This window comes from Collinsella aerofaciens (assembly GCF_901212495.1).
Taxonomy (GTDB): Bacteria; Actinomycetota; Coriobacteriia; order Coriobacteriales; family Coriobacteriaceae; genus Collinsella; species Collinsella aerofaciens_H.
In genome coordinates this window covers 1-115,343 of record NZ_CAAKNY010000084.1, presented here as the reverse complement: position 1 = coordinate 115,343, position 115,343 = coordinate 1, and the positions used below count along the sequence as shown (strand labels likewise).

Here is a 115,343-nt window from a genome sequence, read left to right as displayed (position 1 = left end):
GCGGCACAACGCGGCGGCGCGAGACCGGCACGCGTTCGTCGACACCCGTAATGCCCAGTTGGATAGCGCCCGAGGGCACCGTCTCGACATCCGTGACGCACGCCAAGTTGACGATATAGCGGCGATGAACGCGAAAGAAGCCAAAGTCGCAAAGCTTGGCCTCGAACTGCGCCAGCGAAGTCGTCGATAGAAAACGATCATCGATGGTATAGATACAGGAGTAATCGTCCTTGGCCATGATGAAGCGAATGTCATCCACGGGAATGAGGACCTTACGGCCGCCCTTCTCCACCGGAATGCGCTCGATGGTGGCTTTGCTGTCCGTGACGGGCTTGGCGTGCTGCATGACCTTCTCGATCGCGCGATCCAGGCGCGCCTCCTCAACCGGCTTCATGAGGTAATCGACGGCATCTACGTCGAACGCCTCGACGGCATGATCGCTATACGCGGTCACAAACACAATCGCCGGCGGATTCTTAAGCTTATGCAGTGCCTCGGCAAGCTGCAGACCAGAAGCGCCGGGCATCGAGATATCGAGAAATACGACATCGACGCGGCTTTCCATCAACATCTCAATGGCGGAGCGGACGCTCGACGCCTCAGTGATCGTGCCGATCTTGCCCGTCTGCTCGAGCAAGAAGCGAAGTTCCGAACGGGCCGGGGCCTCATCATCCACAATCATCGCACGCAGCATAGGGATTAAACCTTTCGTCAACAAACTACGCTGGGCATCTGCCGCTTGGCGTTGAGCCCATAGCCTTTTATTTTACTCTTGAATGTCAAAGATGCTCTCTGACAAATCAAGATGCAGGAGCACTTTGGTGCCCTTGCCCGGCGCCGATTCGACGCGCGTATAAGAGTGCGGTCCATAAAAGCGATGGATGCGCTCAGAAATATTGTGCATGGCCACGCCGGCGCCGCCGCCTTGCGGGGAACTGGCATCGGGACGGGCGGAGCGATCATCAAACAGCCTGGCGGCGGTGCCCTCGTCCATGCCCACACCGTTGTCGGCCACGGCAATCAGGATTGCGTCGTCGCCGTCTTGATGGACGGTCACGTCGATCCGCAGGGCACCGTCATCGCCCATGCCATGCCGCACGGCGTTCTCGACGATGGGCTGGATTACAAAGGCCGGGACCAACGTGTCCTCGACATCCTCGGAGACATCGAAGGTCGCCAGCACGCGGTCCTCGCCAAAGCGCGCCTTCTCAAACGTCAGGTAGCGCTTGGTCTGGGCAACCTCACGCGAGACCTGGATAAGCGACCCCGAGTTGTCGAGCGTGGCGCGGTAGAACGAGGAGAACTCACGCAGCAGCTCGCGGGCGCGTAGCGGGTCAGTACGCGTAAACGACGCGATGGTGTTGAGTGTGTTGAACAGGAAGTGCGGGTTGATCTGCGCCTGCAGGGCGCGCACCTCGGCACGGGCCGTGAGCTCCTTTTGCACCTCGAGCTCGTGGATGGCGAGCTGCGTGGACAGGATCTCGGCAAAGCCCGAGGCGAGCGCATACTGGGTGCGGTCGACGGCACGCGGGGTCTTGTAGTAGAACTTGAGCGTGCCGACGGTGCGGTCGCCCACCTTGATGGGCGCGATGATACCGGCGGGAACATGGTTGTGTGATCCATCCGAACCCACCACGTCCACCACGCGGTTGAATGACTGAACGATGCCGTGCTCGATAACGTAGCGCGTGGCAAGTGTGTGGATGGGTGAATCGGGCAGCAGCTTTTCCTCGAACTCGCCCGCGCAGGCCAGTACGTTGCTCTCATCGGTGATGACAACGGTCATGGCACGTGTCTCGGGCAAAATGCGCTGGCACACCAGACGCGCCGACTCCTGCGTCAGGCCGCCTTTGATGTCCTCGAGCATGGCAGAGGCCACCGAAAGCGTCTCTTCGGTGTACTGCGAACGCACCGAATCGGGATTGAGCGTCAAAAAGATAAAAATGCACAGTAAGATGCACAGCGGTGCGCAGGCGACCACGGTCGCGATTGGCTCGATTCCAGTCGCCAGGGCAAAAACAAAGTACATCAGCACGAAAATGGCGCAGACAACAGCGATCACGCGAAAGATTGAAATTGAATTATCGCGCTGGGCGCGGCGGTCAATCATTCAGCCCCCTCCAGGATGCTAATCAGTTGTGCGTCGCGCCAAAGTTCGTCCATGATCTTGGGCCAAAAGCTCTGGAAACGCAGATAGCTTGCGGCGTTTTGGCGCGCGTAGGTCTTGGCCTCGTCAATACCGTGGCGCCAAATGCGTAGATACCCCTCGTGCTCGCGGGTAAACAGGCTGCGGACCATGGCGGTCTTGCGCACGCGGTCGTCGAGCTCGCGCGAGATCCACGGACCCGGATAGGGCATGAGTGATGCGGCCGTAACCGGAATGAGCTCCTTTTGGTGCGCAGCGAACGTCAGCTTGGCCCGCTCGTAGTACCAACGGTACACGTCCTGCATAAAGCGCGGCGAGCGCTTCTCGGACTCGGGCGGCAGGTGACGAACGGTCCACTCGTTGTCAAACCATACGTCGTAGCCAAACATGCGCATGTTAAACAGGTAGTCCAGGTCCTCGCCGCGGGTGATAAACGGGTCAAACGCCACACGGGTAAAGGCGCGGGCGTGCAGGGCCATCAGGCCGCCGCACACGTAATTGGAGCGCGAGATGCGGGTGCCCGAGAGTGCCTTTTTCATCCAACGATTAAACTCGATGCGCTTGGTCCACCAACGATGGCAAATGCCTGCTTTGTCCGTGGGAGCCAGCGGCGACCCGTCGCGATCGTAAAAGTATCCGCTCTTGACTAAAATCGGCAGGCCCTGACGCGTCTGCTGGCCCAGCGCATAGGTCGCACGCTTCATGAAGTCGGCATCGATGACGGTCTCGTCGTCATCCAAAAACACAACCGCGTCGTGCCCCAGCACCGCCGCGCAGGCAAGACCCATGTTGCGGATGGCGCCGTAGCCGCGCAGGCTCACGCACTCGCCCGAGCCTTTGGGCGCAATCTGTGCCACGCGGTCGGCAACACGCGAAGCCTGAGTATTGGTAACGATGGTGACCTTGAGTGTGGGATGCGCATGAACGATTTCGTGCACGCGATAGGATACGTCGGCCGTGGCGGAAACCGGACAGACCACCAAGAGAATGATGCGCGGAATGTCGCGCACCTGCTCGAGCGAAGTCAGGCAGCGATCGAGTTCCGGGTTGGCGGCATTGAGCGACGTCGAGTGATCGTAGGTGCCGAGAGCGTTTGCTTGGATATCATCGCCCGCCCAATATGTTGGGATCACAACCGTGGCGTTCAAACCTTTACCCTCCTTGCAACACAAAAACGGGGCGCCGCCAAACACAGGCGACGCCCCGCGACCTAGCTGGTTCCATCATACCCACTTGGGCTAAACATTGTTCGGGAGTCAGAATGATTTATGCGGCTACTTCCAAAAGAGTACTGCAGATAGGCACAATTGCTGCACTGAGCCCGGTTGCCTTACGCCGCCGTCTGAGCCATGCGGGACAGACGGACCAGCAGCACAAAGCCAAGCACCAGCAGCACGCCGATGGAAAGGACACCCAGCGACGGGTTGCCGGTCAGCGAGGTGACGACCGACACCAGGAAGGTGCCCATCACGCTTGCGTAGCGGCCAAAGATATCAAAGAAGCCGTAGTACTCGTTGGACTTTTCCTTGGGGATGATGCGGCCAAAATAACTGCGGCTGAGCGCCTGCACGCCACCCTGGAACAAGCCAACCAAAATGGCGAGCACCCAGAACTCAAAGGCAGTCTTGAGGAAAAACGCGGCAAAGAGCACGATGCCCATGTAGGCGGCGACGGCCACCATGATCATGTTGAGCGTGCCCACGCGACCGGCGAGCTTGCCGTAGATGATGGCGGACGGGAAAGCAACGAACTGCGTGACGAGCAGTGCCAGCACCAGCTGGGTCGAATCGATGCCCAAAGCCGAGCCGTAGCTGGTTGCCATGGAGATGACCGTATGGACACCATCGATGTAGAAGAAGAACGCGATCATATACAGAAGGATGGTCTTGTTGCTGGCGATCTCGCGCATGGTATGCCTGACCTCGGAGAACACACCACCCACAATGTGACCGAGACTGTCCTGGGGACCACGCTCGCGACCGTACTTTTGCTTATAGGTACGGATGAGTGGCAAGGTAAAGATGAGCCACCAGGCACCGGTGATGATAAACGACAGGCGCGTCGCCAGCATGGTGGGGATGCCGAGGGTGGGACCGCCCATAATGAGCGCCAGGCAGACGATGAACGGAACGGTGGAGCCGATATAGCCCCAGGCGAAGCCCGAGCTCGACACAGCATCCATACGCTCGTCGGTAGTGATGTCGGGCAGCATGGCGTCGTAGAACGTCATGGACGAGTTGAGGCCGATGGTGCACAGCACGTAGACGGTCAAAAACGCCATCGCGGACATGGGGATGGCCTGCGCAAAGCAAAGCACGAGGCCCGTAAGGAAAAAGCCCATGAAGAACTTGATCTTATTGCCGGCGTAGTCGGCAAGTGCACCCAGAACGGGCATGAGCATGGCGATGACCAGCGAGGCCATCGTCTGCGCGTTGCCCCAGGCAACCACCAGGTCGGCCGAAGAAGCACCGGTGTTGATGGCGTTGAAGTAGATGGGCACCACCGAGGTATTGAGCAGTACGAGGGCCGAGTTGCCCACATCGTACATAACCCAGTTACGCTCGAGCTTGGTGTATTTCATGGACAGGGCCCCTTCGTATTCGCCCGATATGCAGTTAGTTCATCGTACCCCAATTGTCCAGAGGCGCCGGTAAGGATTCGGCAAAGGAGCACGCACGATCCCTACTCCTCGCGGTCGAACTCTTCGTCGGCGTCGAGCACGCGACCACTGTAATTGACGTGGTTGGTCACGGCTTCCATATCGCCGGTCTCGATAAAGCGGGCAACCGTGCACTCGTAATCGAGCAGCGCGCGGTCAAAGACCTCGGGGAAGCTCTCGGTCGAGACTTCATCGGTAAAGGGGTTCTTCCATGCCAAGTGGCCCAGGTTGCCGGTACGCTCGGGCAGCTCGGTCGTCACGCGGTGCGCAAGGCCGTCGAGCAGCGAATAATCGTGCACCAAGCCCTCGAGCAGGGCAATCGCGCGCGCCTTGGCCGAACCGGCCGGCTCGATAGTGCGGTAGAGCATCTGCATGTCCGAGACGGCGCCGGCGTACTCCCCCGCCGGGATGTCGATACCGTACACGCGCCCGGCGACGTAGCTCATCAGCACGCCGGCAACGCGATTGATGCGGTCGGTGGTAACGATCTCGCCCGCCGGCGGATAATCCTCGACCGTTGCCCCATCGCGCTTGAGCTGCAGCATCAGCACATCCAGGTCGCTTTCGAGCACGGCGTGGATTTGGCTGCCCGAAGCCTCGAGCTCAGGGTCGGAATCAACAATGCCAAACTGCTGCTCGTAGACAAAGGGGTGGGCATTGCGGTCGAGCACATAGTGCGACAGCAGGCCCAGCGCAAAGGCGCGACCCAGATTGGCATCGCGCGGTTGCAGGTGCGACACGCCGTCGCGCAGGCACGAGAACTGGCGCGACATGCGCGAGCGGTGCATGACCTGAGCAAGCGACGTACAGTCGGAAATGCGCGGCGTGAGTATGTGGAAGAAAAACGGGTCGGGACCTTGGTTTCCCAGGATAAAGGCGATGCGCTCCTCGTCGGACGTGATAACGCCCTGCGGAAGACGGTCGATGCTTTCCTCGCCAAACAGATGATGCGTAATGAGCGCGGGCATATTGTTCCTTTCGATTTCATTCGATGCCACCCATTATGCCCACCGCGCGGTCATACCAAACCCGCAACGGCAAACGATGGCGCACCGACCCTTACGCTAGCCCCAAGTGCGATTTGACCTCGGCAGCGCGACGGCGTGAAACGGGCACCGTCGAGCTCACACGGTCGAGCCTGAGCTCCATCAGGCCCGTGGAGCCGATCTCGACATTATGCACGTCTTCCAAATTAACCAGATAGCTGCGATGGACGCGGATAAAGCCCTCGGAGGCCAAGCGCCGCTCGAGCGAGGAAATCGACTCATTGATTAGGTATGTTCCCTCGGCGCAGACGGCGTTGCAAAAATCGGCGCGCGCCTCAAAGTAACAGACATCCGCCACGGGAATGAACACCCTTTTGCCCCCGCGATCCACCGTCAGGCGCAAAGGCTGGCGCGGAGCATGGACGACACGGCGAGCACCCAGGGCAGCCTCGATCTTGTCGAGTGCCTTTGACAGGCGGGCATCCTCCACCGGTTTGACGACGTAATCGACCGCATCGAGGTTATAGGCATCGGCCGCATACTCGGCAAATGCCGTCACAAACACCACGACCGGCGGCGTCTTTAGGTTCTGCAGCGTCTCGGCAAGCTCAATTCCCGAGCGACCGGGCATGGTAATGTCTAAAAACAGCACGTCGGGCTTGTTCGACAGAATCAACTCCACAGCTTCGGTGACATTGCCCGCCTCGGCAATCTGACCCACACGCGTGTCCTGTTCCAACAGATAGCGTAGCTCAGCCCTAATGGGAGGCTCGTCATCAACCACCAAGATGTTCCAGCCCTCGGACATATGCGCTTCCCCTCTTTTTCTCTCAATCCAACCGCATGCTACACCGTTAGCGGCGCCGGCTCATGCGGCTCGCCGTTCAACTCAACGATGACCTGCGTTCCCACGCCCTCCTGGGACTTCACGCGCATGCCAGAATCTTCTCCGTAAAAGAAATGGATGCGCTGAAGCACGTTGAAGAGCGCCAGGCCGCAACCTCGCTTGACGGAGCCGTCGGCGGTAATGCTCTCGGGTTCCTCTCGGCGATGCTGCTCAAACAGATGCGCGCAGACTTCTTCGCTCATCCCGATACCGTCATCTTCGACGATGATCTCCAAGCCGTCATCGGTCTCAAAAGCCCTAACACGAATAGAAAGCGGCTCGATCTCGCGCTGCGCATGCTTGATGCAGTTTTCGAGCAACGGCTGCAAGATAAACGGCGGTACCAGGCTGTCGCGCACCTCAAAGTCGATATCGACCGAAACGCGCAGACGGCCGTCGCCATACCGGGCCTGCATAAGATTGATATAACGAGTGCCCTGTTCCACCTCGTGTTTGAGCGTGGTGAGCGTATCGGAGTCAGAAAGCGTCTGACGATAGTAGTTGGAAAAGTCGATCAGCAACGATCGCGCCTTGTCGGGCTCGGTTCGAACGAGCGACACGATCGTGCTAATGGTATTGAATAGAAAATGCGGGTCGACCTGCGACTGCAGGGCGCGAAGCTCAACGCGGGCCGTGAGCTCATCCTGGCGCTCGAGCTCAAAGCTGGCGAGCTGCGTGGAGATGAGATCGGCAAAGCCCGAGGCCAACGCCGTCTGGCGCATATCGATGCTGCTCAGGCGGGGATAGTACAGCTCGAGCGTACCCACGCAATGCCCGCGCACGGCAAGCGGCGCGACAATGCCGGCTCGCAGGCGGGGAAAATAGCCGCCCGTCTCATAGGAGGCGTCACGCGAAAATACACTCTGTTCTCCGGACTCGATCACGTTGAGCGTGGTCTTGAGCACGACCGGGGTGCCGGCAGGACATTTTGCCGAGTCCTCGCCCCAGCTTGCCAGCACCTGTTTGCCGTCGGTAAAGCAGATGGCAGAGGCGATAGTCTCGGACAGGATGATTTTAGAGGCGCCCAGGGCCGCTTCGGGCGTAAGGCCGCGCGACGTATAGGCGAATATTTTTGATGCGATGGCGAGCGTACGGTCGGTTGCGCTCGATGTGAGGTCATCGGGGACCACAAAGACATACGAGAAGAAGAAGCACAGCATGACCAGGCCGGCAATAACGACAACGCCCGGAACGGGATTGGGATTATCGGTTAAATCCCAGATAAGCAGCAGGATAAGCGCCGGAACGACAATACCGAGCAGGATGGCCTGGACCACATGCTGGGCCGTACGAAAGACCTTGGTAGAATTGTAGCTCTTGCCCAGAATCAGCCTGTTTAAATCCACCGTCATCCCCTCTTGTCCGTGGCACCGATAGCAATAAAGAGGGCCGCAAGCGACCCTCTCCATTGCATTATGCAATCAAAAACTGTGTTTTACATCCAGCCATCGACAAACGGTATCTTAGGCGCTGTATTTGTTGGCCTCGCCAAAGGTGCCAGCCTCGACGATCCAGCCGTCCTTCATGATGACGTCCATGTTGTCGGTGTTGAGCACGTGGATGTCGGCGGCGACGTCACCGTTGACGACCAGCAGGTCGGCGCACTTGCCGGCCTCGATGGAACCGGTCTCGTCCTCGATGTGGCACATCTTGGCACCGTTGAGGGTGGCGCAGGTGATAGTCTCGACCGGGGTGAAGCCGATCTTGTCGACGAACTCGTACATCTCCTCGATGGAGCAGGTGCCGTACGGGGTGACGAAGGAGAAGGAGTCGGAGCCGATCGTCATGACGACGCCGCGCTTCTTGGCCTCGCGCAGGCAGTCGTAATTGCGCTGCAGCTCCTTCTCGACCAGGGTGCCCTCGTACTTGTCGTGCAGCTCGGGAACGTAGACGGGCGGATAGGTGGCGTACCAGGTGGGCAGGAAGGCGATTGTCGGGGTGAAGAAGGTGCCCTGCTCGGCCATGAGGTCCATGGTGCGCTCATCGATATCGAAGCCGTGGATCAGCTGCTCGCAGCCAAAGCGGACGGAATCGTAGGCAGCGGCGTGGTTGTTGTAGCAGTGGCTCCACACGGGGATACCGACCATCTTTGCCTCTTCGACCACGGCCTGGATCTCCTCGGAGCAGTAGTGCTGGTCGCGACCGGAGTCCCAGCGCCAGATGCCGCCACCGGTGGCCCAGATCTTGATGGCATCGGGGTTCTCGCGCAGGCGGCGACGGACGGCCTTGCGAAGATCCCAAGGACCGTCGACCTGGTCGCCCCAGGGATGGGATTCCTTATTGAGCTCCTGGGTGCAGTGGTGGGAGTCACCGTGACCGGCAACGCGGCAGAAGCCCAGGCCGGTGGCCAGAACGCGCGGGCCCTTAAAGACGCCCTTGTCGATGCAGTCGCGAACCTGGATACCAAAGCGGCCGATCTCGCAGACAGTGGTGAGGCCGTGGGTGAGGCAGTCGTAGGCCTGCTTGACGGCGACGGCCTGCTTCTCGAGGAGCGGCTGCATAACCCAGTCGGTGTCATCGTCGGTCAAGTTGCCCGAGAAGTGCAGATGGGTGTCGATCAGGCCGGGAAGGACGGTCTTGCCGGCGGCGTCGATAACCTCAACGCCCTCGGGAAGGTCCTGCATAGTGCCGGCGTACTCGATCTTGCCGTTGTCGTCGACGAGAACGAGGGAGTTCTCGACCGGCTCGGCACCGGTACCGTCGATGAGCTTGCCGCCAACGATTGCATACTGAGTGGACATGGTTCCTCCTTATGGATCCATACAGTGGGCGAGGCCGTGTTGGGCCAAGGCCTCACAAAACTACCCAAGTGATGCCGGGTTCGGTGCGCGGAAGGGAGGGTCCCGCGCACCCCCGATCCGCCCCGGCTAGGCGTTACTGTTTGCGGGAATTGGTGAAGGCCATGAGGGCCAGGCCAATAGCTAACCAGCCGATCACGATGCTCCACTCCACCATGTTGAGGGAGGCGGGAGAGAACGGAATCACGAGCAGGCCGATGATGATGGCGCAGGCAGCGATAGCGAGGCCGATGCCAAACTTGCCGCCGGGCACCTCGTAGGGACGAGGCAGGTCAGGCTCGGTAAAGCGCATACGCAGGCAGGCGAGGGCGACCATGCCGCAGGAGAAAATGAAGGCGAGAGCCGACACGTTGGTCAGGGGGATGAGCATGTTCTTGCCCAGGAACGGACCGATGACGGTGATGACGCCCAGAACGACGCAGGCGAGCTTGGGAGCGCCGGACTTGGGGTCGACCTCGGCGAACTTCTCGGGCAGCTGGCCCTTGCGGCCCATGGCGAGCATGATGCGGCTCGTGGCGCCGTAGAAGGAGTTCATCGGGCCCATCGGTCCAAGCGTGGCGATGACGAGCATGGCCAGGTACAGGAGCATGTTGATGCCCTTGAGGCAGGCAAGCGCGGGAACCGGGCTCTTAACAAACTCATGCCAGTCAAGGATGGTGCCGAACGAATAGATACAGACCATGTAGAAGCCGCCGGCGGCCAGCAGGGCCAGGGAGATGATCTTGCCGAACTTGTTCCAGTTGAGGCCCTCGGCTGCTTCCTCAGCCTGCTGAGGAATGGTGTCGAAACCGGCGTAGAAGAACGGAGTCAGAACCAGGACCGACACGATGCCGGCGAACAGGCTGGTACTCTCGGTAGCGGCCTTGCCGCCACCAGCACCGGCGACCTGGGAGAACACAGGCATGGCATTGTCCGGCGAGCCGGTGAACAGCGAGACGCCCATGGCGAGCAGCATGCCGCAGAGCAGAGCCTTGGTCAAGAAGGCCTGGAGCTTGGCGGCCGAGCTGGCACCGCGGAAGTTGAGGAAGATGACGTAGACTGCAAAGCCGAGCGCGATCAGCGTCGGGAACAGGTAAACGTCGGCCCCCAGGATGGTGTAGAGCTTGACGGCGCGCAGCCACTCAAGGCCGGGCAGGCTGCCGAACATCTCGGACACAAGGGTCGAGATGGCGATAGCCTCCCACGGGCACAGGATGCCGTTGCCCAGGGCCAAAAGCCATCCGGTGATGTAGCTCAGCGTACGGCCAAAGCTACGGTCGACATACTCGACGATGCCGCCCGAGATGGGGATAGCAGCCGTGAGCTCACCGAAAACAGCTCCGACGGGCACGAGGAAGATCGCACCCAAGAGGAATGCGATCATAGCGGGAACGGGACCGCCGCCCACGACCATCCAGTCGCCGACCTGCAGAACCCAACCGGTGCCGATGATGGCGCCAAAACCGATGGTGAAGAAGTTCCAAAGCGAAAGCGTTTTCTTCATGCCGCCGTTATCCTCAATTGCAACTTCTGTGTTCTTGTCCGCCATTGTTCCCCTCCTTTCCTTTTTGACGCCCCTTGGCGTCGCCCCTTGTACAGTCCGTCTGACCGCACACTTATAATTCGTGACTTTACAATACGGCCTTGGCGCAGCATGGCCGCCCATGGCTCGACCGAAGGCAGAACTGCAAAACGAGCGGCGCCGTTTTTGGGACGAACGGCACGGTTTGCCGCTCATTGTTGCCGCCCGCCCGACGGGCGCACGCTCATCGGACGCATATAGAGATGTTTTTGAGGCCGTGTGTTTTGCGCCTTTCGTACCGTTTACCGAGCTTTTGACGCGCAGACCCATTTGTTACACATCTTTTTTGTAGGATAGACAGGCTATACATGAGACAAGGCGGTACGAATGGCATACGGATACAACGACGGCGATCAACGGCGACAAAGCGTTCGCCTTGCTGGCCGTACCACGCCGACGCCCAGAAGTGCCACGAGCGGCAATCCGCAACGCCCTCAAGAGCAACCCAGGACTTCGTCTCGGCAGCAGACAAGCAGAACACGGCAGAGTGGCCATCCGAGCACGGGCACAAGCGCACAGCAAGATAGCCGCTTGGGCGCGCGCACTCGACAACGTCAGGCCGAGGTTCCGCAGCTGAGCCACAACGGCGCACGTCAGCCCGGCATCCATATCAGCCGCTTCTTTTCGTATCCCCAAGGCGGACGCGACGGCAAGCCTTACCGCTCGACATCGTACGTGAATGCCCCCGCCCTGCCGGCTCGTCGACTTTGCCTCGCACTGCGCTCTATCCTCACCTGTCTGGTCTTTGTGCTTATGAGCTCCTGTATGTCCCATGGCTCTGCCGGCCTAGAGCCCACCGCCGAGGAAAAGCTGCTCAAGGCCCCCGTCGCGCCCGGTTATTCTTTCGCCTTTTCGACCCCGCGCTCGCAATGGCAAGCCGGAACGATGCCCCATATCTATCAGATCGACCCTGCGTGGTCGGAGCTGCCTTACGCCGGCGGTACCATCCGCCAAAATGCCTGCGGGCCCACGTGCCTCACCATGGTCTATATCTTTAAGACGGGACGCACCGATATGACCCCCGTCGATATGTGCGCGCTTTCCGAGGCGGGCAATTACGCCCCCACCGGTGCAACCGAATGGTCGTTTATGACGAGCGGCGCGTGGCAGTTGGGACTTAACGGAACGGAGCTCCATGACGATCGCGACTCGATGGCTCAGGCGCTGCGTTCGGGAGCGCCCGTCATCGCCGCCGTTCGACCGGGCACCTTTACCAACGTGGGCCACTACATTGTGCTTTACGGTATTGACGACGCCGACCAGATTGAAGTCTTCGATCCCAACTCGGCCAGCCGCAGCGCCCGCCGCTGGGGCGTCGTAGAGGTCCTTAACGAAGTCGAAGCCATGTGGGCCTACTACTAGTCATTGGGCACTCATTGGGGACAGACTTAAATGAGTACCTGGGAAACTGTGCCCCGCTTTGGACACTCATTGTGGGATGCGCTTTCCGCAGTTGATCGGTGCCACTCATTTAAGTCTGTCCCCAATGACCAGCCCGGCTGCCGGCAGGAAAGGAACGTCCCCAAGTGCCGGGTTCCCAAGTGCCGGGTTGAAACAAAAGCCCCGCAGTCGGAGCGGACCGCGGGGCTCATGAAGAGAGGCTAGTTTGTGGGCGCTTTGCTTGGCGCCCACGAGAGAGGCAACAGAGTAGGGACTACTCGTGGATGCGGGTACCGGAGAGGCCAGCCATGGTCTCGGCAGCCTTGTCCAGGGCGCCGATGATGCAGGTGCGGCCCTTGCGCGAACGGGCGAACTTGATGGCAGCGCGGACCTTGGGCTCCATGGAACCCTTGCCGAACTGGCCCTCGTCGGCCAGGCGCTCGGCCTCGTCGGCGGTGAGGTCCTCGAGCTCCTCCTGGTCGGGCTTGCCGAAGTTGATGGCGACATGCTCGACGGCGGTCAGCAGGAACAGAACGTCGGCGTCGCAGTCCTCGGCCAGCAGCTCGCCGCCCAGGTCCTTGTCGATGACGGCGGGAACACCCTTGTAGCAGCCCTTGTTCTCGTAGTCGCGGACGACGGGGATGCCGCCGCCACCGCAGGCGATGACGATGAACTCGTTATCGAGCAGGTTGAGGATGGAGTCGGCCTCGACGATCTTCTTGGGGTCGGGGGAAGCGACGACGCGACGCCAGCCGCGACCGGAATCCTCCACGAAGACCTTGGAAGGATCCTCGGCCATGAACTCGCGGGCCTGCTCCTCGGTGTAGAAGGGGCCGATCGGCTTGGTCGGGGTCTTGAACGCGGGATCATCCGGGTCGCACTCGATCTGGGTGACGACGGTTGCGGCGTGCCAACGCTTATAGCGCTTGTGCATCTCGCGCCCAATGCCCTGCTGCAGGTGATAGCCGATGTAGCCTTGGGACATGGCGCCGCACTCGGGCAGCGGCATCTCGGGGGTGCCGATGGCGTCATGGGCAGCGGCGAAGGCGTTCTGGATCATGCCGACCTGCGGGCCGTTACCGTGGGTGATGATGATCTCGTTGCCCTGCTCGATCAGGCCGAGGAGGGCGTGGGCGGTGTTGCTCACGGCCTCGATCTGCTCGACGGGGTTGTTGCCGAGGGCGTTGCCGCCAAGGGCGACGACAATACGATCGGGCTTGCCAAGAGGCTTAGACATTGCTGGAATCCTTTCTGTAAAAGGCCTACAACCCATTAATAACCCGCGTCCGTGCGATACGCGAGTTTATTAAGGTTTATATTCTCTTTATCGCTCATTTTATTCATTTTGAAAATAGTTGAACGGTGAACGGTCGTTTTTATCCGCTCAGCGTACAGAACCCCAGCTCAGATATGTTTACGCCATTTACGTGCGACTTTATTTAAATGGAGCGAGGATTAGGCTGGATTATGCAAACTATATCTTTGCTAAACACAAAACAGATAGCGCAAAATCTTACTCGCACTATACGAGATTCTATGCACTAATAAGACGAGTATGCACCTCTGCAAAAACATGGCGTTTTTCATCCAACTTAGGGAATAATCAATCGCGTCTCACCCTTCGGCAAACGACTGTGAGTTCGCAGTATGGAATTTTACCGTCGGGTACTGCCTGAACGCTGCTGACGCCCTTTCGCTCCTGCGCGCCTAGGCAACCGAGAACGTCAACGGCGACACTGTCGACTTGGCCACCCTCAGCAACAGCGCCGCACGCCTTTTCGTAAAGTTCCGTGCCGGTTCGGCGGCTTTGAGACCGAAGCAGGCTTTGCTATCTGCCATTTTTTGTATAATTTTGGGCAAATCTATTTGCCAATTTTTGTATGATTAGGGGCAAATCTATTTGCCAATTTTTGTCATTTAGGGGTTTTAATGCTACGCCGTAAGATCACTGACAGGCTTTTGAGCTGGAAGAATAACTCTAATAAGGCCTTGCTTGTTACCGGTGCGCGTCAGATTGGCAAGAGCTATGCGATTCGCGCGTTTGGAAAAGACAACTACGCATCGTATTATGAGGTCAATTTGCTGCTCGATACCGAGGCAAAGGATGTACTTGCTGGCGCCAAGAACGCCATTGACTTTATCAACCGTGTGGCCCTTCTTGCAGACGCACCGCTTGTTGAGGGAGATACCCTTATCTTTGTCGACGAGATTCAGGAGTATCCGCAGATTGTCACGCTTATGAAGGCATTGGTCGAGGACGGGCGCTTTAGCAATGTCTTCTCGGGGTCTATGCTTGGGACCGAGTTTAAGGGAATCCCTTCTTTTCCGGTAGGGTATGTCGAGCACATTGTTATGCGGCCGATGGATTTTGAAGAGTTTTGTTGGGCAAACAGCGTCAGCGAGAATGTGCTTGCAGGAATTCGCAGCTGCCTTGTCGAAAGGCGACCCGTCGAAAACTATATTCATGAGGCGATGCTCAAGAACTTTAGAGCCTATATCGTTTGCGGCGGCATGCCGGAGGTCGTTCAGAACTATATCGATTCGGGTTATTCGCTCGTGAGAACGCGTGAGCTTCAAATTCAGCTAGTCGATCAGTACAAAAGTGATATCTCTAAATATGCATCGACTCGAGCGTTTAACGTTCGCTCGATTTTCGAGCAAATTCCGGTTCAACTTGAGGCGGAGTCTCATCGCTTTGTTGTTTCGTCTCTGGGAGAGGGGGCTCGTCTTCAAAAATACGAGCGGGATTTCCTATGGCTGGTGAACGCGGGCGTTGGATTGATGGTTCCCCAGGTGACGGAGGCACGGAGTCCTCTCAAGAGGACGGAGAAAGCGACAGCTTTTAAACTATACGAGTCTGATACAGGAATGCTCGCATCGCGATATCCCGGCAGCACGGCACGCGCCATCTATCTTGATATGAAAACCCCCAACCTCGGCGGCCTCTACGAGAACGTGGTCGCGCAGGAGCTTGTTGCCCTTGGGGCGGATGCGTGGTACTACCAGACACGCGAAGTCGGCGAAGTTGACTTTGTGGTCGAGGGCACCAGCGGGCATGTTGTCCCGATCGAGGTCAAATCGGGCAAGAAGGTTCGAGCGCATGCGGCCCTCGACCGTCTGATGAGTGTGAGCGAGTACAAAATTCCCGAGGCCGTTGTGTTAAGCCGCGAGAACCTTAGCAACGAGGGCAAGGTCCTGTACGTCCCAATTTATATGACATTCTGTCTCGATGAGTTTATGGAAAAGGACGACCCCAACAACGATTTCTCGTTTGCGCCCATATCTCTCTAGATCATCCAAATCCACAATCCAGTCCCTTCCACGCCCAAAGTAACGCGCCTTTCGCGGCAAAGTCGCGAAACAGCGACCGGGACGAAAGAACCCCCGCCGCACGTAGTGCACAGCGGGGGTTCGTTCATGTCCGAGGACGTCCGCGAAGGTTAGCCCTCAGATCCTGCGGTGGGAGACTAGGCCTCGTTGTACACCGTCTTGAGCTTCAGCAGGTGAGCGTAGCGGTCCATAGCGGCCTGCTCGTTCTCCTTGAAGAGCTCCTCGGCGCGCTCGGGGAAGGAACGCGTCAGCGAAGCGTAACGGGCCTCGTTCATCAGGAACTCCTGATAACCGCCCGCGGGCTCCTTGGAATCGAGCGAGAACTTCTTGCCGGCAGCAGCCTCGGGGTTGAAGCGGAAGAGGTTCCAGTAACCGCACTCGACAGCCTTCTTCATCTCGGCCTGGCAGTTCTGCATGCCGCCCTTCTTGATGGAGTGCATCTCGCAGGGGCTGTAGCCGATGATGAGGGACGGGCCGTCGTAGGCCTCGGCCTCGTGAATGGCCTTGAGGGTCTGAGCCGGGTTGGCGCCCATGGCGACCTGCGCCACGTAGACGTAGCCGTAGCTCATGGCGATCTCGGCCAGGGACTTCTTCTTGGTCACCTTACCGGCAGCGGCGAACTGAGCGACCTGGCCCAGGTTCGAGGCCTTGGAGGCCTGACCACCGGTGTTGGAGTAGACCTCGGTGTCGAAGACGAAGACGTTGACGTTGTGGCCGGAAGCCAGGACGTGGTCCAGGCCACCGAAGCCGATGTCGTAGGCCCAGCCGTCGCCGCCGAAGATCCAGAAGGACTTCTTGGTGAGGTAAGCCTTGTCGGCGAGGATTGCCTTGGAAGCCTCGCAGCCGCACTTCTCGAGCTCGGCAACGTAGGCGGCGGCAGCGGCCTTGGAGGCCTCGACATCGTTGATGGAGTCGAGCCAAGCCTGGCCGGCAGCCTTGATCTCATCAGACGGACCATCGGCAGCGATGATGTCCTGGGTAGCGGCAATCAGCTTGTGCTGAACGGCCTCATAGCCGACGGCCATGCCCAGACCGTGCTCGGCATTGTCCTCGAACAGGGAGTTGTTCCACGCCGGGCCGTGACCGTCCTTGTCCTTGCAGTAAGGAGCGGTGGCAGCGGGGTTGCCCCAAATGGAGGAACAGCCGGTGGCGTTGGAAATGAACATGCGGTCGCCGGCGACCTGGGTCACCAGACGTGCATAGGCGGTCTCGGCACAGCCGGCGCAGGAGCCCGAGAACTCCAGGTAGGGCTGCTTAAACTGGCTGCCCTTGACGTTGGCCGCGATGAGCTCCTTCTTCTCGGAGACGTTCTCGACCATGTAGTCCCAAATGGGCTGCTGGTCTATCTCCTGCTCGGCGGGAACCATCTCGAGGGCACCCTTGGGGCAGACCTTGGCGCAGTTGGTGCAGCCCATGCAGTCGAGCGGGGACACGACGATAGCGAACTTCATGCCCTTGGCCTTGGGGCCCATAGCGTCGAGCATGCGGGTAGCCTCGGGCGCGGCGGCAGCCTCGTCCTCGGTCATCGCGAACGGACGGATGGTGGCATGCGGGCAAACATAGGCGCACTGGTTGCACTGGATGCACTTGGTCTCGTCCCAGTGGGGAACGACGACGGCGACGCCGCGCTTCTCGTATGCGGAGGCGCCCAGCTCAAACTGGCCGTCGGCGCAACCGACGAAGGCGGAAACAGGCAGGCTGTCGCCATCCATGCGATCGATGGGCTCAAGCAGGTTCTTGACCTGCTGGGCGATGGCGGACTTGGTCTCGTCGGAGAGCTCGACGGGGGCGGCATCCTCGGCGGTTGCCCAGTCGGCCGGAACCTCGAACTTACGGAAGGCGGTAGCGCCGGCATCGATGGCCTTGTGGTTGGCGTCGACGATGGCCTGGCCCTTCTTCATGTAGGACTTGGTGGCCGCGTCCTTCATGTACTGCAGGGCGTCCTCGGCGGGCAGGACCTTGGCCAGTGCGAAGAAGGCGGACTGGAGCACCGTGTTGGTGCGCTTGCCCATGCCGACCTTGGCAGCCAGGTCGATAGCATCGATCAGGTAGACGTTGACGTTGTTGTTCGCGATGTAGCGCTTGGCCACGGCGGGCATGTGCTCGGCGAACTCCTCGTCGCTCCACTGGCAGTTGACCAGGAAGGTGCCGCCCGGCTTGACGTCGCGGACCATCTTGAAGCCCTTGACGATGTAGCTGGGATTGTGGCAGGCGACAAAGTCGGCCTTGGTCACGTAGTACGGCGAACGGATCGGGGAATCACCAAAGCGCAGGTGCGAAACGGTGACGCCGCCGGTCTTCTTGGAGTCGTACTGGAAGTAGGCCTGGACGTACTTGTCGGTGTGATCGCCGATGATCTTGATCGAGTTCTTGTTGGCGCCGACGGTACCATCGCCACCCAGACCCCAGAACTTGCACTCGATGGTGCCGGGGGCGGCGGTGTTGGGCGCATCCTCGGCCTCGGGCAGGCTCAGGTTGGTCACGTCATCGACAATGCCGATGGTGAACTCGCGCTTGGGCTCGTCCTTCTTAAGCTCCTCGAAGACAGCGAACGCGGACGCGGGAGGCGTGTCCTTGCTGCCCAGGCCGTAACGGCCGCCGACGACCTTGATGCCCGTCTTGCCGGCCTCGTAGAGAGCGGAGACGACGTCCTGGTAGAGCGGCTCGCCGATGGAACCCGGCTCCTTGGTGCGGTCCATGACGGCGATCTTCTGGACGGTCTCGGGGAGAACGTCGACAAAGTGCTTGATGGAGAACGGACGGAACAGGCGAACCTTGACCAGGCCGACCTTCTCGCCGTGAGCGTTGAGGTAGTCGATAACTTCCTCGAGCACGTCGCAGAAGGAGCCCATGCACACGACGACGCGATCAGCATCGGGAGCGCCGTAGTAGTTGAACAGGCCGTAATCGGTACCGAGTTTCTCGTTGATCTTCTTCATGTAGCCCTCGACGACGGCAGGGAGCTCGTCGTAGACCTTGTTGCAGGCCTCGCGGTTCTGGAAGAAGATGTCGCCGTTCTCGTGGCTGCCGCGGGTATGCGGGTGCTCAGGGTTGAGCGCGTGATCGCGGAAAGCCTGGACGGCGTCCATGTCGCACATCTCGGCCAGATCCTTATAGTCCCACATGGCGACCTTCTGGATCTCGTGGCTGGTGCGGAAGCCATCGAAGAAGTTAAGGAACGGGGTCTTGCCCTCGATGGCGGCAAGGTGAGCCACCGGCGAGAGGTCCATGACCTCCTGGACGTTGCCCTCGGCGAGCATGGCGAAGCCGGTCTGACGACAGGCCATGACGTCGGAGTGGTCGCCAAAAATGTTCAGGGCGTGGGAAGCGACGCAACGCGCGGAGACGTGGAAGACGCCCGGGAGCTGCTCGCCCGCGATCTTGTACATGTTCGGAATCATCAGGAGCAGACCCTGAGAAGCCGTGTAGGTGGTGGTCAGGGCACCGGCGCCCAGCGAACCGTGAACGGTACCGGCTGCACCTGCCTCGGACTCCATCTCGACGACCTTGACCGGGGTGCCGAAGATGTTCTTGCGACCCTGGGCCGCCCACTGGTCGACATGGTCGGCCATCGGGCTGGACGGCGTAATGGGATAGATTCCCGCTACCTCGGTGTACGCATACGAAACATATGCGGCCGCCTCGTTGCCGTCCATAGACTTAAACTTACGCGCCATATACCCCTCTCCTCTCATATAGGTATACAGGCCCCGGCGATCGCCGGGATGTTGGCGAGATGGGATTTTCGTTGTTACTTCCAATCATCTGGCAGGCGGACTCAGCAGCAGGTACATGGCGTGGAGAGAAGGCATGCCGAGGCGAGGAGGGCTGCATGCGCTCCACAGGCCCAGCTACCCGTCTTGCACATGACCGAGCGCCGCAAAGGCCGCATGCCGGATGCTCCCGGGCACGCCCCGGCGATGGGAAGCGCCCGCAACGGAAATCCGCATGCGGGTTCATTGTACCCCGCCGTCAAGTGTAATTTCGGCAAATATAGGTGGGCGGTAAAGGTTTACCCCGGGTGACCGCCAAAGGCCAAAATGGTCCCTCCATCCCCGGGCGACTGGCTCTGACGCGCCAAGGAGTGTCCCCAAGTGCCGGCAGAAAGGGAACGTCCCTAACTGCCGGCTAGAGGGCGCCGAGGAGGATGGCGTAGGTGGTGGATTCGCCGAGTTTGAGCTCGTCGCTGGGGTTGAGCTGGGCGGAGCGGCCGGGCTCTACTTGAATACACACACTCGTGGCCCCGTTTACCACCACGGTGCCGTTAGTGGACGACAGGTCCTCGACAAACCATGCGCCAGACTCGTCGCACCAGATATGAGCATGGCGGGCCGAGACGTCGTCGCCGACGTCGGTGATGTCGCCCTCCCCCGTTGCCAGCGCGCCGATCTCGACGCCTTCCTCACTCGGCTGAATCCAGCGTGGGGCGCTCACCACGTAGCCGTTTTGCACACGCAGCAGTCCCAGCGGATGCGCCGGCGCGACCTCGCGCTCGCCCGCGACCGAAGATGTGCTCAGCGAGCGCGGCGTCGACGTGGCGCCGCCACAGGTCGCATGAGCGTAGTCGATGGCATAGGTCACCGACGAGCGGACATCTGCCGAGCAACCCACGGCGACAAACAGCACCAGGATGGTCTCGGCGCGCTCGGCGGGCATGAGCTCAGCCGCCTGCGACAGGCGCTCGAGCGCATTGCGATAGAGATTCGTGTCCTGATGGCATTCCCCGAGTGCCCGCACCATGGGCTCGCCAGCGGGGCCGCAGACCATATTGGTCACGGCCGCGGCGTCCATAGGATTGCGACGGCGCAGGGCCAGCTGCGACATAATGCGCGCGGCCGAGGTGCCGTAATCGGCAAAATAACGTTCCTGCAGCGTGCCGACAGGCGCGCGCACGATAAAGCGCGAAACCCAGGAGCGATCGGCGGCACGGCTCTGCGGACTACGGCCGTCGGCGAGCGGACGGCTCGAGAGCACCAGGCCGCACAGTTCGATATGGCTCAGGTGCGCTGCGCGCTTAAAGATGTCAAACATTGCCCCGCACGGGGTGAGCTCGGCCTGAGAAGCCATGGCTTAGCCCTCCTTGGTCGCAGAGATAGTGTCGAGTACTTCGGCCGGCCCGCCAAAGGCGCGGGCAGCCGCGGCTCCGCCGGCAAGCGGCGTTGCCATGGGAATTTTCGCACGTCGTGCTGACGCGACGGGAAGCTCAAAGGCAAACCCCATCGCCAGCAAAAACCACGTGAGCGCATAGGTTGCAATTATGGCGGCCACCAGGCCACCCGCCACGGCATGCTGGGAAAACACGGCACATGCGAGTGCGGCCAGAGCCGGAACCTCGCAGGCGGAAAGGGCCAAGACGCCCTGCAGGAATCCCGCACGGCGGTCGCGCGCCAAGGCCCCGGCAGCGATGCCCACCATGCCCGGCGGTGCCAACGCCAGCGCGGCGATCAGGGCCGGCAGCTTCCCGGACCACATAAGCGGTCCCACGACGAGCGTCACATGGGCGCCCGACGCCAACAGCGCCGCTGATACCACGACCGCAGCCCAAAGCACGCCGCATACCGCCGTCGCACCAACCATCACCGCATGCCGGGCTGTGTGCCCCGATACCTCCATCGGGCACGGCATGAGCGGCTCGGCACGAAGCGAGCGGGCGACATTTTGCGCATAGTGGTCGCAAAATGCCGAGAGCGCCGCCTCCACCGCAGCCGGCTCGGGACGATCTCCCTGATGGCAGGACAGGCAGGCCATCACCACATCGAACAGCTGAGCGTCGACAAACGCCAGCGCATCGCGCAGATCCTCGGAATTTGGATCGAGCCCCAGCTGCTGAGCCTGCTCGGCCGCGGCAAGTGCCACATCGGGCTCGCGCCGCAGCAGTTGCGTCAAGTTGCAGCCGGGCGCGTGGGCGCCGACGGGATAATCGGGCAGCGTATCCATCTTGAGGCGATAAGGGCTGGCGATATCGCGCGTCTTTTTGCGCGAGCCCGAAGTACCCGACGCACCCGGCGCCACTTCGTACGGCGCGACACCGGCGATGAGCTCGTAGACCGTACTCGCCGCTGCATAGACATCGATCGCCGGCGACATGCGAAGCATGCGCAGGTCGGGGATATCGTCGGTGAGCATCTCGGGCGGGGCATAGGCCACCGTCGCGCGGCGCAACGTGGCATAGCGCTCGGTAAACGATGCCTTGCCGCCGGTGCCGGCCACCGCAGAGGCGGGCTCGAGCGCCAGCGACGACCCAAAGTCGATCAAGCACAGGTCAAAGGTGCCTTCGGCAAGTTGTCGGTCGAGCGGCAGGCGCGCCGTGCGCACCATAATATTAGCGGGCGAGATATCGCGATGGACGAACCCCTCGCCTACCAAGCCCATGCGGCAGAGCAGATCGAACAGGTCGCGACCCAGGCGCGCCGCCACAAGCGGCGATAGACGCCCGGCATCGTCCACGGCAAGACGCGAGCGCAGGCGAGCGAGCGTCTCGCCCTCGACCCACTCCATGACAATCGCGGGCACGCCGTCGACCTCGCCCCACCCGTATAAGCGGGGAAAGCCCTTAAGGCCCGAAAGGGCACGATGACATTCATATTCTTCGCGAAACGCTGCCTTGAACTTGGCGACCAGCGCCTCGTGGGCGACATCGTCATCAAATTCGTCGCGCGTTGGCAAAATGAGCTGCTTGAGCGCCACGACCTCGCCCTGCACGTTAACGGCACGCGTCACGCGGCCGATGCCGCCGCGGCGCATGGTGGCGTCGTCGGCAAACAGCATCGTAAAACGGCGTAGGTAGGCGGGAAGCTCGTCCGTGCCCAGGGCGACGGCCGGCTCGAACCCGTCGACGCGTGCCAGGCGCAGGCCCACCATGGGATCACGGTTGAGCGACTGGGCTGCCGTAGAAGCGAGGTCGTTCGTCATAGGGCGATCGCCGCCACATTGGTGTTGAAGTTGTTGAGCGCGACGTTATCGTCGCCGTAATGTCCGACCCATTGACACAGGGTTGTGTAGCAACCCCAAAGGTTGGCGAATTGTCGATACCACGTTGACTGGGGAGGAAACGTCTGCCGGCCAAACTCAGCACGGATGACAAACATGTCATTGACCAGGCTGTCGCACGGTCCGGTGTCGCCCGTGGCGTTATAGGTCGACACCACGCTATTGGCGCGGGCGACATAGCCATCGAGTAGGTTATATTTGGTCACGAGCCAACTGTGGATACTCTCCTCCTCGGCAGCCGAGAGGCCACCCGAGCCCGTGTCGCCGCCGTTACCGCCGTCCGTCGAGCCACCACTCGAAGATCCACCGCCAGAGGCGGAGCCCGAACCGGAACCGCCGTCCGAGCCCGCCGAACCGGTGCCAGAACCGGACCCATCCGAGCTGCCGGGCTTACCAGCCTGCTGCGTATCCTGCCCCTTCTGCTGCTCTGCCTTGTTAACGACAGAAGCCACGCTGTTGTTGGAAAGCTTCGCGATGACCTTGGTGTCGGTGAGCATGATGGTTTTGCCGTTTGCCAGCGTAACCTCGTTGGACGCCTGCTCGCCCTCGTCCGCGGGATCGACGCCAAACACGGTGCGCCCGACCATGCTCGCCCACGCATATCCAGTTGTCGTTCCCAAGTCGCTTTTGGCCTTGCGCCCAATATGCAGCTCACGCGCAGCATGCGCCTGTACCATGGACGGCACCGTCATACCATAAGCCGAAACACCGGCTATGACCAGCACGAGCGAGCAAGACAGCAGCACATACGCCCGGGGCGCCAGGCTCAGCCGGCGTCGCATGCGCACCGCGGCGCCATGCTTTGTCTGAGTGCCCCCGGGCCGCATGCGTTCTCCTCCAACAAAAACACGCCGCTTAAAGGCGGCGCATTCTTTCATATCCACATTTGAGTGTATCAGCGAACCCAAGAGGTTGCGCAACGAATGGGCAAATACGAGGTACGAGCGGACCCATCCACGCGATAAGCGGATGAAAAGCAGGTTTGTTGCACAACAAATGCATGAACGCGCGCCCAATTATGAGCGCCCCGTGCGGCAGGCCGACGGGACATGCCGCGGAGCTGACGCCGGCTAGATCGCGCGGCGGGCCTCGATAGCGCGGCCAAGCGTAAGCTCGTCGGCATACTCCAAGTCGCCGCCCACGGGAAGGCCGCTCGCAAGACGCGATACCTCAACGCCCAATGGCTTGATAGTGCGAGCAAGGTAGCTCGCCGTGGTCTCGCCCTCAATGTTGGGGTTGGTGGCGATAATGACCTCGTGGATGTCCTCGTGGCCCAGGCGCGCCAGCAGCTCGCGGATATGCAGCTGCTCGGGACCGATCTTGTCCATGGGGCTGATCACGCCGCCCAGCACATGGTACAGGCCATGGTAGCTGCCCGTGCGCTCGATTGCCTGGACGTCGCGCGGCTCGCCCACCACGCAAATGCGAGTGGTATCGCGCATCGGGTCTTGGCAGATGGAGCACTCGTCGGCCGTGGCGTAGTTAAAGCAACGGCTGCAAAAGTGGACCTCCTGCTTGACCTCCAAAATGGCCTCGGCCAGGCGGCGGGCCTCCTCGGCATCGGCCTCGAGCAGGTAATAGGCGATGCGCTGGGCCGACTTGGGACCAATGCCCGGCAGACGACCCAGCTCATCGAGCAGTTTTTGCAGACTGTGATTCGCACTCATATATATGCGTGTCTTAGAACGGCATGCCCGGGATGTTGAGGCCGCCGGTGATGGCGCCCATCTGCTTGTTGGCGAGCTCGTTGACGCCGCGGACGGCCTCGTTGACGGCAGCCATGATCATGTCCTGCAGCATATCGACATCCTCGGGATCGAGGGCATCGGGATCGATGGTGAGGTTGACGAGCTCCATCTCGCCGTTAACGGTCACCTTGACCATGCCGCCGCCGGCGGAGGCGTCGACGGTCTGGGACTTGAGATTCTCCTGCGCGGCGGCAAGCTGCTCCTGCATCTTGCGAGCCTGCTTCATCATCTGCTGCATGTTCATACCGGCCATAATGGCTCCTTTACGTGCGGCCGCGCGACGAGCTGCAAGGGCAGCCGGAGCGCGGCGGGGCTTTCAAACTCAAAAATCGTACCACGGCGCGAGGCCAGCAAGCGGGGCAGACGTGTTACCTCAGTCGATATACATGTCCTCCAACGTGACGATTCGCCAATCTTCGCGCGCGGCGAGCTTCTTTTTTGTAGCGGCACTCACATCGTGTTTGCAGAACAGCATGAAATGAAAAGCGGCATACCCCTTTACTAGGCCTCGTTTGCTTTCGAGGTCGTCAATCTCTGCCGACTCGTCAAACGACTCCCTATATTTGCACTCTCCAACAACTAGGCGCTTTGAAACCCGATCTGCAGCCAGAACATCAATATCGTCCTGAGCCCGCTTGGCGGGATTTGTTCCCCACCACGACGACACCGTCGTTGCCGGAATTGGCAACTCGCCCCGTTTCGCTCGCTCGACCATCCACTCGGCACACAACGCTTCGAACCGATGGCCCAGGTATTCGTTCAGTTGCTCTTCTGGAAGCGCGTTGACGACCGCCTGCCCTAAGCCCGCCTCGATATCGGACGAATACGGCATGACGAACCGGAACCAAAACGCATAGCACGGCTCGGACAGTCGATATATTCCGCGCTTGCTTGTTTCGGGGTTCTCGCCAAACGGAACGGCCTTTTCTATGATTCCTACCGATTCCAACGCCTTGAGATAGCGAGGCAGCGTTGTCTGGGCGATTCCCACGCGGTCGGCAATCTGCTTCGCACGGTTTGCACCGGCAGCTACAGCCCGCAAGATCGAGTTGTATATTGCCGGCTCCTGGAACTCCTGACGAATCAGGCCCTCCGGCTCACCATAGAGAAACCCCATGGGATCAAAGTAGAGCCGTGCCAGGTTCTCTTTGAGCCCCACGCTCGAATCCAGCTGCTGCAGATAGTATGGAACGCCGCCAAAGCAGCCATAGAATTTAAAGGCATCTTGAGCGCTCAAGCCCGGAAGCATCTTGGCGGCGTCCTTAAATCCAAGATCGTGCACTTTGATTTGGGCCGTGCGCCGACCAAACAGGGGACTTTTGCGTCCCAGCACACTGCTTTCCATAAAACCCTGGTTGCTGCCGCAAAGAATAAGAAAGGCGCTCGTTTCCTTGAAGGCCCTATCGATGGCAACCTGGAAAATCGAGGGCAGCGCCTCGTTGCGCATCGCCGCATAGGGAAACTCGTCGAACACAAAGACAAATCGCTCGGCGCGTGCTCGATCGGCGATAAAGGACAGCGCGTCAGTCCAAGATGAGAATCCGCCAAGCGATGCGGGAAGATTGAAAAAGCTAGCGATAGCGCGATTGAAATCTGCGAGGTTGTCGGCATCGCTTTGCTCGAGAGCGGTAAACGAGAGCGTCCGTTTACCGCGGCAGAACTCGTTGATCAGCGTCGTCTTTCCCACGCGTCGACGACCGTACACAACGGCCATCTGAAATGAACGCTGCTCATAAAGGGATTCGAGTTTTGCAAGCTCCGCTTCGCGCCCGACAAACATTATGCACTCCCGAATTATGCAAGGTCGAATAATTCACACTTGCATAATATCTTATAATCTACTTAGCAGGGCCGGCCCCCGACATTTTCTGCATCCAGCTAGATAACAAAATGCCGAATCGCCGCTCGAGGTGGCGCTCATGACGACGGGGTATAATTTAATTGTCATAGATAGCAATTTGGAGGTGCCCCATGAATGCCCCCGACGCGCTCCAAAACATCCGCTCAAAACACCCCGTTGCATATGTGGTTCTCTATCTCTTTGTCGGCTGGGCATTACTGGTCATCATCACCCATGCCATAGCCTTTGGAGCAGAACTGCTGGTAGCCAGCTCGGACCAGCCCGTCGTCAAATGGGAAGCGACCGATGAGTACGCCGACGGAACCCGAACCGTTTACTACAACAGCCCGTCCCTCTACCAAGAGTTCAAGGTCAAGATAAAGGGCTCCAAGATTGTCAATGCCGAGCCAGGCATCTATTCGGCAATCGGAGCAACCGTCAACGCCGAGCAAGTCGAGTACACAGACAGCCATGCGACGTATCGTATCGACCTCAACATCCTAGGCCGGCCATCGCGTACCTGCCTGCTCGAATGCAACATACGCGGCACCACACTACACATGTCCGAAATACAGATGCGCCCGGACGAGGCGCCCCTAAAGAGCTAGAGGCCTAAGCCCAGCGGGCAAACCTCAGCAATAAAACGATAGCCCACCGGTTGTTTCTTTCCAACGTTTGCAAATCAATGCATGGTTAGATGAAACAAACTGCATGATATCGCGTAAATCCCGAGCAGGAATGTCACCCTTGTTATGGGCCAGCTTGCACCCGCCGGAGCGAGTAAGCCATATCTTGGTTGCCTCGGCAGTGGGGCGCTTGACCGCAACGTGAACATGGACAGGTTCGCCGTTCTCCCCCGTCCAGAAGAAGATGATGTACGGCCCGAGTCGAAACAGACTAGGCATAGACTCGTCCGCCTTCGTAGGCAAAACGCAGGATGAGCGGGGCATTGTTACGCACGAAATCATCGAGTTCTTTGAGGTCCGCTTCGCTAAAGCCCTCGTGTGACACCCAATTGAATGCCGGCAAGATACACTCCGCCGTGTCAAAACCCCAATCGCGCGGGCGCTCCACAACAACCTTCACCGTGTTGTCCTCCCGGACTTCGGAATACGAAACCTGCGTATCGTCCTCAAGGCGGACATATTCCCACATCATAAGCTCGCTCCGTTCAAAGGGTTCTCTTCTTGAGCAGTATACCCGCCTGCGCAGCTACTCCACAGGCTTGAAGATGGTGGCCTGGCCAAAGACGTTGCGGATGAGGGCTTTGGCCTCGTCCTCGGTCTGCGGGATGCTCGGGGCTGCGCCCTGATGGCCGAAGGGGCTGCCCGCGCCGGGGTTGGACTCCCAAAGGGCTGCGGGTGCGTCGTCGCCGGCAGGAGCAGGCGTCGCGGGCGCGGGAGTCGCAGCCGCAGCGGCGGGTTTGGTCGCGGGCGCCGCGGCCGACGCGTCGAACGGGGGCAGATCGTCCCCGCCCGCATCGGCGGCAAAGCCAGCAACCATAGCGTCGTCGTAGGGCACCTGCTCGGATTCCCACGGTGCAGACGGCGCAGCGGGCTGAGCCTTGGGAGCGGACGCGCGCTCGGGTGCACGGGGCGCGGGCTCGGTCGGGAGCTTGCCCGTAGCAGGAGCGCCGGCAGGGTTGTCGGAGCGCAGCCATGGAGCCTTGCCCAGGTCGGATGACTTGGACGCAGGCGCGACAGGCTTGGGCGCAGGCGCCGGGGCAGCCGGTTTGGGCGCAGCGGGTTTAGGCGCCGACGGGGTCGATGTCGCTACCGGCGCCGTTTGTTGCTGCGGAGCGCCGGCACTCGAGGATACAGGGGCCGCCGAGGACACGGGTTGCGGGTCCGCAGATACCGCAGCCCGTGCAGATGGAGAATGCTCCTCATGTTGAGGAGCCGGCGTGCCACCCCCATCCAGGACATAGTCGACGGTGCGACGACCGAAGACCGCGCAGACCGTCGGCAGGACCACCGACTGCGTGTCGGCGCGTCCGAGCATCTTGATGGCAAAGGTCGAGCCCGCAGGGAACGAGACCGTGAGCTTGGAGCCGTCGTCGGCCGTGGCGCGGGTGTTGAGCAAAAGCCCTGCGTAGGAGGCCTGACGAGCCTTGACGCGCTCGACGACCTCGGCCCATTTGCGCTGGAGCTCGCCGGCGTCCTCGACCGCGGGGGTCTCGGCGGCGCCGGCGGCGGCAACCTGAGCGGCAGTATTGGACTTGGATACCGGCACGGTCGATGCAGCAGGCGCGGGAGCCGGAGCCGCAACGGGTTGAGGTGCAGGCGTTACCGGTTTGGACGCGGGAGCCGGAGCCGTAGACTTGGGCGCAGGCTGGGCTGCCGGAACAGCAGTGCCGCGGTCCCAAGGCATGCCGCCCTGATGCGCGGACGTAGCAGCGGGGGCAGTGGATGCCGCCGGAGTGGCAGCACGGGCACCCGAGATCAGCGTCGGCTGCTGGGCAGCAACGGGTACGGATGCTGCAGGCGCGGCAGCCTGAGCAGCAGCCACGCTCGCCGGCACGGCGCCGTTGGCAACCATGGCCTCCAGGCGTGCCACACGCTCGGCCAAAGCTTCAATCGTTAAATCGGCCTCGGGACGCGTCAGGCGGGTGCAGGCGATCTCGAGCACCAGGCGCACGTCGCTCGCACCCCTCATCTCCAAGGCGGCATCGTCGAGCACCGTCAGAACGCGAGCCAAACGATCGGCAGGATGCTCGCCAAAGGCAGCGGCCTCGGCAGCAAGCGTCTCGGCCTGCTCGGAGCCGCCCTCAAACAGCTCGGCACGGGCACCGGCAACGCAGGCAACGTACACGTCACGCACATGCGCCACCAGGTCGCGCGTCAGCTCCAGCAGGTCATTGCCTCCCTCGACCTGCGCGCGAATCAGCCCATAGAGCTCGGCAACATCGCAATCGGCAATGGCGCGGGAAAACTCGCCCAGGATCTGGTCCGAAACCTCACCCAAAAGCGAGCGGGCATCGTCCGCATGCACAGAACCGTTGCCAAAGACGCTCAGCTGCTCCAGCGTGGACAACGCGTCGCGCATGCCGCCCTTGGCATGGCGTGCCACGATGGCAAGCGCCTCGTCATCGTAATCGAAGCCCTCCTGCTCGCACACGTATGCCAGGCGATGCTCGATATCCTCGTTACCGATGCGGTGGAAATCGAAGCGCTGGCAGCGCGAGAGGATGGTCTCCAGAATCTTTTGCGGGTCGGTGGTGCACAGCACAAAGATCACGTGCGCCGGCGGCTCCTCGAGCGTCTTGAGTAGCGCGTTGAACGCCGCCGTCGTGAGCATGTGGACCTCGTCGATGATATAGATCTTGTACTTGCCACGCACCGGGGCAAAGTTAACGGAGTTGATGATCTCCTCACGCACGTTGTCTACGCCGGTACGGCTTGCGGCATCGAGCTCGTAGACATCCGGGTGGTTGCCCTCGGCGATGAGCTCGCACTCCTCGCAAGTACCGTCGGGCATGCAGCCGCTTGCACCCTCGGCGCGCGCCGCCTCGGCATTGCGGCACAGCAGCGCCTTGGCGAGGATACGCGCCATGGTGGTCTTGCCCGTGCCGCGCGGTCCGCAGAACAGGTAGGCGTGGGACAGGCGTCCCTCGGTGATGGCGTGCTCGAGCGTCGAGACGATATGCTGCTGGCCCACCACGGAGTCGAAGGTGAGCGGGCGATACTTTCGGTACAACGATTCCATGGGTGCTCCCCCGGGTATACTGAGTCTTGTTGCCGCGGCGGCCATGCGGTCGCACGGCATACTGCATTTATAATAACCCGTACGGCGAGCCCGCCGCGATAGGAGTCCAAAGAGCATGGCACACGCAGAGCCCAGCCTCGTCCCCTCCGAAGCAGCCGACCAGGTCGAGGTCGCGCTCGAGACGCAGGCCGCGGCCGATGACGGCATTCTGTACCTCAACGAGTATCAGTACGAAAACGACCTCGTCACCGACTTTGCGCGCCTGGTCGCCTCGCCCAGGCGCCGTGGCTCGCTGTATGTCGCCGCGGCAATTGCCGCGCTGCTGGGGGTTGGCATGCTGGCGGCCGGCGGCAACTGGATCAAGTTCGGCGTCGTCCTGATCGTGTTCGGCGCCTTTTTGGCCTGGTGGAGCAAAAACCTGCACCATACGCTCGCGCGCGACTTTATCGATGCCGTCGAGGCCGACGAGTCCATGGGCGGCCGCTACCGCCGCGTCGCCGCCAACGAGGACGGTCTGATGGTATGGGGCAAGAGCGGCAAGTCGCAGTTCTTCCCGTTTGAGAAGCTCGACCACGTGCTCGACGGCGAGCGCATCTTTGTGGCCATGTTCGCCGACCAGGGCGTGACGATCCCCAAGGACACCTTCGTCCGTGGCGATGCCGAGCAGTTTGGCTCCTTCCTCAAGGCGCGCATCAACAAAAAACTCCGCATCGAGACCAAACGCAAGAAGATGAAGGCCGAAAAGGCCGCTGCCGAAGCCAAACAGGGCGACCAGCCCAAAAAGCACGCTCCCAAGCAGCGTAAGCAGAAGAAGAGCAAGAAGAAGCGCTAGGGCCGAGCGCCACTGCGAAGGGAATCTCGTCCCACTTTAGTGCAGGATAAGATTCCCTTCGCAGGACCTTCGAGCTATTTCACTTCAAACCTTAAGAGCCTCCGCTCCGGCAGATCGGTCATCTTCATCGTATAGGTTCCGGGAAACGCCTTCTCAAAACGGACGGTCTCGTAACCTTCGAAATAGTCGTTGGTGTTTTGCATCATAAATGGGACAAGCAACTCGTTTTCCGCTCCAACCTGCACGGCAAATGCTGCAAATCCGTCTAAAGCCGGCATTGCCTGCGCTATCAGATCGGTATTGACCATAAAGTCATAGTTTGGCGCGTGCTCCGGTACCAAATGCCAAACATACGTTTTGATTCCGCCTTCGACATTGTCCTTATTCCTGACACGCATCTTTACGGCGATAACACATGTGGTGTCGGCGTCCTTCAATTTTGTTTTCGTATCCACGATGCCATATTTTGAATAATCATCATGCGCACGCTTGAGATACTCGCGCGGCGTGAGCAGCTCCGCCCCGTCTATACAAAACGAATACCCATCAGTCGCCACATCCTTCGACCCCAGAAACGCCCCATCCATCGAGAGCCATTCGCCCTCTGCATAGTATTTCTCAGGAATGACTGCCCGATTTCCGTTAACGACGCTCATCCTCATGCCCGCAAGGCCAGTAACAGCACAGCCGAAAAGCGCGAGCATCGACCTTCTCGTCCACAGGGTCTTCTTCATCGCGCTCACGACCTTTCCCGAACGTTCACAACGGCACCGTCGCGCATGCAGTAAACCCGATCGGCCAGCTCCTCGAGCACCTCTCCGTCATGGCTGGACAGAAGAACCTCGCGACCCGTTGATGCCGCCATCGCCACAACGCGCTTGAGCATTTTTACGCCCGCTTCGTCGAGGGCATTCGTTGGCTCATCGAGAACAAGCAGCTTCGGCTTTTCCATAATCGCCGCAGCTATCCCCAGACGCTGCTTCATCCCAAGCGAGTATGCTCGGAACTTCTTTTTTTCGTCTGCATCGAGTCCCGCGAGCCGCAGGGCAGAGCGAATGTCCTCGGGGGTGGCAACGCCCTTGATCTGAGCGATGAGCTCCAGATTGTCGTAGCCAGACAGATATCCCAAAAAGGAGGGTGCCTCGATCAGCATTCCCAGACTCGGCGGGAACGAGATATCAACTCCGAGCCTTTGACCATCGATTGAGATCTCGCCTTCGGTGGGTTTAATCAATCCGCAGACCGCTCGCATAAGCATGGTCTTACCCGAACCGTTTATCCCCTGAAGCCCAACCACAGTCCCAGGGTCAACCTCGATGGACACGTTACGCAGAACATCGTTTTTGCCCATGCGCTTCGATACGTCCCTAACGATCACGCTCATATCTTGTCCCCCTTTTCTATAAGGTCGGCCCTTCGAAACCACAGTCCACCCAACGATAGGCATAACGACATAATCACAATTGAAAACAAGCCACTCGAGCCCGTCGCGATTCCTTCTTTGACAATTCCACCCCAGCGCAACAGCATTAAGGCGTTGCCCAACAGTGCCCAATGCCGCGCATATGCCGAGCAGATCAGATAGCTCATTAAAACCACAAACGAGACTGACGACCCAAGCACAAACCCAACCGTTGCCTGTGCAAACGCAAGCGCCTCAAAAGCAAAAAAGAGACCTATAAAAAACGGCAGCGCCTCTGCCTCGCCAGCTTTGAGAAGCCACGGCGCTAAATTAGCCAGTTGAAGCGACTCGCCATGAATGGCCGCGCTGAACGAGGCACCCACCATCAAGCTCCAAATCACAACAGAGCAAACCACCACGAGCAGCGAAAATGCCGTTACCGCCGCCACCAAGATAAAACGCGAGACCCACCAAAGGGTTCTTGCCCGGCATCGAACAAGCGCTTGTAAACCAAACCCGTGCAACGATTCGGTCGGATAATCGAGTGTTGTATAGAGAATAAGCAGAATGAGAAAAAGCCATCCTAGCGGAGGCACAAACATGACCCCGGGCCTCGGCTCAAACGGAGCAGATCCGGCAAACACGAGCGCAAGATTATCCGCAAACCCCAAGGTATCCGTTCTAACCCCATACACAGAAGACAATCCATAGGCGTATACCAAGTTCGCAACGGTCACTGCCGCAATTGCAATAAAAGTGATGATGTTCTTCTTCAAAACGGTCCTCAGGTCCGCGGCGACCAGCCTAAACAGCATCAGACCACCTCGCTCCTTTTTAAGAATCTAGCGGAAATCAAAGAAAAGACGAACAGCAAAATGATTTCCGCAAACCCTGCTCGAATGTCGGGCCAGTTATTTAGTGATTCCGACCTGATGCTGTTAAGAATGTTGCAGTTAAAGCCAACGCACGAAAGGACGCTAAAAATCCAGTCGTTAACAAAATGCCATGCAACCATAATCAGATATGGAACGACCATCGCCTTGATTCTGCTGCGAAACACAACCGACAGACCGACCACGGCCATGGATAGAACCCCTAGCGTCACCGCATCGAACAGCGTATAAACCAGCACGTATAACAGAGGCCGGGAATAAAACAGACCAGAAAAATAGCTATGCAGATAGAGCCCGACGTAAGTCGATTCGTCGACTCGGGGGAGATACGCGGGAAACAGCATGGAGACAATCAGAAAGTTCACGAGCAGCGGAATAGCCGTGACCGCAAACGCAGAGAGGAAAGCAGACAGCATCTTCACGTTCACGTACGCATTTCTAGAAACACGCGTGCAGATCTGTGCCTCGTAACCGCTCAAACGCTCGGACAGGCATGACCACGACCCGGCCAACATGGCAAGCAACGGCAGCGCGTAGAAAAACACCGACGCTAACAACGGCGCGTTCGCGCCCACAACAATCCAGTTACCAAAGCTACTTTCACGCGTTTGGCCGAGGTATGTCTGAGACTGCAGACCAATGCCGTAGCCAAAAGATAGCAGCTGTTTGCGTTCAGTCTCGAGCGTCCACCACGCCTCGACGGCAGTTGCCATCGCAATTGCAGTTGCAACCATAAGGGTCAACGCAAATATAGGATTGCCAAATATCTTGGACAGCTCGTGCCGTATTAGATTTCTATTCAAATGTCATCATCCTCCCATCGATGGGATGGAGCCGAGCGACAGTGCCCGGCCCCATCCCGATCACGCCAAGAATGTAGACTGAAGATGGATCGTCTTTCTGGCGATAGCCGGTTGCGCTCGTGCCAGAACATTGAAAAGCGAAATCTCTATCTTCGTTGTTCTTGCATGTGGCAATTCCGGCATCCGCGCTCTGCGAAATGCTAGAAACCTGGGAAGTGTCAAACTCATCTTGAGCAAATGATGCGGCAGGTGCGCCCATCGACAAACCCGCAACAATCGCCAACCCGACTCCGATTCGGGCAATAATGCTCCTTGGCTTAATCATGGCCTTCTCCAATCAAAAGCGGTTAACAATGCGTCGACGCACGGCAACTTTTGCATGAATAGAGAAAGATGTCTGTAAACACTCGCTATTGAGTTGATTGCTCAGGCGTTTACACGTTATCTACCTGCGATAACAATGAAATAAGCTCCGCTTTATTCTTGATCCTCAACTGGCGATAAGATGCGGATCGCAACGCTTGCACCGTAGATGCAGCGTAACCGACATCCTCCGCAATAGCCTTTGTCGTTGCGCCCTCTGCCGTCATCAGCAAGATTTGCGACTGAACATCAGAAAGGGAGCGAGACATAAGCAGGGCCAGCTGGCGCACGCGAGCTGTTTCGGTGGACCCGTTCGCGCGGTACTCCAAGACGGCTTTCTCGTCCTCAACCGAGCGGGCGAGCGCGATGTGCGTGACGAATATGGGCACAGACCAGCAGATGATCACCGTTGCCACGACGACATTGACAGCCGAACTATGCCCCAACAACGACGCGAGGAACAACGGCTCGAAAACCGTCAGATCCTGCACCATGTTGAGCAAGACAACCCAAACAGGAGCCATCGCCCCAAAGCAGAGCATCCATACCCCAAGCATTTTGCGCTGCGGACAGCTTCGCAGCACTATATACGTGAGCAGCATCCCCGTCAGCACCGCAAACCCGTGGATTCGCCCCCTAGCGACCGCATAGATTAAGGCAACCATGCCCATTGAGACCAACGGCACGATAGCCCGAGTATGGGCATGAACCTTAAACGGGCGCAGCTTAACAGCGAGCGAAGCCATAGACGCTATGCCGCAAACCAGGACCGGTGCAGCCATCAACGGATCGCGTATGCACCTCCATGCCGCGATATAAACAAAAGCCCATTCCACGGCAGACAGTATCGCCCACACGCACGGGCTTCCAAGCCCAATCGCCCCATCCGCTCCATCCGCTCCATCCAGATCGTCCCCGAGATTCGTTTTTCCACCCGCGCTACACAACGACAGAAGCAGCCCGAGACCCAAGGTATAGCTTGCAAGAGAAAAGGCGACAGCCCACGAAACACCGGACCCCCAATCGCTATCCGCCATTACCAAGGGGCCTGCCGCCAGGAGGATGAAAAATAATGTGAGCAGGTATCGAAACAGCCGGCGCGTTCGAGCTGATGCCAACATATCGTCAGCATGTCGCTGCAGCAGACCAGGCCCTGCAGCATCGCCCTCACCCGCAAACAACGCCACGAGCTCGCGTGAGCCCGCAACCGACGCCTTCCCGTATGCTCGGTGAAGCGTTGTTCGCACCGTCGATGGCTTCGTATCCGTCTCCTTGGCAATTTCCGCCGGCGTTTTCCCTTTGAGCAGCAGTCGAACAAACTGCTCCTCTCGAGGCGACAGGGCAGGGGAAAACACCCCCGCATCGAATGGGTCGGACGTGCAGGCAATATCCGGATTGTTGTCCCGTTTCCCCCTTAGCAACGTGCACACGAAGGCAACAGCAATAGCGGACCCCATCGCAAGCAATGCAATGATCGCGGCATCGCTTGCGAAGTATGCCGCCTCAACAGCCGGAACAAGACCAATAGGGACTGCCACGAGCGCAGAACGGGCAAACACGTCGCTCTGACCCCGACCAAAGGCGCGGAGACAGCAAAGCGGCGGGGCCACAGCCAACACGAGATAGACAAGAGGAATTAAAAGCACAAGACCAATTGTCGCGGCCGAAACAGAGGGTGCCCCCCATGGCTCCGGAACAATTCTCCATGAAACTCGACAGCAAAACAGCAGGCAAGACAGGGCGGCTATTGTTTCTGTAAAAATCGCGTTCTGCGGGCGGCGGGCCTCTCTTTCGTCAGTCTGCGTCGCCCTCTGCGTCAAAGGAAAACCCGCCGTGTCCCAAATAACATATGAGAGGAGCAGCGACCCAACAAAGCACGAGGCGCACGAAACGCCATGCAGCAGCCAGATCGGTGCAAACATGAATGGAATAGAATCTCCGCGAGCATAGAAAACTAGGTCGGACCATTCGGGAACCGTTGCAATAACACCGAGGAAAACACCGATGACGCCAAGGCACCCCGGCCGCCTTATTTCTCTCCTCTTGCGGAGCGCAGCACCATGAACAAACGCCGCAAGGCATGCACCAAGGATAACGAGCCAGGTCATCGCACCTGATGTCAGACCGATTGAAGATGAAAACCGGTGATAAGGAGTAACCGCCATTACGATAAGCGCAATGGCACAGGCAGATGTAGCAGAACGGCGGGAAAAGAGCATATGGCCTCCATAGTGTGTCATTATATCACTCGGGCTGCTCGTTTATCTCCGCGCCCACACCGGCCAGCATCAACGATTCAGGCGAACTCCAATCCGAGCCAGATCACGGTCCGGCGTTTGTTCGCAGTCCCCGCATCAAAGCGGGACGCGCTTTCCTTTTGAGTATCGATTCGGAAACTGCATCCCATTCTGGGCCAATATTCTGGGATGCAGTTTCCGCAGCCTGCCCCGTTGGGAAAGCGCATCCCGCAATTTGGACGAAAACTGGGACGCGCTTTCCGGATGGGTCGAGACGAGGGCCGAGCCAGATAGGCCACCTCGCCCCGCTACCTTCACCATGCAACCGAGCGTGCTACACTAGCAGCATCTATGCCGCCGCGAATGGCTCGGCCCCGCGCCCGCCGCTCGCAAACGAACTTTAAACGCACGAGGGTTGGCCATGCCGCTTTTCTCGCAACATACCGCCCGGTTCTCGCCGGACGTTCCCTTGGAGGGCACCAGCTCTCGCGAGCTGCTCAAGCGGTACCAGCCGCTCGAGACGCTTGCGACCGGCGGTTTTGGCTCCATCGAGATCTGCCGCGACACGCACCTGCGCCGTCGCGTGGCCATTAAGCGCATCCCCCTTATCAACGGCGCTGGCATGCCCGCCAGCGACATCATGGATGTCCTGCGCGAGGCACACACCGCCGCCATGCTTCAACATCCCAATATCGTGCAGGTTATCGACTTTACGCACGATACCGCCTATGCCTACCTAGTCATGGAATATGTCGACGGCATGTCCCTAGCCGAGTTTTTGCATCGCGTGGACGGCCATTCGCTCACCTTTGACGAGGCCGCGGCCATTGCCGACGCGCTGGGCCAGGCGCTCACCTTCGCCCATAGCAATGGCGTGCTCCACCTGGACATCAAGCCTGCCAACGTGCTCATCGACCACTCGGGCAACGTTAAGCTCACCGACTTTGGCATGGCACGTCTGTCGTCTGCCGGCGGCTTTGGCGGCTCGCGCGGCGGCACCATCGGCTACATGCCACCCGAGCAGCTCGATATCGAGACTGGCACGGTTGACGAGCGCGCCGATGTCTTTGCCCTTGCCTGCGTTATCTATGAGGGCCTGTGCGGCAGCGCTCCCTTTATGGCCGCCACGCCCGCCGACTCGCTCGGCCGCATCATCGGTGGTGCCACCTACCCCAGCGAGCTCATCCCGCACTTTCCCCCGGGAGCCGAGAGCGCGCTCATGAGCGCGCTCTCCCCCATGCCGCAGGACCGCCCCAATAGCATCGAGGCGTTTTGCGACCAGCTCCTTGCCGGTCTGGGCAGCGTGCGCGAGGGCCGTCGCAGCCTGGAGCAAATGGTGGGCGAGCTTTCGGATGACGAGCGCGCGGCAGACGATATCGAATCGTTGCCCTTTGAGGACGACACCATCGAGGTCGACCCCGCACTCGGCTGGGCCGGCACGCGCTGGAGCCGCGCGCGCAACTACACCATGCGCGCCATCTCGGCGCTAACGTGTGGTGCCTTTAGCTTTTTGATCATGCAGACGGCTGGCGTCGCGGCGCTTCCCGGACTCATTGCCGCGGCCATCGCGATTGGGGCGGCCGCCGGCCTGGCCCCGCAGATTGGCTCGGCTATCTCGGCCGTGGGCTTTTTGGTACTTATGGCCAACGCCACCATGCAGGCGCAGGGCATCCTGTCGATGCTGCCCGTCGCGGTGCTCTTTGCCGCCACCATGTCCGGTTGGTGGATCGCCTGGGGCCGCACCGAGGCCGCCGCGAGTGCCGTGCTCACCTGTGCGGTGGCACTCGGCTGTCTAACGGGCGACGCCCTCCTTGCCGCCGGGGTCGCCGCCGGCATCGCGGCCTTTTGGCTCGGCCCGGCAAGCGCCGCGGCCGCCACGGGGATGGGCGCGCTTTTTGGCCGCCTGGCTACGGTCGCGCTTTCTGCCGGAGGCGTGCTGGGGCTCGGCAATGTTGCCGCGGCGCTGGGAGACATGCTCTCCTGGGCTGCCATCGTGCTCGTCGCGGCAACAGCTGCACTGACGTCTCTGCTGCTCAATGCCCATGCCAAGCGTGCCGAGCAGGGCTCGAATCTGACCGCAATCGCCGCCATCGCCGGCTGCGGAATAGGCTCCGCGGCGTCGCTCTGTCTTGCACACCATATGGAAATTGCCAGCCTTGCGGCCGCGGTCGTCGTCAAGGCGGCGGTTGCGGGAACCCTATCCTCTATAATCGTTGGGATATGCCTATATTTGCTCGGATACCAAAGAACCTATACGGAGAGTGATCTTTCGTGAACTTCCTGAACATCTTCGAGGACCACGTGGCCGGCATCTTCGGTGCCACCCGTGCCCCGTTCTCCTTTAAGAAGCTTGCCAAGCAGGCCGCTCGCGACATGGAGGATCAGACTCTGGTGATCAACGGCGTCAACACCGCGCCGGCACTCTATACCATCCTGATCGCCGTCGATGACGATCCCATGCTCGCCCCGTTCTACCCCGAGCTTTCGCGCGAAGTCCGCGAGTTTGTGAAGGCACAGGCCGAAAAGCGCCGCTATGTGTTTGTCGGCGAGCCCCTCGTTCGCTTTATGATCGACCCGCAGCTGCGTGCCGGTAAGTTCTCGGTCTTTGCCGAGAACGTCGACGCCCCCACGCTCGGTCGTCTGTACGAGGAAGAGCGCGCCTACCAGAATGGCCTGGGCCAGAACAACTCGGCCGCAAGCCGTGCCGTCAGCGCTCCCCGCGCCGGCAAGCAGCAATTCGCCGCTCCGCAGCAACAGCACCCCGCCGCCATGCCCCAGCAGCCGGCGCCCCGTGTCGCCGCTCCCGACCCGCTCGCCGCGGCCGATCCCTTTGCGCCCAACGTCCCCGACCCCGCCGCCGCACCCATTCCCGTGCCACAAACCGTCTCGCGCGACGCGCTTGCCGGCATGGGCGGAGCCGCCGCGACCGGCGCCGCCGTGGGCCTGGGCGCCGCAGCCAGCATCGCCTCCAACATGGCAAGCTCTCGCGCCCCGCAGCGCCCGCTTGCCCAGCTCGTCGACGTCGTGAGCGGCGAGAGCCACAGCATCACTTCCGCGCAGGTGACCATCGGTCGCGAGCGTTCGGTTTCGGACATCGCCCTGCGCGACCCCAACGTGTCGCGCCGTCACGCCCAGCTCACCTTTACCGGCTCGGACTGGTCGATCGAGGACCTCAACTCCACCAACGGCACGCTCGTCAACAACCGCCGCATCACGCGCTGCCCGCTGCGCAACGGCGACCTGCTGACGTTTGGCCTAAGCACCTTTGAATTTAGGGGATAGTCGCTTATGAACATCGATATCGTCCTTTTTGCAGGCCGCATCGTCCTGGTCGCCCTGCTCTACATCTTCCTGTTCGCCGTCATGAAAACCGGCGTGGGACTCGTACGCGGCCAGCGCCGCGACTCCGCTATCTGGACGATCGATGTGGACAAGGGTCCGCGCGGCATCCGTGGCATCCATGTAGACATGCTCGGCCCCGTCATCGTGGGCCGCTCGCCGTCCTCGGACATCTGTATCAACGAACCGTTTGTCTCGGCCTCGCACGCACGCTTTTCGCTGCAGGGCCCGGCACTCATCATCGAGGACCTCAACTCGCTGAACGGCACGCTCGTTAACGGCCGTCAGCTGGTGGAGCCCGCAACGCTGCGCGAGGGTGACGAGGTCCAGATTGGCGACGTGGTCATGAAGGTGAACCGTCGATGATCGACGAGGAGAACAAGTCCGCAACCATGCCCGAGACGCCGACTGTCCCCGCAGCTGCACCGGCTCATGCCGCTCCGGCGCGCCCTGCGACCGTAGAGCCCGAGGACACCGTGTTCTCCCTGCCTCTTTCGCATGTAACTCAAGAATATCCGGCACTCGTCGATGACGATGACGAGGACGCCGACACCGGGCTGCTCGACGCCCCCATCGGCGCGCACACCGCCGAGCAGCCCGCGGAACCGAAGGCAACGCCCGCACCGGCTCACTTTGCCGAGCCCGTCGCCGAGGCGATTAACGAGAGCGTTGCCGTGTTTGCAGCCCCCGAGCCTGCCGCGCCGGTATTCCCCGTCGCCCCGGCAAGCGAGGCGGCACCCGCACCCGCAACGCCTGCCGAAGTCGAGCAGCCCGTTGCCGCGCCCGCCACAGCTCCCGAGCCCTCCGCTCAACCCCAGAGCACGCCCGCGCCGTCGCACTTTGCGACGCCCGAGCCGACGGCTGCCGAGCCGCAGCAGGACGGCGATCCCGCCGACCGCGTAACCGAAGATCTCGGCCTTCCGGACGTCTCCGACGCCGAGTCGGGCAACGATGCCGACACCGTCTCCCCCGGCGACACCGCCGAGATCGATGTCGCCGCCGTGGAGGCAAAGCTCAAAGATCCCGGCTCGACCATGAGCTTTGAGCCACTGGCCGACGAGCGCATCGAGACCGACTCGACCTACGACGCCGGCACCACCACGCAGCTTATGTGGGGCGCCCGCTCCGACGTCGGATGTGTACGCCCGCACAATGAGGACTCCTATCTGGTGCAGTCGCCGCTCTTTTGCGTGTGCGACGGCATGGGAGGACACGCCGCCGGCGAGGTGGCGTCCTCCATCGCCGTCGAGACCATCGCCAAGACGGCGCCGCAGTCCGCCGACGCCGCGCGCCTGGCCGCAGCCGTCGAGGCCGCCAACGCCGCCGTGATCGAGGCCGCCCTCAACGGCCTGGGCAAACCCGGCATGGGATGCACGGCCACCTGCGCCTACATCGAAAACGACACGCTCGCCATCGCCCACGTGGGCGACTCGCGCGCCTACCTACTCCACGAGGGCACGCTCATCCGCGTGACCCGCGACCACTCCTACGTGGAGGAGCTCGTGGATGCCGGCGAGATTACGGCCGACGAGGCCCGTGTCCACCCCAACCGCTCGGTCATCACCCGCGCGCTGGGCTCGGATCCCGCCATGTATGCCGACCACTTTACCCTGCACATCGAGGAAGGCGACCGCTTGATTCTGTGCTCCGACGGTCTTTCGAGCATGATTCCCGATAGCGATATCGAGAACATCGCTACGCAGTCCTCGACCGCACAGATCTGTGTCGACAACTTGGTGGACGCGGCGCTCGCCGCCGGCGGCCACGACAATGTGACCGTGGTGGTCGTCGACCTGGTCGACGACGGCGTCATGCGCGAGGCAAAACGCCTCCGACGCCGCAATGTCACCATCGCCGCCGTCCTGGCCCTTGTCTTTGTGCTGGTAGCAGGCATCTGGGCATACACGGGCGTCACCGGCTCCTATTACTTGGGAACCTACCACGGCAATGTCGCCGTCTGGCGCGGCCTGCCCGGCAAGACGCTCGGGGTCGAGCTCCACTGGCTCGAGAGCGAAACCAGCATCAAGCTGTCCGACCTGCCCGAAGACACGCAAAACCGCCTGAAGGCAGGCATTCCGCAAACGAGTGTCGACGATGCGCAGGACACCATTTCCAAGTACCGCCATCAGATTGACGAGGAGCAGACCCGTCAGGTGATTGACGCGCAAACGATTCGCGACAACACCGATCAGAAATCCACCTCCGAGTCAGATTCCGAGAAAACCGCCGAACAGTCAGCCGAGGCCGAAGCCTCCGATAAGAATTAGAAAGGGAGTGCCGCTTATGAGTCGCCGCAACACCGAACTGCTCTTGCTCATCGCCTCGGCGTTCCCCGTCATCCTGCTCTATGCGATGTACGTGCTCACCGCGGGTGCCACGATTTCCTTTGAGACGCTCGCCGTGCCGATCGGTCTGTTCGCCGCCTTCGCCGCGGCGCATATCGCCGTGCGCATCCTGGCGCCCGGCGCCGACCCCGCCATCCTGCCCATCGTCTTTGTGCTCTCGGGCATCGGCATCACATTCGTGACGCGCCTGGCCCCCGACCTCGCCATCTCGCAGCTCATCATCCTGTTTGTCTCGGTGGCGCTCATGGTGGGAACGCTCGCACTGGTCAAGAATCTCGACGTGGTCATGCGCTACAAGTACACCTTTGGCATTATCGGCATCATTCTGCTGATGCTGCCGATCTTTATCGGCACCACGATCTCGGGCTCCAAGTTGTGGATTCGCATCGCGGGCTTCACCATCCAGCCCGGCGAGTTCGCCAAGGTCTTCATCGTCCTGTTCTTGGCAGGCTATCTGGCCGAGAACCGCGAGCTGCTCTCCATCTCCAACCGCAAGATCCTGGGCCTCAAGATTCCGCGCTTCCGCCTGCTGTTGCCGCTGTTTGCCGTGTGGGGCGTGTGCCTGCTCATCGTCGTCTTCGAACGCGACCTGGGCTCGGCCGTCCTGTTCTACACCATCTTTTTGCTGATGCTCTATGTTGCCACGGGACGCCTTTCGTACGTCATCATCGGCCTTGCGCTGCTAGCCGTTGGGGCCGTGGGCGCCTACAAGTTCCTGTCGCACGTGCAGGTGCGTTTCCAGGTCTGGGCCGATCCGTTTAAGGACGCCCAGGGCCAGGGCTACCAGATCGTACAGTCACTTTACTCGCTGGCCGACGGCGGTCTGGCCGGCGTCGGCATTGGCAACGGCATGGCAAACAACATCCCCGTCGTCGAGTCCGACTTTATCTTCTCGGCCATCGGCGAGGAAATGGGCCTTTTGGGCGGCGGCGCCGTGCTCATCCTGTTTATGCTTTTTGCCGTGCGTGGCCTCACCACGGCCGCCCGCGCCAAGTCCGACCTTGCCGCCTTTAGCGCGACCGGCCTTACGGCGGCCATCAGCTTCCAGGCATTCTTAATCGTTGGCGGCGTAACCCGCCTGATCCCGCTGACCGGCGTCACCCTGCCCTTTATGAGCCAGGGCGGCTCCTCGCTGCTGGCGAGCTTTATTATCGTCGCGCTGCTGCTGCGCGCCGGCGACGAGGCGACCGGACGCGAAGCCGAGCTCACCGGCACCGGCACCATGGCCGCCATCACCGATGACCAGGTCGCATCCGCCGCTGCCCCGACCGGTACGCGTTTTGCCAACGCACCTTCCTACAGCCACGGCAACCGCTCCACGGGTTCTCGCATGCGTCGTCGCCTGCTCGACACGCCCGAGTCCGGCGTGCTCGGCCGCGTGGCACTTGCCAACCGTCTGACTCGTGCCGTGCTTGCCTTCACGGCGCTGTTCGCCATCCTTATCGGCAACCTCACCTATGTCCAGGTCATCAAGGCGAAGGACTACCAGGATATGCCGACCAACAACCACACCATCGCCCGCTCCAAGTACATCCAGCGTGGCTCCATCATCACGTCCGACGGCGTGACGCTAGCCGAGTCGCTGCAGCAGGAGGACGGCACCTACGCCCGTTCCTACCCCAACGGCAACATGGCCGCGCACGTGGTGGGCTACGTGAGTCAGCAATACGGCACCGCCGGCATCGAGAGCGTCATGAACGATACGCTCACCGGCTCCAAGGATTACTCCAGCTGGAACAACGCCATCGCGTCGCTCGCGGGGCAGACCCAGCCGGGCAATACCGCCAAGCTCACCATCGACTCGCGCATCCAGACGGCTGCCGAGCAGGCGCTCAAGGGCTTTAAGGGCGCTGTGGTGGTCATGGATCCGCGCACCGGTGCGGTCCTTGCGTGCGCGAGCTCGCCCACCTACGACAACACCAACATCGACGCCCTCCTGCAGGCAGGCGGCGGCGAGGACGGCTCCATGTACGACCGCGCCATGGACGCGCTGTACACCCCGGGCTCGACCTTTAAGGTCGTCACACTCTCCGCGGCGCTCGAAACCGGCACCGCCAGCCTTACCAGCACCTACCAGGCGCCCGGCTCCATGGATATTGGCAACGCGCCGGTCACCAACTCCGCCAACGAGAGCTACGGCACCATCAGCCTGCAACAGGCCTTTGCCGTGTCGTCCAACGTCGTCTTTGGCCAGGTGGCCAACGAGATTGGCGCCAGCTCGCTCGTCCAGTTTGCCAACGCCTTTGGCTACGGCCAAAAGCTCGGCCAGGACCTGACCTCCACGGCCTCCATCATGGCCGACCCGTCGCTTATGACCGAGTGGGAGACCGCTTGGGCGGGCGCCGGCCAGCCCGTCGGCATGGACCACACGCCCGGCCCGCAGACCACCGTTATGCAGAATTGCGTGATCGCTGCGGCCATCGCCAACAGCGGCGTGATCATGGACCCGTTCTTTGTATCCCAGATACTCGCCCCGGACGGAACCGTGGTTAAGACCACGCAGTCCCGCTCGCTTGGTCAGGCCGTCAGTGCCACCACGGCCGACCAGGTCAAGCAGGCCATGCTCGCCGTCGTCCAGTCCGGTACCGGCACCGATGCCCAGATTCCGGGCGTCAAGGTTGCCGGCAAGACCGGTTCGGCCGAGACCGGCGGCACCAACGTCAACTCTATGTTTGTTGGCTTTGCACCTTATGATTCACCCACGGTTGCCATCTCGGTGGCCTTGGAGGATTACGACAAACACGACGTCGAGGCGGCCAAGATCGCCGGCATCGTCCTGACCGCGGCACTTGCCGCACAGGGAGCGTGATGCCCGTGATCAAAGCGGATACTTGGGGCGCGCCGCGGCCGATGAGCTAGCGGCAACGCGCCACACGGCCCCGGCGGCCACACATTTGGTACTACACACATCGTTGAGCGAATAGTTATGTTAGGAGCAGGAATGGAACAGAGGGTCCTCGGGGGAAGATACCTCCTCAAGGATAAGGTGGGAACGGGCGGCATGGCGACCGTCTTCCGTGCGCAGGATCAGGTCCTCGACCGCACGGTTGCCGTCAAGATCATGCTGCCGCAGTATGCCGGCGACGCCACCTTCGCCGCCCGCTTTAAGCAGGAGGCCCAGGCAGCAGCCGGCCTGTCCTCCCCCTATATCGTGGGCGTCTACGATTGGGGCAAGGATGGCGACACCTATTACATCGTCATGGAGTACCTGCGCGGCACTGACCTTAAGAGCGGCATCAAGAGCCACGGCGCCCTCGATCCCAAGAAGGTCGCGCAGATCGGTTCGCAGATCAGCTCCGCGCTTTCAGTCGCACACAAGCACGAGATCATCCACCGCGACATTAAGCCGCAGAACATCATGGTGCTGCCCGACGGCAACATCAAGGTAATGGACTTTGGCATTGCGCGCGCCAAGAACAGCCACCTCACGCAGGACAACAACGTGTTGGGCACCGCCCACTATGTTAGCCCCGAGCAGACCCGCGGCCAGGACCTCGGCCCCACCTCGGATATCTACTCACTGGGTGTCGTCATGTACGAGTGCGCCACCGGTCGCGTGCCCTTCGACGGCGACGACGCCATCTCGGTCGCGCTCAAGCAGGTCAACGAGCTTCCCATTCCGCCGAGCCAGATCAACTCGGGCGTCGATGCCGACCTGGAGCGCATCATCCTCAAGTGCATGGAGAAGGACCCGGCCAACCGCTTCCAGACGGCCGACGAGCTGCGCCAGGTGCTCAACAGCTACCTGTCCGGCCGCGCCGTCAACGTCTCGGAGCCCACGCGCATCATCGGTGCCGCCGGCGACCTGGGCGCCACCAAGACGCGCGAGCTTTCCGACTCCACGCGCGCCATGGTTCGTCCCGTCTCGGGCGTGAGCGGCCAGAACACCGCCCGTAGCGCCGTCTCGGGCTCCACGGGTTCCTACGAGGTCGAGAAGCCCAAGTCCAACAAGAACAAGATCATCGCCGCCGTGGTTGCCGCCATCGCCGTGATTGGCATCGTAGTGGCCTTTGCCACGGGCATGTTCAGTGGCGAACAGGTCACGGTGCCCGACGTGCTGGGCAAGGACCAGGAAACCGCTATTGAGCTGATCAAGAAAGCCGGCCTTGAGGTTGGCTCCGTCGACCAGAGCTACAACGACGATGTCGACGAGGGAAAGGTCGCCGAGCAGACCCCCAACGGCAACACCAAGAAGGCCAAGGGCACGAGGGTGAACCTGGTAATCTCCAAGGGCCCTAAGCCCTCCGAGAAGGTTGAGGTTCCGCAGCTCATCGGCCTGACCAAGGACCAGGCCGAGGCCGCACTGGCAAGCGTGGGCCTGAAGGGCAGCGCTTCGGAAGAAGCCAACGAGGCCGAAGAGGGCCAGGTCTTTGAACAGAGCACTGCTGCCGGCAAGGAGGTCGAGAAGGGCACGACCATCTCGTACAAGGTCTCCAGCGGCCCGGACACCACCTCGGTGCCCGATCTGACCGACATGACCGAGGCCCAGGCGCGCAACGCTCTCGACATGGCTGGCTTTGGCGTCGACGTGAGCTACCAGGAAAACGACTCGGTTACCGAGGGTACCGTAATTAGCTGGAACCCCAGCGGCAAGCAGAAGCCCGGTGCCACGATCACCGTCGTCATCGCCAAGAAGTCCGGCAAGGCCAGCGTCCCGGGCAACCTGTACGGCAAGAGCATCTCCGCCGCCGTCACCGCGCTCAACAACGCCGGTTTCTACAACATCAGCTTCTGTGACCAGAATGGCAACCCTGTGAGCGGCAACGAGAATGCCACCGTTACGGGCGTCTCCCCCACCGGTAAGCAATCCACCGACAGCACGATTACGCTGACGGTCGCACTTTCTAGCTCGGGTTCGGGCTCAGGTTCAGGTTCGGGCTCGGGTTCGGGCTCGGGTTCGGGCACGGGTAACGATTCCGGTACGACCAACTAGTCGCCACCCCACCGCTCATTCCAGCTCTCACCGCAAACATATTCGCTCACAGGCGCCCGCTTGCTCCCCCAGCAAGCGGGCGTTTTGCATATAGGTAGACGTCGGAGGCCTGCCTTAGCGCCAGCGCATTGCCGGCGCTTATTCGTCAGCTATCGCCGCCGGATCGAGGGGGGGGGGGAGCGACAAGCTTCTCCATCGTCTTCTCGAGTAGGCTGATGTCGATGGGCTTGGAGGTGTGCGCGGTCATGCCCGCCTCCAGGCTGCCGCGCACATCCTCGGAAAACGCGTTCGCCGTCATGGCGATGATGGGAATGACGGCACCGAACGGGTTAGCACCCATGCGAATGGCACGCGTCGCCTCCAAGCCATTCATCCTCGGCATCTGGATGTCCATGAGGATGGCGTCGAACTCGCCGGGCTTGACGCTGGCAAAGCGCTCGACAATCGCTGCACCATCGGGGCAGACCTCACAGCTCGCACCGCTCATCTCGAGCAACGCGCTGAGAATCTCTGCGTTGAGCTGGTTGTCCTCCGCGCACAAGAAGCGCATGCCGTTAAGCACAGAGGTATCGGATGTCGGCGTCGCCGTGCTGCCATAGACGCGGCGCACGACGCCCTCGAGCTCCGCCAAGAAGAACGGACGCGAGACGAAGCCATCGGCTCCGGCAGCCACGACGCGCTGGGTGACCTGCCCACGCAGAGCATAGTCGATGCAGAAGACGAGCGGCCCGTCCTCCCCTGCCGCCTCTCGCAGCGCCGCGATGCTCGCCCCGAGCGCAGGGTCGTCAACACAACCTGCGAGCAGGATGACGTCTGCAATGTGCGCAGCTGCGCCCGCACATGCGTCCTCAACGCTCTTTGCAACATCGAGGACGATGCCGGCCTCCTCGCAGCGCATGCTGACATTGCGCTTGAGGCGCTGCTCGCCGCACACAAGCAGCATCCGCTCCACGCCGATGTCGTAGCTCGCGTCCTTGTCGATGGCCAAGTCGAGGACGACCGTAAACTTCGAACCCTTACCCGGCGTGCTCTCAACCTCGATGCTGCCGCCCATGAGCTCGACAATGTTCTTGGCGATGGCCATGCCCAGACCCGTACCCTGGACTTTGTTCGTACCCGAGGACTCCGCGCGGGAGAACGGATCAAAGATGTACTTGAGGAACTCCTCATCCATGCCGATGCCCGTGTCGGTCACCTCGAAAAGCAAGCGCGCATAGTCGGCATCGCCGCTGTTAAGCTCCGTGATGCTGAGCTCGACCTGACCGCCGTCCGGCGTGTACTTGACCGCGTTGGAAAGTAGGTTAAGGATGGTCTGCCGCAGCCTGACACCATCGGCAACAAGATACTCGTGGCGCAGGTCGTTGACGAAGATATGGAACTCGTGATGGCGTCCCAAGGCCTGGGCACGGATAATGTTGTCAACTTGGTTGATCTGCTCCGCCAAGCTCACCGGCACGAGTTGCAATTCGACCTTGTCGGACTCGATCTTGCTCATGTCGAGGATGTCGTTGATAAGGCTGAGCATGTGATTGCTCGAGAGCTTGATTTTCTGAATGTAGTCCGCAAGCTGCTCCGGGCTGGTCGTCCCGTGCTCTATGAGATTTGTAATGCCGACGATGGCATTCATAGGCGTGCGGATATCGTGAGACATGTTGGCGAGAAAATCGCTCTTGGCGTGGTTGGAGGCCTCTGCCTGGGAACGCGCCACCTGGGCATCGCGCACCGCAAACTCAAGCTCCTCGTTCTTGGTGTCGAGCTCGGCGTTGACGCGCTTGAGACCCTCCGCGTTCTTATGCTCGATCTCGAGCACCTGGCGCTGCTTGGCGCGCAAGACAATGTAAATCGCCACAGCGCATGCTGTCACGAGCGCAAACGCAAAGCCCATGACGAGCTTAACCGTCGTGTTGACGAGCTCAACGGTATTTGTCGCGACATAGCGAGCCGGCACCAGGAAGACGAGCGTCCAATCGGCGCTGTCCATGCGACTCAAGGCGTAGTAGTACTCCTCGTCGTCAAGTACGGCGTTCGAATAAGCGACGCCATTTGCCTCAAGCTCTGCGGCGGCCTTGTCAAAGGAGCTGCCGTGCAGGTACCGCATCTGCTTCAAGACGCTGAAGGCGTTGTGCCCCCTGATCGGGCTGTTGTTGCTGCTGAAGAGTTTGGAGCCGTCGTTGTCGACAACGATAACGTTGTTCGCCCCGTCATATGCCTCGCATGAGAAATAGGGCTCGAGCTCCTCCATATTGCATAGAAGGCCGGCGTAAACGATCTTGGTATCTTGGCCGTCGCCGAGCGACAGACGAACAGGCTGCTCAAGGCGCTCGAGAAACACCATCAAGGTCTTGTTGGTCGTCATCGTAGTGGTCACGTAGTTGATGCGCTCGGGATTGCCAAGCAGATGATCCATCTCCTGCATGGACCCCTTGGGGCCCGTCTGGGTGTAGTAGCGCCCCTTGTCGTCAACCATGATGATATCGGTGCCCTCGTCCCCAAGATTAGCCAAACGGTGCTGCCTCTCCATGAGGGACACGAGCGCTTCCACATCCTGCGGGCTCTCATCGCACAGATAGTTGACCTGCGTGTCAACGGCGTGCCATTTGCTGTCGATGATATCGTCGAGGCCGTCAAAGAGCTCCGTGGTCACCTCGCCCATCTGGCTGAGACGCTCCTCGTAGAGCACGCGATCGTTGTAGCGACCGTACATATTCAAGAACAGCAAGGCGCCCGCGATGACGATGGCGAGAAACACCATGAACACCGTTTTGGCTTGCTTTGAGGAGAAGTCCGCATCCGCGCGCTTGAGCACGAGCGAACGCAGACCTCTTTGTTTATCGTTATGATTCGGCACTAATCGTTCCAAGCTACATCCGCGGGAGATAGGGTCTCAAACTTGCTCAGGTACTCTTTCATGGCATCCAGACCGAGCACGCCGCTGTCCTCAAGATTGCCCTCCTTGGCCACCTCATCGGTCACACCCGCAACGGCGACCTTGTAGGTAGCGTTGTCGTCGATCTTAAAGCCTTCCGGAGCGGCGAGCACGTAAGGGTAGACATTGCCATCGCCCGCACGGTCGTAACCGGAGCCCATCAGGTCCTTGACGCGCTTGCCCGCAAGCGTGACAGTCTTGATGTTATCAGTCCAACCCGTGGGAACGATGGAGGAGATCTCCATGTCCGTAACGTCGCCGGCAAAGAGCGCACCACTCACGCCGTCGACGTTGAGCTCGTCGCGGGTGCCGGAGTAGGGATAGTACTTGTTGGTTGAGATGAGTGCCAGGTCGCTGTCCGTCGCCTTGGCAAAGCAGATTCCGACGAGCTTGGCGCAGGCGTCCGTATCGAGCTTCTTCGTAACCGTGGTGAACACCTGAGACTTGTTGTCCACCATGAGGGACTGGCTATCGTCGATTGCCGTCTCGAAGTCGGCCAAGCTGGCCTTACCCTTGATATAGTCTAGACCTGCGTTTCCGATGGGAACGATGAGATCTTCCCAGCCAGAGTATATAAACGGAGCGGTGAGGCCCTCGTTGAGCTGGTCCAAGATCTCCGCATAATACCCGTCGGCCTTGGGCGTATAATCCTTAAGCGGCAGCAGCGTGGAGTCGCTGTACGAGGAGTTGAAGGCTTGCATGCCCTCGACCGTGGAGAAAACCTCCATCACATGCAGGGCATCCTCGAGCTTTTGCTCGTTACCGGAATCCTGCAGATGCTTGTTCAGGCCCACATAACTCGTGGTTTGCAAAATAAAGGCATTGTCTCTGCCATCCTTTGACAGATAGGGCATCAAGCCGAACTCGTCCGTGGTGTCACCGTCGGAGAAGTCGTTGTTGTTGCCGAGCATGAAGAGGGTGTTGCCCTTGGCAAACTCCTCCCTCGTAACATCGTCACTAACGGGGTCGCCCCCATCGTTGAGCATGCCCAAGTCACGCCACTTGTCGAGGTCCTCCATGGCCGCCTTTAACTCCTCAGACCCTGCGACCGTGGCCTTGCCGTCAAGGAAGTCGGCACGCCACTGGACGCCATCAGGGGTGTTGAAGAAGCTGGTGTCGAGGATGTTGCACCAATACTGGAAGCCAAAGCCCGGGTACTGAATCTGGGTGAGACAGAGGTTCACGCCTGCCTCCTTGGCCTTGGATGCAAGCTCCTCGAGCTCTTTTAAGTTAGTGGGAAGCTCCCAGCCATGCTCTTTAAGCAGCGTCTTGTTGTAGGTAATGCCCAGACAGCTGTAGCAGGTGGGCAGCATGTAGATGGCACCGTTGTCTGTCACGTCTTGGAGGCGGGCCTCGGTGTATTTGTCAGTAAAATCATAGCCTGACAAGTCGATGAGTTTGTCGCCCATGTGCTCGTAGCTCGGCTCATACACGGTCGAAAAATAGATGTCCGACATATCGTCCGCTTTAAGGGATGCCTGGGTGTACGCAGTGTAGTTCTTACCGCTGTAAGGGATAATCTCGAGGTTGATCTCCGGGTACTTCTCGGCAACCATGTCCTTGAACGCGCTGACGTTGCGGAAAGGTGCCATGATGGTTATTGCCTCGTGTTCGCCATCGGATCCCGCCGCACCCGAACCCCCGCAGCCCACCAGCGTGCCGGCAAGCAGTACCACGGAACACGCAAACGCTAGGAGTGCACGGCCGATCATCTTTCTCTTCATTCGATGATCCTTTCCCCTTTTGGCGAGGTGTGAGGGGTAAAGACCGCCCTTGCTCCTCTATTCTCTTTCATATGTAGTTCCCCATTATCCCATTAATTAACTGGGGCTATTGTCTGATGCGATATAAAAGTAAAGTTTATCCGAAGAGTTCCATCTCTTGGGGTCATCATTATCTGCACGAAATAAAGGACGGTAAGGTCGTTCGCATTCAAGACCAGAAGAGCCCGGCACCGTTGCGGTACCGGGCTCGGCATATCTCTGGTGCCCCCGGGCGGATTCGAGAACTCCCCCCGCGGGGAAGTTAGCCAAGCTGGCTGAAATCAACTCCTCTGGCACGATCTCTAAAACCAAAAAGCCCAATTTGCTTGCATCCTACTGCTGGGCCTTTTATGAAAATAGGGACCCCGAGCGCAACGCGTTGCGCTGAGTCCTGAGGCTGTTGCACTGAAAATGAGAATCAAGGGTTCGATAGCAGGCAGGATTTGTTTTTTGAAATATGGACGAATTCCTCGTCAGGAGGGTAAAATGGTGCCGACGGCAGCCCAAGTTGTGGTGAGCTGGGCAGAGCCGTTGCTTAGTAGAGTTAGGTCATCGTCTTAGCGACGGTGGCCTTTCTTTTTGGGCTTCGAGCCCTGCTTGAGTGCCTTGGAAAGGCCGACAAGGGCCGTGAGGAGCGAGACCATAGCGGTCAGGAGCTTCACGAGCGCGGTAAAATCGGTCATGGGCATCACCTCCCATCGGATGGAGGGCTCTGCCCGGCACGAGGACTGCCGCCAGCGAAAACGATTTTATCAGAGTGGTTGGCCCTCTCCGATCAATTCACGCTCCTCACCCTCGCGAAGAGTGTGGGCATGGCAGAATCGGCATGAAACGGCAGTGCGCTAGGGCAGCGACGACGAGCTTTCCAAAACTATCAAGACGTGTCGCCGTTACGGTACCGGGCTCGGCATATCTCTGGTGCCCCGGGCGGATTCGAGAACTCCCCCCCCCGCAGGGAAATTGGTGACGCGGGTGTCGACGGCCCGAATCCGCCGGCGGCCCCCCACAGACCAGAAACGGCGCCGCTCTCGCGACGCCGGCATATTCCCTGGTGCCCCCGGGCGGATTCGAACCGTCGACACCCGCTTTAGGAGAGCGGTGCTCTATCCCCTGAGCTACGGAGGCATGTTGTATTAGTGTAGCAGATTTATGTCGCAGCCATACAGTGCATAGCAGCTCTTCGAAGTTGTGGCGGAATAGCCTTCCGGAAAGCACGTCCCACTATCCAGGTGAATTCTGGTCCAGACTTTCCTCATGGGACCTCGCTGGGAAACTGTGTCCCAGAATTTCCGCTCGAAACGGGATATGGTTTCCCAGACGACCCCGTTCCGGAAACTACATCCCGGAATCGGTGCTTAGACTGGGATGGATTTTCCCAATCGAGTCCAACGGGAAGCTTCATCCCAGTCTGAGGAAAAGGCCAAAACGCAGCTTCTAAGCGACGGATCAAAACGAAGTTGCGGTGGAATAGTCCCTGCCAGAAGCATCTAAAGTCGAATTTAGGAACTATTTCACCGCAACTTATGAGGAGCTAGTCGCCTTTGTGGAAGAGGGCTTTGATGAGGGAGGGGATGCTCTTGGCACCCTTGGTGGTCACGTCGATAAAGTCGGGCGAGCGCACGAGCTTGTCCTCGTCAACGTACTTGCGGACCGCGCGAAGCGTCTCTTTGTCATCACGCGTCGAAAACGTAAAGTGGCCGTTATCCTTGGTAAAGATGGCAAAACGCGTAATCTTCTTGGTGCCGCGCAAAACCTCGGCGGCGATATAGTCGACCTCATTCCACGGGATCTGAATAAAGTCCTCGGGATTGCGCTCGTTATAGTACTCAAACGCCTTATTGCCCACCATCACGTTACCGTGACTGGTAAGCCCCATCAGACAGGTTGCCGGCGTTGCCAGATCGACCTTGCTGTTCTGAGATTGCGCCATGCGCGCCTCGCCCTCCAGATAAAACAATCGGACCGCATCCAGTGTACCCACCGGGTGCGGTCCGTTTCAATGGCTCAAAAGCCCTTGCCTAGCAACTCTCGGTCTTAAGCCGAAGTGCGCTTACATGAAGCCGCAGACGCGACCGATGATACCCACGGCGAAGAGAGCCAGGATGATGACGATCGGGCTGACCTTCTTCTTGAGGAGCTTGCAGACAAAAAGGGTCAGGCATACGGCGGCAAGGCCGGGGATGAGCTGATCGAGGTTAGCCTGAAGCGTGGTGACCTTCACCTGGTCAAGGGCGGTGGCACCGATGGAGTTGTACATCGTCAGTGCTTCCTTGATGCCCTTGGAACCGGAGGGCAGGCTAGCCCAGTCGATAAAGGCGCCAGCAGACTGCGTGACCTTGGAGACGACCGGGGTGAAGGAGATGGACACCCAACGCTCGACCAGGGCGCCGATGATGAACATACCCAGGATGGAAGCACCCTCGGTGACCTTGCCCATCAGACCGCCGGAGAGGTCCTTGGCGATGGAGGAGCCGACCTTGTAGCCAAACTCCTGCGTGTACCACAGGAAAGCGTAACGGATGATGTTCCACGCGAAGAAGAACAGCAGCGGACCGGCGATGCTGCCGGACAGGGCCAGGGAAGCACCCAGAGCGCCCAGGATCGGGCGAAGGGTGAACCAGAATGCGGGGTCGCCGACGCCGGCGAGCGGGCCCATCATACCGACCTTGACGCCCTGGATGGCGACGTCGTCGATCGGAGCACCGTTGGCGCGCTCCTCCTCGAGGGCGAGGGTAACGCCAATGACGGGGGCGGAAACATAAGGATGGGTGTTATAGAACTCCAGGTGGCGCTTAAGAGCGGCAATCTGGTCATCCTTGCTGGTGTAGAGCTTCTTGATCGCAGGGATCATTGCGAAGCACCAGCCGCCATTCTGCATGCGCTCGTAGTTCCACGAGCCCTGAAGGAACTGATGACGGAAGCAAACCTTCTTGCGGTCAGCCTTGGTGAGCTGAATCTTGTTCTCTGCCATATGTATCACTCCCCTCCTACTCGTAATCGTTCAGAATGTCGCCGAGCGGGTCACCGGAGCCACCGCCCATGCCGCCACCCTGCTTGGCCAGATCCTTAAGGCCAAGGTAGATGAGGGCAAGGGAGATGCCGATGAGGCCAAGGGCGATCAGCGTGAGCTGAGGGATGGCAGCAAGGACAAAGCCGAGGATGAAGAACGGCCAGGTCTCCTTGGTGGCCATCATGTTGATGACCATGGCGTAACCGACGGAAGCGACCATGCCGCCGCCGACAGCCATGCCGCCGGACAGCCAGTCGGGCATAGCGTTAAGCGCGTTGGTAACCGCCTCGGCCGGGATGACACACAGAAGTACTGCCGGAATGGCGATACGAAGGCCCTGCATGAGGATGGCGGCATACTGCCAGCGCTCGATGCCGGAGAAGTCGCCCTTCTCGGCGCAACCGTCCATGGCGTGAGCGATAGCGGTAGCCAGGGTACGGCAGATCATGGTCAGGAACAGGCCGGCGACCGACAGCGGGACGGCGACGGCGATGGCGGCGGTAACGGCCTTGGCCGAATCGGTGGCGCCGCCGTTGAGGGCGAGCACCATGATGATCGAAGAAGCGACCGAGGCCAGAGCGGCATCAGGAGCGACGGCGGCGCCGACATTAGCCCAGCCAAGGGCCATCATCTGGAGCGAACCGCCCAGGAGGATGCCCTCCTGAAGGTGACCGGTTACGAGACCGATAAGCGTGCACGCCACGAGCGGCTGATGGAACTGGAACTGATCCAGAATGCCTTCCATACCGGCAAACAACGCGACAATCGCAACAAGCAGAATAGTGATTGCAGACATGTATCGGACCCTCCTTTACTATGCTTGAGCGGCCAGTTCGGCCTTAGCTTTCTTCAACATGGCGTCGAGATCCCCGGAGGAATCCGAAGGAACCTTGCGGACCTCGAACTTGACGCCCTTGGCCTTGAGGGCCTCGAGAGTCTTAACGTCGTCATCGCCCATGGCGACGGCGTTGGTGACGACAACCTTGCCCTTGGAGTGAGCCATGGAACCGATGTTGACTTCCTTGATGTCGACGCCGGCCTCGATGGCCTTGAGCAGATCCTGCGGATTCTCAAAGAGTAGCAGCGCCTTGGTGTCACCAAAGCGCGTATCCTTGACGACCTCGGCCATCTTCTTGATGGGCACGACGTTGGCATGGACTCCCGGAGGGGCAGCCTGCTCGATCATGGTCTTGCGGAGCTCGTCGTGAGCAACGCCGTCGGAGACCACGATGATGCGGTTGGGGTTGATCTGCTTGGTCCACGTGGTGGCCACCTGGCCATGCAGCAGACGGGTGTCGATACGGACGTGGGCAATCTTGATGTGCCCGTCGCCGATGACCGTTCCCGGAGGGATGGCGCCTGCAGGAGCAGCGGCGGCCGCAGCCGGCTTCTTCTCCTCGGGCTCCAGAGACACGGGCTTGACGCGCACGCCAGCCTTAGCCTCAGTCACAAGATGTTTTGCGATCGCATGTGCAGTGTTCTTTGCATCAAAGCGCTGCGAATATGCCTCGATGAGCATAGGCAGGTTGACACCGGTGACGATAGCCCAGGAATCGTGGCCCTCGATGAGCCCGCTGATCTGGTTGAACGGCGTGCCGCCCCACAGATCAACGAGGAAGAGCACCTGCTCCTGGTCCTCGAAGGAAGCGATTGCTTCCTCGACCTTGGCACGGAAGTCGTCGGGGCCCATGCTCGGCTCGAGCGAGACCACGGCTACAGACGGCTGATCGCCAAAGACCATCGAGCCCGTCTGCTTGATTCCAGCAGCCAAGTCCCCGTGGCTAGCAAGAACAATACTTACCATCACATAACCTCCTTTTTGTCTACGTAATTCCTACACGACATGAAAGGAGTATACCTGCAAGCACCGTGAAATTATAGAAGAAAATGTAAATGGCTGAATATTTTGTTTAAACATCTATCTTTGTTACAAGTTGATTACGTTGCTGCTTTTTGACTCATTACCAACCAAGGCATCGTTCATCAAGCCACGTATTTTGCAGATACAAGCAGGCTGTTCATTAATTACCATTTTAAGCAAGTGCCATGCGCTTATGCTGCCACCATTTTGTTTAAACAGACATGACTTGACATTTTCGTGGCTTATGTTCTAGCGCAAGTAGTCGTTGGGGACGTTCTTGATTGACTAGTCATGTAAGAGCGTCCCCAACGACTAGGGGCTAGACGATGTGGAGGGGGTTGGCGGCGTCGATGGCGTCGGGGGCGTCAGAAGGGCCGTCGGGGACAGCGTCTGCCGGGTCCTCGTCGGGGGTCTCGATCTGCTTGATCATGACCTCCTGGCCCTGCAGCAGGTATGTCTCGCCGCTGCCGCAATGGGGACAGATCTTGCCGTGCTCGACCGTCGCGTAGTCACGGCCGCATGCCTCGCAATGCGTCACGGCCTCGACGGGCTCCACAATAAGCTCCGCACCCAGCGTGATGGACTTTTTATCTGCCGCCCAGCGCCAAGCGTCGAGCAGCAAGTCGGGAACGACGCCCGAGACCTCGCCCAGCAGCAACGTCACGCTCGAAACGCGACGCACGCCATTGGCGCGCGCCACGTTCTCAACATCGCGAATGATGTGATACACGATTCCCAATTCATGCAAGATAAAAACCTTTCGACAGAGGTCGATGCGATGTCAATTCAACGTCAGCGAGCGGCGCCCAGGTACCCCAGCTTTCCTTCCGCCGTTCTAACGAACGGCGGTCGGCTTGACGCTGCGCGAGCCCCAGACGGGCGATCTGCCTTTCAATCGTCGGGCATGGGCAAAAGCCCTATGCCCTCCTCTTTCAAGGCACCTCGCCACGCCTGAGACCCGCTCGCTGTCCAACCGCCCTCTGCGCCGTTCACTTACTTGTTAGGTTCTTTTACTTCTTCCCGAATTTAATCTTGATCGCGCGCTTCAAGGCGTACTTACCCAGGCTGGGGAGCTTTTGCTCGTATTTGACCATCGTGGAGCACTCGGGGCGGTCGCGATCCAGATGGATGGCGTCGAACGCGCACTTGGTGGTGCACAGACCGCAGCCGATGCACTTGTTGGGGTCGACGATCGAGGCGCCGCAACCCAGGCAGCGGGCAGTCTCGGCGCGCACCTGTTCTTCGGTAAAGGTCTCGACGTACTCGCTAAACGGCGCGGCCTTCTCGCGCCCGCGGTCCACGTGGGCGACCTCGCGGCTCGCGTTGTCGTAGCTCTCGATCACGACATCGTCGCGGTCGAGCGCGCTGTAGCGGCGCTGGTTGCGGCCGATGGTGAGCGTGGATCCCGGCTGCACAAAGCGATGGATGGAGACGGCGGCCTCGTGACCGGCGGCGATGGCATCGATGGCAAAGCTCGGGCCGGTGTAGACGTCGCCGCCCACAAAGATGTCTGGCTCGGCGGTCTGGTAGGTCTGGGGATCGGCAAGGGCACCCTGGCCGCGGCCAAGCTCCACCTTGGAGCCAGCCAGCAGGTCGCCCCACACAATGGACTGGCCAATCGACATGACGACACGGTCGGCATCGACACGGCGCAGATCGTTCTCGTCGTATTCGGGCGCAAACCGGCCCTCGTCGTCAAAGACACGCGTGCAGCGCTTGAAGGTGATGCCGCACAAACGACCGGCCTTGTCCAGGTGAATCTCCTTGGGGCCCCAGCCGCAGCTGATGTGCGCGCCGTCCTCAACGGCCTCGCGACGCTCCTCCTCGCTGGCGGGCATCTGGGCCTCGCTCTCCAGGCAGAACATCTCAACGTGCTCGGAACCCAGGCGGCAGGCGTTGCGCGCGACATCGATAGCCACGTTGCCGCCGCCAACCACGATGGTGCGGCCGGGCAGCGCGTCGATCTTGCCGCTGTTGACCTCGCGCAAAAAGTCGACGGCCGCGGTCACGTCCTCGGCATCCTCGCCCGGAATACCGGCAAGGCGGCCGCCCTGGCAGCCGATAGCCACGTAGAAGGCCTTAAAGCCCTGCTCGCGCAGCTCGTCGAGCGTCACATCGCGACCGACCTCCACGCCATAGCGGAACTCGGCACCCATCAGGCGAATGATCTCGACCTCGGCCTCGACAACGTCCTTCTCCAGCTTAAAGCTGGGAATACCGTAGGTGAGCATACCGCCCGGGCGCTCGTTCTTCTCGAACACGACGGGCCTGTAGCCCTTCTCGGCCAGATAGAAGGCACAGGACAGGCCGGCCGGGCCGGCACCGATAATGGCGATCTTCTGGTCGAAGCCACCGGCACGCGTCGGGGTCACAACAGGTGGGACATAGCGGGTCGCGGCATCCAGATCGCGCTGGGCGATGAACTTCTTGACCTCATCGATAGCCACGGCGGCGTCCACACGGCCGCGGGTGCAGGCATCCTCACAGCGGCGGTTGCACACACGGCCGCAGATAGCGGGCAGCGGGTTCTCGCGCTTAATGAGTGCCAGGGCCTCGTCATAGCGGCCCTGCGCCGCGAGCTTCAAATAGCCCTGAACGGCGACATGCGCGGGGCAGGCCGTCTTGCAGGGAGCGGTGCCGGACTCATGCGTCTCGATGCGGTTGTCGTTGCGGTAGTTGGGCGACCACTTGGTGTGGTCCCACTTGGTGGCATCGGGCAGCTCCTGGCGCGGATACTCGGGCACCTGTCCGCCGGCCTTTTTGCTGCAGAGCTTCTGGCCCAGCTTGGCGGCGCCGGCCGGACACACCTCAACGCAGCGACCGCAGGCCACGCACTTGTCCTTCTCGACCTTGGCGACATAGGCCGAGCGCGACAGGTTGGGCGTGTTGAACAGCTGCGAGGTGCGCAGGGCATAGCACACGTTGACGTTGCAGTTGCAGATGGCGAAGATCTTGTTCTCGCCGTCAATGTTGGTGATCTGGTGCACAAAGCCGTTGTCCTCGGCCTGGCGCAAGATGTCGTAGACCTCGTCGCGGGTCACGTAATGACCGCGGTCGGTCTCGACAACGTAGTCGGCCATATCGCCCACGGCGATGCACCAATCGGCCGGGTCGTCGGCGCAGCCCTCTCCCATCACGCGACGGCTCGCGCGGCAGCTGCAGGTGCTGGCGGCATACTTGCCCTCGTACTTGTCGAGCCAGTGCTCGATATGCTCAATCGGCACCGACGTGCTCGCGGCATCGATGGCCTTCTCGACCGGAATGACATGCATGCCGATGCCGGCGCCTCCGGGCGGCACCATCGGCGTGGCGCGGGACAGCGGCCCCTTGGACGCCTGCTCAAAGAACTTGGCATAGACCGGATGCTCCTCGAGCTGGCCAACGCGCATGTTGAGGAACTCGGCGGAACCCGGCACCAGCATGGGCAGGACCCACTGCTTGGCGCGCTCGGGGTTTTCCCAGTTGTACTCGAGCAGACCCGTGTAGCTCATGTCGTCGAGCATCTTCTCGATATCGGCCTCGGGCATGCCGGCGAGCTTGACCATCTCGGGCAGCGTGTAGGGACGGCGCATCTTCATCTTGCAGAGCACTTCGGCCTGCTCGTCGGTCGCGGCCTCGGCAAACGACCAGTACTCGTAGCCCAGCAGCTCGTCGCGATGCAGCAGGCGGTTGGTACAGTGCTCGCACAGTTTGACGATGGCCTCGCGCGGATGCTCCGGCAGCGGCGGTACAAACTCCGCGCCGATATCGGGCTCGGTGTAGCTAATCCCCGGTCCGTTGAGAATCATGGTTGTCCCTTCTCTTGCCGCAGCCCGGCGAGGCCGCGGCACCCCTCTTTTTTGCAGGCCGTGCATGCTCCCATGCCGTTCACCTGCCATTGTTGACATTGTGTCAAAAATAGTATTGACGAACCGTCAACAATATTCAAGACTGTTAGGCGAATGGTCGGGCTCAAACGGATGAAAGGCGGCAAACTCATGGGCAACAACACAGCAGATACCTCTGTGGTCGATGCCGTCCCCGCATCCGATAGCGCGGCAAAGCGCCTGACGGGCGACGAACGCCGTCGCGAGATCCTCGCCGCCGTGCGCACCGTAAGCTCCGAGCTGGGCGTGTCGCATCTATCTGTCTCGGCCGTGACCAAGCGAGCCGGCTGCACGCGCTCGCTGTTCTACCACTACTTCGCCGATATGGACGCCGCCGTCACCGCCGTGATGGACGATGCGATCGACGGTTTTATCGCCGAGCTCGAGCAGTGGAATGCCAGCCGCGTCGTCGGTGATATCGAGGGCGCACTCGACACTGTCGCTCCGCTCTTTAAGCGCCTGGTCGCCAGCGGCCACGAGCTGCCGAGCACACTCACCTCGAGCAGCGGCGCACTCTACGGCGGCTTTTTGCACAACGTGGTCCAGCGCGTGGCGCAGTATATCTGCGACACCACCGTGGTGGATTTTGTCGCCCATCACGAGCTACGCATCGACCATGTCTACGAGACGTTCTACACCCTCATCATGGGGTTGTTGATGTATATCCGCACGCACCCCGATGTGCCCGACGAGACGGTCAAGGAAATCATCGCCTCGACGCTCCACATCGAGGGCTACACCGCCAAGTATCCGGAGCGCAAGCCCCGGAACTGACGACATTTGGCCAAACTGTCCGCGATCGGAAGAGGGGCCGCGGGCGTGTGAAAGGAGAGCAGCATGCTGTTCGATGTTTGGGGTAGCAATACCCTTATCCACTGGGTCGGCTGGGCCATGGTCTTTATCGGCCTGATCGTGCTCAACGAGGTCGGCCGCCGCACCAAGCTCGGCGCGGCTATCATCTTTGGCGTGGCTCCGCTGGCCATGACCATCTACTGCGTCGCCATCGCCATCGGCGTTTCGCAGGGTGCCGAGTGGGCGCTCACCAACCCCACCCATGTGTATCAGAACAGCTGGTTCCACTACGCCAAGGTATACGCGGCGCTTGCCGGTTGCTGGGGCTTCATTGCCATTAAGTACCAGTGGGGCAAGATCGGCAAGGCGCATTGGTTCCGCGCGTGGCCGTTTGTGATCGTGGCCATCAACATCATGATCGCCGTCGTGTCCGACTTTGAGAGCGCCTATCACTTCTTTGTCCTGGGTCAGTCCACCTGGGTCACCTCCGAAGGTGCTACGCAGCTGGCCGGTTGGAACAACGTGTTCAACGGCATCGCCGGTATCATCAACATCTTCTGCATGACCGGTTGGTGGAGCGTCTACGCCTCCGAGGACAAGACCGACATGCTGTGGCCCGACATGACCTGGGTCTACATCATCGCCTACGATATCTGGAACTTCTGCTACACCTACAACTGCCTGCCCACCCACTCCTGGTTCTGCGGCTTTGCGCTGCTGCTGGCGCCCACCGTCGCCGCCTTTATCTGGAACAAGGGCGGCTGGATCCAGAACCGTGCCTTTACGCTGGCCATTTGGTGCATGTTTGCCCAGGTGTTCCCCTACTTCCAGGAGGAGTCCATCTTTGTGACCCACTCCACGCTCGACCCCGGCGCCGCCACCGCGGTCTCGATCGCCGCACTGGTCGTCAACATCGCAGCGATCATCTACATCATCTACCGCGCCAAGAAGCTCGGCCGCAACCCCTACAAGCAAGATGTCTTTGAGGGCACCAGCGATTGGGAGAAGGCCACCGCCCGCCGCGCCAAGGTTGATTACGCACACGCCGAGTAACGTGTTTATTCCGTCCGCATTTGGATGTAGGCAAACTTAGCCGATGCCGCAATCGCGCGTCATGCGCAGCCCCGGAAAGCGATTCGCCTGCTTTCCGGGGCGTTTTGTTGTTGCGCGCATTCACGCACATATTCAAAACCTCTCGCACAGATAAAATCAGATTTCCAACCGCCTGACGGCCCTATATGACGCCAATTTTGGGTACATTGTTGTCCCGATATCGAGCTTGGGGGATATATGAAAGATGAGACGATAGGCCAAGAGGATGCGGCCCAAGATGCAGAAGCGTGTGCCGAGGCCCTGGAGAGCCTAGACCAGATCGCGCTGGCCGAGATTGCGTTTGACGATTCGAGCGTTGATGCGCAGGATGAGCCGGAAATCGAGGCACAGCCCGATGATCAGGATGCAAAAGACGATGGCGCCGCGCCCACCGAAGACGAAGCGGGGCACGAGGAATCCGAATGCGAGGCCGACGACCAGCCCGAATCCGACACGAGCGAGGAAACCATCTTGCTCGACAGCTTGCCGGCCGAAGATTCGCTGACCCGCGAGCTCCCCGGCTTAGGCTCTGCGCCTGTCGTAGACGAGACCATCGCCATGGGTGATATTCCCCTTCCGTCCGTTCCTTCGGCACGCGAAGCCGAGGTTCGTCATCGTAAGATACCGCCCAGGCGCCGCAACCTGATGGTTGCCGGCGTTGTGGCCGTCGCGCTCGTCGCCGGCGGCGCAGGCTATGCTGCCTGGAACGGATATCAGCGAGAGCAGGCTGCCGCTGCCGCCGCCAGTGCGCACACGATGATGTCGGTGCAGATTGGCGTGCATGCTGCGGGCCTCGACTGCTCAACCGGCTCCAAGATTCCCGTACAGGTGAGCGGGCAGGATTCCGACGGTTCTTCCGTGAGCGAAACGCTCTACGTTGACGAGCATGGTCGCGGCATTAAGCTGCTTCCCGGCGATTACACGCTCTCCATTGCTGGATCCCCCATCGCGGAAGACGGCACCATCTACACTGTCCCGACCACCAAGGCGCAGGTCACCATTAAGAGCGATGGACAGGATTTGAGTGCCCAGGCCACCTTTAAGCTCAAGGTGCCTTCGGCCGACACGGTGACTGACGACCAGATCGATGCCGCCGCCAAGTATGCCGAGGAAGGCGGCGCGAGCTCTGCCGCCGCGGCAAAGATACTCCAGCAGGCGGCAATTACGCGCCGCGCTGCCGCCGCCAACGCCGTAAGCGCAAGCAAGGCACAGGCATCCCGTGATGCTGACGCTCGCCACAAGGCAACCGACCTCTACCAGCTCGATATTCCCGTCGAGTGGTACGGCAAGGTTGCGACCTGGCAAAACGGCAGCACGCTGTGCGTTTATCTGGACGGCGACGCCAACACACCGCTCGTGACGCTCGTCGCGGTGCGCGACGGCGAGACCTTTACCCCCGACGGCGGCGATACAGTTTTGGGCACAGTCAGCCTGGGCAACGGCTACACCGTCTATGCGAGCGGTCCTGTCTATCCGTATGTGGTCCCTCAAACCATCAACGGGCGCACGCAGAACCCTGTGTCGACCTACCCCATGGATACGGCGATTGAGCTTGTCGAGCTCACGACCGGCAACCGCTACACATACAACCAGATCAAAAACGACCTGGTCGGTAAAGACGGCAAGGCAGACGCCGCGACCAAACTCGAGACCGACTACCTCGCCCAGATTCTCCTGCCGAGCATCAAGGCCCAGAACTAGCTGTCCACGACCCAGGGCAGTCTTTTTTGGGGCTTTTTAGCTACTTTAAGGATTAGGCAAGAAGCCACTTCCATGCGGGCACAACGTGTACCACACCGTGCTCGCATGGAATATCGGCCTGCTCATCCATGGTAACGATTGCCGACTCGCCAAGATCGAACTGGGCCATCGAGGCATCAAGCGCGGCAATTTCGCGCTCGCGCGTTTTCTCGTTTGCCATATCCACACTCACCTGAATCAGGCTATAAGCCCGCATGAGAAGTGCGTCCCCAGCCACAAAGTCCACCTCATGGCTTTTGCTCTTCTCTTTGATCAGCAGGCGGTAGACCGATCCGATCCCCACCGCGGAAGTCCTTCTTCTTAGCGCGTTGAACACTGCGGTCTCGAGCCTCTGGCCCTGGTCCAATGCCGATGCAGGAGAGAATGCTCCAAACATCGCAGGATCGACAGCGTAGACCTTAGACGCAGACCGCGTATTATTTGCAAGTGAACGTGTGAACTCCGGCACCGAAAACAACAGGTAGGCATCCTCGTAATACTCGAGTAAATCGCTGAGCGAATTACGGCTGACGGGTATCTGTCTGCTCTTGAACTCGTTGTACACCTTGTTCACTGACAGCTCTCGTCCAGAAGATGCCATAGACCGCGTCAGGAACAGTGAGGCCAGGCGAGGGTTCTTGACGTCGTAGCGCTCAACGACATCCATGGCGACCGTTCGCGAAGCATATTCCTGTAGCAGCTGAATCGCGTCCGCGGGCGTCTGCTCAAGTGTCGCGATGAACCCTCCTCGCTCAAGATATCCGATCAGATGATGTCGAAGCAACGCTGCATCGCTCGGGGAAGAGGGCGCATCCGGCTCAGGAACGCTCCCCGTCTTATATCGGACGTATTCCGAAAAACTCAACGGAAAAAGCTCTCTTACAAGAGAACGGCCCCTGAACTCACTCTTAAGTTCTGAGGACAGCATCTTAGAAGAAGATCCCGTCACGTAAACGGTCGCTTTTTCCGTATCAACCACACGACGCAGAAACGCACCCCATTCGGGAACTTCCTGGATCTCGTCAAAGAAAAGGTAGGCGCCCTCGCCTCGAGCAGCAGGATATAGCGCATGGAATGTATCGAGCACATCCGCGAGCAGCGATGGCTCATACGGACGCAAGCGCTCATCTTCAAAATTAAAGTAAAGCATCCGGTCAAGCTCGATACCTTGATCCTGAAGCCGCCGCATCTCCTGGTACAGGCGATACGTCTTTCCACAACGACGGGTTCCCACAATCACATGTACGATGTTGTCGTGCTTTGGCTCCTGTGGGTTTCCCAGATCAAGGTCTCGCTCAAAGACCTGCGGAACTCCCTGTTGCTCAAAGTCCTTTATTTTCTGGGCCACCAGGTCGTTGAATGCCATGGTTCTCCAATCTTGCTCTTTTACTAATCAAGATTATATTGATTCTTGATTAACGAGAGAGCAAGATTGCGCGCAACTTGATTAATAGAACCACAAAGCATCAAGAGAGAATACACTGAAAATAAGCAGAGCCACTGGTTGACAAAACCACAGCCCCCGTCCGACGCACCCACCAAGGTCGACTGGAATGACCCCGAGCACGTGCATGCCGTCGACTCGCCGCCAGACTCACGACATCGGCTCATTGTTGGACGGAGACCGGTCCGACCGCGATGGATGGCCTCAAGCGGATCCATACGATCATCGAGAGCGTCACGGTGCATTGAACAGGGGAGGGAATAGACGATGATTGCAATGATTGGCCGGCGGAGACGGTGAAGCGCATAGCGGCGGTGATCCGCGAAGGACTCGCCGCCCAGATCACATCAGGTAATCTCACGTCGCAGGACATGAACGGCCATCGCGTGATCGCCGTGGACGGACCCGACAGCGGCGACGTCAAGACCATATACGAGATCGTTGGCCGAACGCTCGGATGGAATTCGGATGCCAGTGACGGGAACCGCCGCAGCGATTCCCGCGTGGACGCTGGGCGTTGGCGTGACTTCGTTCCCATCGGAGTGATTCATTACGGAGGAACCTCATCGCCCGCCCTGTACTTCGACGTGAAGAACGCGTTGTTCTACTCATGCAGGAGACGACGGAACGCCATGGTCACGATGATGGTGGGACGACCCGTTGCCCATCGCGTCCACCAGTATCAGCCGTTTCGGATCCAAATCGGTGCGGGCGTTGCTGACCGAACGCGCCCATTCTGATCCCGTGGTCCTGTCGGTATCGGAGTCGTCGCCTTTGCGTTTGAGACTCGAATCGTATCCGATGAGGATCTTCGACAACGGTTTGGCGATGTCGTTGTCGATGTTCTTCGACGACTATGGTGATTCGGAACCGAGGTCCTTGTCGTTGATGAACGAGTTGCCGGGATCGAGATAGGTCAGATGCGTCAGTACGGCGAGGTCACGCGCGTCCACGGCCATGATTATTCACCATCCTTGATGATCTCGGGGGCTGAGGCGTCCGCGCTGGCGGTGAATCCTCCCGTATACCAGGAGTCCCACGCGGGCGTCTCCGTCGAATGGCGCATAGCGTCCCGTGCGGCCCCGATGGTAAATTCGGCGCCGTCGATGCGTGTGATCTGCACGATCTCGTAGTGAACGTCCAGCCCATCTTTCCGCATGGCGGTGATGAACGCCGATGCGAATGCGGCAAATCGCTCACGGTCCGTCACGGTTTCCGGGGAGATGTAGATCTCCATGCTGCCAACGAAATACGAGGCGAGATCGTCGACGGCGGCGGACGGCGACAACCGCCATTGGGTCTCATTCTTCGGACCGGTGGGGCTGCTAATCCGGTAAACGCAGTCGAGATCGGGATGCGCCGCAAGGAACCGGTCGATCCGTTCCGTGAGATGACCGTTGTATTCGTCCCGGCGCAGCGCCGTGAAATACGTGTCCGCGACATACGGACCGAGATCGTTCCCGTCGGCACCATCGCCTTCCATATAATCCACTTCGAACACGTCGCCTTGCAACGGCCCCGATGCGGGCGTCACGTTGATCCACCATGTCGGGTCAAGTAGTTCCGGACGGTGGAATCCTTCTGATGCACGGAATTCCACACCATACCGCTCCGACATCCGGTCAAGCAGCGTCTCCGCCAGCGTGACCAGACGGAACAGTTGCGAGTCGGGCCAACCATCCTTCATACCGGCGACGTTCGCGTCCCGCTCCTGTCGATCGTTCAGCAGCGCCTTCGCTATCGAGATCTGCCTCGCTGTGGGTGTGACATCCATGTCGTATCTTTTCTTCGCGTATGGCGGCCAGTCCGAAAACGTCCCATTTCCGGTACCGCCGGCGCTCGCCCCGTTCGTATCCGCATCGGCGTGATGCGTGAACCATACGGGTTGAGTGCATCCGGTGAGTCCCGCGGCGATGGCGACGAGCGTCGCCATCGCCGCGGCGCATGCCGCCAGCCGTCGTCTACCCGCCCAACTCATTGGTCTTTCCATACGAGCCAGAGGATGAGACCGACCGGGCCGATGAGGAACGAGGCGACGAAGCCGATGATCGCCATCATGTTCCATTTCGGTTGTGGCCCGTATGTTTTGCTCGGATACTGCCCATACAGACCGGGAATTCATCATCGGATTGGTCATCATATTTTTCTCAGCAAGTTCTCGCCATGGATATTGCTTATATGCGCTCCCGCTACGTATATGCACCATAGCGCGGATCGGACGGCAAAGGGAACCGCGGATCGCACTGATCCGGCCACGAGACGGGTCCCGCATACGGATACGGCAGCTCACACCGCAACTGCTCGTAATACACGCGATATGCCTTGAACAGTTCAAGCTCCAACGTCGCAGGCACGCCGCCTATGGCGTAACGGAAATCATCGTTCGCATCCGGCAGTTGTTTCCAGCACAGGGAGTTCACCCACACATGCAGACACCCGTTCCATACGATCCAACCCGGCTTCATGCGGAAAGAGTTCATCAACCGCACCATCGCCTGCGACGGATTGCCGTTGTAGGGCGGCATGAACGATGGGTCGTCGATATGACCAAGCGAGCATGTGGAGAACGATGTGAGGCCGGTGTCTTCGGTGATGGGGAACGGGGCGCGCAAAACGCTGACGTCCATACGCCTGCTGCTGTCCCCCTTGTCGCCGATCTGTCTGGGGAATGGCCGCACCGGAGCGCAATACCGGCAAGACACAGTACTTGCCGAATGATTATTGAACGCATAACTGGACGCGCATGTGTGCAGCAATGGAATCGGCAGGTCGAATGCCTCGTGTTTGGCGCCGAAATGATCGATGCTCGCATCCCGGCTGCGGCTCCTCCAATGCATCCTACTCCAGCCCGGACGGTTCGCCCGCATATATGCCAGATAGCCCATCGCACGACCTCCGGTTCCATAGACAATGGTAAGAACCCAATTGTATCCAAATCACCATTCTCATCGGATCAGGCCTCGGCCATTGTTTATTCCCTTTCCGTGTTCTTCCTACCGTGAATGACGACCATGCGAGGGGTGCGGGAACCGGCGGATACCTCTGCGCGGGCTGCTGCGGCATAGGTGGCCTCGTATACGAGACTGGTGCCGGTGGATACTGCCAACTATCCTCGCCTCTCCGGAGAGTAGCAATCATCGGCTTCCCGTTGATGATGCACCGGGTCTTCGCCCTCTACTCGGAATCCCATTCCCGGAAGCTGCCCACCTGATGCGTGATATCGGCATCCACTAGCCCCGGATAGTCTCCGATCGGTTAATCGTCGAGCACGGCAATCTTGATGCCGGAACCATCGACGCCCTGCTTCCACGCGTTCCGCGCCACGTCGTTCTCCACCGGCCGACGCCAATCGGATGCATATGATTATCAGTGTTGGTGTAAAACTCGGTTCTCGAGGGTAGCCGCAGGCTGCCCGAGGAGCCGAGAATCGCCTAGAATGCCGCCATTCTAGCTCATGTCAGGCCGCCTTCCCGCCGGGAACGGGGCTGTCGGCCGCGACGAGCGCGATGATCCCGGCAGCGTGCTCCGCGCCCTCCACGGCCCTGCCGATGGAGTCGTCGTCGAGCCGGCGGCGGCCGGCCCAGTCCTCGTCCATCTCGGCGAACACCGCCCCCATCATCCTGATGGGCGACTTCCTGCTGGGGAACACCTGCACCACGCGGCCGCGGCGCCTGAGCTCGCGGTCGGTGCGCCCCTGCATGTTGTCGGCGCGAAGCCTCACGCGGTGCCCGTAGGGGAAGTCGAGGTAGGCCGGCGCGCCGGCCTCCGCCTCCTCGAGCACCTCGGCCGCCTTGGGGCAGAAGCCCTCTATCCGCCCGGTGGCCAGCTGGTACGGCTCGCGCACGAGTTCGGGGTCGCGCTCGGCGAAGACGGCCTTCAGGATGCCGGGCACGGCGGCGATCGCCGCGCGCAGCTTCGGGATCCTGAGGTTGATGGCGCCGACGCTAGCGGCGAGCGACGCTCGCGGTAGCTGTTCCTCTGGTTGCCGGCCTCGCATGCCTCGTCGGCCCGGGCGCCCATGATCTCGTTGACGAGCGACTCGGCCATCGCCCTTATGAGCTCGGCCATGTTCACCATGCCGTCGTCGAATCTGGGTATCTCGCCCGTGATGCCCGCCTGCTACTCTAAACTTTCCATGGTGGCCATCGTCCTTTCTTCGAATCCTTTACTTCGCAATAAAAGATTCTAGGAGATGGCCGCTTTTTCCAGCGGTCAGACGAAGTGACGCTTACACCAACTTTGGGGACACGATCCTCGTCTATGGCTTTGTTGACCATAAGTTTCTCTGGCTTTTAGTCTGATCCCTCGGGATCACGGGCGCTCTCCCGACGGTTGGGTCGTACATGCAAAGGCAGAGACCACATCCCGTTACCGTACAGACGATTCAGCTTCTTTGCATGACGCGCCCTTCAACGTCTTGTTGCACTCCATTCCTTTGCCCCACACCGCCCTGCCCACCACATGCCGTACAGACCCAACTCCGGACCCAGCTCCGTTCCAGATCTTGACAGTCCGCCTCTGCGGCCGCAACCACCTCTCACGGGACGGGGAGTCCGCCTAGAATATGCCGTCTGAATTAATGCCTAAAGTCTAACGCCAGGGGTCGGCCTCGAACATCGGCTCGCGCTCGGGACGGCGATCACTGTAGGGATCGTAGCCGTCATCGTCCTCGTTCTCGGCGCGAATGTAAGGGTCGCGCGGCTTGGACGCGGGCTTAGGCGCAGGCTTGGGTGCGGCAGGCGCGGCGTCGGCTACCGGTGCATTCGTCTCGTTCTCGTCTTTCATCTGAATAGCTCCTTGCCATGTGGTCACGTTCAACTTCATCGATTGTCGCACGAAAAAGGGCGGCGGACCCAATTTGGATCCGCCGCCCTTGGCGTTCGGCTCAAAGTGAGCCTTCTCCATCTCGTCGAGCGTGGTCGCGCCGCCTTTTCGTTCCCCGTCGGCCGTCCTACGCAGCCAATACCACCACGAGCAGCATTTTGAACGGGGTGATGCCACGCACCGCGTGCGGCGCGCCGGCGGGCATGACGATGCTCTCGCCCGCCCCCAGCTGATGCGGGACGCTGTTGACCGTAATTTCGCCAGTACCCTCGAGTACCGTGATGAGCGCGTCGCCGGGCGCCGCATGGCTGGACATGCCCTCGTCGGCGTCGATGGCGAAAACGGTGATTTTGGTGGCCGGCGCCTGCGCGAGGGTGAGGCTGTTGACCTTGCCGCCTTCGAGCTTCACCTGCTCGGCCAGCTTGAAGACAGTCTCCTTCTCGATGTTCTTGATGAGCTCTGCCATGGTTGTTCCTTTCTGCGATGGCTTTCTTTTGATAGACGTCCCCTTATAAGGATAGCTGCAGCAGCTTGATGGCACCCGCAGGCTCCACGGCATGCCGCACACCTGCGGGCACGAGGAGCACCTCGCCGGCGGCAAGTGGCACGGGCGCGCGCCCCTCCTGCGCGAAAGTGATGCCCGCGCAGCCTTCAAGCAGGTAGTACATGGTGTCCGCCGGGTACTCCTCGTCCGAGACGCTCTCCCCCGCCGCAAAGGACAGCAGCATGATCTGGCATACGTCTGAGAGCCGCGTGAGCGAGCGGCTCGAGACGCGACCGGGCTCGGCGTCGTCGATGAGTGACGTCAGCGGGCGCGCGACGTCGGTCGGCAGGTTTCGTAGCCCCATGGGGCCTCCTTTCTAAGATGGCACCTATATATAGTAAAGGTACGAACGAAGTTTCTCGATGTTCGAAGTGTCGAGCGTGCCGTCGAACGCGAGGCGCAGCACCGGCGCGCTGGCGGCCCCACCGCGCTCGATGTCCTCCCGCGCCTCGTCGTTATCGGCCTTGAGCCGCAGGATGGTGTCGACGTTCTCGTACATCGACGCCACCGTCACCACGCCCGCCGAACGCAGACGTTCAAGCGCGACCTTAGCGAAGCGATACCGCGCACCGGCTCCGCGGAAGCGCGGGATGCCTGCATCCGCCGCGGCAATGAGCTCGCCCGGATTCACGGCGAACGAGCTCGAACCCGCGCCGAGCACATTCTCAAGGGCGGCCGAGAGCGCAGCCATCTGGCAGCGAAAGGCATCGAGCAAAGACGCGCGGTCCGCCAACTCGTCCGCCGGGACAGCAAAGGGATCGGCCGGCACTTCGACGGCGGACACGGCATCGGAAGGTGTAGAGGCAGGGGCCGCGGCGACACCCGCCCGCGTCCCCGGCTCCCAGGGCATGCCCTTCACCCCGCTGCGAGACCCCTGCGAAGAGTCCTGCTCCCACTCGTCTTGCCACATCATCCAGAAGAACTCCGAGAGCGGCATGCGCGCGAGCCGATAGCCGCGCTGCGCGACCTCGTCCCACAGCTCACCCGTAAGCTCGTCGACATAGACCCAGGGCCACTCCCCCACCAAGGCGAGCCGCCTGACAGCATCGGGGGCATCGCCCCCTGCGAACTCCGCGACGAGCCGCGCGATCTGCGGCACGTCCAGCGAGGAAGCGCCCCCGGCGACAAGCTGCTCCACGCAGGCGCGCACGAAACCAGCCCGCCTCGACACCGGCAGCGCATTGGCGGCATCGCCCGCAAGGAGCACGCCGAAGAGCTCGGAAGCCGCCCCCGCGCCCAGCCGGCGGTTAAGCTCCCAGGGAAGGACCTCGAAACGCGGTGCGGCGATTGCCACGTCACCGTGGCCGCGCTGGCGCAGCACCGCGCGGACCACGCGGTCATATTGGTTATCGGCCTCGGCACCGCAGGTGGCAGGCAATGCCAGCGAGAGCGGCCCCGGGCCGGCGACCTGCTCCGCCACGAGCGCCGCGCCCAGGAACGCCGTGAACGAGCCATACTCCTTGGTGGACGTCGCCGTACGCCCGGCCTCGAGTGCCACGGCGTCGAGCGGGATCGCACGGGCGTCGAAGCCCCGCGCGCGCAGCCATGCGGCCGCGAGGTCGCCGTACGCGCCCACCCTGGGCACCGCCACGGGTACCGCGGGATCGAGCGCCTCGCCACCCTCGGGTATGACGGAGAGCGCCATCGAGGGGGCGGCGCAGTCGGCACCGGCGGCGCCCGCCGCGCACGCGACCCCGCCAGCCGCATCCCGGTGCACGCACGACGGCATAGACACAGCATCGGCCACGGCCGCGGCCGCGCCAACACCCGCAGGCGAGCTCACCCGCACCGCGTCCTCCTCAGAGAGATGCGCCAGCGCGTTCAGGAACGCCTCCACGCGCGTGATCACGCCCACGCGGCTGAAGTGCTCATCGCACTCGATCGTGAGGTAGGGCTTCTCACCCATCTCCTCGGCGAAGAGCTTGTCGAGCATGGTGTCGGGACCGCAGCCGTGGTTGGTGAGGTACACCGCGAAGAGCCGCGAATCGCGCCGCACCATCTTGGCGCCCGAGAGGATGTGCTGCCCAAACGGCCAGCAGATGCCGGGGTGGTCAGCCGAGACATCGATATCATGCGCGTGCAGGTGCCCGAGCGTGATGACCTTCTGTCCACGGTCCAGCAGAATCTCGGGGATTCCCATGTTGAGGGCACCATCGGAGATACCGTAGTTGCGCGTGATGAGCACGAGCACGCGCTCCCCCGGCGCGAGCGAACCCAAGATCTCGTCGCCCAGCGCCTCGGTCTTCTCACCAAAGGACGTGACGGCAAAGCCGCCCGCCATCATGGCCACGGCCGCCTCCTGGCGCGCATGGCCCAGCCGCTCGCCCAACCCCAGCAGCGCCTGCGCCATGGCCTCCTGGCCAAAATCCATGTCGAGCAGGGGGTTCAGTAGCTCGATGCCGCGCCGCTCCAGGCAGAGGGCGTCCGCCACCAAGCGCGGCGCCGTCTGCATATAAGGGCATGCGTAGTTGTGCGCCACACGCGAGCTCGCGTGCCGGATAGTGTGCAGGCTCGGCATGAAGATGTAGTCGGGTTCGCGCCCCGCGAGCCACGCCATGTGCCCGTAGATGAGCTTCACGGGATAGCAGGTCTCACCGCGCGCGTTCTCCTGTGCCAGGCGGACCTGCTCCTCGGTGGTATCGGGCGAGAGCAGCACGTTGTAGCCCAAGCGGGAGAAGTAGGCGTTGGCGAGCGGGAACAGGCGGTGCAACATGAGGCAGCGCGGGATGCCCACGGTCTTCTTGGCCGGGTCGATCTTGCCCGTGTAGCCCTCGAGAAAGAGCTCCTCGGTCTTTTTGTAGAACGCACGGTTGAGTGCGACTGCGTGCTCGTCCACGCCGCGCCCCGCGGCTGTCGTGCCGGAAAGATCGAACCCCTTGAACGCCGTGAGCTCGAAACCCGGCTTCGCGGCGGCATCGGCGGCCATGAGGGCCGCCCCCACCGCACCCGAGATGGCGAAGTTGGGCGACACCGTGAGCGCGTCAGGGTAGAACGACCGGAACGCCTCCACGATCGCGGGGTTGTAGGCGACGCCGCCCTGCAGCACGATATGCGACCCCACGCGCTTGCCGCCCACCACGCGGTGCAGGTAGTTGCGCACGATGGAGAGGGCAAGGCCGGCGGCTACGTCGCGCTTGGCGGCACCGGCGGAGAGGGCCGCACTAATGGCGCTCTCCACGAAGACCGTGCAACGCTCGCCCAGATCGACCGGTGCTTCGCTCGAAAGCGCGAGCGGTCCGTACTCGGCGAGCGGTATGGCGAGACGAGCGGCCTGCTCCTCGATAAAGCTGCCCGTTCCGGCAGCGCAAACCTTGTTCATCTGAAAGTCGGAGACCTGCCCGCCGGTGAGCGCGATGAACTTGGAATCCTGTCCGCCGATCTCGAAGACGGTGTCGACCTGCGGGTCGGCATGTGCCGCGCCGGCAGCCTGGCAGGTGATCTCGTCCACCACGGCGTCGGCGCCCACGAGCTTGCCGATGAGGCTGCGGCCGGAGCCCGTCGTGGCCACGGCGCGGACCTGCACCTCGGAACCCAGGCGGGCGGCCAGCGTTGCCAACCCCTCGCGCACGGCACGGCGCGCGTCGCCGCCAGTGCGCAGGTACTGGGCATTGAGCACGCGGCCACGGGGGTCGAGGAGGACCAGGTCCGTCGAGGTCGACCCTACGTCGATTCCCAAAAACACCGGGATGCGGCCGGTCAGGGGGTCGCGCTCCCAATCCTCGCGCGACAGCACGGCGAAGCCCTCGCCGGGACGGCACCCGCCGTCCGGCAACGGTGCCAAACGGGGCAGCTCGCTCGCCTGGAAGCGCGGGTGGTCGAGCACACCGCGCAGGGCATCGAGGGTCGCCGCCCCGCCGCCCGCCGCCGCGAGCTTCGAGGCATGGAGCGCCGCGCCCGCTGCCTGGAAGAAGAGGTTCCCCTCGCGTGCAATGAGCCCATCTTCGCCCAGCTTGAAGACCTCGCGCACGGCTCGCACCACGCCGGCGTTCAGCAGCACCCCGCCCGAGAGCGCCACGGGCGCCTCCACGGGCAGGCCGCGCACGATGAGCGCCTTGTAGCTCTTCACCATGGCGTAGCAGAGGCCGAGCAGAATGTCCTCCACGGGGACGCCCTCCTGCTGGCGGTGGATGATGTCCGTCTTGGCAAAGACGGCGCAGCGTCCCGAGATGCGTGGAACCTCATGTCCCTCGGCGCGCCCCACAAGTGCAGAGAAGTCCTCGATCCTGAGCCCCAGGCGGGTCATCTGGTCCTCGAAGAACGAGCCGGTACCCGAGGCGCAGCTCTCGTTCATGGCGAACTCGGGCACCGCCGCCGCGAGCCGGCAGACGAAGTAGGCGTTCTGACCGCCGATCTCGATGACCGAGCGGGCCTCCGGCGCCAGGATCTGTGCGCCGGAGGCAATGGCCGGCACGTCCTCGAGCACGGGCAGCGCGGCACCCGCCTCGGCGAGCGCACCTGCCCCCGAGCCCGTCGCCGCGATGCCTCCGCAGCCCTCGGGCGCCAGCGCCGCGGGCATGCCCGCGAGCAGGTCGCGCAGGCAGGCGACGGGATCACCGTAGTGCGGCCGCCGCGTGCTCCAAAGCACGGCCGGCGCGCCCCCCGCACCCGCGCCCTCCACCGCGGCTGCGCCCGTCCCGAGCGCGACCACCTTGACCGAGCTCGCGCCCATATCGATTCCCAGCGTGTAGTGCTGCGTCATAGCCATACGAAGACCCCTCCGCCCCCTCTCGGCGCCTCTCCCGTGCACAAAGCCCTACGCGCGCGCCGCGCGATACTCCTCGTATTCGGCCAGAAAGGCGTCACGGTCGAGCTGCCGCACGTTCACCACGTCGTCAAAGGTGACGAGCTCGGTGATGGGGTTGTCCACGGTGAAGGGGAAGCCCTTGCTCACCAGGAATTCGGCGAACAGGGGGTCCTCGGTCGTGATTTCACGCATGGTCTTGGTGCTATCAAACATAGTTGTCTCCTCATCTCGGTATCGGTTCGGCGCAAGCGGGAGTGGTCCCGCAGCGGCGCCGTGGTCAATCCTCTAGTCCTGCACGCGGTCGAGCTCGATCTTCTCCCCGCCCAGCAGCGCCACATCGCCCTCGGCATGGGTCGAGACGAGCATCGTGCGCCCGCGCCGCCCCGACAGCAAAAACTCGATGACGCGCCCCTTGGTCACGGCGTCGAGGCCGGTGAAGGGCTCGTCGAGCAGCAGCATCCGCGAGGGATACGCCACCGCGCGGGCGAGCGACACGCGTCGCCGCATGCCACCCGAGAGCTGCGAGACGGGCCGGTCGAGCGAGTCCTTGGGCAGGATCCGCGAGAGCAGCGAACGCACCCGCGCCCGACGCGTCCCGCGCGGGCACACGAGCAGCACGTTCTCCACGGGCGTCAACGCCTCGCAGAGGCGCTCCTCCTGAAACATCGCCGCGATCTGCCCGGGCGCGATACCCGTCACGACGCCGGCATCCGCCGCGTCGAGCCCCAGCAGCACCTTAAAGAGCGTTGTCTTACCGCTGCCCGAGGGCGCCATGAGGCAGTAGACGCCACCCGCGCTTAGGGTGAAGGTCACGCCGTGCAGTACGTCCAGGTCGTCGAAGCTCTTACGGAGCCCCTCGATGCGAACGTCTTCCACCGACTCCACGTCACTCACCGCCCTTCGCGGTGCCGACGCGTCCCAACGGTCCGCCCCACGGCCGCGCCGCAAGCTTCACCAGCTGCATGAACAGCTTCTCGAACGCGAGCGAGAGGATCATCACCACCACGGTCCAGGCAAAGAGGTCCGGCGTGTTCAAGAAGGTGCGCGCCGTGTTCATCTGCTTGCCGATCGACGGATCGGGCATGGCGAGTACCTCGGCCATGATGCCGCTCTTCCAGCTCATGCCCAGGCTGATCTTGCAGCTCGAAGCCAGAAACGGCATCACCGCGGGCCGGTACACGTACATGAACGTGCGCCACGGCGAGAGGCGGAACACCCGCGCCATCTCGAGCATCTGGGGATCCACGCTCTCAAAGCCCGAGAGCACGTTGGTGTAGATGAGCGGCAGCACGATGAAGAACGCCAGGAACATGGTGAGGTTCTGCGGCCCCACCCAGATGAGCAGCATGATGATAAAGCTCACGATGGGCAGCGTCCGCAGCAGCGAGATAATGGGGTCCACGAAGTCGCGCACGATGCGCATGCGGTACGCCACGAGCGCCAGCAGCACGCCCGCCGTGAAGCTCATGAGGAAGCCGACGGCGATGCGCGCCGTGGACGCTAGGCTGATCACCCAGAAGTTGGGCTTCGCCACTTGGGCGGCCAGCGCCTCGAGCGTGCGGATGGGCCCGGCGAGCACCAGGCGGTTGCCAATGAGGCGGTCGGCGACCTCCCACACCGCGAACCAGAACAGGATGATGCCCGCCCGCTTGAGGAGGCCGAGGCACTTCTCGCGCCGCGCGACGGCAGCGGCGCCCTCGTCATCCGCGGCGCCCGTGGCCGCCACGGCGAGCGCACGCACACCCGTGAGGAAGGCGTTGGCCTCCTCGTCACCCAGCACGCCGGAGGTGCGCATCACGCCGATAGCCCGTTCGTCCGCGGCCCCGAAGGTCCGCATCACCGCGAGGATTCTGTCCGGCGTGGCGCCCTTGCCCGCGGCGGTGCGCACCATGAACGCCATCTGGTCGTCGGGCAAGCCGTTCTGACGCATCATCTGGATCATCTGCGCGGCGCGCGCCTCGTCCACGCCCATCATGTCGTGGATCTGCGCCGGGGTGAGAACGCGCCCGGGAGCGCCCGCCGCCTCGGCCCAAGCCTCGCCGCGCGCGGCATCGTCCGCCGCAGACGCCGGTATGCCCGCGTCCACGGCACCTGCCTTGCCGGCACCCCTCTCCTGGGCACTCACTGCAGGTCCCCGCTCGCGCTGCCGTCGGTGGGCACGTCCTCGCCCGAGACGCTCGTGTTCGAATCGTCCAGATACCCCTGGGGCGGCAGGTAGTAGAAGCCGTCACCGGGAATCTTGCCGCCCACGCTATCGGGGTTGGCGTCGTAGAGGCACTTCACGAACCCGGAGAGCGCCGTGCGCATACGCTCGCCCGTGAGGCTCACCATCTCGATGTGCGGCATAGCCGCAAGCGAAACCTGGTTGTTGAGGAAGGTCCCCAACTCCTCCTGCAGCTGCGAGGCGGCCTTCATGTTCTTGAGCGACCACTCCACGCTCTTGCCCGCCATCTGCAGGTACTCCACCACGGCCTGCTCGTGCTCCTCGGCGAACTTCTTGTTCACGATAGTCGTGGTGGTAACAGCCATCGATCCCTCCTTCTTGAACGCCTTGTTCCACTCGTCCGTGATGGAGATGGGCACGTAGAGCTTGTCCACCATGGTCTCGGCGAGCGCCACGAAGGGCTGCGGCAGAATGGCGATGGCGTTCGGCTGATCTTGAATGAGGTTCAGGATCTCGAATGGCGTGCTCTTGAACACGATGTTGAAGTCGCCAGCATGCCCTGTCTTCTTGAGCAGCGCCTCGATGGTGTACTCCGGCGTGCCGCCCTGGCCGTAGGCGAGCACCTGCTTGCCCTTGAGGTCGTCGAGCGTCTTGATGGAGGAATCGGTGGTCATCACGTAGAGCACGCCCAGGTTGTCAATGGAAATGACTTGGTAGTCGTTCTTGAGCTCGTCGTTGTTGAAGAGGATGGGGCCGATGTTGCTGGGCAGGGTGCAGATGTTGTAGTCCCCTTGGTTGAACTTGGCCGAGAGGCCCACGTAGTCCACGCCGTTCAGCTCGAAGGAGAAGTCGTTGAAGGTCTTGTTGTTCTTAGCCGCCAGCAGGAACTGCGAGAGTCCCATGGAGGGCGGGCCCATGATGAGGCCCACGCGCACCTTGGTGGCGTCGGCCGAGCCCTTGAGCTCGCGATCCTCGGTCTTAGACTTGAAGGTCACGCCTGCGGGCGACGAGCCGGCAGCAGCGGAACCGGAGCCGGTAGACGAGCCGCCCGAGCAGCCGGCGAGGCCCAGGCCAGCCAGAACCGTGAGGGCAGAACCGCCAAGCGCCAGAAAGCTACGGCGCGAAAGATCGGTAGTGATGTTCATGGATGCGTCTCCCCAATACGTTTGAAAGGGGCGAACGGGACCAGCATCCCGTCCGCCCCGCCTGCATGCCGTGCGGTGACTAAGCCTCGGTCTTCTCGGCCGTGCGACTGCTCTGCTCTGCCTCGTGCTTGCGGCGGCGATAGGCGTTCACGCCGCACACGCAGCCGCCGCCAACCAGCGCACCGGCAAACACCACGCCGGCCGCAAAGGCAACCGGGTTGGTCTCGAGCGCCTTCTCGCCACTGCTCTTGCCCGCAAGTTTCTGCACGGGACTGTTCTTGCCGTCCTCGCCGGCAGCCGCCGCCTCGGCTTCGAGCGCCTCGAGGGCGGCCTGCTCGGCCTCCTTGGTCGTGACGCCCGTCACGTTGGAATCGGCGTTCTGCAGCTTGGAGAGCAGGCCGGCCGGGACCGAGCCACCACCGGAGCTCGGCAGCCCCGAGAGGTTCAGCTCGAAGGTGGCGTCCCAGGTGTGCTGGCCGGTGATGCCCGAGATGGTCGAGGCGAGTGAGCCCATGGCGATGGTCACCGAGCAGCCCTTCTTGATGGTGGAGCCGGGGTTCTCAAGCACGCCGAGGTCGATGGTCACGCTGGTGAGCGCGTTGCCACCTGTGCTCGAGATGACGTTCAGCCCGTTCACGCTCTGCACCGTCATGATGCGCGACTGGATCTTGATGGGCAGGTAGAGCACAGCGCGGCCGTTGGCATCCACCTTGAGCGTGGCGTTGTTGGTGACCGGGTCCTTGGGCGGGAACACGCCGCTCGTGATGTGCGGCGAGAGCGGCAGACCCGAGCTCGCACGGCTCACGTAGATGTTCGCCGTCACGGTGTAGGTGCCCTCCTTAAGGTGCCCGGTCGCCGTGCCGCCACCGCCCGTGGAGCCCCCGTTGTTCGAGTTGCCCTGGTTGCCTTGATTGTTGTTCTGGTTACCACCGGCGTTGCCGGAGTTGTTATGATCCGACCCTCCCCCGTTGCCTCCGGGGTTCGTGGAACCGCCGTTACCGCCGGGAACCGTCGTGCTGTCAGAAACCTTCTTGGCGGAGCTATAGGCAACATCAAGCTGCAGGGCGACATCACCCGCCGGCTGAATATCCTGGTCTAGGGGCACTGCGTACATCTTTGAGCCCTTGAAGAAGTATGCCTTCGTCCCACTTGTCAAGTCGTCAGTCAGCTTAATCGTCAGCTGACTGATCCGTGTTTCGTACTTCCCGTATTTCCAGTTTGCTGGATCCTTGGGCGGCACGCGCGTGACCGAAATATCCTTGAGCTCGCTTGACGTACCAAGTTCCTGCAGCGTGAACACGGGATTCTTAACAGGTAGGACAAGCGTGCGCGTCCCATCTTTCGCCACCACGAGCGTCGCATTCATGGAAACAGGGGTCATTGGAATATCGTTCGACACCTCGGCTTGATCGTTGTAATCGATCACGGGTCCAAATGGGTTATTCGGATTCGTCGGATACACCGTGGTGCCTGGCAACAACGGGTTGTACTTGCCCGGCATGGAGAGGTTGGCGGTAATCCGGTAAGTACCGGGGGCGAGTTCCTTGGAAGCTGCGGGCTTCTTGACCGTCAACACTCCCGGTACGCCCACAAACTCATAGTTCTTAGCAGTACCGCCCGTCGGGGTCACGGTATACGTACCCACCTGCGACGTATCGCCACCCGACATCGTTGGCAAGGTGAACGTTGTATCTGCCAGTTTCACCGAGATAATTGATTCGCCGTTCACAAACCCCGTAATATCCATAAGGCCGGTACTGAGCTCATCACCCACATTGAGCGTCGTGTTCTTGAAGGCTGCCGTAAGCGGGGCTTTAGCAATGGACCAGTCGATAATCACGGGGTTGTTCGTGCCATCCTTCCAGACGTAGCCGTCCTTGAGGGTAACGATAGCTTTGTAGCTTCCCGCGTTGGTTGACGAAGCCACGCCACCAACGGTATAGCCCTCGCCCGCGGTCACGCCGATCTGGGCCTTTCCGGTGTAGACGAGATCCTTCACCGCCGTCGGCTGGACAACCTGTTTGGGAGCGTCGTTGACCACGGCAATGTAGCCCCAGGGGGTATCGTCACTGGCAGGCTGCATCGTCCCTCCGTCAAGATCCAACGCGGAGTTGAACAGGTAGTTCGTTACGTTGCCAGTGCCGGTATTCTCCTTTGTCAGGCGAACGTACGCCTTGCCGTCCGCCACCGATGCCTTGAGCTTGATTGCTTTGGTGGCACCCGAGCCTTTGGTGCCCGTTATCAGGTAGAACTCGCTTCCCTGGGAGGCGGGCACCGTCATGGCAAACACAATGTGCTCATCAGAGAAAGTGAATTTGCCCGCGGGATCGAAGAGATTAGCATTGGGAACAAAGTCGGGTATCGTTAGCCCTGCACTATACAGACCCTTCACCTGTGGCGAGGAAAACGAAGACTCACTCGACACCAGAGATTGCACCTGATCGGTATATCCCCTGTCGTTCAATATCTTTGTGTTCAACTTGAAATATCCTGAGTACCACTTCATAATCTCAACGCTCTCTTCGGGCGTACCCAGATCCGTAAAAGGACCATCAAGCGTTCCATCGGTCTCGTACGAGATGCCGATACCCGAGGCCGCGTCCAGGCTATCCCAAGTCCAGGCCCACTCACCCGTATTTGCCTCGTCCTTGGGAGTCGCAATCACAAAGGAACCCAGACCGGAAACCGGGGCGCTCAGGGTGCCGTCAGCGGCAACGGAGCCAACTTCCTCCAATTTGTTTCCGGCGAAACGGAACACCTTGGATCCGGCAGGCTGCTTGGACAGCTTCAACGTCAAGGCCATAGCGTCATCTGGTACGATGGCGGCCCCCTGTGCCATCAAATCGATGGTATAGAGCGCATAATCGGGAACCGTCTTATACTTCTGACCGAGAGAGACCTTCAGTGCTTCATATGCGTGACCGCTGGTAACCGACGCGACGGAAAGGGTCGCCTCGGACAGCTCATTTATCGCCGACGAGCTCGCACCGGCCTTTACATCGAGCTTCACGCCAGTCGCTTGATCGCTGAACGTTTTCGCAAAATCACCCGAAACTTCCTTCTTGGCGTTCGCGAGGTCAAGGTCCAAATCGAGATCCTTGTTGAGGAATGTATTGAGCGTAGTTGCGTACTCGGTATTTCCGGTCAAATGATAGGTGCCGCTCAGATTGTCCAATTGGAAGGTGATGTGTTCGATGCGCGTTGTAATGCCTGCATCGGCAACCTTCTTGTTGTAGTCGTCGTCGTTGTCCTTCTTCTCGATTGGCTTCGTGGTTACATTCGTAATCTTCGCCCCATCGCTCGTACCAAGCTTCTGAAAGGTGAAAACCGGGTTGGGCAGGGTGACGACAACGGTTACCGTGCCGTCCGCAGCAACGACAAGTGTGGCATTACGGGTCTTTACGGGAACATTGGGGATACCGCTGGCACCGTTAATGCTTTCCGGATTAAGAGGATTTGTGGCATAGGCCCGTAGATTCATGCCGGGAATGGGGTCACGCATGGAGATGTTCGCCAGAACGCTATACGTTCCCGGCACGAGCTTGTCCACGGACGAGTAGATGCGCGAGGACTCGGGGTCAATTTCATCAGACGCGGCAAGGAGGGAGGCGGCTGCAGACTCCTCCTCAGCAGACTGGGAATCCTGCATTTTCTCCGCATCGCTCGAAGCACCCTGCTTCTCCTGCTCCCCCTTCGCCGCCGAGGGAACGTCTTCTGCCGCAGCAGCTTTCTCATCGGCCTCTTGCTTGTCCGTCTGAACTTGCTGCGTCGCATCGGCATCCGGATGATTCTCCGACAAATCAGTATCGGTATTATCGGTGGTAGCCGCAGCCTCAGAATCCGTGACCGTGACGCCTTGGTCGGAATTTGCCCGCTCAGAGGCAACCTGGGCCTCCTGGGCCACCTCGGCAAACGCCGTCATCGGCAGCTGGGAGCCCACCATCGAGAGGGCGGCAACGAGTATCACCGCCTGCCTCAAACCATAGCGGAGCAATCGCGTAGCCCTGTTTTCCATTTCTTCTCCCTTACTCCAAAAGACCCCGGCTCTAACGAAGCTGAGCCGAGGCCTTTAGCTTTGCGCCCCAAGATTCGTGCAAAAGCTCTTACTGTGCCGCACTCAAATCTGCGACAAGATGCAGGTTCCAAGCTTTATCGCCCCTGTACAGCGGGAACGTCGCGAACTCCTTCGACGGGGAAAACGTTGCGACCGAGGTACCCGCTGCAAAGTTCGTCACATCAAAGGTGATGGTTGCGATCCGGTTCGCATAAGGTGTGGTCCATGGGAACGGGGCCTTCCATGCCGTTTCAGTTGTACCGACCACCGAGACAACACCATCCGTCGAGGTATCAGCGATAGATAAAATGCCAAACGTATCGTTAACGATGGGGACCGTCAGCAGTTTTTTCCCGTCTTTTATTACAAGTGTCGCGTTGTTATACACGGGACTCGTAGGCTTATTGCGCGGAGGGTTGCCGCTGTTAGTGACATAGGCGTTCCTTCCGATAGGCGTGTCTGCCTTATCAACGTACACGTTCGCAGTGACCGTGTACGTGTCATCTGTGCTCGCATCGGCAAACGCGCTCGTGGGCTCCGTCGCCAGGCCACAACCTGCCGTCGCCACGACCAGCGCAGCAGCACCCGTCACTTTCAGAAAATCTCGACGCGAATAATCCTTCTTCATAGTGCTCCCCCTTCATCGGGAACTGCAGTAAAGCTTGGAGTTGAACGCTGCATGCTTTTGTTCATCTCTTGGCGTGCATTGTTTCATAAGAGAAACTTAAAAAAGGTTGCCAAGGTTACCTTTGGCTAACTTTTTTGAGATTATTCGGGCTGCTTTCTAGAGGTCTCCGCGGCTCGTCAGCTTGAGGCGCCGGCCCTCGCCCTCGAGCACGCCCTCCTCGATCATGCGACGGAGCTCGCGCAGCAGCGCCTTATCGTTCACCGCCAGGTACTCCGCCAAGGCCTTGCGGCTATAGGGAATAATCACGTAACCGTCCTTGTCCTCCGGCAGGCGCCGCAGGTACAGCGCGATGCGCTTGCGAAGGCGCGGCTCGGAGAGCAGCGCGAGCTTGGCCGTGAGCGTCTTGACCTTCTTGGACATCTCGCCCATCACGTTGGCGTACAGCCGCAGCTGTGCACCGTCACCGTTGCCCTTGAGCCCTTCAGCGGGAAGGAAGAGGATGACGGAGTCCTGCAGGGCGATCGCCTCAACGGGTGCCGTCCCCACCGCCAAGGGAACCGCCTCGGCAAAGGAATCTCCCACCTCGAAGCGCGAGATGATCTGACGCGAGCCGTCCTTGCCCAGCATACGCGCCTCGGTGCGACCCTTGAGCACCACAGGCACGGCCTTGAGCTTATCGCCGCTGCGGAAGACTGCCTCACCCTTAGAGAAGGAGCGCGTGTACGCGCCGAGGGCGCGCAGCAGGCCGGGCAGCTCGGCGGGATCTATGCCCGCAAAGACCGGGGACTTCTTGAGAACGGCCAGCATTGCCTCATCGACATCCATGATACTCGATGGCTCCTTTTCAGCCGCTCTCCCTGCACGCGGAAAGGCAGCTGGATGGAACGGCGGCATAGCATCCAGCTGTAATGGCTAATTGTTACACAAGGTTAACTTCATGCGGGTTGCCATGGCTACTTTTTGGAATTATTCCAGTGAGTGAGGGGCGGTGAGGCTTTTAGCGCAGCGGTCAATCCGTCGAAGATCGGGGCGCACGCGGCGTCGTCGAACAGCACAACTTTTCTCCATTTCAGGGGTCTTCGCGCGCCCAAACGTCGAAAAGCACTCGGGGCATGCAGCGACAATGCATCCGACGTCGAAAACGGCGCGCAAAACAAAGGCGGCGGGCCGCTTGGCGCGACTCGCCGCCTCTCGCTGCGTAGCGATTATTCTCGCCCGCGCCGATTACTTGTCCTCAGGCACCTCGTAGGTGGCAGACGGCGTGTTGTCGCACACGACGGTAAAGCCGCCGTCCTTGTCGACATCGACCGTCACCTGATCGCCTTCGTGCACCGTGCCGTCAATGATGGCCGCCGCGATGGCATCGACAACCTCGCGCTGCACCAAACGCTTGAGCGGGCGGGCACCAAAGACCGGGTCCAAGCCGCCCACGGCGAGCAGCTGCTTGGCCGCCGGGGTGATGGCAAGCGTCATGCGCTCCTTGGCCAGACGTGCGCGGACGTCGGCGAGCTGGATATCGACGATCTTCTCGATCTGCGCCATACCGAGCGGATGGAACACCACGATGTCATCGATACGGTTGAGGAACTCGGGGCGGAAGGTCTGAGCCATGGCCGCGTCGACCTGATGGCGCATCTCCTCCTCGTCCTTACCGGACAGATCGGCGATGGCCTTGGAGCCCACGTTGCTCGTCATGATGATAATCGTGTTCTTGAAGGACACCTGACGACCCTGGCCATCGGTCAGACGGCCGTCGTCGAGCACCTGCAGCAGCACGTTGAAGACATCCGGATGGGCCTTCTCCATCTCGTCGAGCAAGATCACGGAGTACGGACGACGGCGCACGGCCTCGGTGAGCTGGCCGCCCTCGTCGTAGCCCACGTATCCCGGGGGCGCACCGATCAGACGCTGGACGCTGAACTTCTCCATGTACTCGGACATATCGATACGCACGAGCGCGCGCTCGTCATCGAACAGGCACTCGGCCAGCGCCTTGGCGAGCTCGGTCTTGCCCACGCCGGTGGGGCCCAGGAAGAAGAAACTGCCGATGGGCTTGTCCGGATCGGAGAGACCCGCACGGCTGCGGCGCACGGCTGCGGCCACAGCGGAGACGGCCTCATCCTGGCCGATGACGCGCTTATGCAGCTCGCCCTCCAGACCCTTCAGCTTGTCGAGCTCGCCCTGCATCATCTTGGACACGGGCACGCCGGTCCAGGCGCTCACGACCTCGGCGATCTCATCGGAGGTCACCTGTTCGTTGAGGCCCTCGCCGTCCTGCTGCTTTTGCGCCTCGAGCGCGGCCTCGGAATCCTGAATCTGCTGCTGCAGACCCGGAATCACGGAGTAGCGCAGCTCGGACGCACGGCCCAGGTCGCCGCTGCGCGTCGCGCGCTCCTCTTCGCTCTTGGCCTCGTCGAGCTGACCCTTGAGCTCCTGCACGTGGTCGATGGCGTTCTTCTGGTTGAGCCAGCCTGCCTTTTGCACGTTGAGCTTTTCTTGGACCTCGGCGATCTCTTGGCGCAGGGCCTCCAGACGCTCCTTGGAGGCGTCGTCGGTCTCCTTCATGAGCGCCTGCTCCTCGATCTGCAGCTGAGTGAGCTGACGCGTGGTGGCGTCAATCTCGACCGGCATGCTGTCGAGCTCCATCCGCAGGCGGCTTGCCGCCTCATCGACCAGGTCGATGGCCTTGTCGGGCAGGAAGCGGTCGGCGATGTAGCGATCGGAGAGGTCGGCGGCGGCCACGAGCGCGCTATCGGTGATATGCACGCCGTGGAAGATCTCGTACTTCTCCTTGAGGCCACGCAGGATAGAAATGGTGTCCTCGACGGTGGGCTCGGAGACCATCACGGTCTGGAAACGACGGGCGAGCGCCGCGTCCTTCTCGATGTACTTGCGGTACTCGTCGAGCGTAGTCGCGCCGATCGCGTGCAAGTCGCCACGGGCGAGCGCCGGCTTGAGGATGTTGCCGGCGTCCATGGAGCCCTCGGTGGCACCCGCGCCCACGATGGTGTGGAGCTCATCGATGAACAGGATGACCTTGCCTTCGGACTTCTGCACCTCCTTGAGCACGGCCTTTAAGCGGTCCTCGAACTCACCACGGTACTTGGCGCCGGCGACCAGCGCGCTCATGTCGAGCTCGATGAGGTCGCGGTCGCGCAGCGTGCTCGGCACGTCGCCGGCCACGATACGCTGGGCGATGCCCTCGACGATGGCCGTCTTGCCGACGCCCGGCTCGCCAATGAGCACGGGGTTGTTCTTGGTGCGGCGGGACAGAACCTGGATGGTACGGCGAATCTCGTCGGTACGGCCGATGACCGGGTCGAGCTTGCCGGCGCGGGCGAGGTCGCAGATGTTGCGACCGTACTGCTCCAACGCCTCAAACTGAGTCTTGTCCTCGGCAGACGTCACGCGGTCATCGCCGCGCAGCTCCTCGTAGACTTGCTCGATGCGCTCCTTGGTCACGCCGGCGTCGCGCAGCACGCGGCCCGCCTCGCCCTTGTCCTCGGCAAGTGCCATCAGCAGATGCTCGGTCACCACAAAGCTGTCGCCCATCTTGGTGGCCTTTTTCTCGGCCTTCTCGATCACGCGGGCGAGCTCGTTTGACAGGCCCATCTGCTGACCCTCGCCCGAAACCTTGGGCGCGTGGTCGATGGCATCCTGCGTGGAGCGTGCGAGCTGAGCCGGGTCGGCACCGATGCGCTCGATGATCACGGAGATATTGCGCTCGCCGGCACCGAGCAGGGCGGACAGCAGGTGAATCGGCTCCACCGCGCCGGCCTGCGCATCGGCAGCCGTGCTCATGGCGGTCTGCAGCGCCTCGCGCGATGTCATTGCTAGCTTATCGATTCTCATGGAATCACCTCTCTTGGGGCGGCCGCCCTACGGGGCGGCTTCACGTTGTTCGAGAAGTATTGTTGCCAGCTTTGAACGATCTTATACACAAATCTAAGTCTCTATATATAAGATTTTCTGAGTGATTGAGAGATAGGGGCAGGCACGCTCACCCGCTGCGGCCTCGTCCCCTTACTATCTCGATCTGTAACATCTAGCGACTGTTTATGGCTCCAGATGTTACAGATCGAGATGAAATGACCAGCGGCGCCCGTTTGTCTCAATCTGTAACATCTACTCGGCAAATAGAGCCCTATCTGTTACAAATCGAGACGAACAGAAGACACCCGAATCTAAAATCTAAATCTGTAACACCAAGCCCATTTTTAGCGGCCAAGATGTTACAGATCGAGACAAACCAAACCACCGCAAAGGTGTCTGCCCCCTGCGGTGGTCGCGGCCTCTACTCTTTTGCCGAGCCCGTGCATCCCAAATCGGCGTTCCAGGGCATCTCATCCTCGAACAGCCATGTACGGGCAGACCCACTATCGCGCGCAGTCTGCGGGTCGGGCAAACAGGTCTGTTCATAGGCGTCTTGGATGCACTGATCCATAAAATTGTTGAGGTCGACCTGTTCACCCTCCATGACATAGGCAGCATCACCGTCCAGGATGTAGATGCCCGGACCCTCGTTGCCCTCGTAACCCGGATCGTACGAGACATCGCACAGCTTATCGCCGCTCGCGGTGTCTAACTCGATGGACGAGCGACACCCGCCGACCATGTCGTTCGCCTTTACTCGATAGGACGCATACCCGTACCAGCGCTTAAAGGCTTTGCCCTTGAGCAGCTCGGACGCCTTGTCGATCAGGCTCGCATCCATGGTGTAGCGCGTGGCCCCAAGCTGAATGAGCGGATAGTTGCTAATGCCCAGCGCAGTCGGCTGGCCATCAAAATCAACAGTAATAGTCTCGGGCTTATCGTCTCCTGTCAGGAGTTCGACAGATTGAGTTACGGGCTTAACCACCGGTTCCGTCACCGCAGCAGGCAGAAATATCATGCCAAGAACGCCCACGCCAATCACGGCGATCACGAGCGCCAAAACAATCAATCCGATACGGGCAGAACGTCTCACGGCAAAACACCTCGCAATGCAAATCTGCGCCACATGCGCCATTGACATCGCCAGCCACCAGTTTTTTTGAGATAGACCACGCCACATAAGGGACACAGGCATCGACCGGTGTCGAGCGCGCTCTCAATATCCGCTGTTCCTGCTCGTATTGAGAGCAAAATGTAATCTAAGTATATTCGTTTCTCTCGTTCTCGACAGTTCTTCGTCTCAAGGATCACACATGAAGTCGTCTTATTCCACCGGTCGCAACGTCATTGTCATGCTCGCCATACCCATCGTGATGATCTTCTTTATCGTCGTCACGCCCTTTTCCCTTGGTATCGCCTCGCCCTTCGATTTATGCGGGATGGTCGGCGCCGGCTCACGTGCCACCTCGCTCTCCTTTATTTGCCGCGGTGTGTTCTACGAAGATAGAATTCCCACCGGATTATGGCAGTCAAAGTTACCGCTGCTCGGTCAGGTCGACGGACGCTCTCCCCATTTCGTCCTTGAACCTCAAACGATGAACTATCTGATCGATGACCAGCCCCTTGCCTCCATCACCCTCGCTTACGACTATGCTCCAAACACCGATGAGCGCCACATGAACCAAGTCCTCGACAAGCTGCTTGGGCAGTGCGGGCTCACCGATGAGGCCGGTCGAACCATGGAAAACAACCAGGAATTAAAGCGAACAGAACTTCGCCGCATCGGAAAGATCAGAGGACGAGGCAAAGCTGCCTATTGGCAGGCCTGGGCGATACGCGATAAGAGCAAATTTGGGCACAGCACCTATACGGTCACCGTCTACACCAAAGATGGAATCAAAGACAATGTCGACGATTGCGCGTCATCCAAACTCGGCATTCCCAAAACGATTAAACCCGCTGGCCTGGACGGAGTCCTGTAGGGGCATTCATTGAGATGTCGCTCAACACGCGCGCCGACATCGAGCTCACTCCCCACCACCGCAAAGGTGCCTGTCCCCTTTGTGGTGGCTCTACGGGATTCAATGCCTTGGCTACCGCGCCTACAACCCGCTCGAGGAGACCGCGCGCAAGCACTGCGACAACGTGCAGGTCGTGGGCTGCGCCATCAAGGCCGGCAACGCGCTCGTCGCCTCGCGCGAGGGCTACGAGGCAGGACTTGCGATTTAATCGCAATCGGACATATCCGCTTTACGATGCAAGAAGCCGCCGCAGGAACCATTCCTGCGGCGGCTTCTTTGGGTTGGCAGGGACCAATCGCCGGCGTTGAAGGCCGTTTTTAGTCTCTGACGTTGGCTTTTGGCCCCTTCAAGCTATCCAACAAATATCAATATCTTGATAGGATTTCGCTCGAGCTCTTAAGCAGATATTCGCGCAACAGCGGAATCGAAAATCTCACCACGCCGCGCGAGGGCGCATCGATAACCTGCGCCTTGATAAGTTGCCTTCGTGTCGCTGTCAGGCTCGCAGGAGGCAAGGACAGCTCCGCCGCGATCTCTTTAGTCGGCACATTCCCCTCGTGTTTGGCCATGACAATGAGGTACTCGATCGCACGAAGCGGCAAATCGGCAAGGGCAACGTCGAGCACGGAACCCTCAAACTCACCATACGCTTCTTCAATGCCCTTCCGGGCATCCTCGAGCGATATCGACACATCGCGGTCGGCATGCTTGCGCGCATTCGCGAATACGCGATAGCCCACGAGCTGCACAAGATACGCATATCCCCTCGTAGCGCAAGCCGTCATCTCAAGCACTTTTCCATTCAAGTGCAATCCGGCACCTTCCACGGTTGAAGCCATCGAATCCGAGACATCCGATAGCGGAATTGAGGCGAGCTCTTCAGCCTTAGCCCGTTGTAGAAATGTAAGGGCACGGCCATTGATGAGGTCCATTACGCCCATGGTCAAGCCAGCAAATACAAACGCGATATTCTTGCGTTCGCGGATAAGGTGCTGCACGGCCGCCGCAATGAGCCGCACATCATCAGCATCTGCATCCTGTATTTCATCGACTGTCACCAGCAGACCGGCACCATGTTGCGTTTCCTGTGACGCCACGCTCGTCAAGACGCCCCGTAGCGTCTCAGGCCCGGTAGAGGACTTTGATACGCCCGCTTTAACCACACCAAGACTTGCTTCCAAATGAACCTCGGTATTGCCTGAGGTACGCGCGAGCTCATGCTGGACGGCGTCAACGATGCTGCCCGCCGCGGTCACGTCGACCACATGCCAACCATACGACTTCGCGATATCGCCGAGCTCTGTCAGCAGGGCCGTCTTGCCCGACCCGCGCGGACCGGTAATGCGCATGAGCCTTCCGGGGGCACCCACGCCTTCTTCGATGCCGTCCCTAAAATCATCAATAACCCGCTCGCGTCCGATAAGGACCGGAGGTTCAGCGCCAGCGGTCGGCTTAAACGGGTTGATTATCGTGCGCTTCAATGTCCCCACCTTCCTACTGTCGTCGCTATCGTGATTATAGTATCAATAGTGCAAATAGTGAAAGTAGTGAATCTAGTGAGAATAGTTCAACTATTTAATCATGCAGCCGTATCCCGCCGCTAACAACTAAAGGTGCCAACAGCCCGCGTTGGGCTCTAACGGGAACATTTGGCCCCTCAAAAACCACCGCAAGGGGCTTTCGTGGTGGTTTTCGGCTCCGACGCTCCACTGTCTCGATCTGTCACATCCAGCGGCCCTTTTCGGTCCCAGGTGTTACAGATCGAGATGAAATGATCGACGGCGGACGTTTATCTCGATCTGTAACAACTACTCGGCAAATTGGGGCCTAGACGTTATAAATCGAGATTGACCGCGGAGCCTTATCCGAAAATCTCAATCTGTAACAGCAGGCCCGCTTCTAACAGCCAAGGTGTTACAGATCGAGACAAACAGAACCACCACAAAGGTGCCTGTCCCCATTGTGGTGGTTTTCGACAAAGATGCCGCCCCAATAAAAGAGGCGGCATCAAGCAAGTCTATTTATTAGCGTCCCTCAAGACCCAACGAGAACGCAGAAATGTAGTCCGGGGCTTACCCTTTCCCGAACGCGACCCTCGCGAAGCGCGTGAGCGGGCGGGAAAGGGTAAGCCCCGGGCGGACCATTAAGTGCGTTACTCGGCAGCGGCCTTGAACTTGTTGTAGTTGATCAGGCAGCCGGCCTTGACGATGGCACGCTCTTCGGCCGTCATATCGGCAATATAGAGCTCAATCTGCTCGACCGCACCATCGGCACGCACTACGTAGGCGGCAATGTTCTGCAGATCGCCGTCGAGCGCGGCGCGGATACCCGGCACAAAGACGTAGTCGCCCACCTCAAAGTTGGGCTCGGCCTCCATCTGGAAGGGCACCATGCCCCAGTTCATCACGTTAGAGCGATAACGCTTGGTGGCGTACTCGTGGACGATGTTGGCCAGGCCGCCGATCACGCGCTGGCAGCTCGCAGCCTGCTCGCGGGCAGAGCCGTCGCCGGGCTTCTTAGCGTAGATCATGGAGCCGTACTCGGTCGCCTTGGCATCGGCCGCGACACCCACGCCATCCAGCGCCTCAAACACACTGGCAAGCTCGGCATCGAGCGCCGCCAGGTCGCCCGCGGCCTCACCGGCAACGCGACGCTTCTCCACGGCGTCGACCTCCTTGGAGCGGCCCACGTAAGCCGGGTCGCGGCGGCTGAGCGTAAACTCGGCCAGGCCCAGCGGGTTGGAGCGGAAGGAGCTCGTCTCGCCCGAGGGAATGAGCTCGTCGGTCGTGGTGACCGGGTCCATGATCTTGGAGCACACCTTGAGCAGGATATCGTCGCCGAGGGGCTCCATCGCGGGCCACGGCTTGATGTTGGGACCCTCGACCAGCTCGTCGGCAGGCTCCGCCTTGCCAAAGCCCCAGTACACACGCTTTTTGTACGGCGCGTCGTCAAAGGTGTACTCGCAGGCCTCGTCCCAGGTCTCCTCGGGCAGGTCGGTCGCCGGCGTCAGGACGCCGCCGTTGGCAGCCGTCGCCGCAATGGAGCGAGCGTCCATCAGGGCCACGGCGCTCAGCTGGCCATTGCCCGGCTTGGAACCCTCGCGGTTGGGGAAGTTGCGCGTAGTGTGTCGGATCGACAGGCCGTTGTTGGCAGGCGTGTCGCCGGCACCGAAGCACGGGCCGCAGAATGCCGTGCGCACAATCGCGCCGGCCTCCATAAGGTCGTAGATGTAGCCGCGGCGTGTAAGCTCGAGCGCCACGGGCTGGCTCGTGGGATAGACCGACAGCGAGAACTCGCCGCAGCCGATGTTGGCGCCCTTGAGCACGCGGGCAGCCTGGACCACGGAGTCGTAGTTGCCGCCCGAGCAGCCGGCGATAACGCCCTGCTGCACGTGCAGCTTGCCGTCGACGATCTTGTCGAGCAGGCTAAAGTGCGTCTTGCCCTCACCGATCTTGGCGGCCTCGAGCTCCACCTCGTGCAGGATGTCCTCGAGGTTTTCGTTGAGCTCGTCGATCTCAAAGCCGTTGGAAGGATGGAACGGCAGCGCGATCATGGGCTTGATGCTCGACAGGTCGACCTCGACGCAGCCGTCGTAGTAGGCGACATCGGCGGGCTTGAGCTTGCGGTAGTCGTCACCGCGGCCGTGCATGGTCAAAAACGCGTGCGTGTCCTCGTCGGTGGCCCAGATGCTCGACAGGCAGGTGGTCTCGGTGGTCATGACATCGACGCCGTTGCGGTAGTCGGTCGTCATGCTCGCGATGCCGGGGCCCACGAACTCCATGACCTTGTTCTTAACGTAGCCCTTGGCAAAGACGGCGCGGATGATGGCAAGCGCCACATCGTGCGGGCCGACGCCGGGACGCGGGGCGCCCGTGAGGTAGATGGCGACAACGCCGGGATAGGCAACATCGTAGGTGTCACGCAGCAGCTGCTTTGCCAACTCGCCGCCGCCCTCGCCCACGGCCATGGTACCCAGGGCGCCGTAGCGGGTGTGCGAGTCGGAGCCCAGGATCATCTTGCCGCAACCGGCGAAGTTCTCGCGCATAAAGGAGTGGATGACGGCGATGTGCGGCGGGACGAAGATGCCGCCGTACTTCTTGGCTGCGGAAAGGCCAAAGACGTGGTCGTCCTCGTTGATGGTGCCGCCCACGGCGCACAGCGAGTTATGGCAGTTGGTGAGCACGTAAGGCAGCGGGAACTGCTCCATGCCCGAGGCGCGCGCCGTCTGGATGATGCCGACGAAGGTGATGTCGTGGCTCGCCATGGCATCGAAACGAATCTTGAGTGCCACGGGGTCGCCGGAAGTATTGTGTGCCTGAAGGATCGAATACGCGATGGTGCCGCGCTTGGCATCCTCAGGTGTCTGCGTAATGCCGCGCTCGGCAGCCTCGGCCGCAGGCACAACCTCGCTGCCACCACGCAGGTAGACGCCATCCTCGTACAGCTTGACCATACTGTCTCCCACTCTGCCCGAAAGGCTCGGGCGCATAGCATACATTCGTTCAATATCGTGCCATAGAACGGTTGCCAGCGGGTTACGAATCTGCACGTTCACTTTATCTCGGTAAAGCAGAGGGTGGTATTGGCGCAAGGAGTGTCCCCAAGTGCCGGCACAAAAGGAACGTCCCCAAGTGCCAAGTGCCAAGTGCCAAGTGCCGCAAGAGTGTCCCTTTCGACTAGTCATTTAAGAACGTCCCCAATGACTACCGATGTTTTGGCAACGACAGCGAAAGCCCGCCAGAGCGAGCAAGGCGCCTTGAAACAAGGCGGCATTGACCTTCTGGTCATGCCGCCAAAGTTGAAAGGCAGATTGCCGCTCTGGCGGGCTTGCAGCGTCGGCCGGTTACGCGGTTTGGTAAAACCGCGTAACTATAAGTCTCCGCCGGCGCCCAAAAGCTTGCGCATGACTTGCTCGGGGTTGACCGAGCCGTCGCGCGGGGCCAGGGCGGTGATCTTCTTTTGCATCTTGTACTCGTGCAGCTCGTCCTCGAGCTGGCGTACGCGGGCGCGGAGCTTCTCGTTCTCGCGCTCGCGCTCCTCGGCGCGCTCCTTCATATCGAGGATGCGCACCACGCCGGCGAGGTTGATGCCCTCGTCGGTCAGTTGGTTGATGAGCTCCAGGCGCTCGATATCGGCACGCGAATACAGACGCGTGTTACCGCCCGAGCGCTGGGGGTTCACCAGGCCCTTGGACTCGTAGACGCGCAGAGTCTGCGGGTGCATGCCGGTCAGCTCGGCCGCCACGCTGATCATATACAGCGGTTTGTTCCTATTGTCCTCGGCCATGCTACCTGACCCCTTTCCGTCTCGCACATCTCCACCATAAGCCTGCGGCCAGCCCGTGGGCCACGCAACCAAACTAGAATGTCGCCTTGTAACGGTTGACCTTCTCGCGATAATCGCGCGTGTCGGCCTCGCGCAGCTTGGTCATAGCATCGCGCTCATCGTCGGACAGGTTCGAGGGAACCTGCACCTTGATCTCGACGAGCAGTGCACCCGTGCGGCCGCGATGCTTAACGTCGGGCGCACCCATCTCCTTAAAGCGAAACTTCTTGCCCGTCTGGGTGCCAGCGGGCACCTTCAGACGAACCGTCGCGCCGCCGGGCGTGGGCACATCCACCGTGCAGCCGAGCGCCGCCTCGTAGACCGAGATCGGCACCTCCATAGTCACATCGGCGCCCTTGCGCTTAAACAGCGGATGCTCCTCCACGTGCGTGGTCACGACCAGGTCGCCGCGCTCGCCTCCGGCAACGCCGTACTCGCCACGGCGCTTGTAACGCAATTTGCCGCCGTCGACCGCACCCGCAGGCACCGAGACCGTGATGGTCTGCTGTTCGCCCGTCGAGGGAATGCGGTAGGTGACCTTGTGTGTCACGCCGCGAAACGCGTCCTCGGCCGAAACATCGACGGTCAGCGACAGGTCGCCGCCTTTGCGCGCGCGGTTGCGGCCCGCGCCCGCGCCGGCATTACCCGCGGCCCCGGCAAAGCCCGAGCCCCAATCGCTGCCCCAGGCGCCGTTGCCGCTAAAGATGCTGTCGAAGATATCGCCCCAGCCGCTCGCGCCGGCACCGGCACCGTAGCCACCGCTATATGCGCCGCCCGCGCCCGGCATGCCGCCGAACATGAGCATCTGGTCGTACTCTTTGCGTTTCTTCTCGTCCGAAAGCGTCTCGTAGGCTTCGCTAATCTCCTTAAACTTGGCCTCGTCGCCGCCGGCATCGGGGTGATATTTTTGCGCGAGCTTGCGAAACGCGCTCTTGATCTCTTTGTCGGAGGCGCTCTTGGATACGCCCAGGATGTCATAGAAGGTTTTGCCTGCAGCCATCGTAGCTCCTCTCCTGTTACATCCGCCGTCCCTGCGGACGGCGGTTCATACTGTCACATGGCACTTGGCCAGAAAGGGCCCCGGGTGTTGCCCCGGGGCCCTTCTCAATTACTCCTCGGTGCCCTCGGCCGTATCGGCCGCGGCATCCTCGGGCGCCGCTTCGGGCTCCGGTGCGGGGCGCTTCTCGCCACCGTAGGTCACCGTCACCATCGCGGAGCGCAGGATGCGGTCCGCCATGCGGTAGCCCTTCTGGTACACGTCGTTGACGGTCTCGTCGTACTGCGATGCGTCCTCGACACGCCCCACGGCCTGGTGCTCGAGCGGATCGAACGCCTCGCCCTTGGGGTCGATGGGCTCAACGCCCTCGTGCGCAAACACATCGAGCAGCTTGGCATGTACCGCGTCAACGCCATCGACGAACTGCTTAAAGTCGTCGGAAAGCTCCTGGCTGCGGGCATGGTCGATCGCGCGCTCGATATCGTCGATCACCGGCAATAGCGCGGTGACAAGCTTCTCGGTCGCGCGCTCGCGCTCGGCGATGCGCTCGTTGGCGGTGCGGCGACGGAAGTTCTCCCAGTCGGCCTGTAGACGGGCGGTGCGCTCGGTGGCGTCCTTTGCCTTGTCCTCGGCGGCCTTCTGAGCCTCTGCCGCGGCATCGAGCTCATTGCGCACGTCGGCAAGCTCCTTTTGGGCCTGCTCGAACTTGAGCTTAAAGTCGTTGTCGGCGGCTTCCTCACCGGCGCGGATAGCGGCTTCCACCATCTCGTCCTCGGTCATCGTCGCCTCCTTGTTGGAATCCTCTACCTGGTTCTCGGCAGCCTCGGCGGCCGGGGCCTCGTTGACCTCGGTATCGTCGACAGCCTCTACGGGAATCTTCACGTCCTTCTCCTCAGAGTCAACGGGGGCGGCACCAACGGCGTCCGCCTCCGTGCGAGCTTTACGGGCGGACATGATTACTTGTCCTCGTCGTCCACAACCTCGTAGTCGGCGTCGACGACGTCATCGTCGGCAGCCTGGGCACCGGCGGCACCGTCGGTCTGCTGCTGAGCGTCGGCGTAGACAACCTGAGCCAGCTCGTAGGCCACGGACTGCAGGGACTCGCCGGCGGCCTTGATGGCCTCGACGTCAGAGCCCTCGAGCGCCTTCTTGGCGTCGGCGATAGCGGCCTCGGCCTTGGACTTCACGTCGGCGGAAACCTTGTCGCCCAGCTCGTTGAGGGTCTGCTCGGTGGAGTAGCACAGGCTATCGGTCTGGTTGCGGACCTCGACCTCTTCCTTCTGCTTCTTGTCCTCCTCGGCATGAGCCTCGGCGTCCTTGACCATACGATCGACCTCGTCGTCGGACAGAGCGGTGGAGCCGGAAATGGTGATCTGCTGCTCCTTGCCGGTGCCCTTGTCCTTAGCGGAGACCTTGACGATACCGTTGGCGTCGATGTCGAAGGTGACCTCGATCTGCGGCACGCCGCGGCGGGCAGCCGGGATGCCGGTCAGCTGGAACTTACCGAGCGACTTGTTGTCGCGGGCAAGCTCGCGCTCGCCCTGGAGCACGTTGATCTCAACGCTGGTCTGGTTGTCGGCAGCGGTGGAGTAGACCTCGGTCTTGGAGGTCGGGATCGTGGTGTTGCGGTCGATCATCTTGGTCATGATGCCGCCCATGGTCTCGACGCCCAGCGACAGCGGGGTAACGTCGAGCAGCAGGATGCCCTCGACGTCACCGGTGAGCACGCCGCCCTGGACGGCAGCGCCGTCGGCAACGACCTCGTCGGGGTTCACGGACATGTTGGGCTGCTTGCCGGTCATGGTCTTGACCAGATCCTGGACAGCGGGCATACGGGTGGAACCGCCGACGAGGATGACCTCGGTCAGATCGGAGAGCTTAAGCTTGGCGTCGCGCAGGGCGTTGGTGACAGGCTGCTTGCAGCGCTCGAGCAGGTCGCGGGTGATCTTCTCGAACTCGGCGCGGGTCAGCGTGTAGTTGAGGTGCAGCGGGCCGGACTGGTTCATGGTGATGAACGGCAGGTTGACGGTGGTCTGCTGGGCGGCGGAGAGCTCCTTCTTGGCGTTCTCGGCGGCCTCCTTCAGACGCTGCAGGGCCATGGGATCCTGACGCAGGTCGACACCGTTCTCCTGCTGGAACTTATCGGCCATCCAGTCGATGACGCGCTGATCCCAGTCGTCGCCGCCCAGGTGGTTGTCGCCCGAGGTGGACAGAACCTCAAACACGCCGTCGGCGAGGTCGAGGATGGAGACATCGAAGGTGCCGCCGCCCAGGTCGAAGACCAGGATGCGCTGGTCGGAGCCCTGCTTGTCCAGGCCATAGGCCAGGGCAGCAGCGGTCGGCTCGTTGACGATACGCTTGACGTTGAGGCCGGCGATCTTGCCGGCGTCCTTGGTGGCCTGACGCTGGGCGTCGTTGAAGTAGGCCGGGACGGTGATGACGGCGTCGGTGACGGTCTCGCCCAGATACTTCTCGGCGTCGGCCTTCATCTTGGCGAGCACCATGGCGCTCACCTGCTCGGCGGTGTAGTCCTTGCCCTCGATGTCGACGACGGCACGGCCACCCTGGCCCTCCTTGACCTCATACGGCACGGTCTTGATCTCGGAGGTGCACTCGGAGTACTTGCGGCCCATGAAGCGCTTGATGGAGAACACGGTGTTCTTGGGGTTGGTGACCGCCTGGTTCTTTGCGGCCTTACCCACGACGCGGTCGCCGTCGGCACGGAAGCCCACGACGGACGGGGTGGTGCGGTCGCCTTCGGCGTTCACGATAATGGTCGGGGAACCGCCCTCGAGGACGGCCATAGCGGAGTTAGTAGTACCAAGGTCGATACCAAGAATCTTACTCATTAGAAATTCCCTCTCTCTTGTGCGTTCGCGCCGCCTCGACGGTCTGTCACGCGGCGCTTCGGCTTGTCTTTCAGGATGTAGTGTATCCCCTTATGGGCCGGAATATACAAAATCTAAGTCAATTCATATAAGATTTCTTATCTCTGAGAGTTTAGGTTCTCAAATGCGCAGGTAGATGCACTGTTTGAGTCCTCGGCATATCTATTGAGATCTATGTAGAGTTGACTAAGGTACGAGCCTGGGGCGTGTGGAGCAGTCTGGGGCGGCCTTGGGGAAAGCGCGTCCCGTTTTGAGCGTAAATTCCGGGACGCAGTTTCCGCCGGGCAGTCCAACCGGAAACTGTGTCCCGTTTTGAGCGTCGATTACGGGACACAGTTTCCGCAAGCACGCTCAATCGTCCTATATTTCAAGTCACCTTTAGCTAACATTTGCGCAGCTCAACGGCCTCACCTGCATGTTTTTTAGTAAGCCGCGGCATACTCGGCGAACGGTATGAAGATGCCGGCCAGAGGGTATTGCAAACGGTCGCTCCCGTGGTATGTTTTTGCCCGAATCAAACCGACGCGCATCGCCTGTAGCGTCGGTCAACAGAGAGGAAACTACCATGGCTCATCCCGTAATTGATGCCGACGAGTGCATCGCTTGTGGCGTTTGCGTCGACTCCTGCCCCGCTGGCGTTCTGGAGCTCCAGGACGTCGCTACCGTCGCTGATGAGGATTCCTGCGTCGCCTGTGGCGCTTGCCAGGACGCTTGCCCCGCCGGCGCGATCACCGAGATCGTCGAGGAGTAACAACTCCCCCGCTTGCACACTCACAAGTACACCGTGCACAAAAAGGAGGCCTCCGCATCGCCGCGGAGGCCTCCTTTTGTTTGTATAGGCAGCTAATTGGGGACGGGGGTACCTTGGCAGTTACGGTGGAATAGTTCCCGATTCATTGCTTAGGTGCCGATTTTAGGAACTATTTCACCGCAACTTATAAAGACAGTATCGGGCTAAGAGAGATCGTCCTCGTAGGGCATGAGGTCCGCCAAGTAGCCTTTCTCCTTGAGCATGGCCTCGATCTCGTCGAGGGTTTGCTCGTCTTCCGCCGCAATGCGGTGGAAGTGATAGCCGCTGGTTACCGTCAGCAGCGGAAAGCTCTTGCCGCTGGCGATGTCGTGCAGGTAGCGCTCGATATCGCGGCGGTTACGGATATCCAGATCGGCCGTGATCTTGCCGTACACGCGGTGGTTGACGATCACGTTGAGCACGGCGCCGCCCGCGTCGACGATGCTCGTGAGCTCATCGCCCGCCTGCTCCACGCTGTGGCGCACCTTGACCAGACGCGTGGGCACAGCCGGGCTGCTCGCCGCCTCCTGTAGTACATAGCCGCGATTGGTGGCGACGATATCGTGCCCGTCGGCGCGCAGCAGGGCGATGTCCTGCACCACGACCTGACGGCTCACGCCCACCTCGTGGGCAAGCGCACTGCCCGAGACAGGATCTTTGGCTCCCTCGAGCACGGCCATGATGGCACGGCGACGCTCGCGGGCGTCCATTATTTACCGTCCAGCAGACGCAGGTGCTTGAGCGAGAGGTCGAGAATCGGCGCAGAGTGCGTCAACGCCCCCGAGCTGATAAAGTCAACACCCAGGTCGGCAAGCGCGCGGATATTGTTGACGTCCACGTTGCCCGAGCACTCGGTCTTGGCGCGACCGTCGATAAGCTCGATGGCGACGGCCATATCGTCGTGGGTCATGTTGTCGAACATGATGATGTCGGCGCCGGCCTCCACGGCCTCGCGCACCATATCCAGGTTCTCGCACTCAATCTCGACCGTCGTGGTAAACGACGCATGGGCGCGCGCCATCTCGATCGCGCGTGCCACGCCACCGGCGGCGTCGATGTGGTTGTCCTTGAGCATGACAGCCGTCGACAGGTTGTAGCGGTGGTTGCTGCCGCCGCCGATCTCGACTGCCGCCTTCTCGAAGACGCGCATGCCCGGCGTGGTCTTGCGCGTGTCGACGAGCACGGTCTTGGTGCCCTCGAGCGCCGCGGCCATCTGGTGCGTATAGGTGGCGATGCCGCTCATGCGCTGCAGGTAGTTGAGCGCCACGCGCTCGCCCGAAAGCAGTACGCGCGCGTCGCCGCGCACCTGGCCCACATGGTCGCCAGCGTGTACCTCGTCGCCGTCCGCGACGTCGAACAGCACCGAGCTCTGCGAATCCAGTAGCTCGAAGGTGCGGGCGAACACATCCAGGCCGGCGATGACGCCGTCGGCCTTGGCGATGAGCTCAACGGTGGCGGGACGCGCCGTGGGACACACGCTCGCCGTGCTCACGTCCTCAAACGTGATGTCCTCGCGCAGCGCCTGCAAAATCAGATCATCGACGACGAGCTTCATGGTAATGGGATTCATGGTCTACTCCTCCACGGCCTGCGTGCCGGCGGCACGGGCCAAATCATCGATTGCAAGGGTATCGGCGCTCAGGGCGCGGTGACGTCCGTCGAGCGCGGGCTCGCCGGCCTGCTCCACGGCCAGCGACTCGCCGGTACGCATGTACCACGCGGCACGGCGGCCCCAGACGAGGGACTCGAGCAGGCTGTTGGAAGCCAGGCGGTTCTTACCGTGTACGCCGTTGCAAGCCGTCTCGCCCGCGGCGTAGAGCTCGGGCATCGAGGTGCGGCCGTCCTTGTCGACCCACACGCCGCCCATAAAGTAGTGCTGCGTGGGCGTGACGGGAATGGGCTCCTCCAGGATGTCGCGACCGTCCTCGAGACAGCGCGCGCGGATGTTAGCGAAGTGCCCGGTCACCACGTCGCGCTCGACGGGGGCAAAGCTCAGCCACTCGTGCTCGGTGCCGTCCCGCTTCATCTGCTCGCGGATGGCGGCGGCGACCACGTCGCGCGGCTGCAGCTCGTCGGTAAAACGCTCGCCGGCGGCATTGAGCAGAATCGCTCCCTCGCCGCGGCAGCTCTCGCTGATCAGGAACGTGCGACCCGGCTGCGGCGAGAACAGGCCCGTGGGGTGGATCTGCACGTAGTCCAGGTGCTCCATCGTAATGCCGTGCTCCTGCGCGATGTAGCAGGCATCACCGGTGAGCTGCGGGTAGTTGGTCGAGTGGTCGTACACACCACCGATGCCGCCCGTCGCCCACAACGTATGGCGCGCGTGAATCTCAAACGGCTCGCCGGCATGCACGCCCTCGGCGGCGTTTGTCAGTTCATCGGCGGGACGGACCGAGTCGTCCTCGTCCACGGCGACGGCAACGACGCCGGTGCACACCGTGGCCCCATCGCGCTCGGCCGTCAGGATGTCGGTCATGGCCACGTGCTCAAGAATATGCACGTTGTCCAGTTTGCGGACAGCCTGGAGCAGCTTGGTCGTAATCTCCTTGCCCGTAATGTCGGCATGGAAGGCGATGCGCGGGCGGCTGTGCGCGCCCTCACGGGTAAAGTCGAGGCCGCCGTCGGCCTTGCGCTCAAAATCCACGCCCATCGCTAGCAGGTCGTTGATGACCGAACGGCTCGAGCGAATCATGATGTCAACACTCTCGCGGCGGTTCTCGTAATGGCCGGCGTGCATGGTGTCCTCAAAGAAGGCATCGTAGTCAGAACCCTCGGGCAGCACGCAGATGCCGCCCTGCGCGAGCATCGAATCGCACTCATCGACGGCGCCCTTGGAGAGCATGATTACGCGCGTGCTCGTCGGCAGATTGAGAGCCGCATACAGGCCCGCCACGCCGCAACCGGCAATGACGACGTCACACTCCATATCGGGGTATTGTTTGGTTTCCACAGGAATCCTCTCCCTTGTAATGTGGCATAGGGGATGGTCCCTCATGTCACATTGGCTTAGCGCGCCGCGTACTCGAGCATGCGGTCGAGCGTGAGCTTGGCCTGATCGGCGGCCGCATCCGACACGCCAATCTGCACCTCGCCCTCGCCCGTCTCCAGGCAGTGCACGAGCTTTTCAAGCGTGATGAGATCCATGTTGACGCAGGTGGGCTGCACCGCAGGGAAGTAGAACTTCTTGCCGGTGCCCTGGCAGCGGCGCTCGAGTTCGTAGAGCACGCCGCGGACCGTCACGATGATGAACTCGCTCGCGTCCGACTCCTCGGCATACTTGATGATGCCGGCAGTGGAGCCGATGTAGTCGGCCTCGGCCAGGACGTCGGCCTTGCACTCGGGGTGCGCCAGCACGAGCGCGTCGGGGTGCGCCTCCTGCGCGTCGACGATCTGCTCGACGGTGATGATGTGATGACGCGGGCAGTAGCCGTTGTTGAGGATGACGTGCTTTTGGGGCACCTGCTCGGCCACAAAGCGGCCCAGGTTCTGGTCGGGAATGAACAAGATGTGCTGCTGCGGCAGCTCGGAGACGATCTTGACGGCGTTAGAGCTGGTAACGCACACATCACTCCAGCTCTTGATTTCGACCGTCGAGTTGACGTAGCACACCACGGCAAGGTCGTCGCCATACTCGGCGCGCGCCGCGTCGACCGTCTCACGCTTGACCATGTGCGCCATGGGGCAGTCCGCGCCCGGCTCGGGCAGCAGCACGGTCTTGGTGGGGTTGAGCAGCTTGGCGCTCTCGCCCATAAACTCCACGCCGCACAGCACGATTGTCTGCTGCGGCAGGCTCTTGGCGAGCTTTGCCAGGTAGAAGCTGTCGCCGACGAAATCGGCAACGGCTTGGACCTCGGGCGCCACATAGTAGTGCGCCAAGATCACCGCGTCACGTTGGGTTTTTAGTTGCTGAATGGCCTCGACGAGCTCTGCGGGCACCAGTGCCGCGCGCTCCGTTGCCGTCGTTGCCGATGCCAGGCCGGCCGCGATATCGCGTGCAAGCTCCGATGCATCCATGTTCGCGCTCTGTGCCATCAAGGCCCCTCTCTTTTGGCGAATCTTGGGGCTTTAGTATGACACCTGGCTTTACAGCTGACAAGACAGCTGTAAAGCCAGGTGTAAAGTTGGAATAAAGATTCAGTCTTGGGGCGGATCCATTTCCGAACTGGCAAGCTGAGGATAGTCAAAAATGGGCCCGCCCCATGATTCGAGCAGCCCGTTTTGTCCTGGACCAAGGGGCAGTGGTCAAAAAGGGCCAAATATGAGTACTGTCACCAAATTAGTAGCAGCGATTTTCCGGTCCAGAGCAGCAAAATAGCCTTGTTTGGAGCCCGATCGCGACTCTGAAGAACGAAAATCGATGCACTTTTGGCCTCTGGCACCGATTTTTGAGGCCATTTGGCTGCCACTAAACTGGTAACAGTACTCATATTTGGCCCTTTTTGACCACCGGGTTTCCGGCAGGCCCCAAAAGCGGTCCCGAATCGCTCGTCCGGGCCCGCTGGGGGGTAGCGCGCACAGTCGTGGTGCAAGAAGCAAGGGAGGGCCATCGCCTAGAATCGTCAGCGCCTAGATATTCGACGAGAGGAAAGACGATGGCCCGCAGCGACACAGGTCAGGCCATGGCGGCCAACGGGGGCCGCTACCCCATATCGGCGCAGCGCGGGCATCGAGGTATTCCACACGGACCGCGGCAGCGAGTTCGACAACGCCGAGATCGACCTGATGCTCGAGGCCTTCGGCGTAGAGAGGTCGCTGTCGGCCGAGGGCCGCCCCCACGACAACGCCGTCGACGAGTCGGCCGACGGGATACCGAGGGCCGAGCTCGACCGCCGCGAGGCGTTCGGAACGACGCGCGAGCTCCGGGCCAAGCTCTCGGACTACGTGCACCGGTACGACAACTTCAGGATCCACTCGGCGCTGGGCTACATGTCGCCGGTCGAGTTCAGGAAGGCGGGGCCGTCCCTCCCGGAATCGTCCAAATAGGTGTTGCCAATCCACTGCCTTGTTGGCGTGTTCCGCTTTCGTTTGATAAGAGCGCGGTCCTGTCAGGTGGCGCCCTCGCCCAGCAGGGCGGCGAGCTTCTCGAAGGAGCCCTCCGACAGACAGTGCTCCATGCGGCAGGCCTCCCGCGAGGCGGTCTTCCCGTCCATGCCCGCCTCGAGCAGGAGCCCCTCGAAGAAGCGGTGGCGCCCCAGCGTCCGGCGGGCGATCCGCTCCCCCTCGGGGGTCAGGCGCACGTCCCGGGCAACCACCTCGGCGAGCCCGGCGGTGGACAGGCCCGCCAGCGCCTTGGTGACGCTCGCCTTGGAGTAGCCCAGCAGGCACGCTATGTCCACGTTGTGGCAGAATCCGCTCTCGGAGCGGATGCGCAGAATGGCCTCCAGGTAGTCCTCCGGGGATTCCGCGGAACGCTGTTTGTTCATCGGTTTACGCCCCCAGCCTCCAGTCGGCCGCCTCTTCGCGCATGCGGATGAAGCGGCGGTAGATCCCGTCTTCACGCATGAGCTCGTCGTGCGTGCCGCGCTGCACGATGTGGCCGGCGTCCACGACGAGAATCTGGCCGGCGTCGCGCACCGTGTTCAGGCGGTGGGCGATGGTGACGAGCGTCTTGCCGCGCGTGAGCTCGCCGATCGCCTCCATGAGCAGATGCTCATTCTCGGGGTCGACGGAGCTGGTCGCCTCATCCAGGATGACGATGGGCGCATCCTTCATGATGGCGCGCGCGATGGATATGCGCTGCCGCTCGCCGCCCGACAGGTCGGCTCCGCCCTCTTCCAGCACTGTGTCGTAACCTTGCGGAAGGCGCTCGATGAAGTCGTGGCATCGCGCGCGCTTCGCCGTGGCGACCACCTCATCGCGCGATGCATCCGGCCGCCCGAACCGTATGTTGTTCTCCACCGTGTCGTTGAACAGGTATACGTTCTGGAACACCAGGGATATGTGCGAAAGTAGGCTCTCCGCCGTGCCGTCGCGCACGTCCGCGCCGCCCACGCTCACGAATCCTTCATCGACGTCCCAGAACCGCGCGATCAGGTTCACCAGCGTGGTCTTGCCCGACCCGCTTGGCCCCACGATGGCGCACGAGGTGCCCTCGGGGATGCGAAGCGTCATGTGGTCGATGACGCGCCGGTCGTCGTAGCCGAACGACGCATCGTCCATCGCCAGGTCGAAACCTCGCGGCGCAAGAGGCTCGTCGGTCGTGTCCTGACGCGGAACCGCGCACACCTCGTCCACGCGGTCGAGCTCGCCCTCTATCTTCTTAGTGAGAAAGGCGCTATTGTTCGCGCTGATCAGCTCGCCATAGATCATGAACGCGGCGACGAGCAGCGTGAGCGCCCACGAGAGTGGCAGCCCACCCGTGAGGTACAGGGCGCACGCCGCGAACAGCACCGCGCAGCTCGCCAGATTGAACACCAGTGCATAGAGCTTGAGAATTCCCTGGGCCGCCTGCTCCTGACGGTAGTCGGCCAGGCGCTTCTGCTCGAAAGACGCCTTCGCCTCGGCAAGCGCCTCGTCGGGCGTGGCGAACGTGCGCAATACCGCCATCCCGCGGGCGTACTCGATCACCTTGTCGGTCATGGCCTCCTGGGCGGCGGTTACCTCGCGCGTCACCGCGGTGGAGCGACGGCGCAGCCATTCGAGCAGCACAAGCCCCATGGCGATGCCCGCGAACGTGATGAACGCCACCGGCGGCGCGAACAGCATGAAATACAAGCTCATGATGACCGCCATCGCCACGCCGCCCGACAGACCGGTGAGGCAGATGGTCATGAACTCCTCCAGCTGGTGCAGCGTCGTGGTGAGCGTGGTGGTGATGGCGGAAAGGCGCTGCTCGGAGAAATAGCCCATGGGAGCACCCTTCAGCCGATCGCCCACGTGCAGGCGCATGTCGCGGAAGATGTGGAACCCCTCGGCGTCCATCTTGATGTCCACGAGGTACTGGAAGATATACTGGCCCGCCACGCTCGCCAACAGGATGCCCAGGCACTGCAGCGCCACATCCGCACCCATATGGTCACGATTCTCGAGCGCCCACCACACCGCGGCAAGCATCCCGGACATGAAGAACGCTTTTAGGACGTTGCACACCATGCCAACAATGAGACTGCGTCGCGACGCAGGCGAGAAGCTTCCCGCCACGTCGAGTATGCGTTTTACGATGGCAAACATCTACCTCGCCTCCTCGGGGCGGATGGCCGCCCGGTCTTCCACGTTTTTGTCCGTGAGCACCTCTACCGCGCCCTGATGCTCACGCCACATGCGGGCGTACAGCGGGCAGCTTTGCAGCAGCTCATCGTGCCGCCCGTGCCCCACGATGCACCCCGCGTCCATGACGAGAATCTGGTCGGCGCCCATGATGGTCGAGAGTCGGTGCGCGATGGTGACGAGCGTCTTGCCCTCAACCAGCTTGCTGATGGCGCGCTCAACCAGCGCCTCGTTCTCGGGGTCGGCGTAGGCGGTCGCCTCGTCCAAGATGACGACGGATGCGTCCTTCAGGATGGCGCGCGCGATGGTGATGCGCTGCCGCTCGCCGCCCGATAGTCGATCGCCCGCCTCGCCCGCAGGCGTAGCGTAGCCCTGCGGAAGCTCGTTGATGAATCCGTGGGCGCCTGCGGCACGCGCCGCCGCCTCCACCTCGGCGTCGGTCGCGTCGGGCTTGCCCATGCGGATGTTGTCGGCAATGGAGCGGTCGAACAGGAACGTGTCTTGCGCCACGTACGCGATGTGCTCCATGAGCTGTTCGAACGGGATGTCCTTCACGTCGACCCCGCCGAATGTGATGTTTCCTGTGCTCGCATCCCAGAACCCCGCCATAAGCTTGGCGACGGTCGATTTGCCCGAGCCCGACGGCCCGACGATCGCCGTGATCGTTCCCGGTTCGGTGGAAAAGCTCACGTCGTGCAGGACCTCGGTGCCCTCACGGTAAGAAAACGACACTTCCTCGAACGCGAACGACTCGCCCTGTAGCTCCACGCGTTGCGTGGGACGCGCAAGCTCGGGCTCACCGAGGAAATCCCAGACCACGTTCAGGCAGGCATCCATACGCGAGATCTGGCCTGCCGCCTGGGCGAACTTCAAAACGCCGCCGATGAAGCCCAGAGGAATGACAATGCACACCATGAAGGCGGGAAGCGTAATCTGCCCGACGGAGAGCAGCCACACGCCAAGCGGCAGCGAAACGAGCAACGTGCAGGGCACGACCGAGCGCACCGCCGCCATCCACACCCAGCTCTGCCGGAACCACGCAAGCGTGGAGTCGTGGTATTCCGCCACGGCATCGGAGAACGACCCGTAGGAGGACGCCGTGCGCCCGAACGCCTTGATCACCTGGATGCCGTTGACATACTCCACGAGCGTGGAGTTCATGTCCTGCTCGCTTTTGATGTAACGCGCCATCTTGGGCTTGTAATCGCGCATCATGCCCAGATAGAAAAGCACGCCCAAGGGGATCGTGGCAATGCCGGCAAGCCCCATGCGCCAGTCGACGGCGAACACGATGGTCATGGCGAGGATGGGCGCAAACACGTTGCTCGGAAGCTCCGGCATGAAGTGCGCGATGGCGTCCTCCAGCTGATTCACGTTGTCTACAAAGCGGTTCTTGAACGTGCCCGTGGGCGTGTCGACGATGACACCCATGGGCACGCGCGACATCTTCTCGGCCATCTGCTCGCGCATGGTGCGCAAAGCCTTGAAGGCGATACCATGGCTGATCATCGACGATCGCCACGTGAGCACGAACTTGAGGATCTGCCCTCCTGCTGCAGCGAGCGAGAACAGAGCTACCGTTTCGAGCGTGAGCGTGCCTTCGATGAGACCGGAAGCCAACAGGGCGACGACCACGTACGGGACCATACCCGCCGCCTCGCCCAAGCAAGCGAGGACAAGCGAGAGCACCATGCGCGCTTTATCGGGCCGCATGAAGTAGAACAGTTTCGAAAACGCGCTCGGACGCGCGATGCGGTCAAGCGGAGTCACGTGACTCATACTCCTTTTCCCCCTTCGTCATGCGCTGCCAGCTCAACCCTCCGGTCGCCCGCCAGCCGCGCTAGCATTTCATCGTGGGTGATAATCACCACTGCCTTTCCTTCCGCCGCAAGCCTACGGCACCACAAAGCCACCTCCCGCATGCCGCGCCCATCCAGTCCGCTCGTTGGCTCGTCGAGCACCACGAGCTCGGCGTCCGAGCAGTACGCTGCGGCAAGTGTCACGCGCTGCTTCTGCCCGCCCGATAGGCTGGCGGGGTGCCTGTCGGCAAGGGCTTTCAGGTCGAAGGCATCAAGCGCCTCCCAGGCACGCGCCTTCAGAACATCATCAACGCGTCGGCCAAGCACTACCTCGTCGGCGACGCTCCCCGCATACAGTTGATAGTCGGCGTCCTGCATCACGAAATAGCTCAGGTGCCTCCGCTCCCGCGGTGAGAGCGCTTTGCCGTCCCTGGTTATCAGACCTTTCTGCGGGCGGGACGCCCCGACGAGAACCTTCGCAAGCGTTGTCTTGCCCGAACCGTTCCCCCCGCATACCACCGTCACGGCACCGCAGGGAAACTCCGCCGTCACGCCTCGAATGCCACGGCCTGTCGAGCGGTAGAGATACGTCACGTCCTCCATATGCCATGAGGTGGAACCGCAGCGGGAATCAAGTGATTCCGCTGGTCGTGTATTCGAATCGCGCGCGATGGTGATATCGGGATGACGCAACCCAAATGCATCAGCTTCCTTGTCTGGAAGCGCAGCGAATTCTTTCGCGCTCCACCGCGCCGCGACCTTGCCATTTCTCATACAAAGGAATTCGTCGGCGACGGGCAGAAGCTTGTGGAGCCTATGCTCCGACACCAGAATCGCCACGCCGCGCTGCTTGAGCTGGACAAGGATGCTCACGAGCGCGTCTGCGCCCTCCGCGTCCAAGTTGGAGGTCGGCTCATCGAGCGCGAGAAACGACGGGCGACACGCAATAGCGGCTGCGATCGCGACGCGTTGTTTCTGACCGCTGGACAGTTCGGTAAGCTTCTCAGCAAGTAAACCTTCAACCCCGCACAGCCGTGCCGCCTCATGCACATGTTCAACGGTCACAGCAGGGTCGACCCCGAGGTTTTCCAGCGAGAAGGCGATCTCGTCGCCGACCGTCCCCATGAAGAACTGGCTGCGGGGATCCTGCATGACCACACCCATGGCCTCGGTCCTCCCGCGAGCGGAAAGCGAAAGGACCTCCGTGCCGCTCACCAGAACGGAACCCCTACGCACTCCAGGGAAGAACGTCCCTGCCAACCCATCTGCTAATCGCAACACGGTCGACTTGCCGTCGCCCGACCTTCCGCACAGAGCTGTGCAGGAGCCGGTGCGCACCTCGAAGGACACGTCCTCGACCCTGCTTCCTCCCGCATCGTCAGCAGATGCCGAATCCTCTCGTTCTGCCTCATCCACATAGCGAAACGAGACGTCGCAAAACGCGAGGGCTGTCGCCTCCTCCGCAGGCTTGCCGCATACGGGGCTTTCCTTGAGCGCATTGGATGATTCGAATTCGCCTGTCACAAAATCACCCCCGTTCCGTAGATTCCCGCGCATATGACCGCGACAACGGTCGAGCACACGGCATCCCTCCAGGTGAAGCCCACGTGGTAGACCGAAGTCCGTCCCCGGCCGATTTCGATGCCGCGCAGCTCGGCGGAGGCGGCAAGCTCGCTCGAAAGCCTGAGCGAGCGCATGACGAGCGGCGTGTAAACGCATTCGTACGCCAACCCCGGGTGACGGACGATGTCGAACGCGCGAGGGAAGATGCCCCGCATTCGGATGCCGCGCACGATGGAGCGAGCTTCGAACGAGAGGACGGAGGCGAACCTGAACACCATGCACACGCCCACGAGAACCCGCTGGGGCAGCCTCCAACGGTCGAGCGCGCACATGATCGCCGAGGGTGACAGCGTGAATAGCGCGCAGCCCGCCGTGAACGGCGGGATCATGTGAAGGAAACTCACGAACAGTGCCCCGTACAGTCCGGAGAGCGGGAGGAAGCTCAGCCCGCACACAACGGTGAAGCTCGCGCACATCTTGAGCGAAAGGCGCGCCCTCCCGTTCGCCGCGAGGTACGCCGCGGCGAGCAGCTGCAGAAGCGCCGTCTCCAAAAGGCCGGTCACCAACATCGCGGCGATGCCGACAACGAGAAACGACAACAGGTGCGTGCGCGGGTCGAGGCCGAACACCCCAGTTTTGATGTCGCACTTTTCCATGGTTAGGCGATCTTCGCCTTGCGCACGTGTTTCTTCAGGAACTTCGACCCGATGAGCCCTCCGACGATCGTGCCCGTAGCGAACATCGCCATCATGAGCAGAATCCACGGCAGCTCGGTGTACTGGGCCACCATAGCCGCCACGTCAGCCGCGTCGTAGTAGGTTCCCAACTGCTCCATATAGGCGTCCCTGAACAGCAGATACGGCATAATCCCGTAGAACCCGAACGTCATCCAGTACACGATGTAGCCACCTACGACGCGCTTTATGTCGTGGTAGGAATCCTTCCCCCACATGACGAGCTCTCCGATAAGGGCGCCCACGACGGCGACGGGAGCGCAGTAGAGCCCTCCCATGAACGTGTAGAGCAGCCCGAATACCAGCGTCGAGCCCGCCAGCACGCCTCGCTTGCCGATGCGGTCCGCCATCACCACGTAGAACGGCGTGGCAAGCAGCGGAAATAGCCACGACCCCACGAAAAACGTGTTCTGGGGCGCCAGGACCATGTCCTCGATCATCTTCGCCACGATGGTCACCGCCATGATGATCAGGTTGAACACGACGAACGTCAGCACGTCGCGCGTGGTCCACCTGTTGCTTTTCGGGGCTGGAGCGTCTTGCGTCATCCGATTCCTCCTTATGTTCCCTGTCTAGTTAGCCATTTTTAACTCTTGGCTATAATGGACGAATAGACAGAGTTCCAGTCTTCGCGAAAGCAAAAGCGGGACCCAATACGGAATGAAAGGGACGAATCGGGGAACGCCGCATTGAAACGAGGCGAAAGAGAGTCAGATGGAAAGCATAGAACGCGACCTTTACGAAGAGGCGTTCAAGAAATGGCACCTCGTGCCTTCCCGCGATGTCGGCAACTACGGTCCTGCGGGCACTTTGAGGGTTCTCGAAAGCGACATGGGGTCCGGGGAGTACTGGGCGTACTTTCGGGACAACCTTTTCGCTGTGAACGCGTTCAGGATGAGCTTCGCAAGAGAGTGGACCATACGCTATCGATGCACCGAGCACCTGTGCTTGGGCTGCTATGACGAGGTTTCGGGCGTCGCGCAGCGTCGAGGGGCTCCGCTCACCCCGGGCGCCATCACGGTGTATCTCGGCGGGGAAAACGAGGAGTACGAAGCGCGGTTCTCGGAAGGCTCCGTTGCCGCGGCGTCGTCGATCACCATCTCGCCAGATTATTATCGGGATTATCTGCAGAGTCGCTTCGGCGAAATAGAGGACGTCCGCAAGGCGTTTGCGGGCGTAGACGGACGGCGCGACCTTCCGGGGCTTGTCGACTTGCTTCGCAAGGCGCGTTCGTATCAAGGCGGGGGGATCGCGGCGGATCTGTTTTACGAAGGGGTTATCTCCGAATCCATCGCCCTCGTGATGGAGTGCGCAGCCCGGCCGAATGGCGGCAGGCCCAGAATGACCGACGAGGACCTTGCGGCAGTCGACTGGGCGTGCGCGTATATCGCTCGGAACCTTGGCGGCGATTTGTCGTGCACGCGGCTCGCGTCCGAACTGTATATGGGCCAGACGAAGATGAAACGGCTCTTCAAGAAGGCGACAGGCCTTCCTCCGGCGTCCTACGTGGCGAGGGAGAGGATGAGAGAAGCCGAAAGGCTGCTCACTGAAACGGCGATGCCCATCGCCGAGGTCGGCAGGGAAGTCGGTTACAGTAAGGCGGGAGCGTTCACCGAGGCGTTTCACAGGCACAAGGGCTGTTCCCCCCAGCGGTTCAGGCAGGATCGCCTGTGAAAAGCTGATGCGGCTCAGACACTGCCACATTCCTTCAATATTGAATTATGTTGTTGCAGCAAGCATGCCTTAACGAACCCCCGGTACGTTCAGACGCAGCAAACCGAAAACGACACGTATGAATCACAGCCATTCGAGCTAGAGTAGACGATTCGGGATACCCGAAGAGCGGACGACGAACTAACTGCAATTCCTTTTTCCCTGCCCATTTTGACCACGATCTGCCCGCGGCGCCTGATCGCGGGCGGGAAGGAACCGGCCGAGCCCCACCTCGAGCTCGGCGCACAGCCGCACGCACTCGTCGGCGCGCATGGCGCGCTCCCCGTTGAGGACGCGCCACAGGCGCTTCCCGTCGACGCCCACACGCCGGGCGAGCTCGGCGACGGGGATGCCGCGGCGCCAGCTTAATTGAAGGGGGCCACACCGACGAGGCGCTCGAGCGCATCGATGAACTCTGCGAGGCCAACGACCGCGCCGCCGTGCGCCGCTACTGCGCCAACGAAACGGTCTACATTGCGCTCTCGTCGCTTTCCGCGGACATCAACGCGCACGGCATCACCGCCGACCCGCGCGCCGTAATGTAGGGGCTGCCGCCAGCCTCGCTACAGCGGTGCAGACGCCGGGGTCAGCTGCTTAATGTAGGCCCACATGCGCTGCTTGGCGGCCTTGTCGGTGAGCGCTGCCTCAAAACCGTCGAGCGCCAGCACGCGGCGCCCCTGCACATGGGCGACCAGGCCGGGCTTGAGCATGGCGGTGTCAAAGTCATCAATTGCCACAAGCATATCGGCATAGGTCTCGCGCATGACATCGGCCGCACTGTTGTCCAGCAGCAGCACCGCCTCGGGGTCCAAGGTCTCCAGCGCCTCGCGGAACAGGTCGCACGTCAGGCCCTCGCCCGCCGCGACCGCTCCGTCGCCCGCGCCGGCGACGCTTGCCAGCACGCAAAAATCCTCGGGGGCATATCCGATGGCACCGAGCGCCTTGCGCAACGCGGCGCCATCCGCGCCGGCAGCCAGCTCGCCGCCTGCACGCTCGGCATCGTCCAAATCACCTTTGACCAGTACAATCGGCGAGCACGCGTTGCCCGCGATACGCACGCCGCGACCCGCGAGCGATGCGAGCTCCTGCTCGGTCGCCTGGGCGATGGCTTCTTTTTTTTGGCTTTGTGACGTGGGCATGCGCTCTCCTATCGTTTGCGTGCCCACCATTATATAAAAGAGCCGCCTGCGAGTGGTTGCATTGCGGGCCGTTGGGTATAAGCACGGTCGTACTGAGTTTTACGCGGCCGAGCCGCGTCACACTATGGAGGTCACTATGGCTGACATTAAGCAGATTACCCCCGAGAACTTCGATTCCGTCGTTAACGGCAGCCTTCCCGTGCTGGTCGATTTTTGGGCCCCGTGGTGCGGCCCCTGCCGCTCGCTCTCGCCCATTGTTGACGAAGTGGCCGACGAGCTGGCCGGCAAGCTGACTGTGGCCAAGTGCAACGTCGACGACAACCAGGACCTGGCCATGAAGTTTGGCGTCATGAGCATCCCCACGCTGATCGTCTTTAAGAACGGCGAGGAGGTCGACCGCTCGGTCGGCGCTCTGCCCAAGGCAAGACTTCAGGCACTGCTGAAGAAACATCTGTAATACGCTTGTTACTTGTCTGCCGTCCATGAGCGGTTTCGCACCGTTCACCGGAGTGCCAAACGCAAGGCATGCAACCACGGATAGTATGGTAGACACAAACAGCCCCAGTGAACGGGTGCGGGTCAGACGGACTCGCACCCGTTTTCTTATGCGGCGGCGCCCAAGGCGGGCGTAGTAAAATTTGAACCACCATATCGCCCCGCACAAAAGGAGATTCCCATGCATGACGTCGGAATGAACATGAGTCAGCTTGCCATGAGCGTCAAGCAGGTCGACGACACGATCGAGCTCGCCCACGAGTGGAGCCATCAACTGCTGCATGCGACCGAGAACTTTGACATGGAGCGCATTGGCGCCAAGCTCGAGGCCGCCATGTCCGCGCTGCACGAGGCGCACGATGCGCTCGAGGGCTACGAGGAGGCCATCGAGGCCGACCATAACTCCGTTGGCTCCGTAAAGCTGGTGTAACGTGGCCGAGCACGAGCACGCCCGCGAACACGAGCACGGGCACCCTCACGGACCGACCGGCGACGCAGGGTGCCGTTGCAGCGGATCCGCCTCCGAGCTGGTCCGTTTTTCGGTCACCGCGCCCGACGACCTGCTGCGCCGCTTTGACGAGCAGATCGCGCGCCGCGGTGACGTGGCCAACCGCTCCGAGGCAGTGCGCGATTTGATTCGCGCCTCGATCGCCAAGGAGCAGATGCGCACACCCGACGAGCAGGTCATCGGTTCGCTCACCATGATTTACGACCACCACACCGGCGACCTGACGCGCCGTCTGGACGAGGTGCAGCACGACTACACCGACGAGATCGTATCGACGATGCACGTACATCTGGATCACCACAACTGCCTGGAGATCCTGGCGCTCAAGGGTCGCGGCGAGCGCGTCTACGAACTAGCCGACCGCCTGCTGGGCCTGCGCGGCGTTAAGCACGGCGAGCTCACCTGCGCCGCCACCAAGCAAAGCCTGGGGCTGTAAGGGGATCTCCCGCAGCGCACCTGCCATAAAGGGACAGGTTTGTTTTGGCAGGTGGGACTGCGGACAAAAAGTTGGACCGTCAA

The 115,343-nt window shown here is 61.1% G+C and carries 91 protein-coding genes and 1 tRNA gene (1 of these 92 running past the window's edge); 22 read left to right on the top strand and 70 right to left on the bottom strand.

The genetic code is table 11. The features are described 5' to 3' along the window. The 9 genes from SFLMC1_RS10695 to SFLMC1_RS10655 all read right to left on the bottom strand — a co-directional run. On the bottom strand, positions 1–694 hold the 5' portion of the coding sequence (locus tag SFLMC1_RS10695; RefSeq protein ID WP_118206610.1) for a LytR/AlgR family response regulator transcription factor. It extends 23 nt beyond the left edge of the window; only the first 694 of its 717 coding nucleotides appear in the window; it begins with the start codon at positions 692–694; its stop codon lies off the left edge, out of view. Positions 695–766: 72 nt separating this feature from the next. Continuing rightward, positions 767–2,110, bottom strand: a complete 1,344-nt coding sequence (locus tag SFLMC1_RS10690; protein ID WP_152074134.1) for a histidine kinase — start codon at positions 2,108–2,110, stop codon at positions 767–769. Further along, a complete protein-coding gene (locus SFLMC1_RS10685) occupies positions 2,107–3,294 on the bottom strand; it encodes a glycosyltransferase (RefSeq protein WP_152074135.1) in 1,188 nt (395 codons plus the stop codon). The genes SFLMC1_RS10690 and SFLMC1_RS10685 overlap by 4 nt, the downstream gene beginning before the upstream one ends. Positions 3,295–3,476: 182 nt before the next feature. After that, a complete protein-coding gene (locus SFLMC1_RS10680) occupies positions 3,477–4,727 on the bottom strand; it encodes an MFS transporter (protein ID WP_152074136.1) in 1,251 nt (416 codons plus the stop codon). A gap of 101 nt (positions 4,728–4,828) precedes the next feature. Next, a complete protein-coding gene (locus SFLMC1_RS10675) occupies positions 4,829–5,773 on the bottom strand; it encodes a zinc dependent phospholipase C family protein (protein ID WP_152074137.1) in 945 nt (314 codons plus the stop codon). Positions 5,774–5,864: 91 nt separating this feature from the next. Next, positions 5,865–6,599: a LytR/AlgR family response regulator transcription factor gene (locus SFLMC1_RS10670; RefSeq protein WP_152074138.1), complete on the bottom strand. Its 735-nt coding sequence runs from the start codon at positions 6,597–6,599 to the stop codon at positions 5,865–5,867. A 38-nt stretch (positions 6,600–6,637) separates the two neighbouring features. Continuing rightward, positions 6,638–8,023, bottom strand: a complete 1,386-nt coding sequence (locus SFLMC1_RS10665) for a sensor histidine kinase (protein ID WP_226814257.1) — start codon at positions 8,021–8,023, stop codon at positions 6,638–6,640. 117 nt (positions 8,024–8,140) lie between these two features. Continuing rightward, positions 8,141–9,418, bottom strand: a complete 1,278-nt coding sequence (locus SFLMC1_RS10660; protein WP_152074140.1) for a metal-dependent hydrolase family protein — start codon at positions 9,416–9,418, stop codon at positions 8,141–8,143. Positions 9,419–9,551: 133 nt separating this feature from the next. Next, positions 9,552–11,003, bottom strand: coding sequence for an APC family permease (locus SFLMC1_RS10655; protein WP_152074141.1), 1,452 nt, complete (start codon positions 11,001–11,003; stop codon positions 9,552–9,554). Positions 11,004–11,567: 564 nt separating this feature from the next. Here SFLMC1_RS10655 and SFLMC1_RS11360 point away from each other — a divergent pair. Then, positions 11,568–12,398 carry a C39 family peptidase gene (locus tag SFLMC1_RS11360; protein WP_226814258.1) on the top strand — a complete coding sequence of 277 codons (831 nt, stop codon included), beginning with the start codon at positions 11,568–11,570 and terminating at the stop codon, positions 12,396–12,398. A gap of 292 nt (positions 12,399–12,690) precedes the next feature. Here SFLMC1_RS11360 and arcC read toward each other — a convergent pair whose 3' ends face one another. Next, positions 12,691–13,653, bottom strand: a complete 963-nt coding sequence (gene arcC / locus SFLMC1_RS10645) for a carbamate kinase (protein ID WP_154063942.1) — start codon at positions 13,651–13,653, stop codon at positions 12,691–12,693. Between the two features lie 692 nt (positions 13,654–14,345). Here arcC and SFLMC1_RS10640 point away from each other — a divergent pair. Continuing rightward, on the top strand, positions 14,346–15,707 hold the full coding sequence (locus SFLMC1_RS10640; RefSeq protein ID WP_152074143.1) for an ATP-binding protein: 1,362 nt from the start codon (positions 14,346–14,348) through the stop codon (positions 15,705–15,707). 176 nt (positions 15,708–15,883) lie between these two features. Here SFLMC1_RS10640 and nifJ read toward each other — a convergent pair whose 3' ends face one another. The 7 genes from nifJ to SFLMC1_RS10605 form a co-directional block, all read right to left on the bottom strand. Next, positions 15,884–19,423, bottom strand: coding sequence for a pyruvate:ferredoxin (flavodoxin) oxidoreductase (gene nifJ / locus SFLMC1_RS10635; RefSeq protein WP_152074144.1), 3,540 nt, complete (start codon positions 19,421–19,423; stop codon positions 15,884–15,886). A gap of 451 nt (positions 19,424–19,874) precedes the next feature. Then, the gene (locus SFLMC1_RS10630) at positions 19,875–20,813 is read right to left on the bottom strand and encodes an FHA domain-containing protein (protein WP_152074145.1); all 939 of its coding nucleotides are present in this window, start codon (positions 20,811–20,813) and stop codon (positions 19,875–19,877) included. 3 nt (positions 20,814–20,816) lie between these two features. After that, positions 20,817–22,658 (bottom strand): serine/threonine protein kinase, encoded by a 1,842-nt coding sequence (locus SFLMC1_RS10625; protein WP_152074146.1) that lies wholly within the window; start codon positions 22,656–22,658, stop codon positions 20,817–20,819. Then, positions 22,655–23,563: a hypothetical protein gene (locus SFLMC1_RS10620; RefSeq protein ID WP_152074147.1), complete on the bottom strand. Its 909-nt coding sequence runs from the start codon at positions 23,561–23,563 to the stop codon at positions 22,655–22,657. The genes SFLMC1_RS10625 and SFLMC1_RS10620 overlap by 4 nt, the downstream gene beginning before the upstream one ends. Positions 23,564–23,806: 243 nt before the next feature. Further along, the gene (gene recR, locus SFLMC1_RS10615) at positions 23,807–24,403 is read right to left on the bottom strand and encodes a recombination mediator RecR (protein WP_006235173.1); all 597 of its coding nucleotides are present in this window, start codon (positions 24,401–24,403) and stop codon (positions 23,807–23,809) included. Between the two features lie 13 nt (positions 24,404–24,416). Beyond that, positions 24,417–24,737 carry a YbaB/EbfC family nucleoid-associated protein gene (locus SFLMC1_RS10610; protein WP_006235174.1) on the bottom strand — a complete coding sequence of 107 codons (321 nt, stop codon included), beginning with the start codon at positions 24,735–24,737 and terminating at the stop codon, positions 24,417–24,419. 120 nt (positions 24,738–24,857) lie between these two features. Continuing rightward, positions 24,858–26,264 (bottom strand): ATP-binding protein, encoded by a 1,407-nt coding sequence (locus SFLMC1_RS10605; RefSeq protein ID WP_222838075.1) that lies wholly within the window; start codon positions 26,262–26,264, stop codon positions 24,858–24,860. Between the two features lie 191 nt (positions 26,265–26,455). On the opposite strand from SFLMC1_RS10605, the gene SFLMC1_RS10600 reads away from it, so the two are divergent. Then, the gene (locus SFLMC1_RS10600) at positions 26,456–26,932 is read left to right on the top strand and encodes a hypothetical protein (RefSeq protein WP_152074149.1); all 477 of its coding nucleotides are present in this window, start codon (positions 26,456–26,458) and stop codon (positions 26,930–26,932) included. A 24-nt stretch (positions 26,933–26,956) separates the two neighbouring features. Here SFLMC1_RS10600 and SFLMC1_RS10595 read toward each other — a convergent pair whose 3' ends face one another. The 3 genes from SFLMC1_RS10595 to dnaX are packed head-to-tail and all read right to left on the bottom strand — an operon-like array spanning position 26,957 to position 30,029. Further along, positions 26,957–27,229, bottom strand: a complete 273-nt coding sequence (locus SFLMC1_RS10595) for a DUF4160 domain-containing protein (protein WP_099432548.1) — start codon at positions 27,227–27,229, stop codon at positions 26,957–26,959. Beyond that, positions 27,222–27,482 (bottom strand): hypothetical protein, encoded by a 261-nt coding sequence (locus tag SFLMC1_RS10590; protein WP_099432547.1) that lies wholly within the window; start codon positions 27,480–27,482, stop codon positions 27,222–27,224. The genes SFLMC1_RS10595 and SFLMC1_RS10590 overlap by 8 nt, the downstream gene beginning before the upstream one ends. A 54-nt stretch (positions 27,483–27,536) precedes the next feature. Further along, the gene (gene dnaX, locus SFLMC1_RS10585) at positions 27,537–30,029 is read right to left on the bottom strand and encodes a DNA polymerase III subunit gamma/tau (RefSeq protein WP_187323960.1); all 2,493 of its coding nucleotides are present in this window, start codon (positions 30,027–30,029) and stop codon (positions 27,537–27,539) included. Between the two features lie 115 nt (positions 30,030–30,144). Here dnaX and SFLMC1_RS10580 point away from each other — a divergent pair, with 115 nt between their 5' ends. Beyond that, positions 30,145–30,861, top strand: coding sequence for a hypothetical protein (locus SFLMC1_RS10580; RefSeq protein ID WP_152074151.1), 717 nt, complete (start codon positions 30,145–30,147; stop codon positions 30,859–30,861). Between the two features lie 74 nt (positions 30,862–30,935). Here the strand turns inward: SFLMC1_RS10580 and SFLMC1_RS10575 are convergent, their stop codons facing one another. The 6 genes from SFLMC1_RS10575 to SFLMC1_RS10550 all read right to left on the bottom strand — a co-directional run bounded on the left by SFLMC1_RS10575 (position 30,936) and on the right by SFLMC1_RS10550 (position 36,541). After that, on the bottom strand, positions 30,936–31,595 hold the full coding sequence (locus SFLMC1_RS10575) for a DUF5028 domain-containing protein (protein ID WP_152074152.1): 660 nt from the start codon (positions 31,593–31,595) through the stop codon (positions 30,936–30,938). 5 nt (positions 31,596–31,600) lie between these two features. Next, a complete protein-coding gene (locus tag SFLMC1_RS10570; RefSeq protein ID WP_152074153.1) occupies positions 31,601–32,245 on the bottom strand; it encodes an ATP-binding cassette domain-containing protein in 645 nt (214 codons plus the stop codon). Continuing rightward, positions 32,242–33,039: a hypothetical protein gene (locus SFLMC1_RS10565; RefSeq protein ID WP_152074154.1), complete on the bottom strand. Its 798-nt coding sequence runs from the start codon at positions 33,037–33,039 to the stop codon at positions 32,242–32,244. Before SFLMC1_RS10565 ends, SFLMC1_RS10570 begins: the two co-directional genes overlap by 4 nt. A 38-nt stretch (positions 33,040–33,077) precedes the next feature. Further along, complete coding sequence (locus SFLMC1_RS10560; protein ID WP_152074155.1) at positions 33,078–33,890, bottom strand: hypothetical protein; 813 nt, start codon at positions 33,888–33,890, stop codon at positions 33,078–33,080. A 61-nt stretch (positions 33,891–33,951) separates the two neighbouring features. Further along, the gene (locus tag SFLMC1_RS10555) at positions 33,952–34,284 is read right to left on the bottom strand and encodes a hypothetical protein (RefSeq protein ID WP_152074156.1); all 333 of its coding nucleotides are present in this window, start codon (positions 34,282–34,284) and stop codon (positions 33,952–33,954) included. Between the two features lie 109 nt (positions 34,285–34,393). Beyond that, on the bottom strand, positions 34,394–36,541 hold the full coding sequence (locus SFLMC1_RS10550; protein WP_187323959.1) for a helix-turn-helix transcriptional regulator: 2,148 nt from the start codon (positions 36,539–36,541) through the stop codon (positions 34,394–34,396). 439 nt (positions 36,542–36,980) lie between these two features. On the opposite strand from SFLMC1_RS10550, the gene SFLMC1_RS10545 reads away from it, so the two are divergent. The 6 genes from SFLMC1_RS10545 (at position 36,981) to pknB (ending at position 47,176) form a co-directional block, all read left to right on the top strand. Beyond that, the gene (locus tag SFLMC1_RS10545; protein WP_152074158.1) at positions 36,981–38,834 is read left to right on the top strand and encodes a serine/threonine-protein kinase; all 1,854 of its coding nucleotides are present in this window, start codon (positions 36,981–36,983) and stop codon (positions 38,832–38,834) included. After that, positions 38,831–39,841, top strand: coding sequence for an FhaA domain-containing protein (locus SFLMC1_RS10540; protein ID WP_152074159.1), 1,011 nt, complete (start codon positions 38,831–38,833; stop codon positions 39,839–39,841). The genes SFLMC1_RS10545 and SFLMC1_RS10540 overlap by 4 nt, the downstream gene beginning before the upstream one ends. A gap of 6 nt (positions 39,842–39,847) precedes the next feature. Next, on the top strand, positions 39,848–40,264 hold the full coding sequence (locus SFLMC1_RS10535) for an FHA domain-containing protein (RefSeq protein WP_006235180.1): 417 nt from the start codon (positions 39,848–39,850) through the stop codon (positions 40,262–40,264). Further along, on the top strand, positions 40,261–42,165 hold the full coding sequence (locus SFLMC1_RS10530; protein WP_152074160.1) for a Stp1/IreP family PP2C-type Ser/Thr phosphatase: 1,905 nt from the start codon (positions 40,261–40,263) through the stop codon (positions 42,163–42,165). Before SFLMC1_RS10535 ends, SFLMC1_RS10530 begins: the two co-directional genes overlap by 4 nt. 16 nt (positions 42,166–42,181) lie before the next feature. Then, a complete protein-coding gene (locus SFLMC1_RS10525; RefSeq protein WP_152074161.1) occupies positions 42,182–45,052 on the top strand; it encodes an FtsW/RodA/SpoVE family cell cycle protein in 2,871 nt (956 codons plus the stop codon). 132 nt (positions 45,053–45,184) lie between these two features. After that, on the top strand, positions 45,185–47,176 hold the full coding sequence (pknB, locus tag SFLMC1_RS10520) for a Stk1 family PASTA domain-containing Ser/Thr kinase (RefSeq protein ID WP_152074162.1): 1,992 nt from the start codon (positions 45,185–45,187) through the stop codon (positions 47,174–47,176). A 145-nt stretch (positions 47,177–47,321) separates the two neighbouring features. On the opposite strand, the gene SFLMC1_RS10515 is transcribed toward pknB, so the two are convergent. From SFLMC1_RS10515 to SFLMC1_RS10475, 10 genes are all read right to left on the bottom strand, one after another. Then, a complete protein-coding gene (locus SFLMC1_RS10515; protein ID WP_152074163.1) occupies positions 47,322–50,024 on the bottom strand; it encodes an ATP-binding protein in 2,703 nt (900 codons plus the stop codon). After that, the gene (locus SFLMC1_RS10510; RefSeq protein WP_152074164.1) at positions 50,024–51,826 is read right to left on the bottom strand and encodes an extracellular solute-binding protein; all 1,803 of its coding nucleotides are present in this window, start codon (positions 51,824–51,826) and stop codon (positions 50,024–50,026) included. Before SFLMC1_RS10510 ends, SFLMC1_RS10515 begins: the two co-directional genes overlap by 1 nt. 596 nt (positions 51,827–52,422) lie before the next feature. Next, a complete protein-coding gene (locus tag SFLMC1_RS11355) occupies positions 52,423–52,548 on the bottom strand; it encodes a hypothetical protein (protein WP_261981439.1) in 126 nt (41 codons plus the stop codon). A 366-nt stretch (positions 52,549–52,914) separates the two neighbouring features. Continuing rightward, positions 52,915–52,990, bottom strand: a tRNA-Arg gene (locus SFLMC1_RS10505). A gap of 406 nt (positions 52,991–53,396) precedes the next feature. Continuing rightward, positions 53,397–53,795 carry a DUF956 family protein gene (locus SFLMC1_RS10500; protein WP_152074165.1) on the bottom strand — a complete coding sequence of 133 codons (399 nt, stop codon included), beginning with the start codon at positions 53,793–53,795 and terminating at the stop codon, positions 53,397–53,399. 120 nt (positions 53,796–53,915) lie between these two features. Next, entirely contained in the window at positions 53,916–54,836 is a 921-nt protein-coding gene (locus SFLMC1_RS10495) for a PTS system mannose/fructose/sorbose family transporter subunit IID (RefSeq protein WP_152074166.1), read from the bottom strand. Between the two features lie 16 nt (positions 54,837–54,852). Beyond that, entirely contained in the window at positions 54,853–55,671 is an 819-nt protein-coding gene (locus SFLMC1_RS10490) for a PTS mannose/fructose/sorbose transporter subunit IIC (RefSeq protein ID WP_152074167.1), read from the bottom strand. Positions 55,672–55,689: 18 nt separating this feature from the next. Next, positions 55,690–56,679, bottom strand: a complete 990-nt coding sequence (locus SFLMC1_RS10485; protein ID WP_152074206.1) for a PTS sugar transporter subunit IIB — start codon at positions 56,677–56,679, stop codon at positions 55,690–55,692. Positions 56,680–57,055: 376 nt separating this feature from the next. Beyond that, the gene (locus tag SFLMC1_RS10480; RefSeq protein WP_152074168.1) at positions 57,056–57,484 is read right to left on the bottom strand and encodes a hydrogenase maturation nickel metallochaperone HypA; all 429 of its coding nucleotides are present in this window, start codon (positions 57,482–57,484) and stop codon (positions 57,056–57,058) included. Positions 57,485–57,746: 262 nt separating this feature from the next. Beyond that, complete coding sequence (locus tag SFLMC1_RS10475; RefSeq protein WP_187323958.1) at positions 57,747–60,524, bottom strand: FAD-dependent oxidoreductase; 2,778 nt, start codon at positions 60,522–60,524, stop codon at positions 57,747–57,749. Between the two features lie 189 nt (positions 60,525–60,713). Here SFLMC1_RS10475 and SFLMC1_RS10470 point away from each other — a divergent pair, with 189 nt between their 5' ends. From SFLMC1_RS10470 to SFLMC1_RS10460, 3 genes are all read left to right on the top strand, one after another. Continuing rightward, positions 60,714–61,376 carry a TetR/AcrR family transcriptional regulator gene (locus SFLMC1_RS10470; protein WP_152074169.1) on the top strand — a complete coding sequence of 221 codons (663 nt, stop codon included), beginning with the start codon at positions 60,714–60,716 and terminating at the stop codon, positions 61,374–61,376. A gap of 63 nt (positions 61,377–61,439) precedes the next feature. Further along, on the top strand, positions 61,440–62,447 hold the full coding sequence (locus SFLMC1_RS10465; protein ID WP_152074170.1) for a DUF5692 family protein: 1,008 nt from the start codon (positions 61,440–61,442) through the stop codon (positions 62,445–62,447). A gap of 237 nt (positions 62,448–62,684) precedes the next feature. Then, positions 62,685–64,187, top strand: a complete 1,503-nt coding sequence (locus SFLMC1_RS10460; protein ID WP_152074171.1) for a hypothetical protein — start codon at positions 62,685–62,687, stop codon at positions 64,185–64,187. Between the two features lie 52 nt (positions 64,188–64,239). Here the strand turns inward: SFLMC1_RS10460 and SFLMC1_RS10455 are convergent, their stop codons facing one another. Next, positions 64,240–65,592 carry an ATP-binding protein gene (locus SFLMC1_RS10455; protein ID WP_152074172.1) on the bottom strand — a complete coding sequence of 451 codons (1,353 nt, stop codon included), beginning with the start codon at positions 65,590–65,592 and terminating at the stop codon, positions 64,240–64,242. A gap of 374 nt (positions 65,593–65,966) precedes the next feature. Between SFLMC1_RS10455 and SFLMC1_RS10450 the strand changes: the two genes are divergently transcribed. After that, complete coding sequence (locus SFLMC1_RS10450; RefSeq protein ID WP_152074173.1) at positions 65,967–66,410, top strand: hypothetical protein; 444 nt, start codon at positions 65,967–65,969, stop codon at positions 66,408–66,410. A 221-nt stretch (positions 66,411–66,631) separates the two neighbouring features. Here the strand turns inward: SFLMC1_RS10450 and SFLMC1_RS10445 are convergent, their stop codons facing one another. The 16 genes from SFLMC1_RS10445 to SFLMC1_RS10370 all read right to left on the bottom strand — a co-directional run bounded on the left by SFLMC1_RS10445 (position 66,632) and on the right by SFLMC1_RS10370 (position 88,739). Continuing rightward, a complete protein-coding gene (locus SFLMC1_RS10445; protein WP_152074174.1) occupies positions 66,632–67,648 on the bottom strand; it encodes a hypothetical protein in 1,017 nt (338 codons plus the stop codon). Positions 67,649–67,859: 211 nt separating this feature from the next. After that, on the bottom strand, positions 67,860–68,555 hold the full coding sequence (locus tag SFLMC1_RS10440) for a hypothetical protein (RefSeq protein WP_152074175.1): 696 nt from the start codon (positions 68,553–68,555) through the stop codon (positions 67,860–67,862). A 572-nt stretch (positions 68,556–69,127) separates the two neighbouring features. Further along, positions 69,128–69,667 carry a transposase gene (locus SFLMC1_RS10435; protein WP_222838074.1) on the bottom strand — a complete coding sequence of 180 codons (540 nt, stop codon included), beginning with the start codon at positions 69,665–69,667 and terminating at the stop codon, positions 69,128–69,130. Between the two features lie 593 nt (positions 69,668–70,260). Then, a complete protein-coding gene (locus SFLMC1_RS10430) occupies positions 70,261–70,455 on the bottom strand; it encodes a hypothetical protein (protein ID WP_226798361.1) in 195 nt (64 codons plus the stop codon). Between the two features lie 166 nt (positions 70,456–70,621). After that, the gene (locus SFLMC1_RS10425; RefSeq protein ID WP_152074177.1) at positions 70,622–70,960 is read right to left on the bottom strand and encodes a cupin domain-containing protein; all 339 of its coding nucleotides are present in this window, start codon (positions 70,958–70,960) and stop codon (positions 70,622–70,624) included. 43 nt (positions 70,961–71,003) lie between these two features. Further along, positions 71,004–71,342, bottom strand: coding sequence for a cupin domain-containing protein (locus SFLMC1_RS10420; RefSeq protein ID WP_152074178.1), 339 nt, complete (start codon positions 71,340–71,342; stop codon positions 71,004–71,006). Between the two features lie 24 nt (positions 71,343–71,366). Then, complete coding sequence (locus SFLMC1_RS10415; RefSeq protein ID WP_222838073.1) at positions 71,367–75,743, bottom strand: acyl-CoA dehydratase activase; 4,377 nt, start codon at positions 75,741–75,743, stop codon at positions 71,367–71,369. Positions 75,744–75,791: 48 nt separating this feature from the next. Continuing rightward, positions 75,792–75,995: a nitrate ABC transporter ATPase gene (locus SFLMC1_RS10410; protein WP_152074179.1), complete on the bottom strand. Its 204-nt coding sequence runs from the start codon at positions 75,993–75,995 to the stop codon at positions 75,792–75,794. Positions 75,996–76,067: 72 nt separating this feature from the next. Further along, the gene (locus SFLMC1_RS10405; RefSeq protein WP_222838072.1) at positions 76,068–76,676 is read right to left on the bottom strand and encodes an ATP-binding cassette domain-containing protein; all 609 of its coding nucleotides are present in this window, start codon (positions 76,674–76,676) and stop codon (positions 76,068–76,070) included. Next, on the bottom strand, positions 76,669–77,868 hold the full coding sequence (locus SFLMC1_RS10400; RefSeq protein ID WP_222838071.1) for an ABC transporter permease: 1,200 nt from the start codon (positions 77,866–77,868) through the stop codon (positions 76,669–76,671). Before SFLMC1_RS10400 ends, SFLMC1_RS10405 begins: the two co-directional genes overlap by 8 nt. 35 nt (positions 77,869–77,903) lie before the next feature. Beyond that, positions 77,904–79,091: an ABC transporter substrate-binding protein gene (locus tag SFLMC1_RS10395; RefSeq protein WP_187323957.1), complete on the bottom strand. Its 1,188-nt coding sequence runs from the start codon at positions 79,089–79,091 to the stop codon at positions 77,904–77,906. Between the two features lie 79 nt (positions 79,092–79,170). Then, a complete protein-coding gene (locus SFLMC1_RS10390) occupies positions 79,171–83,106 on the bottom strand; it encodes an MBG domain-containing protein (protein ID WP_152074180.1) in 3,936 nt (1,311 codons plus the stop codon). An 88-nt stretch (positions 83,107–83,194) separates the two neighbouring features. Continuing rightward, complete coding sequence (locus tag SFLMC1_RS10385; RefSeq protein WP_152074181.1) at positions 83,195–83,773, bottom strand: twin-arginine translocation signal domain-containing protein; 579 nt, start codon at positions 83,771–83,773, stop codon at positions 83,195–83,197. Between the two features lie 156 nt (positions 83,774–83,929). Then, positions 83,930–84,598, bottom strand: coding sequence for a Crp/Fnr family transcriptional regulator (locus tag SFLMC1_RS10380; RefSeq protein WP_187323956.1), 669 nt, complete (start codon positions 84,596–84,598; stop codon positions 83,930–83,932). Between the two features lie 399 nt (positions 84,599–84,997). Next, on the bottom strand, positions 84,998–87,625 hold the full coding sequence (clpB, locus tag SFLMC1_RS10375) for an ATP-dependent chaperone ClpB (RefSeq protein WP_152074183.1): 2,628 nt from the start codon (positions 87,623–87,625) through the stop codon (positions 84,998–85,000). A 442-nt stretch (positions 87,626–88,067) separates the two neighbouring features. Continuing rightward, entirely contained in the window at positions 88,068–88,739 is a 672-nt protein-coding gene (locus SFLMC1_RS10370; RefSeq protein ID WP_152074184.1) for a hypothetical protein, read from the bottom strand. A 220-nt stretch (positions 88,740–88,959) separates the two neighbouring features. Between SFLMC1_RS10370 and SFLMC1_RS10365 the strand changes: the two genes are divergently transcribed. Both SFLMC1_RS10365 and SFLMC1_RS10360 read left to right on the top strand, forming a co-directional pair. Then, a complete protein-coding gene (locus SFLMC1_RS10365) occupies positions 88,960–89,628 on the top strand; it encodes a hypothetical protein (RefSeq protein ID WP_152074185.1) in 669 nt (222 codons plus the stop codon). Positions 89,629–89,707: 79 nt separating this feature from the next. Beyond that, the gene (locus tag SFLMC1_RS10360) at positions 89,708–89,875 is read left to right on the top strand and encodes a hypothetical protein (RefSeq protein ID WP_187323955.1); all 168 of its coding nucleotides are present in this window, start codon (positions 89,708–89,710) and stop codon (positions 89,873–89,875) included. Positions 89,876–90,032: 157 nt separating this feature from the next. Here SFLMC1_RS10360 and SFLMC1_RS10355 read toward each other — a convergent pair whose 3' ends face one another. The 6 genes from SFLMC1_RS10355 to dnaK all read right to left on the bottom strand — a co-directional run bounded on the left by SFLMC1_RS10355 (position 90,033) and on the right by dnaK (position 98,838). Beyond that, positions 90,033–91,148, bottom strand: a complete 1,116-nt coding sequence (locus tag SFLMC1_RS10355) for an ATP-binding protein (protein WP_187323954.1) — start codon at positions 91,146–91,148, stop codon at positions 90,033–90,035. A 671-nt stretch (positions 91,149–91,819) separates the two neighbouring features. After that, positions 91,820–94,120 carry a hydratase gene (locus SFLMC1_RS10350; RefSeq protein WP_152074187.1) on the bottom strand — a complete coding sequence of 767 codons (2,301 nt, stop codon included), beginning with the start codon at positions 94,118–94,120 and terminating at the stop codon, positions 91,820–91,822. A gap of 416 nt (positions 94,121–94,536) precedes the next feature. Beyond that, positions 94,537–94,953 carry a heat shock protein transcriptional repressor HspR gene (locus tag SFLMC1_RS10345; protein WP_006235210.1) on the bottom strand — a complete coding sequence of 139 codons (417 nt, stop codon included), beginning with the start codon at positions 94,951–94,953 and terminating at the stop codon, positions 94,537–94,539. Between the two features lie 73 nt (positions 94,954–95,026). Beyond that, positions 95,027–95,992 carry a DnaJ C-terminal domain-containing protein gene (locus SFLMC1_RS10340; RefSeq protein WP_152074188.1) on the bottom strand — a complete coding sequence of 322 codons (966 nt, stop codon included), beginning with the start codon at positions 95,990–95,992 and terminating at the stop codon, positions 95,027–95,029. A 108-nt stretch (positions 95,993–96,100) separates the two neighbouring features. Further along, entirely contained in the window at positions 96,101–96,943 is an 843-nt protein-coding gene (locus tag SFLMC1_RS10335) for a nucleotide exchange factor GrpE (RefSeq protein WP_152074189.1), read from the bottom strand. A gap of 2 nt (positions 96,944–96,945) precedes the next feature. Next, positions 96,946–98,838, bottom strand: coding sequence for a molecular chaperone DnaK (dnaK, locus tag SFLMC1_RS10330; protein ID WP_152074190.1), 1,893 nt, complete (start codon positions 98,836–98,838; stop codon positions 96,946–96,948). 538 nt (positions 98,839–99,376) lie between these two features. Here dnaK and SFLMC1_RS10325 point away from each other — a divergent pair. Then, entirely contained in the window at positions 99,377–99,628 is a 252-nt protein-coding gene (locus SFLMC1_RS10325) for an indolepyruvate ferredoxin oxidoreductase subunit alpha (RefSeq protein WP_158564522.1), read from the top strand. Between the two features lie 203 nt (positions 99,629–99,831). Here the strand turns inward: SFLMC1_RS10325 and SFLMC1_RS10320 are convergent, their stop codons facing one another. The 4 genes from SFLMC1_RS10320 to nadA are packed head-to-tail and all read right to left on the bottom strand — an operon-like array spanning position 99,832 to position 103,699. Beyond that, complete coding sequence (locus SFLMC1_RS10320) at positions 99,832–100,377, bottom strand: transcription repressor NadR (protein ID WP_152074191.1); 546 nt, start codon at positions 100,375–100,377, stop codon at positions 99,832–99,834. After that, positions 100,377–101,237 carry a carboxylating nicotinate-nucleotide diphosphorylase gene (nadC, locus tag SFLMC1_RS10315; protein ID WP_152074192.1) on the bottom strand — a complete coding sequence of 287 codons (861 nt, stop codon included), beginning with the start codon at positions 101,235–101,237 and terminating at the stop codon, positions 100,377–100,379. Before nadC ends, SFLMC1_RS10320 begins: the two co-directional genes overlap by 1 nt. A gap of 3 nt (positions 101,238–101,240) precedes the next feature. Further along, complete coding sequence (locus SFLMC1_RS10310) at positions 101,241–102,617, bottom strand: L-aspartate oxidase (protein WP_226814260.1); 1,377 nt, start codon at positions 102,615–102,617, stop codon at positions 101,241–101,243. Between the two features lie 56 nt (positions 102,618–102,673). Next, positions 102,674–103,699: a quinolinate synthase NadA gene (gene nadA, locus SFLMC1_RS10305; protein ID WP_152074193.1), complete on the bottom strand. Its 1,026-nt coding sequence runs from the start codon at positions 103,697–103,699 to the stop codon at positions 102,674–102,676. A gap of 690 nt (positions 103,700–104,389) precedes the next feature. Here nadA and SFLMC1_RS10300 point away from each other — a divergent pair. Continuing rightward, positions 104,390–104,650, top strand: coding sequence for an integrase core domain-containing protein (locus SFLMC1_RS10300; RefSeq protein WP_226814261.1), 261 nt, complete (start codon positions 104,390–104,392; stop codon positions 104,648–104,650). Positions 104,651–104,712: 62 nt separating this feature from the next. On the opposite strand, the gene SFLMC1_RS10295 is transcribed toward SFLMC1_RS10300, so the two are convergent. The 6 genes from SFLMC1_RS10295 to SFLMC1_RS10270 are packed head-to-tail and all read right to left on the bottom strand — an operon-like array spanning position 104,713 to position 111,517. Beyond that, positions 104,713–105,090 carry a metal-dependent transcriptional regulator gene (locus tag SFLMC1_RS10295; protein WP_152074194.1) on the bottom strand — a complete coding sequence of 126 codons (378 nt, stop codon included), beginning with the start codon at positions 105,088–105,090 and terminating at the stop codon, positions 104,713–104,715. Positions 105,091–105,094: 4 nt separating this feature from the next. Further along, positions 105,095–106,837 (bottom strand): ABC transporter ATP-binding protein, encoded by a 1,743-nt coding sequence (locus SFLMC1_RS10290; protein ID WP_152074195.1) that lies wholly within the window; start codon positions 106,835–106,837, stop codon positions 105,095–105,097. Beyond that, a complete protein-coding gene (locus SFLMC1_RS10285) occupies positions 106,838–108,652 on the bottom strand; it encodes an ABC transporter ATP-binding protein (protein WP_152074196.1) in 1,815 nt (604 codons plus the stop codon). After that, complete coding sequence (locus tag SFLMC1_RS10280) at positions 108,649–110,196, bottom strand: ABC transporter ATP-binding protein (protein WP_261981438.1); 1,548 nt, start codon at positions 110,194–110,196, stop codon at positions 108,649–108,651. The genes SFLMC1_RS10285 and SFLMC1_RS10280 overlap by 4 nt, the downstream gene beginning before the upstream one ends. Beyond that, positions 110,193–110,891: an energy-coupling factor transporter transmembrane component T family protein gene (locus SFLMC1_RS10275; RefSeq protein WP_085830004.1), complete on the bottom strand. Its 699-nt coding sequence runs from the start codon at positions 110,889–110,891 to the stop codon at positions 110,193–110,195. Before SFLMC1_RS10275 ends, SFLMC1_RS10280 begins: the two co-directional genes overlap by 4 nt. Before the next feature lie 2 nt (positions 110,892–110,893). Then, positions 110,894–111,517 carry an MptD family putative ECF transporter S component gene (locus tag SFLMC1_RS10270; protein ID WP_152074197.1) on the bottom strand — a complete coding sequence of 208 codons (624 nt, stop codon included), beginning with the start codon at positions 111,515–111,517 and terminating at the stop codon, positions 110,894–110,896. 166 nt (positions 111,518–111,683) lie between these two features. Here SFLMC1_RS10270 and SFLMC1_RS10265 point away from each other — a divergent pair, with 166 nt between their 5' ends. Continuing rightward, entirely contained in the window at positions 111,684–112,643 is a 960-nt protein-coding gene (locus SFLMC1_RS10265; RefSeq protein WP_152074198.1) for a helix-turn-helix domain-containing protein, read from the top strand. Between the two features lie 602 nt (positions 112,644–113,245). Here SFLMC1_RS10265 and SFLMC1_RS10260 read toward each other — a convergent pair. Then, positions 113,246–113,821: a hypothetical protein gene (locus tag SFLMC1_RS10260; RefSeq protein WP_154063941.1), complete on the bottom strand. Its 576-nt coding sequence runs from the start codon at positions 113,819–113,821 to the stop codon at positions 113,246–113,248. 136 nt (positions 113,822–113,957) lie between these two features. Between SFLMC1_RS10260 and trxA the strand changes: the two genes are divergently transcribed. From trxA to nikR, 3 genes are all read left to right on the top strand, one after another. Beyond that, on the top strand, positions 113,958–114,278 hold the full coding sequence (gene trxA, locus SFLMC1_RS10255) for a thioredoxin (protein WP_152074200.1): 321 nt from the start codon (positions 113,958–113,960) through the stop codon (positions 114,276–114,278). 219 nt (positions 114,279–114,497) lie between these two features. Then, complete coding sequence (locus SFLMC1_RS10250) at positions 114,498–114,746, top strand: hypothetical protein (protein ID WP_117564540.1); 249 nt, start codon at positions 114,498–114,500, stop codon at positions 114,744–114,746. A 1-nt stretch (position 114,747) separates the two neighbouring features. Further along, positions 114,748–115,260 (top strand): nickel-responsive transcriptional regulator NikR, encoded by a 513-nt coding sequence (gene nikR, locus SFLMC1_RS10245; protein WP_187323952.1) that lies wholly within the window; start codon positions 114,748–114,750, stop codon positions 115,258–115,260. The last annotated feature ends 83 nt before the right edge of the window (positions 115,261–115,343 follow it).

What these genes read in the sequence shown, in the direction of transcription:
- SFLMC1_RS10690 (WP_152074134.1), bottom strand. Translation starts at nt 2,110, where the DNA reads ATGATTGACCGCCGCGCCCAGCGCGATAATTCAATTTCAATCTTTCGC.
- SFLMC1_RS10680 (WP_152074136.1), bottom strand. Translation starts at nt 4,727, where the DNA reads ATGAAATACACCAAGCTCGAGCGTAACTGGGTTATGTACGATGTGGGC.
- SFLMC1_RS10675 (WP_152074137.1), bottom strand. Translation starts at nt 5,773, where the DNA reads ATGCCCGCGCTCATTACGCATCATCTGTTTGGCGAGGAAAGCATCGAC.
- SFLMC1_RS10670 (WP_152074138.1), bottom strand. Translation starts at nt 6,599, where the DNA reads ATGTCCGAGGGCTGGAACATCTTGGTGGTTGATGACGAGCCTCCCATT.
- SFLMC1_RS10660 (WP_152074140.1), bottom strand. Translation starts at nt 9,418, where the DNA reads ATGTCCACTCAGTATGCAATCGTTGGCGGCAAGCTCATCGACGGTACC.
- SFLMC1_RS10655 (WP_152074141.1), bottom strand. Translation starts at nt 11,003, where the DNA reads ATGGCGGACAAGAACACAGAAGTTGCAATTGAGGATAACGGCGGCATG.
- arcC (WP_154063942.1), bottom strand. Translation starts at nt 13,653, where the DNA reads ATGTCTAAGCCTCTTGGCAAGCCCGATCGTATTGTCGTCGCCCTTGGC.
- SFLMC1_RS10640 (WP_152074143.1), top strand. Translation starts at nt 14,346, where the DNA reads ATGCTACGCCGTAAGATCACTGACAGGCTTTTGAGCTGGAAGAATAAC.
- nifJ (WP_152074144.1), bottom strand. Translation starts at nt 19,423, where the DNA reads ATGGCGCGTAAGTTTAAGTCTATGGACGGCAACGAGGCGGCCGCATAT.
- SFLMC1_RS10630 (WP_152074145.1), bottom strand. Translation starts at nt 20,813, where the DNA reads ATGGCTTCTCAGGCCGAGCTCACCCCGTGCGGGGCAATGTTTGACATC.
- SFLMC1_RS10625 (WP_152074146.1), bottom strand. Translation starts at nt 22,658, where the DNA reads ATGACGAACGACCTCGCTTCTACGGCAGCCCAGTCGCTCAACCGTGAT.
- SFLMC1_RS10620 (WP_152074147.1), bottom strand. Translation starts at nt 23,563, where the DNA reads ATGCGGCCCGGGGGCACTCAGACAAAGCATGGCGCCGCGGTGCGCATG.
- recR (WP_006235173.1), bottom strand. Translation starts at nt 24,403, where the DNA reads ATGAGTGCGAATCACAGTCTGCAAAAACTGCTCGATGAGCTGGGTCGT.
- SFLMC1_RS10610 (WP_006235174.1), bottom strand. Translation starts at nt 24,737, where the DNA reads ATGGCCGGTATGAACATGCAGCAGATGATGAAGCAGGCTCGCAAGATG.
- SFLMC1_RS10605 (WP_222838075.1), bottom strand. Translation starts at nt 26,264, where the DNA reads ATGTTTGTCGGGCGCGAAGCGGAGCTTGCAAAACTCGAATCCCTTTAT.
- SFLMC1_RS10600 (WP_152074149.1), top strand. Translation starts at nt 26,456, where the DNA reads ATGAATGCCCCCGACGCGCTCCAAAACATCCGCTCAAAACACCCCGTT.
- SFLMC1_RS10595 (WP_099432548.1), bottom strand. Translation starts at nt 27,229, where the DNA reads ATGCCTAGTCTGTTTCGACTCGGGCCGTACATCATCTTCTTCTGGACG.
- SFLMC1_RS10590 (WP_099432547.1), bottom strand. Translation starts at nt 27,482, where the DNA reads ATGATGTGGGAATATGTCCGCCTTGAGGACGATACGCAGGTTTCGTAT.
- dnaX (WP_187323960.1), bottom strand. Translation starts at nt 30,029, where the DNA reads ATGGAATCGTTGTACCGAAAGTATCGCCCGCTCACCTTCGACTCCGTG.
- SFLMC1_RS10580 (WP_152074151.1), top strand. Translation starts at nt 30,145, where the DNA reads ATGGCACACGCAGAGCCCAGCCTCGTCCCCTCCGAAGCAGCCGACCAG.
- SFLMC1_RS10575 (WP_152074152.1), bottom strand. Translation starts at nt 31,595, where the DNA reads ATGAAGAAGACCCTGTGGACGAGAAGGTCGATGCTCGCGCTTTTCGGC.
- SFLMC1_RS10570 (WP_152074153.1), bottom strand. Translation starts at nt 32,245, where the DNA reads ATGAGCGTGATCGTTAGGGACGTATCGAAGCGCATGGGCAAAAACGAT.
- SFLMC1_RS10560 (WP_152074155.1), bottom strand. Translation starts at nt 33,890, where the DNA reads ATGGTTGCAACTGCAATTGCGATGGCAACTGCCGTCGAGGCGTGGTGG.
- SFLMC1_RS10555 (WP_152074156.1), bottom strand. Translation starts at nt 34,284, where the DNA reads ATGATTAAGCCAAGGAGCATTATTGCCCGAATCGGAGTCGGGTTGGCG.
- SFLMC1_RS10550 (WP_187323959.1), bottom strand. Translation starts at nt 36,541, where the DNA reads ATGCTCTTTTCCCGCCGTTCTGCTACATCTGCCTGTGCCATTGCGCTT.
- SFLMC1_RS10545 (WP_152074158.1), top strand. Translation starts at nt 36,981, where the DNA reads ATGCCGCTTTTCTCGCAACATACCGCCCGGTTCTCGCCGGACGTTCCC.
- SFLMC1_RS10535 (WP_006235180.1), top strand. Translation starts at nt 39,848, where the DNA reads ATGAACATCGATATCGTCCTTTTTGCAGGCCGCATCGTCCTGGTCGCC.
- SFLMC1_RS10530 (WP_152074160.1), top strand. Translation starts at nt 40,261, where the DNA reads ATGATCGACGAGGAGAACAAGTCCGCAACCATGCCCGAGACGCCGACT.
- SFLMC1_RS10525 (WP_152074161.1), top strand. Translation starts at nt 42,182, where the DNA reads ATGAGTCGCCGCAACACCGAACTGCTCTTGCTCATCGCCTCGGCGTTC.
- pknB (WP_152074162.1), top strand. Translation starts at nt 45,185, where the DNA reads ATGGAACAGAGGGTCCTCGGGGGAAGATACCTCCTCAAGGATAAGGTG.
- SFLMC1_RS10510 (WP_152074164.1), bottom strand. Translation starts at nt 51,826, where the DNA reads ATGAAGAGAAAGATGATCGGCCGTGCACTCCTAGCGTTTGCGTGTTCC.
- SFLMC1_RS11355 (WP_261981439.1), bottom strand. Translation starts at nt 52,548, where the DNA reads ATGACCGATTTTACCGCGCTCGTGAAGCTCCTGACCGCTATGGTCTCG.
- SFLMC1_RS10500 (WP_152074165.1), bottom strand. Translation starts at nt 53,795, where the DNA reads ATGGCGCAATCTCAGAACAGCAAGGTCGATCTGGCAACGCCGGCAACC.
- SFLMC1_RS10495 (WP_152074166.1), bottom strand. Translation starts at nt 54,836, where the DNA reads ATGGCAGAGAACAAGATTCAGCTCACCAAGGCTGACCGCAAGAAGGTT.
- SFLMC1_RS10490 (WP_152074167.1), bottom strand. Translation starts at nt 55,671, where the DNA reads ATGTCTGCAATCACTATTCTGCTTGTTGCGATTGTCGCGTTGTTTGCC.
- SFLMC1_RS10485 (WP_152074206.1), bottom strand. Translation starts at nt 56,679, where the DNA reads ATGGTAAGTATTGTTCTTGCTAGCCACGGGGACTTGGCTGCTGGAATC.
- SFLMC1_RS10475 (WP_187323958.1), bottom strand. Translation starts at nt 60,524, where the DNA reads ATGATTCTCAACGGACCGGGGATTAGCTACACCGAGCCCGATATCGGC.
- SFLMC1_RS10470 (WP_152074169.1), top strand. Translation starts at nt 60,714, where the DNA reads ATGGGCAACAACACAGCAGATACCTCTGTGGTCGATGCCGTCCCCGCA.
- SFLMC1_RS10465 (WP_152074170.1), top strand. Translation starts at nt 61,440, where the DNA reads ATGCTGTTCGATGTTTGGGGTAGCAATACCCTTATCCACTGGGTCGGC.
- SFLMC1_RS10460 (WP_152074171.1), top strand. Translation starts at nt 62,685, where the DNA reads ATGAAAGATGAGACGATAGGCCAAGAGGATGCGGCCCAAGATGCAGAA.
- SFLMC1_RS10455 (WP_152074172.1), bottom strand. Translation starts at nt 65,592, where the DNA reads ATGGCATTCAACGACCTGGTGGCCCAGAAAATAAAGGACTTTGAGCAA.
- SFLMC1_RS10445 (WP_152074174.1), bottom strand. Translation starts at nt 67,648, where the DNA reads ATGAGTTGGGCGGGTAGACGACGGCTGGCGGCATGCGCCGCGGCGATG.
- SFLMC1_RS10440 (WP_152074175.1), bottom strand. Translation starts at nt 68,555, where the DNA reads ATGGGCTATCTGGCATATATGCGGGCGAACCGTCCGGGCTGGAGTAGG.
- SFLMC1_RS10435 (WP_222838074.1), bottom strand. Translation starts at nt 69,667, where the DNA reads ATGCGAGGCCGGCAACCAGAGGAACAGCTACCGCGAGCGTCGCTCGCC.
- SFLMC1_RS10430 (WP_226798361.1), bottom strand. Translation starts at nt 70,455, where the DNA reads ATGAAAGACGAGAACGAGACGAATGCACCGGTAGCCGACGCCGCGCCT.
- SFLMC1_RS10425 (WP_152074177.1), bottom strand. Translation starts at nt 70,960, where the DNA reads ATGGCAGAGCTCATCAAGAACATCGAGAAGGAGACTGTCTTCAAGCTG.
- SFLMC1_RS10420 (WP_152074178.1), bottom strand. Translation starts at nt 71,342, where the DNA reads ATGGGGCTACGAAACCTGCCGACCGACGTCGCGCGCCCGCTGACGTCA.
- SFLMC1_RS10415 (WP_222838073.1), bottom strand. Translation starts at nt 75,743, where the DNA reads ATGGCTATGACGCAGCACTACACGCTGGGAATCGATATGGGCGCGAGC.
- SFLMC1_RS10410 (WP_152074179.1), bottom strand. Translation starts at nt 75,995, where the DNA reads ATGTTTGATAGCACCAAGACCATGCGTGAAATCACGACCGAGGACCCC.
- SFLMC1_RS10395 (WP_187323957.1), bottom strand. Translation starts at nt 79,091, where the DNA reads ATGAACATCACTACCGATCTTTCGCGCCGTAGCTTTCTGGCGCTTGGC.
- SFLMC1_RS10390 (WP_152074180.1), bottom strand. Translation starts at nt 83,106, where the DNA reads ATGGAAAACAGGGCTACGCGATTGCTCCGCTATGGTTTGAGGCAGGCG.
- SFLMC1_RS10385 (WP_152074181.1), bottom strand. Translation starts at nt 83,773, where the DNA reads ATGAAGAAGGATTATTCGCGTCGAGATTTTCTGAAAGTGACGGGTGCT.
- SFLMC1_RS10380 (WP_187323956.1), bottom strand. Translation starts at nt 84,598, where the DNA reads ATGGATGTCGATGAGGCAATGCTGGCCGTTCTCAAGAAGTCCCCGGTC.
- clpB (WP_152074183.1), bottom strand. Translation starts at nt 87,625, where the DNA reads ATGAGAATCGATAAGCTAGCAATGACATCGCGCGAGGCGCTGCAGACC.
- SFLMC1_RS10365 (WP_152074185.1), top strand. Translation starts at nt 88,960, where the DNA reads ATGAAGTCGTCTTATTCCACCGGTCGCAACGTCATTGTCATGCTCGCC.
- SFLMC1_RS10350 (WP_152074187.1), bottom strand. Translation starts at nt 94,120, where the DNA reads ATGGTCAAGCTGTACGAGGATGGCGTCTACCTGCGTGGTGGCAGCGAG.
- SFLMC1_RS10345 (WP_006235210.1), bottom strand. Translation starts at nt 94,953, where the DNA reads ATGGCCGAGGACAATAGGAACAAACCGCTGTATATGATCAGCGTGGCG.
- SFLMC1_RS10340 (WP_152074188.1), bottom strand. Translation starts at nt 95,992, where the DNA reads ATGGCTGCAGGCAAAACCTTCTATGACATCCTGGGCGTATCCAAGAGC.
- SFLMC1_RS10335 (WP_152074189.1), bottom strand. Translation starts at nt 96,943, where the DNA reads ATGTCCGCCCGTAAAGCTCGCACGGAGGCGGACGCCGTTGGTGCCGCC.
- dnaK (WP_152074190.1), bottom strand. Translation starts at nt 98,838, where the DNA reads ATGAGTAAGATTCTTGGTATCGACCTTGGTACTACTAACTCCGCTATG.
- SFLMC1_RS10325 (WP_158564522.1), top strand. Translation starts at nt 99,377, where the DNA reads ATGTTTTTGCCCGAATCAAACCGACGCGCATCGCCTGTAGCGTCGGTC.
- SFLMC1_RS10320 (WP_152074191.1), bottom strand. Translation starts at nt 100,377, where the DNA reads ATGGACGCCCGCGAGCGTCGCCGTGCCATCATGGCCGTGCTCGAGGGA.
- nadC (WP_152074192.1), bottom strand. Translation starts at nt 101,237, where the DNA reads ATGAATCCCATTACCATGAAGCTCGTCGTCGATGATCTGATTTTGCAG.
- nadA (WP_152074193.1), bottom strand. Translation starts at nt 103,699, where the DNA reads ATGGCACAGAGCGCGAACATGGATGCATCGGAGCTTGCACGCGATATC.
- SFLMC1_RS10300 (WP_226814261.1), top strand. Translation starts at nt 104,390, where the DNA reads ATGCTCGAGGCCTTCGGCGTAGAGAGGTCGCTGTCGGCCGAGGGCCGC.
- SFLMC1_RS10295 (WP_152074194.1), bottom strand. Translation starts at nt 105,090, where the DNA reads ATGAACAAACAGCGTTCCGCGGAATCCCCGGAGGACTACCTGGAGGCC.
- SFLMC1_RS10290 (WP_152074195.1), bottom strand. Translation starts at nt 106,837, where the DNA reads ATGTTTGCCATCGTAAAACGCATACTCGACGTGGCGGGAAGCTTCTCG.
- SFLMC1_RS10285 (WP_152074196.1), bottom strand. Translation starts at nt 108,652, where the DNA reads ATGAGTCACGTGACTCCGCTTGACCGCATCGCGCGTCCGAGCGCGTTT.
- SFLMC1_RS10275 (WP_085830004.1), bottom strand. Translation starts at nt 110,891, where the DNA reads ATGGAAAAGTGCGACATCAAAACTGGGGTGTTCGGCCTCGACCCGCGC.
- SFLMC1_RS10270 (WP_152074197.1), bottom strand. Translation starts at nt 111,517, where the DNA reads ATGACGCAAGACGCTCCAGCCCCGAAAAGCAACAGGTGGACCACGCGC.
- SFLMC1_RS10265 (WP_152074198.1), top strand. Translation starts at nt 111,684, where the DNA reads ATGGAAAGCATAGAACGCGACCTTTACGAAGAGGCGTTCAAGAAATGG.
- SFLMC1_RS10260 (WP_154063941.1), bottom strand. Translation starts at nt 113,821, where the DNA reads ATGCCCACGTCACAAAGCCAAAAAAAAGAAGCCATCGCCCAGGCGACC.
- trxA (WP_152074200.1), top strand. Translation starts at nt 113,958, where the DNA reads ATGGCTGACATTAAGCAGATTACCCCCGAGAACTTCGATTCCGTCGTT.
- SFLMC1_RS10250 (WP_117564540.1), top strand. Translation starts at nt 114,498, where the DNA reads ATGCATGACGTCGGAATGAACATGAGTCAGCTTGCCATGAGCGTCAAG.